We start from the raw sequence: 115,343 nt of genomic DNA on the forward strand, positions 1-115,343 counted from the left end.
GGGATCGTCCGACCCGTCCTGCGCCGGCTCCGGGTCCTGCGGGATGTCCTCCTCGGTGGGCTCGGCCACGTGCTCGGCCTCGGCGACGGAGGCGTAGCGGCCCTCCACCACCCTCACGCCGCGCTCCTCGTAGTCCTTCTGCACGGCCTCGGCGAGCTCCTCCGGGAGCATGTGGGACAGCAGCGGCAGCCTCGGGGACACCAGGGTCACCTGCGCGCCCACACCGGTCAGGGCCGCGGCGAGCTCGGTGCCGATGTAGCCGCCACCCACCACCACCACGCGGTCCGACTTGGACACCGCGCCGTGCAGCCGGCGGAAGTCCGAGGCAGTGCGGTAGGTGTGCACGCGAGCGCCCACCTGCGTCTCGCCGGTGATCGGCTCGGAGCCAGTCGCCAGCAGCAGCGAGCCGTAGGAGATGGTCTTGCCGGCGATCACCAAGGTGTGCGCCTCCGGGTCCAGGTCCGAGACCTCCACGCCCATCAGGTAGTGGGTGTCCACGCCCGGGGCGGCCGGCTCCTTCTCGTCCGTGGTGACCAGGACCGAGTCCTGCACGCTCGCCTCGTCCTCCGCCCACAGCCTCTTGGACAGGTCCGGGCGGTAGACCGGCGCCGAGACGTCCTCGCTCACCACGGCCACCGTGGCCTCCGGGGACACCTCGCGGATGCCCTCCACGGCCTTCACCGCGGCCATGCCGCCGCCCACGATCACGTGGTCGTAGCTCTCCTCCATGGACGGGGACGCGATCGGCGACCCGGTCGGGTCCAGCAGCGGGGCGTTCTGGGTGGTCTCATCGGCAGCCATGGCTGTCCTCCTTCCGCACGGGCCTCGGGTGTGGCCTGCGCGCCGGTGCGCCGCCGTCGGGGCGGCGCCGTGTCCGCCATCATGGGACGATCGGCCGCCCAGACGAAACCCCTCGGGCTCCGGAGTCTCCCCGGACAGGCGGAGGCGAGGAGCCGTCGTCGGGAAGGACGGCGGGGGCACGACGACGGCGCGCTGCCGCCTTCCGAAGAGCGGGCGGCCGTCCGCCGTCAGGCGGCTCGGGAGGCCGTGTGGCGGCCGTGGACGAGCCAGTAGTACGCCGTCAGCAGCGCCATGACGACGCCGGAGACGAGGTAGGCGGAGCTCAGCCCGATGGCTGCGCCGACCACGCCCACGATGATCGGCCCCAGGCCCGTGGCGATGTCCAGCAGCAGGAAGTACGTGCCCGTGGCCACACCGAACTTCTGCGGCGGCACCGCCTGCACCGCAATGGTCTGGAAGCCGCTGATCAGCGGGCCGTGGCTGAGGCCGAACAGGAACCCGCACACCAGCAGCCCCGTGGCCGTGTGCCACTGGGAGAGCAGGACGAAGGACACCGCGTAGGCGATGAGCACGGGGTAGGCGAGGACATCGTCGCCCCGGCGGTCCTGCAGTGGGCCCAGCACGAAGCGGCCGACGAGGGTGCCCAGCGCGAAGAGCAGGAAGAACACGCTGGTGGCGGTCGCGCCGATGCCGTGATCCCGCGCGTAGCCGGCCAGGAACGCGAGCACGCCGCCGCCGTAGAGCATGCCCGCGGCCGCCGTGATCACCGCGATCGGGGCGGCCTCGGAGGCGAAGATCCCCGCACGGGTCAGTCGGAACCGGCCGGTGGGCGTCGGCTCCGGGATGCGGCGCAGCGCCAGTGCGCAGACCAGGGCGTCGAGCGTGATGAGCGTGGCCGTGACGAACAGCCACTCGTAGCCGAAGCGGCTGATCACCAGGATCGCCGTCATGGGTCCGATGGCGCTCGAGACCGTCATGGCCGTGGAGAACCAGCCGGTCCCCTCCGAGCGGCGGGACGGCGGGATGATCGACTGCACCGCGGTGGCCAGCACCGTGGCACCGGCGCCGAAGCACATGCCCTGCACGAACCGGACCGCGATCAGCAGCGGGACAGAGGTCGCCACCAGGTAGGCGGCGGAGGACAGGACGTACAGGACCATCGCCACCACCATGGTGCGGCGGCGCCCCCAGGCCTCCATGGACGGCGGCGTGACCAGGCGGGTGACCACCGCACCGAGTACGAACGAGCCGGTCACCACGCCCGCCACCGTGTCCGAGGCGCCGAACCGCTCCACCGCGTAGAGCGCCATCGACGTCATCAGCAGGTAGAAGATCATCGAGACGAACAGGTAGCCCACCGAGACCAGAACGAAGTCACGGGTCCACAGCGGCGGCCGGGCGGCCGCGGGTGCTTGGGTGCCGGGTGCGGTCATGGGTCGTCTCCTCTCGATGCTCGACGGGGTGCCGGCGTGCTGGACGGCGCGCCCGCGTGCTGGGGTGCTCGGGCCCCGGGGCGATCGGGTGCTCGGGCCACGGGGTGATCGGGTGCTCGGGCCACGGGGTGCCAGGTGCCGAGAGCCGAGAGCCGAGAGCCGGGTGCCGGGTGCCGGGTGCCGGGTGCCGGGTGCCGGGTGCCGGGTGCCGGGTGCCGGGTGCCGGAAGCATTCTGCGCCCTGCGGGCAGCCGGGTGCCCGTCCGAGTCGCCAGGTGAACACCCCACAGCGCCCTCGCCTACTGGCGAGGACACACCGTCTGACCCCCGGTCCTCGGCGCTTGAGAGGGTGAGTCCTCACCAGTTGGCGAGCCTGACGGCGCCGCGCAGGACCCCGCGCAGGACCCGGATGCAACGCAGAACCCCGCGTCGCCCCACGCAGACTACGCAGCCCCCCGGAGACAGCAGAGGACCCCGGCACGCACCCTGCGGTGCATGCCGGGGTCCCCCGACGGCGGTCACATCACCGGTGACGAATCAGGAGTGGGTCTCACTTCTTCTTCGTCTTGGCGGCCAGGACCTGCACCTCGACGTCGGCGACGACGTCCTCGTGCAGGCGGACCTGGGCCTGGTGGTGGCCCACGGCCTTGATGGCCTGCGGGATGGTGATGGAGCGCTTGTCCACGGAGCCGATGCCGGCGGCCTCGATGGCCTCGGCGATGTCGGCCTGCTTCACGGCGCCGAACAGGCGACCCTCGGCACCGGCGGTGCGCTCGAGCTGCACGGGGGTCTCCTGCAGCTTGGCGGCCAGGGCCTGGGCCTCCTCAAGGTTCGCCACGGCGCGGGCGGCGCGGGCGGCCTTGATCTGCTCGACCTGCTTCTGCCCGCCCTTGGTCCACACGGTGGCGAAACCGCGCGGGACCAGGTAGTTGCGGGCGTAACCGTTCTTGACCTCGACCACGTCACCGGCAGCGCCGAGACCAGTCACCTCGTGGGTCAGGATGAGCTTTGCCATCTGGTGTACTTCCTCTCTCGACTCGCTCGATCAGCCGCGGCCGGCGCCGGCGTAAGGAAGCAGGGCGACCTCACGGGCGTTCTTGATGGCCTGGGCGATCTTGCGCTGCTCCTGGACGGTCACGCCGGTCACGCGGCGAGCGCGGATCTTGCCGCGGTCGGAGATGAACTTGCGCAGGAGGGCGACGTCCTTGTAGTCGACGACAGTGACGCCGGCGGCCTTCAGCGGGTTGGACTTCGGTTTGGGCTTACGGATGTCAGCCTTTGCCATCGTGGTGCTCCTTGTGTCTGGTGGAGCCCGCAGAACGGTTCTGCGGGATGGAACGCCTCCGGCCGTGTCACGGACCGGCGGCGGGGGTGCCTCGCAGCGGCGCCGCGAGGCGGAGAAGGGGGCCGGCGGTTCAGTGCCGGCCTCCGGGCTCGGAAGCCCGGACGGTCAGATGCCCTGAGAGGCTGCGCCCACACCGGGCGCCACGGATCAGAACGGGGGCTCGTTGGAGGACGGGGTGTCCCAGCCTCCACCGCCGCCGGCGCCGGACCACGGGTCCTGCGGGGCGGCGTTGCCACCGCCCTGCTGGCCGCCCCAGCCGCCGCCCTGCGAAGGGCCGCCGCCGAAGCCGCCGGAGTTGCCGCCGAAGCCGCCTGCAGACTGGCCGCCACCGAAGTCGCCGCCGCCCTGCTGGCCGCCGATGCCGCCGCCTCCGCCGCCACCGCGCTGCGAACGGGTCACCTTGGCGGTGGCGTAGCGCAGCGACGGGCCGACCTCGTCCACGTCCATCTCCCAGGAAGTGCGGTTGTTGCCCTCACGGTCCTGGTAGGAGCGGGCCTTCAGGCGGCCCTGCGCGACGACGCGCATGCCCTTGGTCAGGGACTCCGCCACATTCTCCGCGGCCTCACGCCAGATCGAGCAGCGCAGGAACAGGGTCTCCCCGTCCTTCCACTCGTTCGTCTGGCGGTCGAACGTGCGCGGCGTCGAGGCAACGGTGAAGTTGGCGACGGCGGCACCGTTCGGGGTGAAGCGCAGCTCAGGGTCGGCAGTCAGGTTGCCGACCACGGTGATGATGGTGTCTCCGGCCATGGTCACTCCTGTGTTCGCAGATGGATCAGCGTCGATTCCGGTCCCGGGGACCGGGGTGTGTGTCCGATGCTCTCAGGTCACCCGGACGCGGTGGGTCACTCGGCGGCGACCCGCTGCTCCTCCGGGCGGATGATCTTGGTGCGCAGGATGGTCTCGTTGAGCGACAGCAGTCGGTCGATCTCCTGGGCGGTGGCCGGCTCCGAGGTGAAGTTGATGACCACGTAGATGGCCTCGGACTTCTTCTGGATCTCGTAGGCCGTCTTGCGGCGACCCCACACGTCGACGTTGTCGACGGTGCCGCCGTCCTTGGTGATGACCTCAAGGTACTTCTTGAGGGTCGGCTCCACGGTGCGCTCGTCGACCTCAGGGTCGATCAGCACCATCAGCTCATAAGCACGCATGCGAACCCACCTCCTCTGGGCTTGCGGCCACGGTCTCTCCGTGGCAGGAGGTTCTGTGCTCGTCGTCTGCGCGTCGGCCCGCACTCTTCGGCGGCACGCAGACAACCTGATCCATCCTACCACCGCGGGAACGCGCCCCGGAGGGCGAGACTGATCACAGCCGCAGAGGCGAGAATGCAGACAGCAGGAGACCGGCCGTCGTCGGGAAGCACCGGGGGCGCCGACCCACGCACGCCACGCGAAGGAGACCCCATGGACCGCACCGACCACCACCACACCCACGTGCTGCTGCTGCGCGGCGTCAACGTGGGCGGACGGAACCGCGTGCCCAAGGCGGAGCTGGCCGAGCTCGCCGCCGAGGCCGGCGCCGAGGACGCGACCGTGCACCTGAACTCCGGGAACGTGCTGTGCCGGATCGGCGAGCGCCGTCCCGCCGCCGAGGTCGCCGCGATGCTCTCCCGGCTGATCCTGGCCCGCCTGGACGTGGAGACCCCCGTGCACGAGGCGACCGCCGCGGAGATCGCCTCCCTGCTGGACGCCTGGGAGGCGAGCGACCTGGCACCGACGGCCGGGGAGGTCGCGGACGGCCGGTTCCTGCCGCGCCAGGCCCATCTGGTGCTGCTCGACTCCGCCCCGGACCCCGACGACGCCGCCCGACTCATGGCCGAGGACGTCGGGCAGGACCGCTGCCTGGCCACCGGCCGCGGCGTGTGGATCCGCTACGCCGTGGACACCCGCTCCTCGAAGCTCACCCTGCCGCGGATCGAGCGCATCCTGGGCCGCTCCGGAACCGCCCGGAACCTCAACACCGTGAAGGTGCTGGCCGGGCGGCCGGACCCGAAGAAGGACCTGCCCCGGATGGAGCTGCGCCGGGACTGAAGAGGCACCTCTCCTGCTGCGTCGAGTGGGCAGTTGTTCCACGTTTCGCGCCGAGATCGTGGAATACCCGCCCACTCGACTCGGCCGACCCTGCCGCTTCAGCCGCCCTGCCGGACGAATGCCGACCGCAGCCTCTCCACGAACCGCATCCACCCGGCCCTCGTCCACACGTGGCGATCCACGCGCAGCACGATCCAGCCCCGCTCCCGCAGGGCCTCGTCCCGCCTCATGTCCCGCCGGTACTGCTCCGCCAGCTCGAAGTGATGCGCCCCTTCGTATTCGACCGCGATCCTCCACCGCCGCCACAGCAGGTCCTTCCGCCCCGACCAGTCCTCCCACCCGTCGGGCTCCACGCCCAGCAGCACCCGACCGTTCAGCTCGGGCTCCGGGAAGCCCGCCTCCACCAGGCGCAGACGCAGCCGAGACTCGGTCGGAGAGTCCGACCCCGACCTCACCAGCTCCAGCGCCGCGGTCAGCAGCCGCTTGCCGCGCAGTCTGCCCCGTGCTTCGACCACGGCACGCAGGTCCGTCACACAGGACAGCGGGTGCTCCTTCTCGACGGCGGCCCCGCCCCTCGGTCCGTCGGCTCGCCTCAGCAGGGCCTCGCCGGCAATGACGAGCTCCTCCAGCCCGAGTCCGCAGGCTCCGAGCTCGGCCCAGGTCCAGACGGCGTCGGTCACTCTCCAGTCACCGTGCTGATCGTGCACCACGTGGAGATGGTCGTCGGGGATGCTCTGCAGATGGCCGTGCACGCCCGGTCTCCTCGGTCGGGTCCCGACTGCCCCGCCCTCGGCGGTGCGACGGCCACGCAGTCGCGTCAGGTGCGCCGCTCCCCCGAGTCGCCTCGGCAGCCAGATCCCCCAGAGCTCGGCGGCGGTGGTGTGGCTGACCACGAGTCCCGGATCCTGCTGGGCATGTGCGATGGCCCACTGCATCCCGGTGGCGGAGTCGCCGCGTCGCTGCCGAAGGCCACGAGACGGCACCATGACGCCCCTGCCGCGCCCCCGCGTGCCGGTCGCTCCGAGCGCGGCCGCCGTCGGCGCGGTCACCACCGGGGTGGGATGGGCGGCGAAGGCGCCGGCGGTTCCGGACACTCGCTGAGCCGGCGACGAGGAGCTCCTGCGTTCAGATGAGTGCTTCATGGGTGACAGTGCACGCGAAGGCGCGCACCGTCGTCGGGCATCAGGCGTGGACTGTGGACGGGAAGAGGGTATCGGTCGCCTGTGGAGGACGGGTCAGCGCGGACGAGTGGGCAGATATTCCACGCTTCAGGCGAAGAACGTGGAATATCCGCCCACTCGACGAGGCAGCAGGAGCAGGAGGACCCAGCCCGTCAGACGCCCGCGTAGAAGGCGTCGACGGTCTTGCCCATGTGCGCGATGTCCTCCACGCCGCACATCTCGCGGGCCGAGTGCATGGACAGCAGGCCGATGCCCACGTCCACGGTGCGGATGCCCAGGCGGGTGGCGGAGATGGGGCCGATGGTGGAGCCGCACGGGGAGTCGTTGTTGGAGACGAACTCCTGGAACGGCACCCCGGCCACGCCGGACCAGCGGGCGAACGCGGCCTCGCCGGCGGCGTCCGTGGCGTAGCGCTGGTTCGCGTTGATCTTCAGCAGCATGCCGCCGTTCGGGCGCGGGTGGTTGGCCGGGTCGTGGCGCTCGGCGTAGTTCGGGTGGACCAGGTGGCCGGTGTCCGCGGAGAGCAGCCAGGAGCCGTGGATCGAGCGGGCGCGCGCCTGTCCCTCGACACCGAGGGCGGTCTGGATGCGCCCGACCATCTCCTCGAGGATCGGGCCGGCGGCACCGGAGCGGGAGGCCGAGCCGAGCTCCTCGTGGTCGAAGGCGGCGAGCAGGGGGATGACGGGGGCACCGGCGGCCTCGCCCGCGATGCCGTCGGCCACGCGTCCGGCGAACTCCACGCCCTCGCCCTCGCCGGCCAGGCGCTCGAGCGCCACCAGCCCGGCGTGGGTGGAGGCCAGGTTGTCCAGCCGGCCGGAGGCCAGGAACTCGCCGTTCGCGCCGAACAGGCCGGGGGCCTGGGCGTCGGCGACCATCACGTCATGGCCCATGATCGCCTCCGGCTCCACGCCGGCGGCCTCGGCCAGCACGGACAGCACGTCCGCGCAGAGGCGGGCCTGCACCGGGCCGTCCAGGGACCCATTCCCCGGCTGGGCCGCCCCGACCACCGGGTGCATGTGCTTCTGGCGCTGCAGCTGCAGGCCCTCGTTGACCTGGCGGTCCAGGTGGATGGCCAGCTGTGGGATGCGGCCGAGCGGGCCGGTGGCGGCGAGCACCTGACGGCCGTCGGCGAGCGCGAGGCGGCCGGCGAAGCGCAGCTCGCGGTCCAGCCAGGAGTTCAGCAGCGGTCCGCCGTAGATCTCCACGCCGGTCTGCGCCCAGCCGTCCGCGGTGACGGTGGCGTGGTTCGGCTTGAGCTTGAAGCCCGGGGAGTCGGTGTGGGTGCCCAGGACACGGAACACCGGCACGACGTCGGCGCCCTCACCGCCGTCTGCCGTCTCACCGGAGGCGGCGGTGGCGACGGTGGTCGGGATGATCCAGGCCATGGCGGCGCCGTCGCGGACGACGACGTACCCGCCCGGGGCCGACGGGAAGTCCTGGTGCTCGTCCAGGCGGGTGAACCCGACGGCCTCGAGGCGACGTGCCACCTCCTCCGCGGCGTGGTAGCTGGAGGGCGAGGCGGTCACGAAGTCGGCCAGGTCCTGGATGTGCGCGGGCATCTGGCCCGGGGCGGCAGTGGCTGCGGCGGAGGTGTCGGTCATGGTCCGACCGTACCGCGGCCGTGTGCGGGGGCGCAGGGGCGGCGCGGCTACGGTGGAGGCGTCGGCGACGCAGCCGGCATGAGGGTGCGAGAGCGAGGAACAGGCCCGGGATGGACGCGCAGATCTGGATCGTGGTGGCGATCGGCGTGGTGCTGATGATCGGCTGGACGTTGGCCGGCTGGTGGATCGTACGCATGGGCTTCACTCGGGACCGGGACGCGGTCGGGCACCCCCACGCGGACGCCGACGCACCGGAGCGCGCCATCCCCGTCCGCGCCGATGCGAACGACGATCCCAACGCCATCTGGCGCGAGCAGATGAAGGCCGCGACCCTCGCCTCCGGCGCCCGCTGCGACTGTCCCGGCGCCGGTGCGGCCGACGCCGTCGACGGCCCGGAGTCCCCCGCCCTCGAACCGGACCCGGACTGCCCGGTGCACCGCTGGGACTTCGCCTGACCCGGCTGCGCAGGGCTTGCTGACGCAGGACATGGCGGTTCTGCGCCTGGCGGTTCTGCGCCTGGTGGCTCAGCGCCTGCTGGTCCTGCGCCTGATGGCTCAGCGCACACTGATTCAGCGCCGCGGGGAGTCCGCGTAGGCGCCGGCCAGCGGGTCGGCGGCCAGGTCCACCGGGCCTGGGCGGCCCGGCCCGGACGCCGCACCTCCGCGGCCCGGCCCGGACGCCGCCGCCACGCCGGCCGCCACGCTGGACGCGGCCGCCTGCCGCACCAGGTCCTTGCGCGGGAGGTACATCTCCACCACCACGCGGGCGCAGAGCCAGAGGACGGCCACCATGTGGGCCACGATCGCCAGCACGTACACGGAGTCGTCCATGGAATGCTGCGGCTCGGAGCCGGAGGCCCCCTTGGCCAGGTACATCCACACGGCGAAGAAGTGGAGGACCTCCACCGTCTGCCAGACCCAGAAGTCCTTCCAGCGCGGCAGGGCCAGCGCCATGAGCGGGATCAGCCAGATCACGAACTGCGGCGAGTACACCTTGTTGGTCAGCACGAATCCGGCCACCACCAGGAACGTCAGCTGTGCCAGCCGGGGCGGGTGCTTCGCCAGCACGCCGAGCAGGAACACCGCGGCGCACCACACGGCGAACACCCCGTAGACCATCAGGGACAGCGACTCGTCCGGGAGGTAGCGGCCGCCGATCTTCGGGGCCATCACGTCCCAGGCGTGCCACACGCTGGACAGGCCCGGTCCGCGTTCGGAGGAGAAGGTGAAGAACAGCTTCCAGGCCTCGACGTTCAGCACCATCAGCGGCAGGTTCACCGCCAGCCACGCCCCGACAGTGCCGGCCAGGGCCTTGAGGAACGGGCCGAAGCGCCGGGACCTCACCGCCAGGATCAGCAGGGGCCCCAGGATCAGCAGCGGGTAGATCTTCATGGCCGCGCCGAGGCCGAACAGCACGCCCGCCCAGCCCGGCTTGGACCGGGCCCACACGTACATGCCCCAGGCCATCAGTGCCACGGCCCACATGTCCCAGTTGATGGTGCCGGCCAGGATCATGCCGGGTGCCACGGCCACCATGAGTCCGTCGGTCCATCGGCGCCCGGCCATGCGCACGGTCAGCACCGCGACGACGGCCCACAGGCCCACCACGAAGACGGCGTTGACCAGCCAGAACGCGAGGGTCTCGTTGCCGCCGTCCGGCACCCACTGGGTGATCTGCGCGGCCACGGAGGCCACGAGGCTCATCAGCACCGGGTACTCGAAGGTCGATCCGGCGGCGAAGGGCGCCCACGCGTTGTCTGCGAACCCGCGCCCGCCGTAGAGCGCGGCCCAGTCCGAGTAGCAGCCGGCCAGGTAGACGTTCGGGGCGCCCCAGCCGCGCACCAGGCACGGAGCCTTCTGCAGCACCGTCGCCGCGGCGGCCAGGCCCACCAGCAGCGCGGCGATCGCCACCGGCGACGCCCACGAGCCGGTCTTCCGGCCCCACCCGTTGGCGGCCAGACCGCCGGGCAGGGAGAAGCGGCCCTCGGCCTCCCGGCCCCCGGCTGCGGCGAGGGACGCATCCGAGGTGCGTGCCGTCGTCGTGCCTGCGGCGCGCCCCGTTCCGGCGGTGCCCGCGGCGCGCCCCGTGCCTGGCGCACCTGCGGGCGCCTGCTCATCGGTGACGCCGCTCACGGCGGCCGCGTCATCCTGTCCGCCTGTGGCGAAGGAGCCGCCCGTCCCCGCACGCTCCGGTAGCACCGGTCCGGCGGCGCGGCGCGGCGCGGGACGGCGGGCAGAGGCGGGCCGCGGAGCCTTCGAGGGGTCAGAGGTCATGCCCACCATCCTAGGAACCGCGCCGGTCACCGGGCCCGGCTCCACGCGCGTCGGGCGTAGACTGCAACGCAAGCTCAAAACCCCGGGACCGGGCGCGCCCTTGTGGCGTGCCCACCTGCACGTGTGCCCGGGGAGACTTCGAGGAGAACAAGTGGCAGAGAACCCCATCCGCGTCGCCATCGCCGGCCTCGGCAACTGCGCGACGTCCCTGATCCAGGGAGTCGAGTACTACAAGGACGCCAAGGCCGAGGACACCGTCCCGGGCCTGATGCACGTCCAGTTCGGCGACTACCACGTCTCCGACCTGGAGTTCGTTGCGGCGTTCGACGTGGATGCAGCGAAGGTCGGCCTGGACATCTCGGAGGCGATCCTGGCCTCGGAGAACAACACCATCAAGCTCACCGACGTCCCGAACACCGGTGTGAAGGTGCAGCGCGGCCCCACCCTGGACGGCCTCGGCAAGTACTACAAGGAGACCATCGAGGAGTCCGCGGAGGAGCCGGTGGACGTCGTCCAGGCCCTCAAGGACGCGAAGGTGGACGTGCTCGTCTCCTACCTGCCGGTGGGCTCCGAGGAGGCGGACAAGTTCTACGCCCAGGCCGCGATCGACGCGAAGGTCGCCTTCGTGAACGCCCTGCCGGTGTTCATCGCCGGTACCCAGGAGTGGGCGGACAAGTTCACCGCCGCCGGCGTGCCGATCGTGGGCGATGACATCAAGTCCCAGATCGGCGCGACCATCACCCACCGTGTGATGGCCAAGCTGTTCGAGGACCGTGGCGTCACCCTGGACCGCACCTACCAGCTCAACGTGGGCGGCAACATGGACTTCAAGAACATGCTCGAGCGCGAGCGCCTGGAGTCCAAGAAGATCTCCAAGACCCAGGCGGTCACCTCCAACACCTCCGCCCAGCTGGGTGAGAAGGACGTGCACATCGGCCCGTCCGACTACGTGGCCTGGCTCGACGACCGCAAGTGGGCCTTCGTCCGCCTCGAGGGCCGCAACTTCGGCGACGCCCCGGTGTCCCTGGAGTACAAGCTCGAAGTCTGGGACTCCCCGAACTCGGCCGGTGTGATCATCGACGCCGTGCGCGCCGCGAAGATCGCCCTGGACCGCGGCATCGGCGGCCCGATCCTCTCGGCGTCCTCCTACTTCATGAAGTCCCCGCCGGTGCAGCACCACGACGAGGAGGCCCACGAGCTCGTGGAGGCCTTCATCCGCGGCGACATCGAGCGCTGACCGGCCTGCCGCTCCTCGCGGCCCCGGTCTCAGCCGGGCTTCCCGACGACGGCCCCTCGCCTTCCGCTGGCGAGGGGCCGTTCGCGTCGGTGTGCCCGACGTCGGCGTGCCCGGGTGTGCTGTGCCCTGAGTGTGCCGCCGCCTCCCTCAGAGTGGGGATAAGACACGGCGTTGAGATCGCAGAACGGGACCGTGTTGTACCCCCAAAACGCCAGGTTGCCCCGGCAACACCAGGCTGTCCCCACAACCAGGGACGCCGGCGGGTGGATCACCCGGCGGTGTCCACGCCCAGGCGCTCATCGATGGTGCGGCGAATCAGCTGGGCGAACACCTGCTGGCCGTTCTGACGCGGGTGCACCTTGTCCGGCGCGAACTCGCGCACGTACTTGGAGGCGGCGTCCCAGTCGGCCACCACGATCTGGTCAGGGTGCTGCTCGGCCAGCGCCTTCATCTGCTTCTGGACGCCCGGGACCCACTCCGGCGGGCCGTGCGGGATCACGAGGACCAGCAGACGGTCTTCGCCCAGCGTGTTCAGGATGCGCTCCCAGTCGCTGTCCCTGGTGGCGCCGTTGGTGCCCAGCGCCACCACCGTGATGGGGCGCAGCTCGTCCGTGGCGGCCATCTCCTCGAGCTGGTCCGCGGCGTCCCAGAGCTGGTGGCCGACCTCGGCCTCGATGCGGATGCCCGGCATCTGCTTGAGCAGTTCGGGGGCGGAGGACAGGGAGACGGAGTCGCCCAGGAGGTTGATGTCCTCACCGTGGACGGACGGCGGCAGCTTCTCCGCCAGCTCCTGCTCGGTGAACTCGGGACGCAGCACGTTCGGGTCGCCGAGGCCCAACTGGTCGCCGGAGGGCGGAGCAGACCCGCTTTCGGAGGGGTCGGACTCACCCTCGGACGCTTCGGACCCGTTGCCCTCCTTCTCGCGCTCCTGGGCGGCCCTGGACGCCTCGGCCTTCAGGGACTCCTGCGCGGCCTCGGCCTCGCGGAGCGCATCCTCGGCGTCGGCGATCTCCTGCTGGAGCTTCGTCTGACTCGGGGAATGGACCAGGGCGGCGCCGGCCGCCACGGGGACGGCGAGCAGGGCCACGGCGCCGACGCCCACCAGGGCCTTGCCGGAACCGGCCGCACGACGACCCGCACGGCCGCGGCCGCCGGCGCGCACGCCCGAACCGGTCCAGGCGGCCTTGATGCCCTCGCCCCAGGAGCGGAAGGTGGCGCGGAAGCCGTGGTGGAGGATCGGCTCCTCCACGATGCGGGCGGAGGCCTCGGCGATGAGGGCGGTGAGGATGATGACCAGGCCCGCGGCGAGCGGCTCGATCCACTCCGGCGCGTCGACCGGGACGATGATGCGCATGATCACCAGCAGCGGCCAGTGCCACAGGTAGGCGCCGTAGGAGCGGCGGCCCCACCATCCGAGGAAGTCTCCGGACATGGCCTTGGAGAACGAGTCGCGGCGGTTGCCCTGGACCGCGTGCAGGATCAGAAGTGCCACGAGCGCGGACAGCGCCGCGAGCACACCCAGGTAGGTGTATGCCGCGGTGCCGTCCACCACGAAGAAGGCGCAGATCAGGACCGCCAGGCCGGCCCAGGCCAGCGCCGTGCGGACCGGTCCGGTGGAGGGCTCACGGCCGCCCTGCTCCGGACGGGTCACGTGGGTCTGCGCCAGAGCCACGGTGGCACCGAACAACAGCCCGAAGGCGTGCGTGTCCGTGCCGAAGTACATGCGGGTCTGCGGGGCACCGGAGAGCTGGCCGACCGCCATGCCCACCGCGGACGCGATCGCCAGGGACAGCACGACGCCCATGCGGACGGCGTCCGCCCCATGGGCGGAGCGGGAGGTGCCCTTGCGCGGCCAACAAAGCAGCAGGATGCCGAGGATCAGCAGCGGCCACACCACGTAGAACTGCTCCTCGATGGCCAGGGACCAGAGGTGCTCGAACAGCGGCGGGGTGGCGGCGTTGAAGTAGTCGTTGCCGTCCAGGATCATCAGCCAGTTGCTGGTGTACGTCAGGGCGCCGAGCCATTCGCGGCGCAGGCCGGCCGGGAACTCGGAGACGGCGAGCCAGGCCAGGGCCGTGGAGCCGACGAGGGCCAGGATCAGGGCGGGGACCAGGCGCCGGATGCGTCGCATCCAGAAGGAGCCGAGCTTCACGCCGTGGCCGGAGTCGATCTGGCGGACGAGGCCGACCGTGATGAGGAATCCCGACAGCACGAAGAACATGTCCACACCGGCGAAGCCGCCCGGGAGCAGGGCGGGCCAGGCATGGAAGACCAGGACGGCGAGCACGGCGATGCCGCGCAGGCCGTCAAGGGCCGGGACGCGACCGGGGCCCTTGCTCACACGGGTGCCGGGGCGGGGGGTATGGTGGCCCGCTCCGCCGCCGGAGGTGGACTGGGCGCCGCGCGTCCTCGCCGGGGAAGCTGCAGGAGGACTCGACACAGTCATCTAGCCTGAACCTTCCGACGTGTTTTCGCCACTCACGACACAGTCCGCCATGGTTGCGAATCGGTCTCGCTCCCGTGTGCGTACGCGAGACGAACCCCCGAGATCCGCAGAAACCTGCGATTCTGTGTGTTCCCTTGGAATCGCTCAGAACAGGCCCGTGATGTTGCCCGCATCGTCCACGTCCATGCGGTCGGCGGCCGGGGACTTCGGCAGTCCGGGCATGGTCATGACCGCGCCGGTGAGGGCGACGACGAAGCCCGCCCCCGTCTTGGCGGTCACCTCGCGGACGGTGACGGTGAAGCCCTCCGGGGCGTTCAGGGCCGTGGGGTCGTCCGAGAAGGAGTACTGGGTCTTGGCCATGCAGACCGGCAGGCCGTCCAGGCCACGGCGGGAGATCTCGGCCAGCTGGCGCCTCGCGGCAGCGGTGAACTCGGCCTTCGCGCCGCGGTAGGTCCGCTTCACCACGGCCTGGATACGCTCCTCCACGGTCATGCCCTCCGTCCAGAGGCCGGTGAGCACCGGGGCGTCGTCGCCCGGGGCGGGCAGGGCCCGTGCCACGGCACGGGCGAGGCCGCGGGAGCCCTCACCGCCGGAGCCCCAGACGTCCGCCACGGCGCAGGCGAGGTCCTGCTCGCGGCACCAGCCCTCGAGCCACGCCAGCTCGGCGTCCGTGTCCTCGGCGAACCGGTTCACGGCCACCACCACGGGGGCTCCGTAGGCCTGCATGTTCTCCACGTGGCGGGCGAGGTTGGCCACGCCGGAGCGCAGGGCGGCCACGTGGGCGTCCTGGACCTCCTGCTCGTCGCGGCCGTCGCGCTCGGCGACCTTCGCCACGCCGGCCTTGACGTCGGCGAGCGCCATGCCGGACTGCAGCTTCAGCGCGCGGACGGTGGCGACCAGCACGATCGCCGCCGGCGGGAACTGCCCGGCCACGGAGGTGATGTCCATGAACTTCTGGCCGCCGAGGTCCGCACCGAAGCCGGCCTCGGTCACCACCACGTCCGCCAGGCGCTGGGCGGTGCGGGTGGCGATCACCGAGTTCGCGCCGTGGGCGATGTTCGCGAAGGGACCGCCGTGGATCAGCACCGGGGTGCCGCCGAGGGTCTGCACGAGGTTCGGTGCGATCGCGTCCTTGAGCAGCACGGCCATGGCTCCCTGGGCGCCGTGCGGGCCGATCTGGGAGGCGGTCACCGGCTCGCCGGCGTAGGTGGAGCCCACGGTGATCTGACCGAGGCGGCGCTTGAGGTCCGCCAGGTCCCGGGCGAGGCAGAAGACGGCCATGGTCTCGGTGGCCACGGTGATCTCGAAGCCGCCCTCGCGGGGCACGCCCTGGGTGCGGCCGCCGAGGCCGGTCACCACGTCCCGCAGGGTGCGGTCGTTCATGTCCAGGGCACGCTTGAGGGTGATGGTGCGCGGGTCGATGCCCAGCTCGTTGCCCTGCTGGATGTGGTTGTCCACGAGGGCGCAGAGCAGGTTGTGGGCGCTGGTGAGGGCGTGGAAGTCCCCGGTGAAGTGCAGGTTGACGGCCTCCATCGGAACCACCTGGGACCAGCCGCCGCCGGTGGCGCCGCCCTTGATCCCGAACACGGGGCCCAGGGAGGGCTCGCGCAGTGCGGCCATGGCGGTGCGGCCGGCGATCGAGGCGGGGGCGTCCTCCTCCTCGGCCACCAGGTTCAGCCCGTCCACCAGGCCCACGGTGACGGTGGTCTTGCCTTCGCCGGCGGGGGTGGGGCTGATGCCGGTGACCAGCACCACCCGGCCGGTGCGCGGCGCGTCGATCGCGTGCACGTCCACCTTCGCCATGTGGCGGCCGTACGGGATCAGCAGGTCCTGGTCGATCCCCGCACGGGCTGCGATCTCGGCGATCGGGGCGGGCGTGTGGGCGGCAGCGATCTGCGCATCGTTCATGGGACCCATTCTTCCACCGCGGTCCCGGACGGGGAGGGGCACCCACGGCGAGCCGACCGGCGGCGGTGAGCGCCGTCGTCGACAAGCCGCTCCCGAGCGGCAGGGAAGAAGCCGTGACCATGCGAGGTGTGATGTGGAACACTGCAGAAGGGCGGTGATCGTCCGCCTGAGAGGGGATGCCCGATGAAACCCAGCCGCCTGGCCGTCTGCCTCGGTGTGGCCCTGTGCACGCTGCTGGCCTCGGCCTGCAGCCCGAACCCCGGTGGGGATTCGACCCCGGACGCGGACGCCACCGCCTCCGGCTCGCCCTCCGCGCGTGACGGGGAGAACAACGACGACGGCGCCTCACCCTCGTCGAGCGTCTCCCCCTCCGCATCGGCCGGGCCCGCCTCCCCGAGCCGGGAGGAACCGAGACCTGCGAAGGCCTCCACAGGGCAGATGCAGACCATCGACCTGGACGGGCTCGCCTTCGACCTCCCGGAGGACTGGGAGGAGCTGGACCGGACGAACGTGACCACGGTGCGCGGGGACGGGACCGCCGCGGACATCGAGCGGGTCTGGCGCGTCACCATGCCCGACGCCCCGAACGTGGCGGTCGCCACCGTGACCTACATGGAGGACCGGGGCAGCATGGACGAGTCCGTGGCCGTGGAGGATCGGAGGGCGAGGATCCGGGACTGGGCCGGCTCCACCGTGGAATCCCTCGCGGAGACGGACCCGGCGAGCCTGGGGGCCTCGCTCGAGCTCAACGGCCTCGGCTGCCGTGCCGGCAGTGTGACGATGTCCGGCGCCCCGCAGCTGGCGGACGTCGGCGAGGACGGGCCCGGTCAGGGGATCCGCATGGACTACACATGTCAGGCGTTCAGGGATCCGCGCCTCGGCGAGGTCACCGGACACCGCTGGGTGACCACGGACGTGGAGGGGCGGCGCCGGGACGTCCACGTCACGGCGTACACCGGCTGGCTCGAGCAGATCGGCCAGCCGGACCTGACCCGCCGGATCATGGAGTCGATCCGGCCGGAGTGAGGATCAGTCCTCCCGCGACTCCGGCTGCTCGGCCCACCAGCGGCGCAGCTCGGCCTCGGCCACGTCCTGATCGTGCGGGCCCTCGTCCAGGCGCCACTCCAGCAGGTGCCGGTAGGCGCGTCCCACCACGGGTCCAGGGCGGATGCCCAGCAGTGCCATGATCTGCTCGCCGTCCAGGTCCGGGCGGACGGCGGCGAGCTCCTCGGCCTCGGAGATCTCGGCGATGCGGCGCTCGAGATCGTCGTAGGCGTGGGCGAGCCGGTTGGCCTTCCGCCTGTTCCGGGTGGTGACGTCCGAGCGGGTGAGGGCGTGCAGGCGGTCCAGGACCGGTCCGGCGTCGTGGACGTAGCGGCGCACCGCGGAGTCGGTCCAGTCGGCGTCCCCGTAGCCGTAGAACCGCATGTGCAGCTCCACCAGGCGGGTGACGGCCTTGATGGTCTCGTTGTCGAACTTCAGGGCGCGCAGGCGCTTGCGGACCAGCTTGGCGCCGACCACCTCGTGGTGGCGGAAGCTCACCGCACCGTTCTTCTCGAAGCGACGGGTGGCGGGCTTGCCGACGTCATGGAGGAGGGCCGCCAGGCGCAGCACCGCGTCCGGGGACTGCGGCGAGTAGCGCTCCTCCTGCTCGATCGCCTGCTCCATCACGGTGAGCGAGTGGGCGTAGACGTCCTTGTGGCGGTGGTGCTCGTCGGTCTCCAGCTGCAGGGCCGGCAGCTCCGGGAGGATGCGGTCGGCCAGGCCGGTGCGGACCAGCAGGTCCAGCCCGCGGCGCGGGTCGGCGCCGCAGATCAGCTTCACCAACTCCTCGCGGACACGCTCGGCGGAGATGATGTCGATGCGTTCGGCCATGTCCGTCATGGCGGCCTCCACCTCGTCCGCGACCTGCAGGCCGAGCTGGGCGGCGAAGCGGGCCGCGCGCATCATGCGCAGCGGGTCGTCCGAGAAGGAGTCCTCCGGGGTCCCGGGGGTGCGCAGGACCCCTGCGGCGAGGTCCCGCACGCCGCCGTGCGGGTCCACCAGCTCCATCGCCGGCAGCCGCAGGGCCATCGCGTTGACGGTGAAGTCGCGGCGGACCAGGTCGTCGTCGAGACTGTCGCCGAAGGCCACCTGCGGCTTCCGCGAGGTCGGGTCGTACTGCTCGGCACGGTAGGTGGTGACCTCCAGCTGCCAGCCGTCCTTCTGGAACCCGATGGTGCCGAAGCGGCGTCCCACGTCCCAGACGGCGTCCGCCCATCCGGCGTCGATCGCCTCGATCGCGTCCGGGTCCGCGTCCGTGGTGAAGTCCAGGTCGCCGGAGTCCCGGCCGATGAAGAGGTCGCGCACCGGTCCGCCCACGAGGGACAGCTCCCGGCCGGCCGCGGCGAACCTCTCGCCCAGCTCGATCACGACGGCGGGCAGCGAGGCGCCCTCAGGGAAGCCGGAGGGCAGGGGGACGCGCGGCGAGGAGGAGCTCATGATGAGTACAAGGGTGCCAGAGAACCGCGACGGGGACGGTGCCCAGGGAGCAGACAGGGCACTGCACGCGCAGCGGTCGCTGCGGCACGCCCGGGGCGGAGACCACGCCGTCGCCCGCACCCGCGGGCTGTGGCCGCGCGCCTCGGGGGCGCCGGGACGGACCAGCGTGCGACGTGGACGCCTGACGCTAAGGTTGAAGGCATGACCCGCCCTGACCGACCCGAGCGCCGAGGGGCACCCCTGCCCTCCGCCGTCCTCGGCCGGATGCGGCGTCAGACCCCGCCCACGCCCACACCGGGGCCGCCCACCGGCCCGCGACCGCGCGTGCCCGCCGCGGCCCTGCCCACCGTGGAGGAGGTCTCCGCCGGAGGCCTCGTGGTCCGCGAGCACCGGGACGGCCTCGAGGTGGCGATCATCGCCCGCTACAACCGCGGCGGCCGCCTCGAGTGGTGCCTGCCGAAGGGCCACCCTGAGGGCCGTGAGGACCACCGCGAGGCCGCGACCCGCGAGGTCGAGGAGGAGACCGGCATCGCCGGCGAGATCCTCGAACCGCTCGGCTCCATCGACTACTGGTTCACCGTGTCCCGCCACCGCGTCCACAAGACCGTGCACCACTACCTGCTGCGCGCCACCGGCGGCGAGCTGACCACGGAGAACGACCCGGACCAGGAGGCCGTGGACGTCGCCTGGGTGCGCCTGGAGGAGGTCGGGCGTCGCCTGTCCTTCGCCAACGAGCGCCGGATCGTGGATCTCGCCCGTAGGATCGTCCACCAGTACTTCCCCGCAGACGGCTGACGCCGCCTCCTGAGTTCTCCTTCCGGAAGCGAGTCATGAGCACCTCCTCCTCCGCCGCAGGCCGGCACCCCCAGCACGACGACGGCTCCGCATCCTCCGTGACCGCCTCGCCGACCGCTGCGGTCAAGGAATCCGACTCCGCCGATCCGCCCACGGACGCGGTGCCCGCCGGCGAGAAGAACGTGGCGCGCTCGTCCGCGATCATGGCAGCCGGCACCCTGCTGTCCCGCGTGCTCGGCTTCGTGCGCGCGGCCCTGCTCACGGTGGCCATCGGCTCCACCGCCCTGGTGGCGGACGTCTTCGAGTCGGCGAACACCATCCCCAACGTGATCTACATGCTGCTGGCCGGCGGCGTGTTCAACGTGGTGCTGGTGCCGCAGCTGATCAAGCATGCGAAGGACGCGGACCGCGGCGCCGACTACACCTCGAGGCTGATGACGCTGGTGATGCTGGTGATGGCCGGCTTCACGGTGCTCATCACCATGGCCGCCGCCCCGATCATGGGGGCCCTGACGAGCAACTGGAGCCCGGGCATGCTGGCCCTGGGCACCGTCTTCGCCCTGTGGACGCTCCCGCAGGTCTTCTTCTACGGCGTGTACGCGGTGGCCGGGCAGGTGCTCAACGCGAACGGCCGCTTCGGTGCCTACATGTGGGCGCCGGTGCTGAACAACGTCGTGGCGATCGCCGCGATCGTGCTCTACCTGGTGATGTTCGGCCGGTACGCCGGCGGGGACCAGCTGGCAGAGTGGACCACCACGCAGACGGTCATCCTGGCCGGCGGCCACACCCTGGGCATCGTGGCGCAGGCCCTGATCCTGTTCCTGCCGCTGCGGCGGCTCGGACTGGGGCTGCGTCCGAAGTTCGGCTGGAAGGGCATGGGCCTGCGCCAGACCGGCGCGCTGGCCGGCTTCACCCTGCTGACCATGCTGATCGGCAACACGGTCAACCTGCTCTGCGCCCGCATCATCACCGGCGCCACCGCCGCCCGCGCGGACGTGGACTCCCGCGCCCCGGGCACCGAGGGGTGGTCCGAGGCCATGGCCCAGGCCGCCATCCCCGGCCTGAACGCCTACAACATGGCGATGCTGATCGCGATCCTGCCGCACTCGGTGTTCGTGGTCTCCATGGCCACCGTGCTGTTCAACCGCCTGGCCCGCTCCGTGGGCGCACAGGACATGCAGGCGGTGCGGACCACCACCAGCCAGGGCCTGCGCGCGTTCTCCGTGCCGCTGGTGTTCTCCACCGTGGCGATGATCGTGCTGGCCGGCCCGCTCGGCCGCATCTTCGGCTCGGCCTCCGAGACCGCCCTCCCGGCGGGCATCGCGATCGGCCAGGTCCTGCTCATCCTCGCGGTGGGCCTGCCGTTCCGGTCCGCCGGCTTCTACCTGATGCGCGCGTTCTACGCCGCAGAGGACGCGAAGACCCCGATGGTCATCCAGGTGACCTCCGCCCTCGGCATGCTCGTGCTGGCGTACGCCGGCGCGTTCTTCCTGCCGGACTGGTCGCTGGCCTACTGGATCGCGGCGGTGGGCACGCTCTCGCACATCTACACGTTCCTCGTCTCCCATGTGCTCGTGGTGCGCCGCTTCGGCGACTACGACTTCGCGGCCGTGGTGCAGGCCCACGCCAAGACAGGCCTGGCGGCGGGCGTCGCCGGCATCGTCGGAGGTGTGACCGTCTGGCTGCTCGGCGGCTACTCCGGCGGATTCGCCTGGGGTTCGATCCTCAACGCGATCATCACCTGCACCGCAGCCGGCATCGTGATGGGCGTGGTCTACCTCATCGGCCTGCGTGTGCTGAGGATGCAGGAGCTTCAGATGGCGGCCCGGCCGCTGGCCTCCCGCATCCCGGCGCTCGGGCGCGTGCTCGGCGTCCGCTGATCCGCCTGGCCCCGCACCGGCCCGCGGCGGGGCACCCGGGGGGCCGTCCCTCCCTGGTGTTACGCCTCACTGCCTCTAGGATGGGGGAATGCGCACGGCCATCCCGTGCCGTGGCCGACGCGCAGCCGTCATGTGAGAGGAATCCCGTGTCCCAGTCGATCGAAGTCGGATCCGTGCTCGGTGGTCGCTACCGCATCACCGACCATGTGGTGACCTCTGCCGACCAGGACCTCGTGTTCACCGGTCTGGACCAGGTCCTCAACCGCCGCGTCACCGTGCTGGTGGCCTCCCTGGAGAATGCGACCCAGGTGGCCTCGTCCGCCCGCGAGCTCGCCACGGGCGAGCGTCAGGACGATGTCCAGGTCCTGGACCTCGGCCTCTCCGAGGGCCACACCTACCTGATCGCCGGCGGCAACCCGGACCCGGACGTGCTGCTCGGCCTGGCCTACCCCCAAGAGACCTACGTCGAGCCGTTCCAGACGGACACCCTCGGCTCTGAGATCTTCGGCTCCTCCCGTGACGCGCAGGCCCATGAGTACGACGACGACGAGGCCTACTACACCGAGCTCGACGAGCACATCCGCGCGGACCAGGAGCAGCACTCCCGCCGCCCCGGCTTCCTCAACCGGCTCTCGGACCGCCTGTCCGAGCGCATGAACTCCTCCTCCGACGGATCGGCCGCCCGCAAGGCCGCCGGCGCCTCCGCACTGGCCGCCGCCGGTTCCGCAGCAAAGGCCAAGGAGGACGAAAAGCGCCGCGCCGAAGAAGCCGAGCGTCAGCGTCTCGAGGAGGAGCGTCGCCGCGCCGAAGAGGCCGAACGTCAGCGTCTCGAGGACGAGAAGCGCCGCGCCGAGGAGGCCGAGCGTCAGCGCGTCGAACGCGAGCGGGAGGAGGCCGCCGCGGCCGAGCGCGCCGAGCGTGAGCGCCGTGAGGCCGAGGAGTTGGAGCGCCGCCGCGCCCGTCAGATCGAGGAGGACGAGCGCCGCGAGCGTGCCGCCGCCGAGCGCCGTGCCGCCGAGCGGGTGGAGCGCGAGGAGCGCGAGGCCCGTCAGGTCGAGGAGCGCGCCGAGATGGAGCAGCGCGAAGCCGATCGTCGCCGTGAGGCCGCCGTCCAGGCCGCCGCCCAAGAATCCGGCAAGGGCCGTGACGGCCGCACCGAGCAGGGCCGCCGCGCCGCCGCCGCGGATATCTCCACCGACCCCATGCCCACCGTGCCCGCCGCCGGACGCGGCGACGCCGGCAGTGCCTCCGACTCCGCCCGTCCCCGCCCCGCCAAGGTGCACCGGAACGAGGCCGCCCCGAAGGACACTGAGCGGCAGGCCCCTCGCCGTGTGCGCCCGGCGCCCCGCCGGGCCCTCGCGGCCGCTGCCGGCTCCGGTGCCGGAGCAACCGCCGCCGGAGCGGCCCCACGGAACGCGGACAAGGCCAACGACGTGCGCCGGGACGGCACTCCGAGCAACGGTGATGTCCGTGACGCCGGGCGCGGCAGCGAGCGCGAGCCCCGCGCCGACGGCCGCGCTGCCTCCGATGAAGGACGCAAGGACCGCTCCGGCCGGCGCGGCGCGGCGGCCGCCGGTGTCGGCGCCGCGGCAGTGGGCGCTACCGCCGCGGCCACGGGCGCCTCGGGTCATGGCACCGAGGTTCCGGCCGGCTCCCGCCGTGACGCCGATGCCCGGGATCCGCACCGCAACCGCAAGGACACCGCTCGCGGTGCCGCCCCGGCCACAGCAGCCGCTGCGGCCCACCCCGACGGGCCCCGTGACCGGCGTGATCCCGACGACGACCGGCGCTCCAAGACGGGCGGAGCCGGCTGGCTCGTCGCCCTTCTGCTGGTCCTGCTGTTGGCCGTCGCACTGATCGTCGGCTTCTTCCTGCTGAACCAGAACCGCGACTCTGTGCCGGACGACAACCAGGCCACAGCGTCCCCGACCGAGTCGACGCAGCCGACCGACGACGGCGCCTCCCCCTCCGAGGAGACCTCCGCGTCCCCGTCCCAGGACGAGGCTCCGGCGGAACCGGCCTCCCTGGTGGACATCTACCGCGAGGTGCCGGACGCCCCGACGCTGGAGTCCGAGCACGACGACCAGCTGCCGAACATCATCGACGGAGACCCGGAGACCTACTGGCAGAGCTACTCCTACAAGCGCCCGAACTTCGGCGGCTACACCCGCAGCATGAACTTCGTGATCGAGCTCGAGGAGGCCCGCGACATCGAGAAGGTGACCGTGGAGTCCCTCGCGAGCTCCGCCGGTCAGCTCGCCATCGGCGTCGCCAGCGAAGACGGTCTCGGCGACCTGCGCCGCGCCGGCGAGGACACCTTCGTGGACGGCAAGGCCGAGGTGGACATCACCGACGATCAAGGCAATGCCAAGTACGTCGTCGTGACCGTCACCGAGCTGCCCCAGCTGGCCGTGGACAACACCCAGTACGCCTACGGCATGCGCCTGTCGGAGATCACCGTCGAGTGAGCCGATGGCCGCTGACGGCCACAGTCCGGGGAGGGGGCCGTCGTCGTCCCCTCCGCGGGCCGGAATACCGGGCCCGGCGGGCCCGTTGACCTGATACGTGGACCCCGTGCGCCGCAGAGGACGGGCGGGGCGACCAGCACCGACTCAGACCCCCTGGAGGAACCCGTGACCGACACCCCCTCGACCGACACGGTGCGCAACGTCGCCGTCATCGGCTCCGGCCCGGCCGGCTACACCGCCGCCATCTACACCGCGCGGGCCCACCTGGAGCCCGTGCTGGTGGCCGGCGCCGTCACCGCCGGCGGCGAGCTGATGAACACCACCGAGGTGGAGAACTACCCGGGCTTCGCCGAGGGCATCATGGGCCCGGAGCTCATGGCCGCCATGGAGGGTCAGGCCCGCCGCTTCGACACCGAGATCCTCTTCGACGATGTGGTGGAGGCCGACCTGGTGTCCGACCCGAAGGTCCTCACCCTCGGCGACGGCTCGCAGATCAAGGCGCACGCCGTGATCCTCACCACCGGCTCCGCCTACCGGAAGCTCGGCGTGGAAGGCGAGGAGCGCCTGTCCGGCCACGGCGTCAGCTGGTGCGCCACGTGCGACGGCTTCTTCTTCCGCGACCAGGAGATCGCTGTGGTCGGCGGCGGCGACTCGGCCATGGAGGAGGCGCTCTTCCTCACCAAGTTCGCCTCCAAGGTCCACGTGCTGGTCCGCAAGGACGAGCTGCGCGCCTCGAAGATCATGGGCCAGCGCGCCATGGACAACGAGAAGATCGAGTTCCATTGGAACACGAAGGTCGCCGAGGTCCGGGGCGAGGACAAGGTCACCTCCCTGCTCCTGCAGGACAGCGTCTCCGGCGAGCAGCGTGAACTGGCCGTCACCGGCCTGTTCATCGCGATCGGCCACGACCCGCGCACGGACCTGGTGAAGGGCCAGCTCGAGCTGACTGAGCACGGCACCATCAAGGTCGAGCACCCCTCCTCGCGCACGACCCTGCCTGGCGTCTTCGCCGCCGGCGACGTCACCGACCACACGTACCGGCAGGCCATCACCGCCGCCGGCACCGGGTGCGTGGCCGCCCAGGACGTGGAGCACTATCTCGCCGACGTCCTGGGGGTCGACGAGGCGGCCCCCGCCGGCCCCGAGTCCGACGCGAACCCGGCCTGAGGACCGCCCTGCGGCCCTCAGCGACCCGTGGAGGACCGAAACCACCGACTATCCGCATAAGGAGACCCCATGAGCATCATCAACGTCACCGACGCCGACTTCCAGGAGAAGGTCCTGGACTCTGAGCTGCCCGTCCTCGTGGACTTCTGGGCCGAGTGGTGCGGTCCGTGCCGCATGCTGGGCCCGGTCCTGGAGGAGGTCGCTACCGAGTACGAGGGCAAGGCCGTCGTCGCCAAGGTCAACGTGGACGATTCCCCGGCCACCGCCGCCCAGTTCGGTGTCACCTCGATCCCGCTCGTGGTGGCGTTCAAGGACGGCCAGAAGGTCAAGGAGTCCGTGGGCGCGAAGCCCAAGCCGGCCCTGGTGGAGGAGTTCTCCGACATCCTCGGCTGAGACGCGGCTGAGCGATGCTCAGGTCTGTCAGGCCTGTTGCCACTGACATGATGAGGGCCGCCTTCCCTCGCGTGGGCGGCCTTCGTCGTTCATCAAGGCAGAAGGGCCAGGTCAGACCGGATGAGAAAGACCCGTATCGAATGACATCCGTGTCATTCGATACGGGCCTTTCTTCGACGTCGGTGCTGCAGGCACCTGCCACGGCAGCCCATCATCCCCGACGACGGCCGCCTGCCGCGGCAGATCGGCTCACTTCTCCGCGTCGTCGCCCTGGATGAGCTCCATGATGCGGTTGAGGTCCTCGACGGACGCGAAATCGATGGCGATCTTGCCCTTCCGTTTGCCCAGGGTGATCTTGACCTGGGTGTCCAGGCGCGAAGTCAGGGCCGTGGCGAAGTAGTCCAGACGCTCATGACGGGTCGGCTCGCTGCGACGACGCGTGGCCGGGGCGGCCTGGCGGACACCCTGTGCGAGCGCGACGGCCTCCTCCGTGGCCCGCACGGAGAGACCCTCGGACACGATGCGCTGGGCCAGACGTTCCATCTCCGCCGGATCCGTGAGACCGAGGAGGGCACGGGCATGCCCGGCGGTGAGCGTGTTGTTGGCGACGCGGCGCTGCACGAGCGGGGGCAGCTTCATCAGGCGCAGCGTGTTGGAGATCTGTGGACGGGAGCGGCCGATCCGCTGGGACAGCTCTTCCTGCGTGCACTCGAAGTCGTCCATGAGCTGCTGGTAGGCGGCGGCCTCTTCCAGCGGATTCAACTGAGAACGGTGGAGGTTCTCCAGAAGCGCATCACGGAGGAGGTCCTCGTCCGGGGTGTGGCGCACGATCGCCGGGATGGTGTCCAGGCCGGCGAGCTGGGTGGCACGCCAGCGACGCTCGCCCATGATCAGCTCGTACGCCGTGGGACCGGCCACCTCGCGGACCACGATGGGCTGGAGGATGCCCACCTCGGTGATGGAGGTGACCAATTCGTCCATGTGGTCCTCGTCGAAGACCTCACGCGGCTGACGGGGGTTCGGATGGATGTCCGTGACCTTCAGCTCACGAAGCACCGCGATATCCGTGGGCACGGTGCCTGCCTCCGAGACCTCACCTCCGGCCGTCACTTCCGTGGTTGCAGGTACGGGGCCTCCGGCGGACTTCTCCGAGACCTTTTCAGCCTCAGTTTCAGCCTCAGCCGGGTCCGCGGCTGCCGGACGGCCCAGAGCGTTCACAGCGGGCATGGAAGGCCGACCGCGGCGTACAGAGGACTTGCGACCAGCGGCAGAACGGGACGAGGCGGACGGAGCGTCCGTCTGCTCCTGCTCATCGACAGCAGTGGTCGCCCTTTGTTCGGCACGAGTGGTGGCTCTGCTCCCCTTCGCATCACCCTCCATGGGGGTTCGATCCGAAGAGAAGAAGACGTCCACGGGACGACTGCCGCGACCGGAGGTGGACTTCGGTGCATCAGCGGATTTCCCGGCAGCGGTGGTGCCACCGGCGCTCGCTCCGGACGTGGAGGTCCTGCTGGCAGCCGACTTCGTTGTGCCACTGACCTTTCCGCCTCTGACCGAGGCCGAATCGGTGGAAGCACTCTTCTGCGCGCCGCTGGCAGAGGTAGTGGAGGTGGACGTGGTGCCCGACGCGGCTGCCTTCTCCGTCGACGCCGCAGGCGGCGTCTTCGACCTGGAAGGCTTGGTCGTTGAGGACTTGCTCGACGAGGACTTGGTCGTTGAGGACTTCGTCGACGACGAGGAGGAGCGGGTGCCGTCGGACTTCTTCGAAGACGCCGTCTTGCCCGGTGCCTTGTCAGCTGCCTTCTCCGATGCAGCGGCTGCTGCAGACGTAGTACGCCGGCGCGGCGTCGCTTCCTTCTTGTCCTCAGAGGAGACCGTCTGCGCGGTCTCCTCCGTCGGCACGGCGGAAGACGCTGGCGCCGTGGTCTCCTCGGCGTCTGCGGTGCTCTGAATCAGGGCACCGAGGCCCCGGCCCAGGCCTCCTCGGCGGGTCTTCTTCACATGTCCTCCTGCAGTGAAATATGTCCAGGCCAGTCTAGGTCGGAGTACGGCTTCCTTCTACGGCGCAGCAGTCCCGTTCCACGTGAAACACGAATCCACATTCTCGCTCTGCCGCACGTGATGCCGCTCCTGCCTTACGGCAGGGACGCGTTTGGTCAGGTCTCAGATCCACCTTGCGATGCGAGTCCGGGGTGACAACAACGAGGCCTGCGACGGAAGCGGGAGGCCAGGCGTACGTGAGTGAGGGCGTGTGTTCGTTACCCAAGACTGATGACCGCGCCTTGCTTCACGTGAAACGGCCAATGATGTACCGAATCACTCTCTAAGCGTCGACCACGGACCACTAACTATGCCGCGCCGCGGAAAGCATCATCGTGGCTCTACCACCGGGCATCACGCATTAACCGTTGTCTACAAGAGGCAGGCATGAGTGCTGCGCGTCGACCCATGTGGGTCTGCCCCCTCCCTCTGGGGCGCAGTTACAGGAGCACGGAGTGCTACCTTCGTGAGAGAGCGAGTACCCGAGATCGTCATGTCCAAGTAGACATAAGGACAGAGGAGCCGAAGACATGAACCGCTCTCTGCTCAGTTCCGTCACGACCCAGGGGAACTGCCGTTCGTGTTCCATCCTGCGTGAACGAAGAGATTCACCCGTCTAGCAAAGCCCGCATGTCCCCATGTTCGGACAGCTTCTCAATTGTCGTGCTTCCAGCCCTAGGTCGAGGGCACACGCGTGACAGACCTGGAGACTGCTTCCAGGAGCCGGCGCTGCCCGCGGGAGTGACGATCCCCTTGTGACGAAGGCGCACCCAAAATAGGGACTGAGGTGTCAGCGGTAGTCACTGTCCCCTCAGCACAGCGACAGTCTTGACCCTGTCGCGCCAAGGTTTCACGTGAAACGACCTGGGGAGGCGGTGTAGTGAGAACTGGAACGATGTCTAGACCATTCCTTGCGGCTACACCTGGCCTACTCGCCGAGCGCACGGAACCTCCAGGCCGGCGCTTCCCGTGTCACGTTCCACGTGAAACGCACACCGTAGCCATGAGGGCGCCATGTTTTCGTCCAGGATGAAAGTGAAGACGCACCTCAAGGCGAGCAGCTCTACCTGCACCCGCACACCGTCCCAGCGCTTCGGCTGCTGATCCTCAATAGGCGACTACGGCATCCACTTCAGGAGCGACGTTCGCTTCTACACACGCGCTCATCTCAGCATTGAGCTGAAAACAGACGTGCATGCGATGCCTGGCGCCGATCTGATGACTGGAGTTCCGGCGCTGCAACGGTTGAATCGACCCAGCTGTCCGAGGCGGCACACGAATTCACATCGGCACCGTGGGTGACTCCCACCTTCCTCGCGTATCCCACTGCGCCATGTTCCACTGTAGTCGGGTTTCACGTGAAACGCGTCCAGAAATCACACGGCGGGAGAGACATCACCTCCTCCTCGCTACAGTCCGCGGACGGTGCATGATCAAACGGCTGCCCGCCCTCCTGGGCCAGTCACCCACTCGTGTCGATAGTTGTCCGGAGCCAGGGTTACTCGGTCTCTCCAGGTGTCTTGTCGAGCATCCCCGCGGATCATGCTGAGCAGGCCTACTTCTCACTCTTCACATACGACGTTGCCGGTCAGCGGAGCGTGGTCAACGCTGTCGCCGGTAGACCCATTCGGTCCAGTCGTGTGTCGGCAGGTTTCTACGGAGCCACGAGCCATTACATGCCCTGCGTTCTACGTGAAACATCCCCGGCGCCTCCCATGCGGTCTGTTTCCTCTTCTCGCGCAAGGGGATGGCGTGCGAGCGGGCAAGCCGAGAAGCCATTACTCACTGGGACAGCAGCGGCTCCAGACTTCCCGCCGAACGACCGTGAGGACGTCCGACGCCCGCCATGACCCGCCCCCTTTCTGCTGCACGAACGAAGAGCTGCACCTGCACCTGTCATCGGATGAGGATTCCTCACCGACATACTTCCCGATGCCCTGCGCAAAAGCCTGCTGAAGCCTCAGCGCTCTCGAGACAGCTCGACAGGCCAGCCATCAGACAGGCTCCCGCCAGATTGCTCGTTTCACGTGGAACGGATGGCCGAAGAGCAGCCAGGTCTGTCGTCGGTCTCCTCAAGCATCCATCGCACACGAGCTCGCCGACATGCCATGGTGCATCCTCTCTGGGACCATCCCAACCGTTGCCTCGCCCCGGGGGCAGATCCCGAGACGGTGTTCTTGTTGCCCTCCGCACCTGAACGCCACACGCCCTGCCTCGCGGCGAGTCATTCATCCACAGGTGTTGTCCACATGTGCACAGGATCGAACTGACACCGGCGCGCAGCGTTTTTTCTCTTCCACAGTTTCGTCCACATGTGTGGATACAAGTATGGCGGCTTGCCTATTCAGTTATAGCGTGAGTAAGTGCTCGTCTGACGCGCGCCTTGGAAGTCTGTGAGGAGTTCACCGCCCTTATCGGGACATTCTCCAGGGTTCCTTATCCACAGGCGTGCTCTGCGTCGTCCACGGGCCTTCCAAGCCCACACCCGACCAGAGCCGGAGCTCGTGCCGGGGCACGCGTGAGACGCAGTTTCTGCCGGCCCTGTAGACAGGTGAAGGGGAGGGTCTGAGGCGTGGGGTACCTCCGTCGCAGTCGGAAGAATCCGCACACGGCAGCCTCGGCGGATATCGCCCAGTGTCTCCTCAGGGCCACCGTCCTCCGCAGGGCGACCGTCCATCTCAGGGTCACAGCCCTCCTCAGACCAATCGTCAGTCTCCGGGCCGCTGCTCTCCTCAGAGCCAACGCCCTTCGCAGGGACACCGGGCACCGCCCCTCGCAGGGAAACTGCTCTTCTCAGGCCAAGCATCCGATCACTGCTCTGCCAATCCGTTGCCTGCCTTCAGGCCGGCAGGAGTCACCTGACTGGTTGACCTCCCACTTGACGATCAGCCTGCGGACGACGCGTCCACCAGAGGCCGTCCCACCGCACCGAAGTACCTTCCCGTTCGGCCCGGCAGGGGATCAGCGCCTGCCGCTCACACTCTCCGCGTCTGCCGTCCTGCCGCCGATGACGCCCCCTCGCCTGCCCACCTATGCCTGCACGTTGCTTTATATCCCTCCCAGGCACAGTGTCACTGCGAAGTTTCACGTGAAACAGAATCGGCCTGGACATCCGAGCGATGTCCAGGCCGATTCTCCGCTACAGGATCAACCGAATCCCGTTGCCTTCAGTCGAGTGGAGCAGGTGCTCCTCGCTTCGCGATCTCCGTCGCAGCCTCGCGGTAGGCGGCCGCGCCCACCGACGACGGGTCGTAGGTGAGCACCGTCTGCTGATAGCTCGGCGCCTCAGAGATGCGGACGTTGCGTGGGATGGCCGTCTGCAGCAGCTCCTTCGGGAAGTGCTCCCGCACCTCCTCCGCCACCTGCACCGCCAGGTTCGTGCGGGAGTCGAACATCGTCAGCAGGATCGTCGTCAGCTGCAGCCGCGGGTTCAGATGCTTCTGGATCATCTGCACGTTCTTCAGCAGCTGGGACAGGCCTTCCAGCGCGTAGTACTCCGCCTGGATCGGGATGAGCACCTCCTCCGCGGCCACGAAGGCGTTCACGGTCAGCAGGCCCAGGGACGGCGGGCAGTCGATGAACACGTAGTCCAGACGCTCCTGCCCCTGCTCCTCGCGCCAGGCGAAGTAACGGTCCAGGGCCTTGGCCAGCCGCTGTTCGCGGGCCACCAAGGAGACCAGTTCGATCTCTGCGCCTGCGAGCTCAATGGTCGCGGGGACCACCTGCAGGTTGTCCACATCGGGGGCGTCCTGCACAACCTCGTGGATCTCCATCTCGTCCAGGAGCACATCGTAGACCGACGCCACCTCGGAGGAGTGAGGGACGTCGAGCGCGGTCGACGCGTTGCCCTGGGGATCGATGTCGACGACCATCACACGCATGCCTGCCCGCGCCATCGCGGCGGCCAGGTTGACGGTGGTGGTGGTCTTGCCGACACCGCCCTTCTGGTTGGACGTCGTGAACACGCGGGTGCGGTCCGGACGGCTGAGCCGCTGACGCTGCAGGCGGTTCCCGGACGCGGCAGCACCCTTCTTCCCGCCCTTGCCGGACCAGCGCTCACGCAATGCCTTGAATGCGCCGGAGCGCTCCTCGTTCTCCTGGGCCATGCGGTTCATCCTCCCCGGGCGGCCGCACCGCCCTGGACTTCTGGTCTACGGTCCTCCCGACGGCGGCCGGCCGGCTCAGCGGCGACCGCGCCGCGGCACGACGCGCACCACGGTGGTCGGCTCCGGGAGCACGTCGCCGCCGACGGTGAGGATCCCCGGTTCTCCACAACTGTACTTGCGCAAGGCCTTGGCGGCAGCGGTGATCTCGTTCGCCGCGCTGCGGCCCTTGATCGCCAGCAGCTCGCCTCCGCCCTTCAGCAGCGGCATGGTCAGCGGCAGCAGGGACTTCAGGGCGGACACGGCACGCGCGGTGACGATGTCCACATCGAGGTTCCCGGCAACCTGCTCGGAACGGCCGCGGATGATGTCCACGTTCTCCAGCCCCAGGCCCTCCACGACCATGTCCAGCCAGTCGACCCGCCGCTCGAGCGGCTCGATGAGCAGGAACTGGCAGTCCGGTCGGGCCAGGGCCAGGCACAGGCCCGGCAGGCCGGCCCCGGAGCCCACGTCGGCCACGAGGGCGCCCTCCGGCAACAGGTCCGCCACGATCGCACAGTTCATCACGTGGCGTTCCCACAGCCGCGGGACCTCACGGGGACCGATGAGCCCCCACTCGATGCCTGTGGAGGACAGGTGCTCCACGTAGCGCTCGGCCAGCGGCAGGGCGTCGCCGAAGATCTGATCCGCGGCGGCGCCCAGCTCTGCAGGCAGCGGGGGAGCGGGCTGGGCGACGGCCTCCGGGGACGGGGCCTTGCCGACCTGTGCCTCCGGGGTGCCTGGACGCGGGTCAGTCATCGGCGGAGATCACCACGTGACGGTGCGGGCCCTCGCCCTCGGACTCCGAGACGAGGCCGGCGTCGGCCACCACGTCGTGGACGATCTTGCGCTCATAGGCACCCATGGGCTCCAGGTGCACCGGGCCCTTGCCGTCCTTGACCTCGGCCACGGCCCTGTCGGCGATCGTGCGCAGCTCGGCGCCACGGCGGGTGCGGTACCCGGCCACGTCGAGGATCAGGCGGGAGCGGTGGCCCGTGGAGGCGAGCACGGCCAGGCGGACGAGCTCCTGCAGGGACTCGAGGGTCTTGCCGTTGCGGCCGACCAGGTCCTGCAGCGCCTCGTCGCCCTCGTCGGCGATGACGGACACGTAGGTGCGGCCGTCACGGACCTCGATGTCGATGTCGCCGTCGAGGTCGGCGATGTCCAGCAGCTCCTCCACGTAGTCGGCCGCGACGTCGCCCTCCTCCTCGAGGCGCTCGGCGGCGGTGGCACGCGGGCGGGCGTCGGCCTGCTCGGACGTCTGCTCCACGGCGGCGTCGGCCTGCTCGGACGTCTGCTCCACGGCGACGTCGGCCTGCTCGCCCTGCTGCTCGACGTTCTGAACGTCAGGGGTGTTCTGCTCGCTCATGCTCACTTCTTCCTGCGGTTCTTACGCTGGGGCTGACGGCGCTGGCCGGCACGCTCCACACGCTGGGCCTCCGCCTCCTCACGGGCCTTCTGCTCCTGCAGTGCCTTGCCCACCGGCGGCAGCCCCTTGGCGGCGCGACGCTCGTTGAGCTCACGCTCGGCCAGGGAGCCCGGGGTCGGGTTGTTGCGGATGATCCACCACTGCTGACCCACAGCCCACATGTTCGAGTAGGTCCAGTACAGGAGCACGCCGATCGGGAAGTTGATGCCGCCGATGCCGAAGATCAGGGGCATGCCGTACAGCATGATCTGCTGGGTCTGAGCCATCGGACCGGACAGCTGGCTGTCGGTCATGTTCTTCGTCATCAGCATCTTCTGCATGTAGAACATGAGGCCGGACATCAGCAGGATCAGGAAGATCGCGACGACGATGACGTTCAGGTTGAAATGGGAACCGGTCGAGCCCAGGAAGGTGTCCGACATCTGGGCGCCGAAGATCTCGGAGGACTCGAAGGAGCGGATCTGGTCCGCGGACAGGGCGTGCATGCCCTCGCCGGACTCGGCCGCACCGCGGGCACCGATGAGCACCTGGTAGAGGGCGAACAAGAACGGCATCTGCACCAGCAGCGGCAGGCACGCGGCGAACGGGTTCGCCTTGTGCTCCTTCATGAGGGCCTGCTGTTCCATCGCCATGGCCTGGCGGGACAGCTGGTCCTTCTTGCCCTTGTACTTGGCCTGCAGCTTCTGCAGCTCCGGCTGCATGGCCTGCATGGCGCGCTGGGCCTTGATCTGCTTCACGAAGATCGGGATCAGCAGGGTGCGGATCAGGATCACGAGAAGCAGGATGGACAGTGCCCAGGTCCAGCCCGAGTCCGACGGCATGCCGATGAATCCCAGGACGGTGTGGAAGGCGCCCAGGATCCACGACATCAGCCAGCGGAACGGGAGAAGGATCGCTTCGAAGAAGCCCATGGTGTCAGTCCTCCTGCGGGGGATCTGGTGGGAGGGGAGGGTGGTTCAGGTGGATGATGCGCGGAAGGTCTTCCTCCGCCCAGCATCGGTGCCCGGGAGGCACGGGGTCGATGCCGCCGTCGTTCCAGGGATGGCAGCGTGCGAGCCTGCGGGCCGTCAGCCAGGTCCCCTTCACCGCGCCGTGCACGGTCACGGACTCGAGTCCGTAGGCCGAGCAGCTCGGGAAGAAGCGGCAGACGTCCCCGTACAGGGGCGAGATCAGCAGCCGGTACGCCTTGAGCAGCCAGCCGAGCACGGTCGAGGGCAGTGCGCGCAGCCACCCCCATTCACGGGCCGGCTCGAGCACCACGTAGGGCGACAGCGTGCGGGCCCCGCTCATGCGGCTCCGTCCGCGGTGCACTTGCGGAAGGCCTGGCGCAGGGCGCCGGCGAGGTCCTTCTCCAGCGTGGCGTAGTCCGCCTCGGCGGCCGCCGGCAGTGCGCGCACCTGGATGAGCAGGGGCTGTCCCTCCAGAGGGGGACGCCGCATCTGCTCGGCTATGATCGCGCGCAGACGGCGCTTCACCCGGTTGCGCACCACCGCGACTCCGACCGCTTTGGACACGACGAACCCGGCCCGTGGGTGCCGAGGTGTGCTCGGACCCCCGGACCGGGTGTCGTTCGGGTCGGCCGTCGCGGTGACGACCAGGCTCCGGCGCCCTGCGCGGGCGCCGGTCCGCCGGATGTGCTGGAAGTCTGCCGCCGTCCGGACCCGTCGGTCACGAGGCAGCACGACGCTCGCCGGAGCGGCTGCGCCGCGCTCAGGCGGACAGCGCGGCGCGACCCTTGCCGCGGCGGGCAGACAGGATGGCGCGGCCGGCACGGGTGCGCATGCGGGCGCGGAAGCCGTGCTTGCGGGCGCGACGACGGTTGTTGGGCTGGAAAGTGCGCTTGGTCACTGTGATCTCTCCACGTGTTGTGTTGGCGCCGACCGTTGACCTGCGACGCTGCATGCAGGAGGGAAGTCCGGGCGGGGCTTTGACATGAAATCCCCGGCGGGCACGGCACAGCCGTCCCGGGGGACCTGGCTACTCTAGTCACGCCTTCTGCCCCGGTCAAGCGGACGTCGGTGCCCAGCACCGTCCCTCCTGCGGCCCGTCCGGCTCCGCGCGCCGGGCTGCCGCAGACACGCCCGGTCCACAGTTCCCACAGGCCACAGGCGCACGACGGCGGCCCCTCACCTCCGTCTGTCCACAGCACCTCCCCGAGTTGTCCACCGTCTGTGCACAAGCCTGTGGACAACGACTAGACTCGACCGGAACGTGCATGCCGACAGGGCCTTCGTCCGGCCGGCACGCCTGTTGCTTCCACCTTCCGCCCCGGCGCCTGTCCGGTGCATTGAAAGGACTCCTCCGGTGTCTGATCCCGCCGTCTCCGACTCCTGGTCCCAGGTCACCTCCGCCCTGGAGGAGGACTCCCGCGTCACGCCGCGCCAGATGGGGCACGTGTACCTGGCCAGCCCGCAGGGCCTGATCGGCAACACCCTCCTGCTGGCGGTGCCGAACGAGACCACGCGCGAGACGCTGCAGGGACCGCAGGTCTCCGGCGCGCTGACCGACGCGTTGACCGCGGTGTTCGGCCACGAGGTGCTGCTGGCGATCTCGATCGACTCCTCCCTGAACGCCCCCACCCCGCCGCGTTCGGCGGACGCCGGGTCCTCGCGCGCCCAGCTGCCTGCCGAAGACCTGGACGTGGACGCCCGTCGTCCGGCCTCCGAGCGCACCCGCCACCACGAGCCCTCCTCTCCGTCCGCCCACGGCCAGGATGAAAAGCGCTCCGAGGCGCCCGGGCCGTCGTCGTCCGACCGCGGACGCGACGAGCACCGCCAGGACCGCCCGGACAGCCGGCCGGTCGCCGGTGCGGGCGCGCCGACCCCCGGCCCGCCGTCCACGTCCTCCGAGACCAGCCGGCTCAACGAGCGGTACCACTTCGACTCGTTCGTGATCGGCTCGTCCAACCGCTTCGCCCACGCAGCCGCCAACGCGGTGGCCGAGGCGCCGGCGAAGGCGTACAACCCGCTGTTCATCTACGGCGAGTCCGGCCTGGGCAAGACCCACCTGCTGCACGCGATCGGGCACTACGCCCGGCGCCTCTACCCGGGCCTGCGGGTGCGGTACGTGAACTCGGAGGAGTTCACCAACGACTTCATCAACTCCATCCGCCACGACGAGGGCGCCTCGTTCAAGCAGGTATACCGCAACGTGGACATCCTGCTGATCGACGACATCCAGTTCCTGGCGGACAAGGAGGCGACGGTCGAGGAGTTCTTCCACACCTTCAACACGCTCTACAACAACAACAAGCAGGTCGTCATCACCTCCGACCTGCCGCCGAAGCAGCTCTCCGGGTTCGAGGAGCGCCTGCGCTCGCGCTTCGAGTGGGGCCTGATCACGGACATCCAGCCGCCGGACCTCGAGACCCGCATCGCCATCCTCCGCAAGAAGGCGGAGGCCGAGGGCCTCTTCGCCCCGCCGGAGGTGCTCGAGTACATCGCCTCCCGGATCTCCACGAACATCCGCGAGCTCGAGGGCGCCCTCATCCGCGTCACCGCGTTCGCGTCCCTGAACCGCCAGGACGTGGACATCCAGCTGGCCGAGCACGTGCTCAAGGACCTCATCACGGACGACGACGTCCACGAGATCACGCCGGAGCTGATCCTCCATGCCACCGCGGAGTACTTCGACCTGACCATGGACGAACTGACCAGCAAGTCCCGCACCCGCACGCTGGTCACCGCCCGCCAGATCGCGATGTACCTGCTGCGCGAGCTGACCGAGATGTCCCTGCCGAAGATCGGCCAGGAGCTGGGCGGCCGCGACCACACCACCGTGATCCACGCCGACCGCAAGATCCGCGAGCTCATGGCCGAGCGCCGCACGATCTACAACCAGGTCACCGAGCTGACCAATGAGATCAAGCGCAAGCAGCGCGGCCACTGACCGGCCGGCCGCCGCGCTCCGGGCCCCGTCGACGTCGTTCGGCGGGGCCCGACGCATGTCCGAGAACCCTGAACCGGCGGTCAAAGGATCGTCCACATTGTCCACCCCTGTGGAGAACTCTGTGGAGAAGGGGGCTGCATGTGGACAGCCGCGAGGGCGTGGAATCGGCCCGCCCAGGCCGCTGCGACGATGATCCGCAGGGTGGGGAACCGGCGCTCCACGGCACTGGGGAATGACACGGATGTCATTCGGATCTCCACACTCGTCCACACGTTTCCACAGGCTTCAGGAGCCGAGAACCGCGGAATCATGCGGACGCAGATCACACCTGTGGAGAAGAATGTGGACACGATCGGGACAAATGACATCGGACTCTGGACAAATCCGGGCGAGGCTGTGCAGAAGGGGTCGGGGGCCGTCGTCGGGAATCCACGGGACACCCACACCCCGAACGGAGAGGATCCACCGCCGGACCCACAGGAGGATCGGCACGGACCCTGGGCGAGGACGGGTTCTCCACAGAATCCACACGTGCTGACACTCCTACTCACCTCTGGGACATCTCTCCGTCGAGCAACATCCAGGCCCCTGCGCACCGGCCGGACACCACATGTGCCCTTCCTCCCCGCACAGCCCCGTCCCTGACCTGACAGCGAGCGCACGCACCCCCTATGCTGATCAACGCGTCTTCCCACCCGCGCGCCGTTGACCCGTGTGCGCATCGTTCGGACGTAGAATCCCGGCTTCCTCACGGCCGCTGCGGATTCGCCCCCGTGTGTACACCGGCCTGACCGAGAGGCCAGAGAGGCAGTGCAGAGCTCGTGAAGTTCACCGTCGAACGCGACATCCTCACGGATGCCGTCTCCTGGACCGCCCGCTCCCTCTCCCCGCGCCCGCCGGTGCCGGTGCTCTCCGGCCTGCTCATCACCGCCGAGGCCGGCCTCGTCTCCATCGCGAGCTTCGACTACGAGACCTCGGCGCGCCTGGACATCGAGGCGGACATCGAGACCGAGGGACAGGTCCTCGTCTCCGGCCGCCTGCTCAACGACATCGTCCGCTCGCTCCCGGCCGCTCCGGTGACGCTCGAGCTGGACGGCGGCAAGGTGCTCGTCACCTGCAAGTCCTCCCGCTTCTCCCTGGCCACCATGCCGGTCGGCGAGTACCCGGCCCTCCCGGAGCTGCCGGAGGTCGCCGGCACCGTGGACGGCGCCGCCTTCGCCCACGCCGTGCACCAGGTCACCGTGGCCGCCTCGAAGGACGATACTCTCCCGATCCTCACGGCCGTGAAGGTCGAGATCGAGGGCGACACGATGACCTTCCTGGCCACCGACCGCTACCGCCTGGCCATGAAGGAGATCACCTGGACCCCGGCCGACCCGTCGGTGTCCACCTCCCTGCTGGTCAAGGCCCGCACCCTCACCGAGGTCGCCAAGTCGCTCGGCGGCGCCGGCAGCCTCGAACTGCGCTTCGCCGACGGCGTGGACCTGGTCGGCTTCGCCTCCGCGGGCCGACGCACCACCTCCGTGCTGGTCGACGGCGAGTACCCGAAGATCCGCTCCCTGTTCCCGGAGTCCAGCCCGATCCACGCCACCGTGGACACCGCGGCCCTGGTCGAGGCCTCCCGCCGCGTGGCCCTCGTGGCCGAGCGCAACTCCGCGCTGCGCATGGTCTTCAGCGCCGGCTCCGTCACCCTGGACGCCGGCACCGGGGACGACGCCTCCGCCAACGAGGAGCTGCCCTGCACCCTGGACGGCGAGGAGATCACGGTCGCCTTCAACCCGTCCTACCTGTCCGAGGGGCTGTCCGTGGTGGACCAGCCGCAGGTGCGGTTCTCCTTCACCACCGCCCCGAAGCCCGCGCTGCTCACCGGCGTGGCCGAGAAGGACGGCGCCGTCTCCGACTACCGGTACCTGGTGATGCCGGTCCGTCTGACCTGACCGGGACCGGACACCGCCTCACGTGTACCTCTCGCAGCTGACGGTCGCGGACTTCCGCTCGTACCGGTCCGCTCACCTGACCCTGTCCCCCGGCGCCACCGTGCTGGTCGGCGCCAACGGCGTCGGCAAGACGAACCTCGTGGAGGCCGTCGGCTACCTCGGCTCGCACACCTCGCACCGCGTCAGCCAGGACGCCCCGCTGGTCCGCTTCGGCCAGGACCGCGCCAGGATCGGCGCGCGCATCCACCGCGGCTCACGCGCCGTGGCGCTGGAGCTGGAGATCCTGCCGGGCCGCTCCAACCGCGTGGCCGTCAACCGCGGCGCCCCCGTCCGCGCCCGTGAGGGCCTCGGCATCCTGCGCACCGTGGTCTTCGCCCCCGAGGACCTGGCGCTCGTGACCCAGGACCCGGGCGGCCGCCGCCGCTTCCTGGACCAGCTCATGGTCCAGCTGCGCCCCGCCCTCGGCGAGGCCGCCGCGGACTACGAGCGGGTCCTGCGTCAGCGCAACGCCCTGCTCAAGACCGCCCGGCAGCAGGGTCGCTGGGGCCCGGAGGAGGAGGCGACCCTCGCCGTCTGGGACGAGCACCTCTCCATGGCCGGCGCCCGTCTGCTCAACGGCCGGCTCCACGTCCTGCAGCTGCTCGCCGCACCGTTGCGCCAGATGTACGCCGCACTGACCAACGGCTCGAAGCCGGCCACGTTCGCCTACGAGTCCACCGTCCCCGGCGTCTCCGGCACCCACCAGCAGGTGCCGTCCGTCCAACAGATCGCCGCCGCCATGCGGCAGGCCCTCGAGGATGCCCACGAGCAGGAGCGTGCCCGCGCCCTCACCCTGGTGGGGCCGCACCGGGACGAGCTCGCCCTGTTCCTCGGCCCTGCCCCGGCCCGCGGCTTCGCGTCCCACGGCGAGACCTGGTCCCTTGCGCTGGCGCTGCGTCTGGCCAGCTACGACGTGCTCGTCGCCGACGACCCGGACCCCGACGCCCGGCCCGTCCTCATCCTCGACGACGTCTTCGCCGAGCTCGACGCCGCCCGCCGCGGCCGGCTGGCCGGCCTCGTCTCGCGCGCCGAGCAGGTGCTGCTCACCGCCGCCGCGGTGGAGGACATCCCGGAGGAGCTGCATGCCGTGCGCGTGCTCGTCCGCCAGGACGCGGACGGCTCCGAGACCGTGGCCGAGACCGCGGACCATCCGCTGCCGGTGGAGGGGGACATCCGCCGGGCCCGGATGGACCCGGAGATTCCCGACGACGGCCCCTCGCCTGCCGCGGAAGACGACGGCCCCTCGCCTGCCGCGGAAGGGGGCGCTCGCGATGGCTGACGAGCCGGCGGAGACCTCCACGGGCGTCCCCGGCCAGGACGAGGACCGCCCGGACCTGGCCATGATCCAGCTGCGCCGGGTGCGGGACGCCGCCATGGAGCGCGGCGAGGCCCGCCTCACCGGCCGGCCCGGCCGCTCAGCCGGCAGCCGCACCGAGCAGCGCGTGGCGGAGCTGAAGGCCAAGCGCCGGCGCAGCGGCCCGAAGGCCGACGACCGGGACCCTGCCGTGGTCGGCGACGTCTTCGGCCGCCTCATCCGGGACCGCGGCTGGTCCACCCCGGTGGCCGTCGGCTCCGTGCTCACCCGCTGGGCCGAGCTGGTCGGCCCGGACATCGCCCAGCACTGCCGGCCCGAGAGCTTCGAGAACTCCGTGGTGCGGGTGCGCACGAGCTCCACCGCCTGGGCGACCCAGCTGCGCCTGATGGGACCGATGCTGCTGGCCCGCTTCGACCAGGAGCTCGGCACCGGCGTGGTCACGCGCATCGACGTGGCCGGTCCTCAGGCGCCCAGCTGGAAGAAGGGTCCCCGCAGCGTCCGTGGCCGTGGGCCGCGTGACACCTACGGGTGAGCCTGCCCGAGTCTCCGGCGGCCGGCCGGCGGAGGTGCGTGCCGTCGTCGGGACGACGGGCGGCAGACCCGCCGCGCACCGGAAGGGCCGAGGGCCGAAGTGCCAGGCGGCGCTCTGAGCGCCGATCGGACCCGGAGGCGATACGGCCCCCATACAGAGGGCTGACAGGACCTCCACGGCGGCGTCCACGGCCTGCTGCAGGGCATTCGGAGCCGATCCACCCGCGCAGATTCCGTTGAACGGCACCCGAATCCCGTAGAATGGACCAGAATGCCGCCCTCGGTGCGCCGAGGGCCGTTGCCGCCCGTGTCCGGGCCGATAAACCTACGCGCGCGTACGCACGCGTAGGGCGCGGCTGTCACTCGACGCCCGCGGCGGCAGACGACGTGACGAGACCGAGGAGTCAAGAGCACCCGTGAACGACGCACATTCCGACGCGCCCGCCGAGGATCCTCAGGACGTGACCCCCGCGGAGGCCGTCGAGGCCGCCGCACCGCCACAGACGGCACCGGCCGAGACCAGGGACCGCAAGGTCCCCGGCGACTACGGCGCCTCCGCCATCACCGTGCTGGAGGGCCTCGAGGCCGTCCGCAAGCGCCCGGGAATGTACATCGGCTCCACGGGCCCCCGGGGTCTGCACCACCTCGTGTACGAGGTCGTGGACAACTCCGTGGACGAGGCCATGGCCGGCTACGCCTCCGAGATCACCGTGACCCTCCAGGAGGACGGCGGCGTCCGCGTCGAGGACGACGGCCGCGGCATCCCGGTGGACATGCACCCGACCGAGGGCAGGCCCACCCTCGAGGTGGTCATGACGATCCTCCACGCCGGCGGCAAGTTCGGCGGCGGCGGCTACGCCGTCTCCGGCGGCCTCCACGGCGTCGGCATCTCCGTGGTGAACGCGCTCTCGAAGCGGGTGGACACGGAGGTCCGCCGTCAGGGCCATGTCTGGCGCATGTCCTTCGCCGACGGCGGCGTGCCCCAGGGCGACCTGGTCAAGGGCGAGCAGACTGAGGCCACCGGCACCGTCCAGACGTTCTATGCCGACCCCGAGATCTTCGAGTCGGTCGAGTTCGACTACGAGACGCTGCGTGCCCGGTTCCAGCAGATGGCCTTCCTCAACAAGGGCCTGAAGATCACCCTGGTGGACGAGCGCGAGATCGAGGAGAACCAGGTCCTCGAGGACGAGGTCGTGGCCGAGGGCACCGCCGAGGACGCGTCCACGGACGAGACCGGCATCGACGTCGACGAGCAGGCGACCCCCAAGCGCCGCGAGGTCACCTACCTCTACGAGAACGGCCTGCTCGACTACGTGGAGCACCTGAACTCGAAGAAGAAGGTCGAGTACATCCACGAGGACGTCATCGCCTTCGAGACCGAGGACACCGACCGCAAGATCGCCCTCGAGATCGCCATGCAGTGGACCACCGCCTACTCCGAGTCGGTCCACACCTACGCCAACGCGATCAACACCCACGAGGGCGGCACCCACGAGGAGGGCTTCCGCGCCGCCCTCACCTCCCTGATCAACCGCTACGCCCGCGAGAAGGAGATCCTCAAGCCCAAGGAGGAGAACCTCACCGGAGACGACATCCGCGAGGGCCTGACCGCGGTCGTCTCGGTGAAGCTCGCCGAGCCGCAGTTCGAGGGACAGACCAAGACGAAGCTCGGCAACTCCGAGGCACGGGGCTTCGTGCACGGGGTGGTCACCGACCACCTCGGCGACTGGCTCGAGCGCAACCCGGGTCCGGCCAAGGACATCATCCGCAAGGCCATCATGGCCTCGCACGCCCGCATGGCCGCCCGCAAGGCCCGCGACAACGCCCGCCGCAAGTCTCCGCTGGAGTCCTTCGGCATGCCCGGCAAGCTTGCCGACTGCTCGTCCAAGGACCCGAAGCGCTGCGAGGTCTACATCGTGGAGGGCGACTCCGCGGGCGGCTCCGCCAAGCGCGGCCGCAACCCGGAGACCCAGGCCATCCTCCCGCTGCGCGGCAAGATCCTGAACGTGGAGCGCGCCCGCCTGGACAAGGCCCTCGGCAACGCCGAGGTCCAGTCCATGATCACGGCGTTCGGCACGAACATCGGCGAGGAGTTCGACATCTCCAAGCTGCGCTACCACAAGATCGTGCTCATGGCCGATGCGGACGTGGACGGCCAGCACATCACCACCCTGCTGCTCACCGTGCTGTTCCGGTACATGCGCCCGCTCATCGAGGCCGGCCACGTGTTCCTCGCGCAGCCGCCGCTGTACCGCATCAAGTGGTCCAACGCCCCGCACGACTACGTGTTCTCCGACGCCGAGCGCGACGCCGCCCTCGAAGCCGGCCAGGCCAAGGGCTGGCGCCTTCCCAAGGACACCGGCATCCAGCGCTACAAGGGCCTGGGCGAGATGGACTACAACGAGCTGTGGGACACCACCATGGACCCGGAGCACCGCACCCTGCTCCAGGTCACCATGGACGACGCCGCCGCCGCGGACCAGGTGTTCTCCATGCTCATGGGCGAGGACGTCGAGTCCCGCCGCGGCTTCATCCAGCAGAACGCCAAGGACGTGCGCTTCCTGGACATCTGATCTTCGTCCTCCTGCGGCCGCCGCCGGTGGCCGCGGGAACGGACACCCCACCCCGTCCGACGGGGGGCAACAGGCCCCCGGACGACCTGAGCTGACGAGGACGAGAGGACCCGCGTGAGCGACGAGACCACCCCGGAGAACCCGCAGAACCCGGAGGAGAACGACCAGACGCAGCAGGCGAGCGAGGCACCCCAGGAGGGGGCCGTCGTCGCCGGCGGCGCGGACCCCGAGGAGGTGGCAGGCGACGGCACCGTGCCGGCCGAGGCCTCCGAGGACCTGGAGATGTACGTCCTCCCCGAGGGCGCCGCGGACAGGGTCGACCACGTCGACCTCGAATCCGAGATGAAGCGCTCCTACCTGGACTACGCGATGGCCGTGATCGTCGGCCGCGCCCTGCCGGACGTGCGCGACGGCCTGAAGCCGGTGCACCGCCGCGTGCTCTACGCGATGTACGACGGCGGCTACCGCCCCGAGCGCTCCTTCAACAAGTCGGCCCGCGTGGTCGGCGAGGTGATGGGCAACTACCACCCCCACGGCGACTCCGCGATCTACGACGCCCTCGTCCGCCTCATCCAGGACTGGGTGATGCGCTACCCGCTGGCCCTCGGGCAGGGCAACTTCGGCTCCCCGGGCAACGACGGCGCCGCCGCCCAGCGCTACACCGAGACCAAGATGGCGCCGCTGGCCATGGACATGGTCCGGGACATCGACGAGGACACCGTCGACTTCCAGGACAACTACGACGGCAAGCAGCAGGAGCCCACCGTGCTCCCCGCCCGCTTTCCGAACCTGCTGGTCAACGGCTCCTCCGGCATCGCGGTCGGCATGGCCACCAACATCCCGCCGCACAACCTGCGCGAGGTCGCCGCCGGCGTCCGGTGGTACCTGGACAACCCCGAGGCCACCCGCGAGGAGCTGCTCGAGGCCCTGCTCAAGGAGGTCAAGGGCCCCGACTTCCCGACCGGCGCCACCATCCTCGGCACCAAGGGCATCGAGGACGCCTACCGCACCGGCCGCGGCTCCATCACCATGCGCGCCGTGGTCAACGTGGAGGAGATCCAGGGCCGCACTTGCCTGGTGGTCACCGAGCTGCCGTACATGGTGAACCCGGACAACCTCGCCGAGAAGATCGCCCACATGGTGCGCGACGGCAAGATCACCGGCATCGCCGACATGCGCGACGAGACTTCCGGCCGCACCGGCCAGCGTCTGGTGATCGTTCTCAAGCGCGACGCCGTGGCCAAGGTGGTGCTGAACAACCTCTACAAGCACACCGAGCTGCAGTCGAACTTCTCCGCGAACATGCTGGCCCTCGTGGACGGCGTGCCCCGCACCCTGTCCCTCGACGGCTTCGTCCACTACTGGGTGAAGCACCAGATCGAGGTCATCGTCCGCCGCACCGCCTTCCGCAAGGCCAAGGCCGAGCGCGAGGCACACATCCAGCTCGGCCTGCTCAAGGCCCTGGACATGCTGGACGAGGTCATCGCGACCATCCGCGCCTCCCGCTCCGTGGACGACGCCCGCGAGGCGCTCAAGGCGCTCCTGGACATCGACGACGAGCAGGCCCAGGCCATCCTGGACATGCAGCTGCGCCGCCTGGCCGCCCTCGAGCGCCAGAAGATCCAGGACAAGTACGACGAGCTGATGGCCCTCATCGCCGAGTACACGAAGATCCTCGAGGACCCGGCCCGCCAGCGCGAGGTGGTCTCCACCGAGCTCGGGGAGATCGTGGACAAGCACGGCGACGACCGCCGCACCCAGATCCTCTACGGCTACGACGGGGACATGTCCATGGAGGACCTGATCCCCGAGGAGGAGATGGTCGTCACCATCACCCGCGGCGGCTACGTCAAGCGCACCCGGCTGGACCAGTACCGGTCCCAGGGACGCGGCGGCAAGGGCGTCCGCGGGGCCATGCTGCGCGGTGACGACGTGGTGGAGCACTTCCTCACCGTGTCCACGCACCACTGGCTGCTGTTCTTCACGAACTTCGGCCGCGTGTACCGCATCAAGACCTACGAGCTCATCGAGGGCGGCCGCGACGCCAAGGGCCAGCACGTGGCCAACCTGCTGGCGTTCCAGCCGGACGAGCACATCGCGCAGATCCAGCCGCTGGCCGGCTACGACGGCGCCGACTACCTCGTGCTCGCCACCCGCAACGGCCTGGTGAAGAAGACCCTGCTGAGCGAGTACGACACCAACCGCTCCGCCGGCCTGATCGCCCTGCGCCTGCGCGACGGCGACGAGCTCGTCTCCGCCCGCGTGGTGTCCGCGGACGACGACCTCATCCTCATCTCCCGCAAGGGCCAGTCCGTGCGCTTCACCGCCACCGACGAGGCGCTGCGCCCCATGGGCCGCGCGACCTCCGGTGTGACCGGCATGAAGTTCCGCGACGACGACTGGCTGCTGGCCATGGACGTCATCTCCCCGGACGAGGACGGCTACGTCTTCACCGTGACCGACGGCGGCTACGCCAAGCGCACCCACGTGGGCGAGTACCGCACGCAGAACCGCGGCGGCCTCGGCATCAAGGTGGCCAAGCTCGTGGACGAGCGCGGCGGGCTCACCGGCGGCCTCGTGGTGCAGGAGGACCAGGAGGTGCTCGTGGTCATGGAGTCCGGCAAGGTCGTCCGCTCGGCCGTGGCCGGCGTCCCCGCCAAGGGCCGCGACACCATGGGCGTCATCTTCGCCAAGCCGGACAAGAAGGACCGGATCGTCGCCGTGACCCTCAACAACGAGGAGGCCATCGAGGCCGACGCCGAGGCGGCCGCCGAGGCCGCTCCGGATGGCGATGCCGAGGGCGCCGCGACCGACGCCGGCGAGGTCACGGGGGTACGCTTGGACGAGTCCACCGACCAGAACCACCCCGTGTCCGACGACGTGAGTGCCTCTGCTGAGGTCGACGCCGAGGATGCAGACGGAGGAGAGCAGTGAGCACTTCGGCCTCATCGCGTCCCCAGTCCGGCGCCGCCGGCACTCGGTCCGCCCGCCCCGCTCAGCGCACCGGCAAGGAGGGCCTGGTCCGCTCGGCACCCAAGGCCAAGCAGCGCCGTGCACGCCTGATCGTCTCGCGGGTGGACATCTGGTCGGCCATGAAGCTGGGCTTCCTGCTGTCCGTGGCCCTCGGCATCATCACCGTGATCGGCGCGGTGGGCCTGTACTCACTGATGCACCTGGCCGGCATCTTCGACCGTGTGAACGACGTGCTCGGCACCGTCCTCGGCGCCGAGTCCGGCAACTACACCGTCCAGCACCTCGCCCCGCTGGGCACCGTGGCCTCCCTGGCCACCATCGTCGCCGTGATGAACGTGGTGCTGCTGACCCTGCTGTCCGTGGTCCTTGCGGCCCTCTACAACGTCTCCGCCGCCCTCGTCGGCGGCCTGGGCGTGACCCTGACGGACGACTGACCGCCTGCCCGGCACCTCCGGGCGAAGACAGCCTCCTGCGACCGGGAGAACGCAGACGCCCGCGCAATTTGCGCGGGCGTCTGCGGCCGTGTAGAGTCTTTACTCGTTGTGAAGCACGGTTTCCGACCGGGCGGCATGGCGGTGAGGGCGTATAGCTCAGGCGGTTAGAGCGCTTCGCTGATAACGAAGAGGTCCCAAGTTCAAGTCTTGGTACGCCCACTCCCACAGCACTCGAGGCCCCGCTGGACGGGGCCTCAGTCGTCTGAGGGGCTCCCACTCCACGCGAGGAGGCACAACGTGTCGAAGCTGAGCAGGGTGGCCGTGGCCGCGGTCGCCGCAGCGGCCGCCTGGGGCCTGCGCTCCTGGCAGCAGGCGCAGCAGGACCGGAAGGTCTGGGCCTCGGCCACGGACGAACTCCCGGAGGACGAGCCGGACGCACGCTGAGCGACGCACCCGCTAGAGTGGGACCACACAACTGAACAGCTGTGGGATGGACAGCACACGGGGGCATGGCGCAATTGGTAGCGCACCTGCTTTGCAAGCAGGGGGTTAGGGGTTCGAGTCCCCTTGCCTCCACTGAAGGGGAAGGGCCCCGCCGTACTCGGGATGACCGAGGCCGGCGGGGCTCTTGCGCGTGCCCGTGCAAAGCCGGGTGAGCTGGTCCTTCGCCTCATGCAACCAGGGAGTCGGCCCCGCTCGCGCGGGGAAAGCCTTCACCATTTTGGCGATGGCGGTCGGGTCTTGGAGTCAGCCCCGCTCGCGCGGGGAAAGCCACCGTGCGGTCAACCCCATTGACGCTGATGATCGAGTCAGTCCCGCTCGCGCGGGGAAAGCCGAAGCCACCATGCACGGCTGCACCATCATCCCCGGAGTCAGCCCCGCTCGCGCGGGGAAAGCCGCCCCTACGCGCCAGCGAGCCTCGGTAGTGGGTGGAGTCAGCCCCGCTCGCGCGGGGAAAGCTCGGATGCCGGTAGCCGAGGGCACCCATACTGGGAGTCAGCCCCGCTCGCGCGGGGAAAGCCGAGGTGAAGTGGCGTCGCCCCACCTTGAAGCTGGAGTCAGCCCCGCTCGCGCGGGGAAAGCCGTCGCGCTTCAGCTCGCGGACAATGGCGTCTGGAGTCAGCTCCGCTCGCGCGGGGAAAGCCGTCGCCTGCTGCAACTGCTTGATCCTCGGCTTGGAGTCAGCCCCGCTCGCGCGGGGAAAGCTGAAGCATGGGGAGGCGTGCGCCCCATGCTCATGGAGTCAGCCCCGCTCGCGCGGGGAAAGCGAGGCGCAGGACTACGACCATCTGCGTATCAGCGGAGTCAGCCCCGCTCGCGCGGGGAAAGCCGCGGCCAGCACCCGCTTACCGCGGTCCCGCTCCGAGTCAGCCCCGCTCGCGCGGGGAAAGCTGCCCCGGGGTCGTATCCGAGGGCGCGGACACGGAGTCAGCCCCGCTCGCGCGGGGAAAGCCGGCGGCGACCCTGTTCGCTGACCCCGACGGGTAGAGTCAGCCCCGCTCGCGCGGGGAAAGCCGACTGACCCGCCTCGCGGGCACCAAGACCACCGGAGTCAGCCCCGCTCGCGCGGGGAAAGCTTCGTCGCAGGCACCATGTCCTCCATTGCGGACGGAGTCAGCCCCGCTCGCGCGGGGAAAGCCTCCTGGTCCACGCCGCACCAATGCCCACCCGCGGAGTCAGCCCCGCTCGCGCGGGGAAAGCTTCATGATGTCGGCCTCGGTGGTCGCAAAGTTGGAGTCAGCCCCGCTCGCGCGGGGAAAGCCGACAACACGGGCGGCCAGGGCCTCATACGGTGGAGTCAGCCCCGCTCGCGCGGGGAAAGCCGTGGTGGTCACCGAGCGCGGCACACGGGTCACAGAGTCAGCCCCGCTCGCGCGGGGAAAGCCATGTTCAGTTCGCGCATGTCCAGGAACGTCGTGGAGTCAGCCCCGCTCGCGCGGGGAAAGCCGATGGCGACTCCGGCGGCGTGCTCACTCCACACGGAGTCAGCCCCGCTCGCGCGGGGAAAGCTGCCGTAGGACGATGCGCGCAGGTTCGGCATGGGAGTCAGCCCCGCTCGCGCGGGGAAAGCCGGGGTGATCTCGATGGTGGCCATGACGGGCCGGAGTCAGCCCCGCTCGCGCGGGGAAAGCCGAGAGTGGTGTAGGTGCGGGAGGTGTTCTCAGTGGAGTCAGCCCCGCTCGCGCGGGGAAAGCCGAAGCTTGCGACGGTCTCCGAGGCCCCGATTGGAGTCAGCCCCGCTCGCGCGGGGAAAGCTCGCGGCAGATCAGTCTCGAGTTCTCGATGCTGGAGTCAGCCCCGCTCGCGCGGGGAAAGCCGGAAGAAACCGGCGGGAAGAACTGGGTGCCGGAGTCAGCCCCGCTCGCGCGGGGAAAGCGAAACCGGCGGGAAGAACTGGGTGCCGGTCTCGGAGTCAGCCCCGCTCGCGCGGGGAAAGCCGATGTTGACTAGGCATGATACGTGTACGTTATTGAAACGTTACCAATCATCCTCACCAGTCCGATCCATAGGATTCGGTCGGCGTCGAGACACCACTAAGCCGTCCTGGATCAAGGTCCTGCTGGGCGACCTGGAGTGCTGGAGGACAATATACCCCATGGGGGCGGACGGGTCGGGGTGAATCATCACTGCGCGTCCGGAGCGTGTCTCGTCGACCTCCTGGCAAACTAAGTCCCACAATGCTTCGCGAGTTCGTGTACTCATCCGACCAGCGAGGGTTTCCTCCGAAACTCGAGTCAAGTACCTCTGAGCCGTTCCCATTGCTCGAGGGGCAGCACGAATGATGAGTGTTACGAGTGCAGCCATCACCAGACCTCCGGCGCCGTTGCGTAGTTCGTTCCCGCGGGGACGACGTCCTCGTCACTCCACAGACGCAGGTCCTCAACGTCGATTTCCTCGACACGGGGCACAGCGACCTCGAGGGTCGCGTATATCGCAGCCACGGATCTGGCCAGGACGCGTTCTCGTCGCATGGCGACATTCATTTCCTCGCGAATGCTCCGCTCCGCATCACGTCCCGTGGAGACGAGGTCACAGGCCACTCTGTAAGCGACGTCAAGCTTGAACAGGTCCGCGAGATCAAAGGACAGGGCTAGTGGGTGCCCGGTGTGGATGATGCCCAGACTGGGGGCACACCCGAGGGCGAGAATGCTGGCAGTTGTCGCCCCGTACAGGCACTGTGTTGCCAGGGTGAGGGCCCGATTCAAGGGGTCAGCGGTGCGGATGTCGGTGTTCCGCCCGTCCCAGTGGAGGCCGTACTCGGAGGCGATGTCACGGTAGGCGGTGCGGACACGGGAACCTTCTCGGGAGCGGAGGTGGGAGATGAGCACGTCGGCAGAAAGAGACTCGTGCGGGAACCGGAGTGAATACAGATGTATCGCTGCCTTCCGCCGCGCCTCGTCATCCGCCCAGACCTTCACTTGCCGCAGGTGCAGGTTGGCCTTCGACGCCAGAGGTGTCACTGATCCATAGGCCCGTACGCCACCCGAACCGGTCCAGAGGACAGTGACACCCGCATCGGCGAGGAGCATTGCAGCGTCACGGGTTATAGACGTTCCAGGGCCGGCGAAGATAGCGGTGAGCGAGGCGTGGGGGACGACTCGCTCCTCCTCTCTCTTGCGAAGCACAACACTGTGCCCCTTCTTTGCGATTCGAGCATACTCAGCATGGAGGATGCCGGTGCGCTCGGTGAGTCGGGGCAGAGCTGATCGGGGTGTCTTCACGTTGGTCTCCTTCGTGTGGGTGCTTATCTTGTCCACCTCATTGAGGAGGGTGGCACTCTGGTCGAACACCCCACGTGTGGAGCGCTCTACACAGAGTGTTGTCCAGTTCTCTCGAGTCGTCTATGCTCGACCCATGCAAGCGACCGAGCATCCCACCTACGACCTCCTGACGGAGCCGTGGATCACCGTCACCGACCTTGATGGCACCAGTCATCAGGTCGGCATCCGTGAAGCCTTGACCAAGGCTGAGGACATCGCCACCGTGACCGACGCCGACGGTGGCGTCGAGGCCGCACTCCTGCGTCTGCTCGGTGCTGTCCTCCACGCCGCCGCCTACCGGCGCGTCCGCTCCGGGGACGACCTGAACCCCCTCAATGGGGATTACCCGGCCGCCGAGATCAATGCGTACCTCGACGAGCACGCCAACGCGTTCGACCTGTTCCACCCTGACCGCCCGTTCCTCCAGGCCCCGCACGCCTCCCAGTTTGAGACCCGTACTCCCATGACCCTCGGTGCACCATGGTTCCCGGGGTCCGGATCAAAGGCCTACCTGAATGCGACGATGGTGCCCCGCGACAAGGACGCCCTGGACGCCGGCCTGGCGGCACGCCTGTTGCTGTCCTCGCAGGCGTGGGGATCTGGGCAGAAGACCTCCGGGCCGCTCCCCAAGGACCTGTTCGAGGCTCTCGAGCCCGGCGCGAAGCCCTCCGGTTCCACCCCGGCAGGTCCTCTCGCGGGTGCCCTGATCGTGGTCCCCACGGGTGAGACTCTCGCCGAGACCCTCCTGCTCAACCTCGCCTTCCCCAAGGATGGGGACCCCGGCATCCCCGTGTGGGAGGTGAACCGTGGTGGGGCTCGCCCCTCCGGGCACTTGGGCCGCCTGGCATGGCCCGCTCGCGCCTACTTGCTGGACGCTTCCGACGACGGCCGCAAAGTCACAGCCGTGCACTTCGGTGCAGGACACCGTCTCGACACCGACACGAACCAGGCCACAGAGACCACCATGGTCTGGAACCCCGCGAAGGGCGAGAAGCCCGCGACGTACATGCGTGGCAGGGCAGACCTGGTCCTGTGGCGTTCCACCCCCACCCTGTACGGGTGGGGTGAGGCCGCGGGTGTGCCCCAGGTGCGGACGGCCGCCAGTTGGCGTGAATCTGCCTGGGGGGAGGGTCTGATCCAGGTCAGCGTGTACGGCCGCGATAACGTCGGAATGTCCCCGGCCACCGTGCAGATCGCGCACCCCATGTCGATGGTGTGGGCCCTGGTCGGCGAGTACCCGCATGAGGCCGACGTGGAGAAGGTTCTGGCCGGAACCACGAAGGCCGCGAGGTCCCTGCGGGACGCCCTGAACGGGATCACGGAGGCGCCCACGCTCTGGTCGGAGGTCGAGCCGCACTGGCTGGACCTGCTCGACGCCCTCGGCGCCGCATCCCGACCGGTCGATTCCGGTCAAGATCTGACCGTGGAGACCGACGCGGACGCCGTCCGTGCCGCCCTCGTGCGGTACGCCCAGGACGTCACCCGGCTCTGCCTCGACATCTTCGACCGTGAGGCCGGAGCCATGCCCGCCGCTCACTACGCCCAGGCCAAGAACGGTCTGCGCGGCTCCCTGCGATTCAAAGCGTTCAAGGAGTTCCAGCCCGAGAAGGAGTCCACGAAGTGACCACCATGACCGAGACCCCCCAGCCCGGGAAGGCCCCCGCTGGCGTCAGCAGTGGTGCCCCCGGCATCGGCACGAGCGACTCGCCAGCGTCGCAGTACGTGACGCACCTGCACCGGCTGTCCTCCGGATTCGACTCCCGGAAATCCCTGATGGCCCTGCGTGCCTCGCTGGGACATCGCGACGGGTGGGCCCCGGAGGCCGCCCCGCTGGTGACCGAATTCCTGCCGCCCGCCCTCGAGGGGGCCAGCCCGGCCGTGCGGCGCCGTCAGGCTGCGGTCCGTCGCACGTACTTCACGATGGGTGGGCTGTTCGCGCTGTGGCACCTGAACCACGCCTCGAACATCCGCGCGGACGAGGGTGAGCACGGGGAACGAAACCTGGGAGACGCCCTGGCCGCGCTGTCCCGGACCTCCCCGATTCAGACGGAAGCTTTGGCGAAGGACCTCGTGTCGTTCTCCCGTGACCAGGTCGACGGTGTTCTGCACCGTGTGGTGATCGCCATGGCGAAGGAGGACGTGCGAGTGCCGTGGTACTCGTTGGCCTCCGACCTGCTGGTGGTCCGGAAGTCGTGGCGGCAGGTCCAGCGGTCCTGGGCTGAGCACTACTACCGGACGGCGTCGCGGCCGCGCCGCTGAACCCCTTCTCGTCCCCCGAAAACCTCTCTTGACAAACAACAAACACCACAGCCTTGAAAGGGATTTCACCATGAGCAAGAAGTTCATCGAGGTCCACGTCCTCCAGTGGTTCCCCTTCTCCTGCATCAACCGCGACGACGCGGGGCTGCCCAAGTCCATGACCCTCGGCGGCGAGCGCCGCGCCCGCTGGTCCTCCCAGTCCCAGAAGCGCGCCCTTCGCCTGGCTATGACCAAGAACCTGGACGCCGAGAACCTCGCCACCCGCACCCGCCGCCTCCCCATCCAGACCCTCGAGACCCTCATCGGCCGCGGCCGGGACTCCGCCGAGTCCGCCGCCCGCGTGGTCGCCGCGTTCTGGGCGCTCGGCCTGAACTTGAACACCGTCCAGGACGCGAAGAAGGACGCCGAGGACACCGGGGAGGCACTCGCCGCGCAGGAGGGCATCGAGGGCGCCCCCGCGTTCGGTGCCGTCCTCACCGGCCGCACCCAGGTGGTCCTCCCCGCTCCCAAGTCCGGTGCCGCCTACCTGGCCGACGCCATCGAGAAGCACTGGGACGTGCTCGGGGGCGTCGTGAACCTCGCGAAGGTCAAGGACGGCAAGGCCGAGAAGAAGGTGCCCGCCGCCGTCGTGAAGGAGACCACCCCGGACCTGCGCCGCGGCATCGACGCTGAACGTCAGGCCGACGTGGCCCTGTTCGGTCGCATGCTCACCGAGGTCCCGGACGGGGGCACCGTGGAGGCCGCCGCGTCCGTGGCGCACGCTTTCACCACGCACCCGGACGACTACACCACCGAGTTCTGGTCGGCTGTGGACGATGACGCGGCCGCACAGGGCCACGGCGGGTCCGCGCACATGGGCACGCAGGGGTACACCTCCGGCGCGTTCTACCGCTACGGCGTGATTGACGTCGACACCCTCGCCGAGGGTCCCCTGAACGGGGAGGACGACCTTGTACAGGCCGCAGCCGGCGCGTTCGTGGAGCAGTTCGCCTCGCTCCTGCCGACCGCGATGGTCCATGGCACCGCCCCGTTCGTGGCGCCCGCGTACGTCGTGGCACGCGTGTCCGACGCTCAGCGGATGCTCGGCGACGCGTTCATCCGTCCCGTCGAGCCAGAGGAGGGTGACTACCTGTCCGCCTCTGCGACGCGCATGGCCACCGTCGCTTCCCGCTCCTACGCGGCCTACGGCAATGACGGCGATGCCACCTACGTGCTCGCCGCGCACCCGGACGTGCAGGGCATCGAGTTCCCCGGCGCCACCGAGGTCGACACCGTCACCGACCTCGTGGACCATGTCAAGGAGGCCGCGTTCCGTGTCTGAGCACACCGTCCCCGAGCAGGGCGCGCTCGTCCTGCACATCAACGCTCCTCTCCAGTCTTGGGGGGTTGGCGCGCAGGGCACCGTGCGGAGCACGAACGCCGAGCCGACCCTCTCGGGGATGGTGGGCTTGATCGGCAACGCCATGGCTCGCACCCGTGACGACGACATCTCCGACCTCGCGGCGCTGCCCATGGGTGTGCGAGTGGATCGGCCCGGGGTGCTGACCCGGGACTTTTTCACCGCGGGCACCACCACGGGTGTGGTCCAGCGTGAGGAGTCCATCAAGGGTGGACGCCGTGTGTTCCGTGACAGGGTCGTCAACGACGGCGCGGTCGGCACGAAGTTCTACCTGTCTGGGGCGGCGTTCACCGTGGCCCTCCAGGTGGACCGGGAGTTCGGGGAGCGGATCGCCGCGGCGCTGGCCCGCCCAGCCCGTGCCCTGTTCCTGGGCCGGAAGTCCTGCCCGGTGACGTACATGGATCGGGCAGTGTGGGTGCCGGGGACCCTGGAGGAGGTGCTCCGCACGTTCCCCCTGGACCCGGATCTGCTCCCGGACCCGGAGCGGCCCTGGGTGGGCCGTGGTGTGGTCGCACCGGCCCGGCTGACCCTCGTGTTGCCCGCCGGCCCAGACGAGGTGGGGGCACAGCCCCGCAAGGACGTGCCGGTGTCGTTCACACGGGAGGCGCGCCGCTACGCCACCCGGTTCGTGCGGTTCGCACACGTCGACCGGGACACCCTGACCGTCCGGGACTCCGAGGAGGAGAGCGCATGAGCACGCCCACCATCCGTGCCGCCCGTGTGACCCTGGGCCTGGGCTCCCAGGTCGGACGCCTGCTGGCCTCCGACGTGCAGGAGGCCCACTCGTTCGTGACGAAGGCCCTGCGTCTGCCCCAGGAGACTCTGGACGATAAGAGCAAGACGCCCCGCGCCGACGCGAACCTGCTGTGGCGGCGTGAGCGCGGCCGCAGCGGGGCCGCTGCCCTGATCGTGCAGACCACCGACCCCAACGCGGACCTGGCTGGTCTGCACGGGGCGGGTGTGACCGGGGTGCAGGTCATCGAGGATGCCCTGACCCGGGTCCGTTCCCGCCTCGCTGCGGGGGAGCACCTGCGGTTCTCCGTCCGCACGAACCCCGTGAAGTGGCAGACCGAGGACGGCCGAAAGCGACGCGTCCCTATCCTCGACGAGAACGAGCAGATCGCGTGGCTGGCCCGCCAGTTCCAGGGCGCGGCGACCCTCGCTCAGGACCCGTTCACCGGGGCGGAAGACGTCGCCGTGGAGCAGGAGCCGACAGTGAAGGTCATGCCCCGTGGCGCCGTGTTCAACTCCGTGCAGTTCACGGGAACCCTGCTCGTCGAAGCCCCGGACGCCCTGGAAGCCCTGGTAGCCTCCGGGATCGGCCGTGGCCGTGCCTTCGGTCTCGGCCTGGTGCAGGTGGCCTGACCCATGGTGCGCAGGCCGGACCGTGCCGGGCGTCGTTCCCCGCGCCCCCAGAATGGGGGCATGGGGGTGCCTCCACTCTGTGTAGGACAGTCAATCCTTCCCCGCCTCGGCGGGGCCGACCCCTCCCCTTCCGGGGAAGGTCCCCGACGCCCGGCCGCTGACCTGCCGTCCGAGCGGCTGCACGCCCTCTGGGCGAAGATCGGTGACAGCAAGGAGAGCCGCCACCCCCTTCTTTGGCACCTTCTCGACGTCGCCGCCATCGCGGGCGCCCTCTGGGACAGATATGTGTCTGCCACGGCCCGCACCCGTCTTCAGGAGACTCTCGACGTGGACGCGGACGCTGCGCGCGGCTGGTTCTGCTGGCTCGCTGCCATGCATGACATCGGGAAGGTCTCCCCTTACTTCCAGTTCCAGGGAGGCCCCTGGGCAGAGCACGCGCACGACGCGGGAATGCCGTGCCTCGGCAACACCCGCACCCACTCCCACGAGGTCATCGGTATGACCTACCTCGCCGACACCTTCCAGCTGGCCGGTGCCGACCGGGAGACCGCCTGGGCGTGGGCATCCGCGGTGAACATCGACCGCGGCCGCGCCCCTGACCTGGCTGCGATCCGGCTTGCTCGTCAGTCCATCCTGGGCTCCCAGGGACATCCGAGTGACTACCTGCCGGTGGTGGGGGAGGTGATGGATCTCGTGGCCGCCGCCGTCGGTGCCACCGGGCGCCCCAGGTTCGATGTGACTCCGTCCGCGACCCTGCTCAACGTCTTGGGAGGGGTGGTGAAGGCCGCCGACTGGCTGGGGTCCAACGATGCTCTGTTCAGGTACTGGGACAAGCGGGTGGACGTGCACACCTATTGGCGGGCCGCGACCGCGCGTGCCGAATCGCAGACCAGCCGAACCTCTCTCCACGCCTGGAACGTGCCCGCCGTGATGCCTTCGTTCGGAGCTCAGTTCATGGAGCCCGGGCGTGAGGACGAGATGGTGCCGCGGCCCATGCAGGCAGCGGTGATCGACGCCGTCAGGGACCTGCCGTTGGGATCGTTGACCATGGTCGAGGCGCAGATGGGCGAGGGGAAGACTGAGGCTGCATTGGGTGCGGCGATGGAGTTTGCGGCGAAGGGCGCCACCGGCCTGTTCTTCGGCCTCCCTACCCAGGCGACCGCTTCGAAGATGCACGAGCGCGTGTCTGAGTGGCTGACCTGTACGGGTCTCTCTCCGCGGGGGGCGATCCTGGACGCGGGAAACTGGCGTACCGCAGCCACGCCGATGCATCTCGACGAGGCCGAGGCAACGGCCTTTACGAGTCCAACAAGCCATGACGGCGACACCGCAGAGCGCCGCGCTGTGTCGACCGAACCCGATCGCTGGTTCCGCGGCCCCCACCGACCACTGCTGGCCAAGGTCGGTGTCGGCACCGTGGACCAGCTCCTGCTCTCGGCACAGGCCGTGAAGTACGACATCGCCCGATGGGCGGGTCTTGAAGGAAGGGTCGTCATCCTCGACGAGGTCCACGCGTACGACGCATTCATGCAGGGGCTGTTCGCGACGGCACTCCAGTGGCTCGCCGCCCTGGGGTGTCCGGTCATCCTCCTCTCTGCCACCTTGCCCGCGCAGGCCCGTGCTGCTTTCGCCAACGCCTACCGTGCCGGCCTGACCGGACGCGACACCACCCCTGTACCTCTGCCCGAGGTCCCTTATCCGGGCATGGTGACCGTCACCGCCGCCGATACGAAGGTGACCTCGTTGCCAGGTCGAGGGCAGACTTTGGCCGTAGACCACCTGACGGTCCCTCACGGCGGAGATGTCGCTGACACGATCGTGGACGCCGCGGCCGCTCGCATCGGAGACTCCTGTGAGGGTGTCGCTGCGGTGATCTGCAACAGTGTCCGCGCTGCGCTGGCCGTCGCGGACGCTCTTCAGGTCCGATTTCCGGACGCGGATGTGTCCCTGATGCACGCCCGTTTCACGGCGGCCGACCGGCGCCGTCACGAGACACATGCCCTCACTGTCGCCGGCAAATCCAACCGTGGGCCCGACGGTGACCGGCTGGCCAGACTAAGGTTCGTCGTGGGCACACAGGTGATGGAGCAGTCCCTGGACGCAGACTTCGACTGGATAGTCACGGAGGTCGCCCCGGTCGACCTGGTGCTCCAGCGTGCGGGGCGACTTCACCGCTGGGAGGGGAGCACTGTGCGCCCGGCGTGGGGAGCAGAGCCGGTGTTGACCCTCGTCTCCCCGGCGCCCGCGTTCGCCGGTCCAGAATCGCGCGGAGTGGCTGCAGGTGTCGCGTGGCTGGCCACCACGTCCCGCGTGTACACCGTCGAGACTCCTGCCGTCATGCTGGCCTCTTGGGCCGCTCTCCGCACTGTGTCCACCCTGACGTTTCCCCAGGACATCGCCGCCCTCGTGGCGCAGGTGTACGACGCCCATGGTGCCCCGGACGGGGTCCCTGATGCGGTGTGGGACGTGGCGATCGATGTGGAGCGCATCCGATCCCGGGAATACCACCGCGCCGCAGACAAACGCGCCCTTGAGCACCCGGACACCCCGGCAGCCTGGAAGAACCAACAGGCTGCCCGTGGGGAGGACAACGAGGACGGTGGGCGTGGTTGGTTCGTGTCCCGCCTCGGGGAGCCCTCAATCTCCGTTGCTCTGGCCGAACGCCACTCCGATGGCACTATCCGCCCCGTTGGACGGCCCGAGGTGTGCTCCCTGGACCCCAGCAATCCGATGCCGTGGCGGCAGGCGACCATCAAGGTCGGGGACTGGCTCTTGAATCCGAAGTGGGGTGGCGCCCCGGCCCTCACCGTCTCACCCAAGGAATGGAAGCAAGGTTCCCTCGCGGGCACTCTTCTCCTCATGCTTAATGACCCCGGATGCCCCCTGGTCTACCACCCGGATCGTGGCCTGGAGCGGCCCCCGGAGGGATGACTTGTTGAGGAGGGGTGGAGCAGGGTGAACCGTCCCCGGTGTGATTCCGCTTCCTTTCGAGTCTGGAAGGAAGACAGAGAGCACGCCCAACAGTAGGAAGCGTCACACCCCGGAACAGGTCGTCCGCAAGCTCGGGCAGGCCGACAGGATGCTCACCGACGCCGTCGATGCGCAGGTGGGATTCCCCGCACAGGCGCAGGATGCGAGGATGCATGTGTGATGTTCTGTGCGGGGAGGAGAAGCGGTCGGAATGGGTGACCTGCTGATCAGCGATGTGCGTCCCTGGGGCGGCGATCCCGTGGACGTGCGCGTGTCCGACGGCGTCATCACGTCGGTCGAGCCGCACGGCGGTGCGGGCTCAGGCGACCGCACCGTGCAGTCTGAGCACGTGGACGGTGCCGGACGCCTGCTGCTGCCCTCGTTCACCGATGTCCACGTCCATCTCGATTCCACCCGAGTAGGACTTCCGTTCGAGCCGAACGAGGTGGAGCGCCGCAATCTCTGGTCCTTCATCCAGAATGACCGCGACAACTGGCGGAACGCCGGGAAGTCCGTGGCGGAGCGCGCGACGCACACACTGGGCAGCGCGATCGCGCACGGCATGACGCGCGCCCGCAGCTACGCCCAGATCGATGCGGACTGCAGACTGGAGCGGCTCGAGGGCGTCCTCGCAGCGAAGGAAGCACACGCGCACCGCGCCAGCGTCGAGGTCGTCGCCTTCCCACAGGCCGGCCTCCTGCTGGAACCCGGGGTCCCTGCGCTCCTCGAGGAAGGTCTGCGGAACGGGGTCGACCTGGTGGGCGGCATCGATCCCTGCGCCCTGGACGTGGATCCCCGTCAGCACCTCGACATCGTCTTCGACCTGGCCGAGCGCCATGGGGTCGGGATCGACATCCACCTGCACGAGCCGGCAGAGCTGGGCCTCTTCAGCGCGCAGCAGATCATCGAGCGCGTCCGTGCTCTCGACATGCGGGGCCGGGTGACGATCGCGCACGCGTTCTTCCTCGCGGGGATCTCCGAGAGCCAGCGCGCACAGGTGCTGGCCGATCTGGCGGACCTCGACATCGCCCTCGCGACGGTGGCGCCCAGCGGACGGGGGACGCTGCCGCTGCTTGAGATCCTGGACGCGGGCGTGCGGATCGGCCTGGGACAGGACGGGCAGCGCGACTACTGGTCGCCCTACGGCAACACGGACATGCTGGACCGCACCTGGCAGCTGGCCTTCACGAACGGACTGCGGCGTGATTCGGACATCGAGCGTGCGCTGGAGACCGCGACACTCGAGGGTGCGCGGGTGATCGATCCGACCCGGAGCCGATCCGAGTCGCGTGGCGTGGGTGTGGGGGAGACGGCCGACCTCGTCCTTCTCCCGGGCGAATACCCGGCGTCGGCGGTGATGGACAGGCCAGGCAATCGCACGGTGGTGCGTGCCGGCCGGGTCGTGGCCCGGGACGGTGAGCTCGTCTGACACGGTCCTGATCGTCCCCCTCCGGTCGCCCACGACGGTGAACCGGTCCGGGGTCGATGAAGGCTCGCACGTGCCGGCCCGGACAGGGCGGCCAGAGGCGATGCCGGCGACCCACAGCTGCTGCGGCGCCGTCGTCGGAGGCGAGGGGGAGACCTGTACGCCAGGTGGGGCTACTCTCGGGGCATGGGCAAGGACCTCTTCGAGAACGAGCAGAAGCAGACCATGACCAGGGAGCAGGCCGCGGCCCGGCTCCGGGAGCTCGCGGACCAGCTGGCGGACCAGAACGAGGTGCGGGTGGAGCACGGCGGCCGGGACGTCGTCGTCTCCGTGGCGGACCAGGTGGAGTTCGAGGTGGAGCTCGAGGTGGAACAGGGCGGACAGAGCGAGCTGGAGATCACGCTGAGCTGGTGAGCCCCGCGGGCCCCGGCTCACACATCCGGACGGAATCTGGTTCCATGTTCCGGTGACTACCACCACCGAACCCACAGACAGGCCCGCCTCTGGGCAGGGCACCCCGGAATATGCCGAGGTGCCCCACAGCCACTACGACCTGTTCGTCGGCATCTTCGTCGGCCTGCTGCTCCTGTCCGGAGTGACCGCGGCGAAGCTGTTCTACGGACCCACCATCCCCGTCTTCAGCGACCTCTTCTACGGCGGCGGCCCCCTCATCTTCGACGGCGGCGCGTTCCTGTTCCCGCTGGCCTACATCGTCGGCGACATCCTCGCCGAGGTCTACGGCTACCGCCGGGCCCGCCGGGCGATCTTCATCGGCTTCCTGATGCTGATCGTCGCGGCCCTGACCTACCAGGTCGTCGCGCTGACCACGCCCGTGGAGGGCTTCGAGGCCTGGAACGACGCCCTCGCCCCCACCCTGCGCCTGACGCTCGCCGGCCTGGCCGGGTTCTTCGTCGGCAGCCTGGTCAACGCCAAGATCGTCTCCCGGATGAAGGAGCGGATGAAGGAGCGCAGCGTCGCCCTCCGTCTGATCCTCTCCACGCTCGTCGGTGAGTTCCTGGACACCCTCGTGTTCTGCCTCGTCGCTTTTGCCGGCAAGATCTCCCTGGCCGAGCTCGCCAACTACACGGTCACCGGCTACATCTACAAGTGCCTCGTGGAGATCCTGATCGTCCCGCTGACGCTCCTGATCATCCGCTGGCTGAAGCGCCACGAGCCCACCTACCGCTACGAGGAGCCCACCGAGCGCTCCACCGCCACAGCGGCCGCCTGAGCGAAGGCCGAGAACACCGCACTGGGGTCGTTGCCCGTGACGCGTCGTGCGTTCGGGCGGCGGCCCCAGATGTGTCTGTCGTCGTGGACGGTGGTGCCGCGCAGCAGGTCCGAGTCCGCCTCCACGTCGACCACGGTCGTGGCCGTGCTGTACTCGGCCACCCCGGCCGCGGCCTGGGCGGCGAAGAGGTCGTGCAGGTGGGCCACGTAGCCCTGGTCGTAGTCGTGGTGGAACTCGAAGTAGAACCGGAGCGCGTCCGCCAGCACGTCCAGCACGGGCAGGCCCGTGTCCGCCACGGGGCCGTCCTGCCGGGGGCGGTCCACGGACCACCACACGGGCCGACCTCCCGCGTCCTCCAGGAGCCCGTCCAGCAGGGCCGGCGTGTACTCGATCCGCTCGGTGGTCTCCAGGGAGCACACCAGCGGCAGACGGTCCTCCGGCAGCCCCTCGAAGGCCGCGTAGACCTGCTTCGCGGCGTCCGGGTCCACCCACGTGTTCCACTCGGCCGTGGGCGTCGTGTTGCCCGGATAGTAGAAGGAGCCGCCCATGATCACGATCCCCGCCGCGAGCTCCGGCAGCCGCGGTTCGGCGCGCAGGGCCAGGGCGAGGTTGGTCAGGGGCGCGGTGCAGAGGATCGTCGTCTCGCCGGGGTGGGCGCGCAGCTCCTCCACCCAGACCTCCACGGCCGAACGCTCCGAGAGCCGCTCGGGCAGGTGGGGCACGCGCGCGTAGCCGATCCCTCCCTCGCCGTGGGTCTCCGGCGTGGTCTCCGGCGGCCGGCGCAGCGGCGCCTCCGCCCCGACGGCCACCTCCACGTGCCCCAGCCCCAGCAGCTCGAGCATGCCGAGGGTGTTCAGCGCGCACTCCCGGGCGGTCGCGTTGCCGCCGGTGGTGGTCACGGCGGCCAGCTCGGCGCCGCAGCCGGCCAGCTGTATCAGCGCGCAGGCGTCGTCGATGCCGGTGTCCACGTCCGCCAGGATCCGTCTGCTCACGACCAGCACCCTATCGGCCCTGCGTCGAGCCAGAACGAGTGGCCCCTTCCGGCTGCTGTGAAGTGTCCGTTTCTTCTGGTTCGGCGGGTCAGGGGGAGGGCACGACGACGGTGACGTGCCTCTTCCGAGGCGACCGAGCCGTCGTCGCCGGTCACCCTCCGGCCCTCCGGCCGGCGAAGGCCGGCCGAGGAATCCGGGCCCGGGCGTTCAGAGCCGGTGCGGGTCGCCGCGGCCGCAGCGGAGGTACTCGGTGCCGTCGGGCACGAGGTTCGGCATCATGCCGTCCACCACGGAGCGTCCTTCGGGGGAGAGGATCGCGTCGTGGATCGGCACGGCTCGGCGCGGGGCCACGGCGCGGACGTACTCGACGGCCTCGGAGATCTTCATCCAGGGGGCGCTGACCGGCAGCAGGAGGGTGTCCACCTTCACGCCGTCAGGCAGGGCGGGGAAGGAGTCGCCGGGGTGCAGCAGGGCGCCGTCCACCAGGTAGGCGGCGTTGTCCGGGCGGGGGACGTCCTCGTGGATCAGGGCGTGCTGTCCGCCGAGGACGCGCACCTCGAAGCCGCCCGCGGAGAAGGACTCCCCGGGCACGGCGGTGTGCAGGACGTCCTCCGGGACGCCCGCCTCCGCCAGCTGCGGCACCAGATCCTCGGGTGCCCACACGTCCTGTGCTCCGGCGGCCACGGCCCGCACCACGCGCTCCGGGACCACGTGATCCGGGTGCAGGTGGGTGATCAGCACCGCCTCGACGTCCTCGAGGGCGGCCTCGTCGCTGAACGCGCCGGGGTCGAAGCCGATCCGGCGGCCGTCGCGCTCCAGTCGCACGGCGGACTGTCCCCACAGGGTGAGCTCGGCGGTCATGGGTCCTCCTGACTCTCGGCGGCGCACGGGGGAGGCGTGCTGGGGCTGATTCTGCCGGTTCCCGCGGCGCCGAACCAGAGGAAACGGTCGCTTCGGGGCACCCCGAAGGGGCCACATCTTCTGGCTCGGCGTTGGGGGCGACCGGGCGGCGTTGGGGCGGCTCGGCGCGAGGGGCGACCGCCCGCCCTGGCGGAGGGTGGACGCGGCCGCCCGCCCTGGCGGAGGATGGAGACCTGCGTCACATCCGCCGCGCGGAGTCGTACCGGACCGCTCCGGCACGCACCCGCGCCCGTTTCGTGCAAAGGGGAACCATGGCACGCTTCCACACCACCGACCCGACCACCGGCGAGCTCGTCGAGGCGTTCGAGGGCCTCACGGACGAGCAGATCGAGCCGCTGCTGGACCGCGCGCACACCGGCTACCTCGCCTGGCGTCGCACGGACGTCGCCGAGCGGGCCGCCGTCCTGCACCGCATCGCCGACCTCTACGACGAGCGCGCCGAGCAGCTCGCCCAGGACGTCACCCGGGAGATGGGCAAACCGATCACGGCCGCCCGCGGCGAGATGAAGACCTGTGCCGGGATCTTCCGCTACTACGCGGAGCAGGGCCCGGAGATGATCGCCCGCGAGCAGATCGAACCGGCCACCGGGGGCACCGCCTACGTGCGTCGCGACCCGATCGGCGTGCTGCTGATGATCATGCCGTGGAACTTCCCGCACTATCAGATCGCCCGCGTGGCCGCGCCGAACCTGCTGCTGGGCAACACCATGATCCTCAAGCACGCCGGCAACTGTGCCCGCTCCGCCCTGAACGTGGAGCAGCTGTTCCAGGACGCCGGTGTCCCCGCCGACGCCTTCGTCAACGCCTTCGTGGGCCATGAGCACGTGGGCACGATGATCGCCGACGAGCGGATCGCCGGCGTCACCCTGACCGGCTCGGACCGGGCCGGCAGGATCGTCGGCGAGCAGGCCGGCCGTGAGGTGAAGAAGGCCGTCCTCGAGCTCGGCGGCTCGGACCCGTTCGTGGTGGCCCCGGACGCGGACCTCGAGGTGACGGCGAAGGACGCGGTGATCGGCCGCTGCGTGAACTCGGGCCAGACCTGCACGTCCTCGAAGCGGTTCATCGTGGTGGACGAGCTCTACGACGCGTTCCTGGAGAAGTTCGTGGCCGGCATGTCGTCCGTGCCGTTCGGCGACCCGCAGGACGAGGCCACGGTGGTCGGCCCGCTGTCCTCGGAGCAGGCGCGCATGGACGTGCACGACCTCGTGGAGGACGCCGTGGCCCACGGGGCGAAGGTCCTCACCGGCGGGCAGCCGCAGGACGGCCCCGGGTTCTTCTACCCGCCCACGGTGCTCGTGGACGTCCCCGAGACCGCCCGCGCGTACCGGGAGGAGTTCTTCGGGCCCGTCGCGGTGGTGCACCGGGTGGCGGACCTGGACGCGGCGATCGAGCTGGCCAACGACTCCCCGTACGGCCTCTCCAGCTCCGTCTACACCACCAGCGCGGAGGTGGCCGAGGACGTCGCCGCCCGCCTGGAGGTGGGCATGGTCTGGATCAACTCGACCTCCAAGTCCTCCGCGGAGCTGCCCTTCGGCGGTGTGAAGCGCTCCGGCGTGGGCCGGGAACTCGGCCGTCTGGGCATCGAGGAGTTCGCCAACCACAAGCTCGTCCGCTCGCCCGGCGGCCTGTGAGCCGCTGACGGCACCACGACGACGGCCCCGCACTTCGACGACCTCGGTCGCCTCGGGGCGGGGCCGGCATGCGAGAGCCCCCGACGGCACTGCCGTCGGGGGCTCTCGTCGGGTCAGCGCTGCGTCGAGGGCGTCACCGCGGGGTCTCGTCTGCTCAGCGGGAGACGCCCGGGTTCGTGGAGGTCGGGCCGCCGGTGTCGACGGTGTCGACCTGGGCGTCGCCGCCGGCCTGTGCCACGCCGTCACGGGCGGCCTGGGCTTCGGCGATGGCGGCGCGCTGCTTGGCGTACGGGTCGGTGGAGCCGTGGGCGTCCACCACCGGGATGTTGGCGGTCACCGGGCCCGGGGCCGGGGCCTTCCACGGATCCTGGACCGGGTTGGTCAGCTTCCAGATCGCGTAGGCGGCACCGGCGGCGGCCACGGCCATGCCGGAGATGATCCAGCCCTTGCCGGAACGGGACTGACGCTTGGACTGCTTGGCCTGCTTCTTCAAGCCCTTCTCGGCGGTGGAGGCGTAGCCCTCGGCGGCCTTGCGGAGCTTCTTCACGATCTTCTTGTCCCCGGTCACGCGGACGAGGGTGTCCTCCACAGAGGCCGGGACCTTGTAGTCGTGCACGGACTTGCCGGCCTTGCCCGCGGCGTCCGCCAGGCGGGCGGCGGCCACCGGGACGTACTGGTCGCGGCGGTCCTGGGCGTACTTGGTGGCGTCGGCGACGCGGCGCTGCACCTCGGGGGACAGCTTCTGCTGGCCGGACTGGAGGGCGGCGAGGCCCGCGGCGACGGCGGCCTGGACGTCCTTGCCGCCCTGGGCCGCGCCCTTCTTGGCGGCCTTGCCCTGCTTCTGCAGGTCCTTCTTGAGGCCCTGGGCCTTCGCGGCGACGGCCTTGCGGTTCTTGGCGTTCTGCTTCTTCAGCGTCTTGCCCTTCTTTTCGGCGGTCTTCTTCATGTCCTTGCCCGCGGCCTCGGCCTGGCCCTGGAGGTCCGCGAGGAACCCCTGGACGGGGGACAGGACGCCGGCGAGGGCCGGGGACACGGCGGCGAGACCGGCCGCGACCTGCGGGGCGTACTTCTTGTACTGGTCCGACACGGCCGGGGCCAGTCGGGCGTACTGCTGGGCGACGACGGCGTTGGCGCGCTCGGCGCCGGCGGCCAGCTGCGGGCCGTACTGGGTCTTCGCGTCCTGCAGCTGGGCCTTGGCGTCGTCGGCGAGCCGGCGGCCCTCCTTGCCGGCGATCTGGGCGCGGTAGGTCGAGTCGGCCAGGCCGTACTCGCCCCAGGCGCGGGCGGCCTCCACCTTCGGGGCGGCCCAGTGGCGGGCGTCCTCGCGGCGGCGGCCCAGGAATGCGCCGAGCTTGGTGTCGCGGAAGTCGGTCGTCTCGTCAATCGAATCGGAGGTCTTGAAGCCCATACGATCTCCTCGGAGCTGGGTTGGCCGCGGACGGGGTTCCTGTCCGCGCGTGGTGTTGCACCCCAGCCTAGTCGGCGGGACGGACGACAGCACGGTCCCCGGCGCGCGATGACGGCACGAGGGCTAAGCCCTGCGCGTAAGTGTGGCGCCGAGCATGCCGACCACCTGCACGCGGGCAGACGTCGATGGAACAATGAGGCCCATGACCAATGCCACGCACATCGCGACCATCCACACCAACCAGGGCGACATCGTCGTGGAGCTCTACGGCGACCACGCCCCGAAGACCGTGAAGAACTTCGTGGGCCTGGCCACCGGCGAGCAGGAGTGGACCCACCCGCAGACCGGCGAGAAGAAGACCGGCACCCCGCTGTACTCGGGCACCGTCTTCCACCGCATCATCAAGGACTTCATGATCCAGGGCGGCGACCCGCTCGGCATGGGCATCGGCGGCCCGGGCTACCAGTTCGGCGACGAGATCCACCCGGAGCTCCAGTTCGACCGTCCGTACCTGCTGGCCATGGCGAACGCCGGCCCGGGCACCAACGGCTCCCAGTTCTTCATCACCTCCGTGCCGACCGGCTGGCTGAACGGCAAGCACACCATCTTCGGTGAGGTGAAGGACGAGGCCTCCCAGAAGGTCGTCGACCAGCTGAACTCGGTCGCCACCGACCCGCGCGACCGTCCGCTGGAGGACGTCGTCATCGAGTCCGTCGAGATCGCCGAGGCCTGATCCACACCCCGGACAGACTCCTGACGTGGACGATCGGACCGATCCTCACCAGAGACACGGCCCGGACGCCGGCGGCGCTCGACTTCCCGAGTGCCCGCGGCATCCGGGCCGTGTGGCGTACATGGCGTGCGTCGACTGCCGCCGCCCCGCCTGTCTGGAGTGTCAGGCCGGGACCACCGCCTCCGGCCACGTCGTGTGCCGGGAGTGCGCCGCCCGCCGCACGCACGAGAAGGCCGCGGGCGTCCCTCGGCGGCGCAGCGCGCTGCGGGACACCCCGTCGCTGATCTGGGGGCTGCTCGGCCTCAACGTGCTCGTCTACGTCGGCCAGTGGCTGACCCTGGACGGGCCCGCCGACCTCACCGCCCTCGGCTGGTACGCGCCGGGGCAGACCTCCACGGTCATCATGGAGCCCTACCGGATGCTCTCGAACGCGTTCCTGCACTCGCTGCAGAACCCCGGGCACCTGCTCCTGAACATGCTCGCGCTGTGGATGCTCGGCCGCGCGCTCGTCCGTCCCCTCGGTCCGGCGCGCTTCCTCATCCTGTACGTGCTCTCGGCGCTGGGCGGCTCAGTGGCCGTCCTCTGGCTCTCGGACCCCCTCACGCCGGTACTCGGCGCCTCCGGAGCGATCTACGGCCTCTTCGCCGCGGTCTTCGTCCTGGCCCGGGCCCGTGGAGGCAACATCCGATCGCTCACCGTGCTGCTTGTGGTGAACCTCGTCTTCAGCCTCACCGTGCCGGGAATCTCCTGGCAGGGCCACGTCGGGGGACTGGTCGCCGGCGCGCTGACGGCCGGCTGCTACGAGCTGCTCGGCCCGGGCCGCCGGCTCGGGAAGACGGCGCCGTGGGTGCAGTGGGCCGGTGTCGTCGCGGTGCTCGCTTTCCTGGTGGTGCTCACCGTCTCCGGCGCCGCCCGGATCACGCCCGCCGTGCTCTGGGGCTGAGCCGCGCCCGGGGGCTGATCACCCCGTCCCCCGGCCGCCGGGAGGGGAGAGGGCGGCCGTTGTCCGTCCACACCACGTCCCCAGGTCTCCACAGTGTTGTCCACACCGTGCCGCGGCGTTGTCCCCAGAGTTTTCAACAGGTGTGGATATGAATGACACCGATGTGTTTTCGCACTCCGCGGCTGGAGTTATCCACAGGGGTATCCCCACTGTGGAGAATCACACCGGTGTCATTCCGCAGGGCGTCGAGGTCCCGGTATCCTTAGGAATCCGCGGAAATCCGGCGGGTCGAGAGGCGCTGACCTCACTCCTCGGACCAGCGGGACATCATCAGAAAGCCCACCATGGCGATGCCGAAGCCGACAATGATGTTCCAGCCGCCGATGCCCGGGATCGGGAACGCGGTCTGGGTCAGATAGAACACACAGATCCACAGCAGGCCCACGATCATCAGGCCGAACATCGTCGCCTTATACCAGCGGGGCAGCGGCTTCGGGCCGGCCTCCATGACCTTCGCGGCGCGGCGCTCCTCCTTGGCACGCCGGGCGGCCTCGCGGGCTTCGCGGCGCTCGTCGTTCTTGGCCTGCCGCTCGGCGCGCTTCACGTCCTGCTCGCTCGGTGCGGGGGCCCCCATGTCCGGGGTCTCGTTCTCGGCCACGGCGTGATCCTCACTGTGGGTCGTCTGTCTGAACTCGGCGGTCTGCGCCGCGGTACCCTGTTCCCATCCGCACCCCGCTCCGTCCGGTCGGTGCCGGCGGTGCGTCAGTGCGTCCAGCGGTCCGGGACGCAGCGTGACCCGGACCAGTCTATGTGCCCCACCGCACGTCGGCGGGGAGCCAGCGAAGGGAGCCGCCGATGGGCAGCGCCGCAGTCCCGGTCCTCGTGATCGACAACTACGACAGCTTCGTCTACACCCTCGTCGGGTACCTCGAGGAGCTCGGCGCCACCACCACGGTGGTCCGCAACGACGCCCTCTCCCCGGAGGAGGCGGTCGCGCTGGCCCGCGAGCACACCGCGATCCTCATCTCGCCCGGCCCCGGCGCCCCCGCAGACGCCGGAGTCTCCGAGCACCTCATCCGTCACGCCGCCACGGCCGGCCAGCCGCTGTTCGGCGTCTGCCTGGGCCACCAGGCGATCGCCGAGGTCTTCGGTGCCACGGTCACCCACGCCGAGTCCCTCATGCACGGCAAGACCTCGCTCGTGGAGCACCGGGACCACCCGACGTTCGTGGGCCTGCCCAGCCCCTTCACCGCCACCCGCTACCACTCGCTGGCGGCCGTGCGGGAGACCGTGGACGAGTCCGTCCTGGAGATCACCGCGGAGACCGCCGACGGCGTCGTCATGGGCCTGGCGCACCGCACCGCGCCGCTGTGGGGCGTCCAGTTCCACCCGGAGTCCGTGCTCACCGAGGGCGGCTACCGCATGCTCGGCAACTGGCTCGAGTCCGCCGGCCTCGTCGGCGCCGCGGACCTCGGCGGGGCGCTCGCGCCCATCATGGATGCCGGGGCCCGCTGACCGCCCCACCCCCGCGTCCCGACGACGGAACGGCCCCTCACGAAGGTGAGGGGCCGTCGTCGTGGTGGAGGGGTTCCGGCCCTCCGGCCGGCGGGCGCCGGCCGGAGGGCGCCCGGCCTGCGCCGCGACGACAGCGCGGCCGGATCGGTCAGTCGCGCGGTGCAGGGCCGTTGGACGGGACGTCCGACGGCGGTCCGGGCTCGGTGGGGCGTCCCTCCGGAGAACTGGGGCTGCCGGACCCGCTCGGCGAGGGACTCTCGGACGGGGTCGGGGAGTCCGTCGGGTCAGGGCTCTGCGACGGAGACGGCGACGGGTCGGGCGACTCGGTCGGGTCCTCGGACGGGGACGGGGACTCCGACGGCTCTGGGCTCTCCGACGGCTCTGGAGACTCCGTGGGGTCCTCGGACGGGGACGGTGATTCGCTGGGCTCGGGGTCGTCGGTCGGCGAGGGGCTCTCCGACGGCTCCGGGGACTCCGTCGGGTCAGGGCTCTGCGACGGGGACGGCGACGGGTCGGGCGACTCGGTCGGGTCCTCGGACGGGGATGGGTGCTCCGACGGCGTGGGGTCCTCGGACGGGGACGGGCTCTCCGACGGCGTGGGGCTCCCCGAAGGTGTCGGGTCGGGGGAGTCGCTCGGCGAGGGGGTTTCGGACGGCTCCGGGGCGGCCTTCGCGACGGTCAGTGTGACGGCGCCCTCGTTGTCCACCTCGCGGTCCGCGGGCGGGTCCTGGCGCATGACGTACCCCGGGGTGGCGGCGCCGGACTCGCGCTCCTGCACCCGCACGATCACGTTCGGGGCGGCCTCCTGCAGGGCGGTGCGGGCCGACTCCTCGGAGAGGCCGACCACGTTCGGCAGCGTCGTCCGGCCGGTGGACAGCTGCAGGTCCACGGAGGACCCGGGGGGCACCGCGCTGCCGAGCTCGGGGCTGGTGGAGACCAGGCGGTCACGCGGGACATCGGCGGAGTTCGTCGAGGAGACGGAGGAGACGGTCAGGCCCAGGCGGGTGAGCTCGTCGCGGACGGTGGCCTCGGAGGCGCCGCGCAGGCTCTCCGGCAGGGTCACCGAGGACGGCCCCTGGGAGACCTTCAGCCGGACTTCGGAACCGGAGTCCACTCGGTCGCCGGCGCCGGGGTCCGTGGACACCACGGAGCCCTCGGGGACCTCGTCGTCATAGACCTCGGAGGTGCGGGTCTCCAGGTCGGCCTCGGTCAGGGTGGTCTCGGCCTGCTCGACGGGGACGCCCACGACGTCCGGGACCTCCACCTGGGAGTCGCGTCCGCCGAGCAGCAGGGGCAGCGCCACGGCGGCGGCCACCGCCAGCAGCAGAAGGGCGATCAGGCCGAACAGCAGGCCGCGGCGGCGGGGGGAGCGTTCCTCCTCGGCGTCTCCCACCGCTGTGGAGCCGGTGTTCGGCAGGTCTGCGCGCACGGGCAGGTGACGGTTCGTGTCCACCGTGGAGAGCGAGCGGGGGGTCAGTGGGGTGCGGTGTCCTCCGGAGTCGGTGGACGCGCCTGCCGCCCCGGCGGCGGTCGAACCGACGACGCCTGCACCGGCTGCACCCGAACCAGCGGCTGCGCCTGCACCGCCCGCTCCGGCGGCGGCACCGGCCGCCGGCGGGGCGGGGGTGGAGTCCTCGGACGGGGTGGGGCCGGCGGGGGCGTCCGCGTCCGGATCCACGAGCGGCAGTGCTCCCGTGGGCGTCTGTTCGGGGGAGCCGAGGGCCTCCACGAGGGCGGCGGCGAACTGGTCCGCGTCGTCGAAGCGGTCGTCGGGCTCCTTGGCCAGCGCGGTGAGCACCACCGCGTCGAGGGCGGGGGTCACGTCCGGGTTCAGCGTGGACGGGCGCGGCGGGTCCTGGCGGACGTGCTGGTAGGCCACGGACACGGGGGACTCGCCCAGGAACGGCGGGCGGCCGGTGAGCAGCTCGAAGGCCACGCAGCCCACGGAGTACAGGTCCGAACGGGTGCCCACGGTCCCGCCCATCGCCTGCTCGGGGGAGAGGTACTGGGCGGTGCCCACCACGGTCTGCGTCTGGGTCATGGTGGCAGAGGTGTCCGCGAGGGCGCGGGCGATGCCGAAGTCCATCACCTTGACCTCGCCGGAGCCGGTGACCATGACGTTCGCCGGCTTGATGTCCCGGTGCACGATCCCGAGGCCGTGCGAGTAGGAGAGGGCAGCCAGGACGCCGTCGAGCCACGCCACCGCCTCCTCCACGGTGACGTCTCCGGCGCCGATGGCGTCCTTCATGGTGCCGCCGTCCACGTGCTCCATGACGAGGAACGGGCAGGACACCTCGTGGGCGTGGCGGTCCTCGATGTCCTCCTCGCCCGTGTCGAAGACGTGGACGATGTTCGGGTGGTTCAGGGAGGCCGAGCTGGTGGCCTCGCGCCGGAACCGGGACTGGAACTGGGGGTCCCGGGCCAAGTCCGGGCGCATCATCTTGATCGCCACCGTCCGCTTCAGGCGCAGGTCGGTGCCGCGGTACACGTCGGCCATGCCGCCGCGGCCGATCAGATCCTCCATCCGATAGCGGCCGTTGAGGATGTGCTCAGTGGACACGTGATGCTCCCGTCCGTCCTGGGTGCGACGTCACCGGTGAGAGCCCTCGGGGGCTCAGCCGGTCACGTCCTCGTCGGTCGGCTCCGCCGGGGCGGTCGTCTCGCCCGTGTCCGGTCCCTCCGTGGGCTGGTCGGTCTCCGTCGGGTCCTCCGTCGGCTCCTCGGTCGGGTCGTCCGTCGGGTCCTCGGTGGGCTCTTCGGTGGGCTCTTCGGTGGGTTCCGGGGAAGGCTCCTCGATGGGATCCTCAGTGGGGTTGTCGGTGGGCTCTTCGGTGGGCTCTTCGGTGGGTTCCGGGGAAGGCTCCTCGGTGGGGTCTTCGGTCGGCTCTTCGGTCGGGTCCTCGGTGGCGGTCGGGTCGGAGGAGGGCTCCTGCGTCGGCTGCTGCGTGGGTTCCTCCGCGGGCTCGGAGGTCGGCGCGGCGGACTCGGTGGGCTCCGGCTCGGTCGTCGGCTCGCCGGTCGGGGTCGCGGAGGTGGTCGGGGCGGGTGCCTCGCCGCCGGTCCCGGCGGCGACGATCAGCTGCACCGGGGTGTCGTAGCGGTGGCGCTCGCCGGAGCCCGGGTTCACGCGGACGACCTCGCCGGCGGCGCCCGCGGCGGACGGGTCGTCCACGCGGTCCACGCTGAAGCCGGCGTCCTGCAGGACGGTGGTCGCCTGCTCGGCAGGCATGCCCACCAGGTCGGCCGGGATCTCACCCATGCCGGTGGAGACGTCCAGGGTCACCGTGTCACCGGCGGTCAGGCCGGTCAGCGGGGCCAGCCCGACGACGGTCCCCTCCTCGGCGCGGTCGTCCGCCTCCGTCTGGTCGGCCTCCAGGCCCTTGGACTCGATCTGCGGCACGACCTCGGCCGCCGGGCGCCCGACGTACTCGTCCTCCCGGAGCGTGATCTCCCCGACCTCCGACTGCGGGGCGTCGTCCCCGGCTCCAAGCATCTCCGAGACCCTCGGCCACAGCAGCGCGCCGAGCACGGCGAACGCGAGGAGCAGCAGCAGGGCGACCAGCGGCCAGCGGGGACCGCGGCGGCGGCCGTCGTTCCGGGTGGCCTCGGGGCCGACGACGGTCGAGCGCGCGCGGCGGTCCCCGTCGTCCAGGTCGAGGCGGCCGGTGTCCTGGCGGTGTTCCGGCGCGTCCGCGGCGGCGGAGATCGGCTGGTGCTGTTCGCGGGCGGCGTCGCGGGAGTCCTGCGAGTCGTCGATCCGAGGCATCGAGGCGGTGCGCGGTGCGGCCGTGGCACCGGTCGCACCCACACCAGCTGCGGCACCGGCTGCGGCACCGGAGTCCGGCGGGACGACGTCCGTGGCGTGGGTGTCCCGCATGCCCGAGTAGTCGACCGGCGCGGTCTGGGCGTCCAGGGCGGTGGTGGCCTCGCTGTCCGCGTACTCCTCGAGGAACGGGCGCAGGGTCGGCACGGCCTCGACGGCACCGGCGGTGTCGTGGCGGCGCAGCGCGTCCGCCGCCTCGGAGAGCGCGGTGGCGTCCGAGGGGCGCTCCTGGGCCTCCTTGGACAGCAGGCACATGATCAGAGCGCGTACCGGCGCCGGGATGGTCTCCGGCAGCGGAGGCGGCGGATCGTTGACCTGGGCCAGGGCGATCGCGATCTGGGACTCGCCGGTGAACGGACGACGGCCCACGAGGGACTCGTAGCCGATGACGCCGAGCGAGTAGAGGTCGGAGGCGCCGGTGGCCTGCTGGCCCGTGGCCTGCTCGGGGGCGAGGTACTGGGCGGTGCCCATGACCTGGCCGGTGGCCGTCAGCGGCACCTGGTCAGCGAGGCGGGCGATGCCGAAGTCGGTGACCTTGACGCGGCCGGTGGGGGTGATCAGCAGGTTGCCCGGCTTCACGTCGCGGTGGACCAGACCCTGGGCATGGGCGGCAGAGAGGGCGGCCGCGGTCTGGGAGATGATCTTCAGCGTGCGGTCCGGGGAGAGGACCTTGTCCTTCTCCAGGATCGACGAGAGCGGCTGCCCGGGCACGAGCTCCATGACGAGGTAGGCGGAGCCCTTCTCCTCGCCGTAGTCGTACACGTTCGCCACGCCGGGGTGGTTCAGCAGCGCGGTGTGCTGGGCCTCGGCGCGGAAGCGGCGCAGGAAGTTGGGGTCGCCGGTGTACTCCTCCTTGAGGATCTTCACCGCGGTGATGCGGCCGAGGACCTTGTCCCGTGCCTTCCACACCTCGCCCATGCCGCCGATCGCGATGCGATCGGTGAGCTGGTACCTGCCGCCCAGCGTGATACCGGATGTCGGCCTCATTCTGCGACCACCGCTTCCATGATCCTCTTCATGTTGTCCACCGTCAGACGGCGTCCTGTGCCCAAGTCTGTGTTCTCGATGACGATCGTCACCGCGTAGCGCGGGTTCTCCGCCGGAGCGAAGCCCGTGATCCACGAGTGCACCGCGTCGGTGCCGTCGATCTGCGCCGTGCCCGTCTTCGCCGCGATCTGCACCTGAGAGGAGCGGGCACCTGAGGCGCCGCCCTCCTCGACGACCGCGACCATCATGTCCCGCACCTGTGCGGCGACGTCCTCACTGGTGACCCGGCCGCGCTCGCGCGGGCTGAACGACTCGACCACGGACAGGTCCGACCTGCGGATCGACTCCACGAGCTGCGGCTCCATCAGCATCCCGCCGTTGGCGATGCCGGAGGCCACCATGTTCATCTGCAGGGCCGTGGCCTGCACATCCCGCTGGCCGATCGCCGACTGCGCGAGCGCGGCGTCGTCGAGGTCCTGCGGGAACCGGGATGCCGCGACGTCCAGCGGCACCTCGAAGTCCTGGTTGAAGCCGAAGCGCTCGGCCACCTCACGGATCTTGTCCTGGCCGAGATCGACGGCGGCCGCGGCGAACGGGGTGTTGCACGAGTTCGCCATGATCCAGGTCAGCGATGCCTTGGACCGCGTGCCGCACTGGGCACCCTCTCCGCTGTAGTTGCCCATCTGGGTACGGGTGCCGGGCAGCGTGTAGCGCTCCGGCACCTCGAGCTCGTCGTCCGGGGAGTAGTCGCCGGACTCGAGCATGGCGATGGCGTCGATGAGCTTGAAGGTGGAGCCGGGGGAGACGAGCTGCTGCGTGGCGCGGTTGGTGTAGGCGCTGCCGCCCGGGATCGACTCGAGCTCCTCCATGGCGGCCCGGGACTCGGCGAGGTTCTGTGAGGAGACGGCGTTCGCATCGAAGGTCGGGCGCGAGGTCATGCCGACGATCCGGCCGGTGTCCACCTCGGTGACCACGATCGAGCCGCGCACGCCGTCCGGCAGGGCGCCGTAGACCAGGCGCTGGATGTCCGAGTCCAGGGTCAGCTCGACCTGGTCGCCCTGGGCGGTGGAGCCGGTGACGATCTCCAACGCACGGTCCATGAACGCGGAGGCCGGCGTGCCGGAGAGGTACCGGTTGAGCTTCTGCTCCAGGCCGGAGGCGCCGTAGTTGAGGGAGTACATGCCGGTGATGGGCGCGTACATGCCGGACTCCGAGTACTGCCGGAGGTAGGCGAAGCGGCCGTCCGACTCGACGGACTGCGCGATCGGCTCGCCGTCCACCAGGATCGGGCCGCGCGGGGCGCCGTACTCGAGGTAGATCTGGCGACGGTTCAGGGGGTCCTCCTTGAGCTGGTCGGCCAGGACAACCTGGATGGTCGAGCCGGCCACGAGCAGCACGAGCACCAGGGCCACGGCCACCATCCACATGCGACGGATGGCCTCGTTCATGCGCGATCACCTCCCACGGCGGCGCGGCGGGCGGATCCGCGGCGCCCCGCGCCGCGACGGTGCGGCTCGAGGGCCACGAGCTTGGCCGGATCCTGGTGGCCGGCGCCCGGGCCGGACGCGTTGACCATGTCGTCCACCACCACGGGGCGGCGGGCGGAATGGGAGATGCGCAGCACCAGGCCCACGATGATCCAGTTGGCGAGCAGCGAGGAGCCGCCGGCCGCCAGGAACGGGGTGGTCAGGCCGGTCATCGGGATCACGAGCATGACGCCGCCGGCCACCACGAACAGCTGCCAGGCGAGGGTGAACGCCAGGCCGGCCGCGAGGACCTTGCCGAAGGCGTCGCGGGCTCCCAGGGCGGCGCGCATGATGCGGGTGAACAGCAGCAGGTAGAGGACCAGGACGGCGGACAGGCCGACGAAGCCGAGCTCCTCGCCGATGGTCGCCAGGATCATGTCCGAGTGGTTCAGCGGCACGCGCCACGGGGAGCCGGCGCCGAGGCCGGTGCCCATGAAGCCGCCGGAGGCCATGCCGAACACGCCCTCGACCACCTGCAGGGAGCCGCCGAACTGACGCTCGTAGATCTGCCGGTCGAAGGCGTTGAGCCACACGTCGAAGCGGGCGGTGACGTGCGGCATGAACAGGAACGCCAGGACGGCGCCCAGGCCGATCAGTCCCAGGCCCAGCAGGATCCACGAGGAGCGGGAGGTGGCGATGTAGAGCATCGCCATGAACAGGCCGAAGAACAGGAGCGCGGAGCCGAGGTCGCGCTGGAAGACCAGCACGCCCAGGGCCACGAGCCAGGCCACCACGAGGGGTCCGAGGTCGCGCATGCGCGGGAAGGTCAGGGGCCCGACCTTCTTTCCGGCGAGCAGGATCAGGTCGCGGTTCGCCGAGAGGTAGCCGGCGAAGAACACGGCCAGCGTGATCTTGGCGAGCTCGCCGGGCTGGAAGGTGCCGACGCCGAGGTTCACCCAGATCCGTGCGCCGTTGACGGTCATGCCGATGCCCGGCAGCAGCGGCAGGACCAGCAGTACCGCGGAGACGGCGAGGAACAGGTAGGGCCAGCGGCGCAGCAGCCGGTGGTCGCGGACGAACCAGAGCAGCGCGCCGGCCACGGCCATGGCCACCACGGTCCACACCAGCTGGGTGGTGGCGTTGGCCAGGGTGTTCGACGTCTCGAGCCGGTGGATGATCGCCAGGCCCAGGCCGTTGAGCGTCACCGTGATCGGCAGGATGTAGGGGTCGGCGAAGGGCGCGCGCAGGCGCAGCACCACATGCAGGGCCAGGGTCGCCGCGGCGAGCACGCCGGACTGGATCCAGTAGGCGGTGGTGACCTCCTGCTCGGTGCCGATGGCGCCGAGCAGGTTCGCACCCAGGCCGATGCCGAGGGCCAGCACCAGCAGGAGGAGCTCTACGTTGCGCCGCGGGTGCGGCGGTGAGATGACGCCGGTCATCAGTCACCCCCGTTCGAGGAGGACGAGCCGCTCGGGACGGGGCTGCCGGAGCCGGACTGAGACGGCGTGGCCGAACCCGAGCGGGAGGGCGTCGTCGAGGCGGACCCGGAACGGGAGGGCGTCGTCGAGGCCGACCCGGAACGGGAGGGCGAGGAGGACGGGTCGTCCGAGGAGCTCGAGGACGCAGGGGACGACGACGGCTCCTCGCCGCCGTCGGACTCCTCGCCGGTGTCTCGGCGCAGGTCCGTGACGATCTGGTCCGCGTGCTCTTGGTCCCGGGCGGAGATGCCCGACTCCACCCGGGTACGGGTGTAGCCGGTCAGGCCGTCCACGGACAGGTCGGTGTCCCGGTCCACCTGGGACAGCTCGAGGGGGCCCAGCCGCTGGGGGACACCCTTGAAGACGGCGACCTTCCCCTCGTGCTCGCCCACGTAGTACTGGGTCTGGGTCCAGAGGTACCCCCAGCCCAGCAGGACGGCCAGGATCAAGGCCAGCAAGGCCGCGAAGACCGGGACGAAGAAGCCGCGGCGGTACGTTGACTCCCGGGTGGCCTCCTCCGGGGAGAAATCCTCGTCCTGCGTCTGCGTGGCCGTGCGCGCGTCTGCCGACGCGGCTGCGCCGTCCGCGCCTTCCGCAGACGGGGCGCTGCCGGAGGCGGGGGAGTCAGCGGTGTCCACGGCGCTCGCCGAGCCGGGGGCGCCGACTGCGGCCGCTCCCGCGGTAGAGGCGCCGTCCGTGGCGGAGGCGCCCTCTCCGGGCTCCCCGGCCGAGCCGATCGCGGAAGCGGGGGAATCAGCGGACGCGGGTGCCGTCGCCGGAACCTCGGCAGCCGGCTCCGAGCGGGAGGAGCCCGTCAGGATCGCGGCGGCACGGCGCGGCCGGTTGTCCGGAACCGGATCCTCGCCGAGCAGGGTGGCGGCACGGCGCTTTGTGGTGGCACGTGTGACGATCGGGACGCGGTCCGTCTTCACGGCGGCGGAGGCGGCACCGACGAGGATGTGCGGGCGCACCGCTAGGTCCTCGCGCAACAGGCGGCCGGAGACCGGGCCGACCTCCGGCGGATGCGCGGCCGCCAGGGCCTCGTCCGACAGGTGCAGCGACTGGACCGGGGCGAGCTCCTCCTCGGTGCCCTCCGCGACCTCGAAGACGATCACCGTGACGTTGTCATGGGCGCCGCCCTTGAGGGTCAGGTCCACGAGCTCGTCCACAGCGTCCTCGAGGGTCTCAGCTTGCTCCACGGTCTGCTTGATCGTGGGCACCGTGACCACGTCCGTCAAGCCGTCCGAGCAGAACAGCCAGCGCTCGCCGACCGTCACCGGGACCTCGAACACGTCCAGCTCGGGGGAGGCGTCTACGTCGCCGAGCACCCGCATGAGCACGTTCTTGTTCGGGTGGTGCTCGGCCTCCTCCTTGGACAGGCGGCCCTCTTCCACGAGGCGTTGCACGAAGGTGTGGTCGCGCGTGATCTGCTCGAACTCGCCGTCCCTGAGGCGGTAGGCGCGCGAGTCTCCGATGTGCGCCATGTAGAGCGTGTCCCCGGCGAGCAGACCGGCGGTGCAGGTGGTGCCCATGCCGGCGAGCTTCGGGTTCGCGTGAACCAGTTCGTTCAGGACCAGGTTCGCGTTCTGGATCTCGTCCGGCAGCACGGTCGCCGGGTCGTCGTAGCCGGTGGCGTCCAGCGGCGCCAGGTCCAGCACGGCCGAGGCCGAGGCGACGTCACCGCCCACGTGCCCGCCCATGCCGTCGGCGAGGACCACGAGATGACGACCCGCATAGGCGGAGTCGTCGTTCTTCGAGCGGATCCTGCCGACGTCGGACTTGGCGGCGCAGTGGAGGACGTAGGGCATGGGTCAGGCCTTGATCTCCATGACGGTCTTGCCGATCCGGATGGAGTCGCCCGGGCCGACGGGCAGGGCGCGGGAGACCTGGCTGCCGTTCACGAAAGTGCCGTTGGTGGAGCCGAGGTCCTCGAGGAACCAGCGGGTGCCCTGCGGGAACAGGCGGGCGTGGCGGCCCGAGGCGTAGTCGTCCTCCAGCACCAGGTCTGCGTCCTGGGCGCGGCCCATGAGCAGGGCCTGACCCTGCAGGTCGATCTCACGTCCGGCCAGTGGGCCCTTGTCCACCATGAGGGTGCGGGCCAGCCGCGGTGCCGGGGTCGGCGGCCCGGAGTGCACGGTGCGGCCGCCCGCGTGGGCGCCGTGGTGCTCCGGTGCGGCGGAGTCGGTGGCGGCGGCCGGGGCCGACGCGGCGGAGGCGGTGACCGGGGCCGCGTCCCGGCGGGTCTTGTTGCGGCGGCCCACCACGAGGTCGCGGCCCTGGGACGTGACGATCGAGACGATCAGGATCCAGAGGGCCAGCAGGAGCCCGAAGCGCAGCGCGGCGATGGCGAGTTCGCTCATCGGACCTCCTGTCCCAGGGCGGCGTGGAAGACCAGGGTGGTCTGCCCCACGGTGATGCGATCACTGTCGTGGAGCGTGACGGACCCGTCAACCCGGCGGCCGTTCACGGTCACGCCGTTGCGGGAGCCCAGGTCGATCAGGGTCACGTTCCGGCCCGTGCGGATGAGGCGGACGTGCTCCCGGGAGACCGACGAGTCGGACAGCACGAGGTCGGCGCGCTCGTTCGAGCGGCCCACCACGATGTCCTCCTGCTCCAGCGGATGCAGGCGGCCGTCCACCTCGAGGGAGGGGACGGGGGAGTCGGAGCCCGGGCGCGGCACCACCCGGGTGCGGTCGGGGGCGTCGTCCGGATCGTGAGGGTCCCGTGCGCCTGCGGCATGGGAGCCCTCGCCGTAGGCGCCCCGGCGGCCGGCGGCGGGCATGCGCGGACGCTCGGAGCGGCGCGGGGCGGCGGGGCCCACCGGGGCCTTGTCCTCCACGAGCCGCTGCGGTGGCTCCTCCACGGCGGCGGCCCCGGGGGCGCTGCCGAACGGGGAGGGGGAGTCCTGGGGGACGCGATCGTCCGAGGCGGCGTAGCCGTCGTCGAGACGGGAGTCCACCTCGATCCGGCCCTCGCGGAGCTCCGTGTCCGCGTGGAAGGCGACCCGCACGGTGCCGGGGAGCGTGTACTGCTGGGAATCGGCATACCGGATGACCTCGTCGCAGAGCTCCTGCGCCAGGGCGGTGCCCCAGTCACGTGCGCGCTCGAAGTCCGGCTCGGAGAAGCGCACCACGAAGTCGTTGGGCGCGACGACATGGCCCTCGGACACCGTGATGGACTCGCCGTCCATCTCATGGCGCAGGGCCGAGGCGATCTCGACGGGCTTCACGGCCTGGGGGCCGCCCGCGGAGAACGCCGACCGCACGGCTTTCTCCAGGCCGCGCTCCAGGTTGTCCAGAAGGCCCAAGGGCACTCCTTTCCGCAGATGTCGCCTTCGATACTACGGGGACACCTGAGCGAACTCCTGGGACCGGACGGGCGCGGCCCCCGAACCGGCGCCGAATCGTGGCCGTTCCGAGGCGCTTGGCGCCGATTTGCGCGCTGTCGAGAGGGTGCGGTAAGGTATTCCTCGCTGCTCAGGACGAGGCCGGTGACGCCGGAACGCCTGGGAGGCTGCTCGCGCGAGTGGCGGAATTGGTAGACGCGCTGGCTTCAGGTGCCAGTGTTCGCAAGAACGTGGGGGTTCAAGTCCCCCCTCGCGCACCACGGGCCGTTCGTATGACGGCCATGGGACAGTTTGCGTGTTCCAGACGGGAAGCCCCCGGGAGGCTCGAAAGAGACTCCCGGGGGCTTTCTCGGTGTACCCGGCCATTTCTTGCTGCCAGCGACCCCAGCGTCCAGCTCGTCACCGTCCCGGACGCCGCCCAAAAGTCCAACATGGACCAGCCGGCCACGACCGATCGCGCGCTGCTCTCCTGCCTGCAAGACGGCGATGTCTCGGCCTGACTCCTCCACCTGCCGCCCGCGGGCTGGGCACATGCATCCCCGTCTATCGGTGGTTCCTGGCAGGCTGATGCTCCGCCACCACCCACGGGCACCTGGCTCCCGGCTGAAACCGGGCAGAAACGTTCACGGGGCCGCTATCGACAACCCCCGGGACGCTCGGCGACAGACGGGGTCGAGGATCACAAGACCGCGGTGAGACGGTCGCCCCCGTTCAGCCGCTCCCTGGCGGTGCGGCCTCGCCGCTCGACGGGGACGGTCCCCATAGCGGCTCCCAGCCCCACCGGGGCCCCCACGTAGACCGTCTCCACCCCACCCGGACGCACGACGTAGGTCTCATGCCAGATGCCGACCGCGTCCGGGTGCCGCCGGGACGCCCGGTTGAAGGCCCGCCAAGCCGGCAGATGCTCCTGATCCGCGTCGTGGGCGTAGGCGTAGAGGCCCTCCACACTGCGCCAGTACTGGACCACCCAGGGCCCCCTGGCGCCCAGTAGCGTGCTGGCCCCCAGGAAGCCGAGATCCGTCCCCCGCCCTGCGGTGGCGGCGTCCTTGGCGCGGTGCAGCTCGGCAAGCATGCGCGGCATGGCGGCCGCCACGGGCGCCCACAGGTCGGGGCGGTGCGGCTTGCGGATCGTCATGCCGATGTGGAAGACGACGAGGCCCTGCGAGGTGTCCAAGGCGTGGGTCGTGGGCATGGTCATGGTGCCTCCTGGGTTCATGGCGCGCCTGGCTGGCGGTGCGCGGTGGGGGGCTTGGGACCCCCGGCCGATAATGGATAGTGGCACTATCCAATATAAGGCTGCGCCGTATCAAGGGCTAGGGTCTTCCCGTGAGGATCTCCGTTCTGTCCGAGGCAACTGGGGTGCCCGTGCCCACGCTGAAGTTCTACCTGCGCGAAGGGCTGCTCCATCCCGGGGAGCCGATCTCCCGCACGCGGGCCGAGTACGACGTGACCCATGTGCAACGCGTGCACCTTGTCCGGGCACTGCGGGAGATCGGGGGGCTGGAGGTCGGCGCCGTCAGCCGCCTGTTGCGCGCCCTGGAAGATCCGCAGCTCACCCGCCTGGGGGCAATGGCGGCAGCCCAGGAGGCCCTCCCGCCCCTGACCGCGCCATCGGTCGAGAGGAAGGAGATGGCGGAGCACGAGTGCGCCCCGCACTCGTCGCGTGCCCAGGCCCTGCGGGTCGAGCAGGCCTGGTGCGTCGACCCGAGCGATCCCCTGCTGGCACAGCTGGACGCCGCCCTGGGCGCCTGCGCAACGGCAGGTCTGGACCTCGGCCATGCTCGCCTCAGCCGCTACGCCCGGGCCGCGCGAGCCGTGGCGGTCGAGGATCTGGCCTCCGTCCCCGACGACCCCGCCTCTGCGATGCGCCAGGTCGTGCTGGGGACCGTCCTGCTGGACCCCGTACTCGCGATCCTGCGTCGCCTCGCCCAGCAGGATGTCGCCAACCGCCCCAACGACAAGCCCCACGCAGACACCCCTTCTGAGCGACACCGGAACGACTAGATCTAAGAGGTCACGACGTTGTTGACACGATCAGGGGCCAACGAGGCTGGCCACCGCCGATAGAAGACCCTGACTCCACTGGATCTGAGCCATTCGAGCCGCGCGCTCTCGGCGCGACTGATCGGCTGACAGGCACTCGGCCGTCCGCCTCGCGGTGTTGTAATCCTTCAAGTAGACCTCGCGGTTCGGCATGCCGAACATGGTGAATCATTCACCCTCTGACATGGGCAGATGCTGCAGGGCAGCGCTGCATGATGATGGACACCAAAGCAGAAGACCCCCACGACACACTGAGCATGCCGCAGGGGTGGCCCACCGACGGACGCGCCGTCGTCACAGGGCCGGGTGTGGACCCCGTCATCTTCATGGCCTTGCGTGTCGGTGTTCACCGTGGGCCGGTTGCGGCCTTCGGACGGATAGTTCGAACGTGAAGCAGATGGGGCGGTGTCCCGCCGTCCCCGGCGCACTTTCCTGCGCCGCCCGCGGAACCGCCACACCCCGCTGGCGGCCTCGACCCGCGAAGGAAAGACCCATGAGCAACTCCACCCTCACCACCGGAACCTGGACCCTCGATTCCGCCCACACCGACGTGGACTTCGTGGTCCGTCACGCCGGCATCTCCAAGGTGCGTGGCACCTTCGGCGACGTCTCCGGCGAGCTCGTCCTCGCCGACGACTTCACCGCCTCCTCCGTGGAGGCGACCATCGGCGTCGCCTCGATCGATTCCGGCAACGAGCAGCGCGACGGCCACCTGCGCTCGGCCGACTTCTTCGACGTCGAGCAGTTCCCGCAGATGACCTTCCGCTCCGCCGGCGTGACCGGCACCGAGGAGTCCTTCACCCTCAGCGGCGTGCTCGTCTCGGATGCCGTGAAGCTCGAGATCTCCGCCGCCTTCGTCCTCCCGCAGGAGAGCTGAGCCGGTCTTCTCCGGCCCCGCCCGCGTCGGCTTCGCTATGCTGAGGTTGTGTCTGTCCAGGCCATTGCATGTGCCTGCCCTTCCTCAGCCCCCGGAGACCCCATGCCCCGACTGCCCCTCGTCCCTGAAGCCACCGACCTCGCGGCGGAGCCGACTGCGCTGAGGCAGGCCACAGCTGCCCGTCCGCGGGCCCTGCGGTCCGCCGCCGCCCTGCTCACCGTGGGCCTGCTGCTCACCGGATGTGCCGGCACGGACGGCGACTCCCCGGAGGGTCAGGGCAGTGCCTCCACGGCCTCCGGCACCCAGGACGGCGGCACCGGTGAAGGTGGCCAGGGCGACGACGGCTCCGCCTCCTCGGACAAGGACGGCGAGGCTGACGCCTCCTCGGACGGCGACGACGGTGCAGACGACTCCGGCGAGGACAAGGACGGCAAGGGAGGGGCCGAGGAGTCGGACTCCGTGGACCCGGCCGACTTCCCGGCGTCCAACACCACCACGCTGACCCACATGGAGACTCTCAGGGACGTCGGCGTCGAGCCGAAGTCCGTGGTCTCCAACCAGCACGGGCTGATGATCGCCAACAACGTGGTCTACCAGCACAACGTCGTGCTCTTCGACACCGCGACCCGCAAGGTCTTCCAGACCCTGGACGACACCGTGAACCCGGCCGAGCTGGGCGTCGAGGGCCTGCCCGACGAGGTCAGCGGCGCCCCGGTGGAGGCCACCTGGACCAAGGACGGCGAGCACGCCTACGTCACCCAGTACGGCCTGTACCCCGTGGGTGCCGCGCCGGACGACAACTGCACCGCCGGCTCGGACATCGCCCCCTCCCTCGTCTACCGGTACTCGGTGGAGGAGAAGGACTGGGACACCGCCTACCGTGTGGGTCGGGTGCCCAAGTATCTGGCTCTGTCCCCGGACGAGTCCCGCCTGTTGGTCACCAACTGGTGCGATTCGAACATGTCCGTCATCGACACGGCCTCCGGCGACACCGAGCACACCATCCCGCTGGACACCATGCCCCGCGGCATCGTCGTGCTGCCGGACAACAAGACCGCCTACGCCACCGCCATGTGGGCGGACAAGCTCTACCGCGTGGACCTGGAGAAGGGGACTTCCGAGGTGGTCATGCACACCGGGGCCAACCCGCGCCACCTGACCCTGTCCCCGGACGGCAAGACCCTCTACATGACGCTCTCCGGCGCGGACGAGATCGTGAAGATGGACGCGGAGACCGGCGAGGTGATCGCCAGCGCCCCGGCCGGGGACGAGCCGCGCTCCATGGACATCTCCGCCGACGGCACGGCCCTGTACGTGGTCAACTACTACGACTCCACGGTGAGCAAGATCGACGCCGAGACGCTTGAGATCCTCGGCACGGCGCCGGCGGGCGTGAACACCATCGGGATCACCTATGACAAGCCCTCCGGAGAGGTCTGGGTGGCCAACTACGGCGGCACCATCGACATCTACGACGACACCGACGGCGCCGGTCCGCGCGCCGGCGGCTCCGAGGAGGACTCCGAGGATTCGGAGGATTCGGAGGACGACGCCGAGGGGTGATCCGCCCGGGGCGAGAGCCCTCGCGGTGCGGCCCGGACCGGACCTAGGGTGGGGATCATGATGATGGCATCGAAGACCCCGTACCAGAACACGTCGTTCGACCTGCCCACCAAGGAGGCGGGCGACGACCAGACCGGCCACGGCTACATCGCGTTCCCGGAGTCCGGCAAGGGCCCGGGCGTGATCGTCATCCAGGAGTGGTGGGGCCTGACCCGCCACATGCGCGACGTCTGCGACCGCCTCGCCGAGCAGGGCTTCGTGGCCCTCGCCCCGGACCTGTTCGGCGGCTGGATCGCCCACGACGGCGACGAGGCCGGCGAGATGATGGAGAACCTCCCCGCCGAGGAGGGCGCCCGCCAGCTCGGCGCCGCCGTGGACCACCTGCTGTCCCTGGACGAGGTGACGTCCGAGACCGTCGGCGCCATCGGATTCTGCATGGGTGGCGGCTTCGTGCTGTCCCTGGCCGAGCAGCAGGGCGAGAAGGTCTCCGCCGCCGTCCCGTTCTACGGCGTGGGCCAGGGCGTGCCCGGCTCCTTCAAGGGCATCAAGGCCGCCGTGCAGGGCCACTACGCGGAGAAGGACCAGATGTTCCCCGTGGACCAGGCCCGGAAGCAGGAGCAGCAGATCCGCGAGGAGTCCGGTGCCGAGGTCGAGTTCTTCTACTACGACGCCGACCACGCCTTCCACAACGACGAGAACCCCGCCGGCAACTACCAGGAGGCTGAGGCGAAGCAGGCCTGGGGCCGTGCCGTGGACTTCCTGAAGGAGAAGGTCCGCTGAGCCGGAGAGGATCCCGCGGAGGCGCCGGCGGCCGAGGCCGTTCCGGCGCCTCCGGTCGGTCCGGCGGCCGGGGCGGCTCGTCCGGCCGAGGCGGAGCGTCTGGCCGAAGTGGCGCGAAGGGCGCGCCGCGCGGGTCAGGTGCCGGGCGGGCGTCAGGTGCCGGGCGGGCGTCAGGCGCGGGGCCGTCGTCGGGACGCAGGAAGGCGCGGTGGGAGGCACCGCCGCCCGAGACGCTGTTCCTGGCCACCGTGCCCGGCGCGACGCCGTCCAAGTGGGTGGAGCGGTTCACCTCGCGCGAGCGTGTGGTGCAGCTGGTGAACCACGACGAGTCCCAGCAGTGCGACCATCTGCGGCACGACGAGCACGGGGTCGCCCTGCACCCGCTGCCGCAGCTGGGGTACGTGCGGTGGCGCCGGGATCGCAGCGTGGAGGACGTGTTGGGCGAGGCCGGCGTAGACCCACGGCGCGTGCACGTGGTGCGCGTGTACTCGGAGCTGCCGGTGGTGTGCGTCGGGCGGGAGCACCTGCTGGCCGCCTGGGACGTCGAGGCCGACGGTCCCGTGCCGACGGCCGAGCTCGATCCGGCCGAGGCGATGGACCCGGCAACGTTCGCCCCGGCCCCTGCGCCCGCCCCTGACCCGGCCCCTGGCGTTTTCGTTCGGGAAAGCGTCGAGTCTCAGGGGGCTTTCGTTCGGGAAGGCGTCGAGTCCCAGGGCGCTTTCGTTCGGGAAAGCGTCGAGTCCGGCGACGATGGCACTCCCCGCACGTCTGTCTCCCCGCCTGCGTCGTCGGCCCCCAACCCCATGGACGCCCCGGAGACCCCGGGAGCGGGGGAGCGGATGGCGCTGGAGATCGTGGCCTCGGGTGCCGGGCACGTGGTGCTGCCGCAGTCCGTGGCCCGCATGTTCGGTCGGAAGGACGTGGTGGTGCTGCCGCTGGAGTCCTCGCTGGACGAGGTGGTAGGCATGTCCCGTGCCGAGCGCGAGGCGGTGGCGACGGCCGCCGAGCTCGCCGCCGAGGAGGCTGGCATGGAGCCCGCGCGTGCCAACGAGCTGTTCGGCGTCACCGGTGACCACGCGGACGGCGATGACCGTCACCCCGGCTGGGACGTCGGGCTGGCCTGGCTCAAGGAATCCGACTCGGACCTCGTGCAGGGCTTCGTGGGTGTGAGCCGTGGTCGCAGGAGCGGCAGCTCGCGCTGAGCGCAGGGGCAAGGGGCCAGGGCGGGTCGGCAGCGCCAGCGCCGCCCGGCGGGTCTTCGATCCGATCCGGAGTATGCGAGGCGTGCTCTCGAACGGATCGAGCGCTCCGTCGGAGGACTGCACCGACCTCCGTTCCGATCCGGAGTATGCGAGACGAGCTCCGGATCGGAACGAGGGCTTCAGAATCGGGCATGCCGGAGGCTCGACGGAGGCTCGGCGTGGATCCTCGCACTACACTCGGGCCATGACATGCAGCATCGCGGAGAGGCCCCGCAGCATCGCGGAGATCTGGCCGCCCTACGGACTCGTCATCCGGGCCGGTGAGCTGACCATGACCGCTCTGCGCGAGGCCGACGTGCCCGAGGTGGTCGCCCTGGTGGAGGCCGGCATCCACGACCCCGCCGTCATGCCGTTCTCCTTCCCGTGGACCGACGCCCCGGCCGAGGAGGTCCCCGGTGACTACATGCGCTTCTTCGGCCGCACCCTCGCCGCTACCGGAGCGGGGAACGCCGCGCTCGAACTGGTCGTCCGCCGCGGAGGGGAGATCGTCGGGCTGCAGGCGCTCAACGGCCAGGACGTGCGGACCACCCGTCGCCTCGAATCCGGGTCCTGGCTAGGGTTGCGCTTCCAGCGGCAGGGCATCGGGCTGGCCATGCGACAGGCCATCTGCACCTTCGCGTTCGACCACCTCGGCCTGGACGTCGTTACTTCCGGGGCCTGGGCTGACAACACGGCCTCCCTGCGGATCAGCCAGAGGGTCGGCTACCGCGAGACAGGCCGCGAGCAGTGGCAACGCCGCGGCGAGCCCTCCGAGATGGTCCTGCTCGAGCTGCTGCCCGAGCACTTCGTGCCCGGCCCGGAGACGGTGGAAGTCGAGGGAGCCGAGCCGCTGCGGAGGTTCCTGGGGCTGACGGACTGAACCGGCCGTCGTCGGGAAGGCGGCGGAGCCGGGGCGGGACGGGGCCAGGCGGAGAACCGATGAGCATCCGGACGGCTGCGCTACTGTCAGACTGTGACCGTCCGATCAGATAGGGCCCCGTCGGACACTGCGGCCGGGCGCAGGCCGCTCCTGCCCCTCGCGGGGCGTGTGGTGCTTGTGCTCTGCGCCCTTCTCTACGCGTCCTCCGTGGTCGTCACCGCGACGGCATTCCCGGACGGGCTCGTTGTCTCAGCGGATGATGCGGCTCCACGGCAGCCCCTGTGGGAACCGCTCCTCGGGCCGGCGGTCGGCATCGTGGTCGTGCTCCTGTTCACGCCGAAGCGACCGCGGCTGCCGGCCGTTCCGGGGGAGTCCTCCGCTCTGATCGGGTCCACAGCCATGCTCCTCGGCCTGCTGGCCGTTTACCTCTTCGCTCCCAGGCTCCTGCCGGTGACACCCGAGGGGCAGGTGCTGCTCAAGGCGCTCCTGCTGATGCTCGTGCCCGGTCTGGTGATGTGGTTGCGGAGGTGGCGATCCCGCGCAGTCCGCCTCCACAGTCCGGCGGGAGCATGGCGCTGGTGGATGCCGGCGGTGGCGGTCGTGGTCTACACGGTGGTGAGCCAGCTGATGCCATGGGTCAGTCCATGGGATCCGGGTGACGTCCCGCTGGAGCTGGTGATCATCGGCGCCACAGCCACCGCGGTCACCGCCGGCGTCGGCGAGGAGCTGTTCTTCCGACTCTGGTTGCAGACACGCCTGGAGGCGCTGCTCGGGGCTCCAGCCGGCATCGCCCTCGCCTCGACCTTCTTCGGGCTCATGCACCTGACCAGCCACGGCTCCGGAAACCTGATGCTGGACGTCGCCCAGGTGGTTGCCGTGCAGGGCACCTTCGGGCTGTTCCTCGGGATCCTGTGGTGGCGGTTCCGCAACCTCTGGTTCACGATTCTGGCGCACCTGATCACCAACGGCTGGCCGGTGCTGGTCTGGTTGGTGACGCAGGCATGAGGGCACACGGCCCGGCGATCTGAACCGGCCGTCGTCGGGAAGGGGTCACGGGGAAGCCTTCGTTCCGATTCGGAGCACGCGGGGCGTGCTCTCGAACGGATCGAGCGCTCCGTCGGAGGACTGCACCTGTCTCCGTCCGATCCGGAGCCTGCGCGGCGAGCTCCGAATCGGAACGAGGGCTTCGGGATGAGAACGAGGGCTCCGGGGTGAGAACGAGGGCTTCGGAACTCACAGGCCTCAGCCCAGCCGGCCGGCCTGCGAGGCCTCGTACTCCTCGAGGTCGTCCTCGGAGACCGGTTCGGTGCCGCGCACCCGCGCCACCGCGGTCATCAGGTGGTAGACGCCCAGCGCCGCGATGGTGCCGAGGGTGATGCCGCCGAACGCCAGGTCGCCGATCATCAGGACCGGGTCGGCGATCGCGATGATCAGGCCGGTGCCGGCGGTCATGAGGTTGATGGTGTTGGAGAAGTCCACGCGGTTCTGCACCCAGATGCGCACGCCCATCACGCCGATCATGCCGTAGAGGACGATGCCCGCACCCGCGGCCACACCGGCCGGGATGGTGGCCACGGCGGCACCGAACTTCGGGAAGAACGCCAGGGCCAGCGCGGTCAGGCCGGCCACCCAGTAGGCGGCGGTCGAGTAGACCTTGGAGGACGCCATCACGCCGATGTTCTCCGCGTACGTGGTGGTGCCGACGCCGCCGCCGAGGCCGGACAGGCTGGTCGCCAGGCCGTCGGCGAAGAGGGCGCGGCCGGTCAGCGGGTCCAGGTCGGTCTTCGTCATCAGGCCCACGGTGCGCACGTGGCCGATGTTCTCCGCCACCAGCACCAGCACCACCGGCAGGAAGAGGAAGACCACCTCGGCCCGGAACTCCGGCAGGTGGAACTCGGGGAGCCCGACGACGGCCGCCTCGCCGATCGGGGCGAAGTCCACCTGGTCTTGGGCCAGGGCCAGCAGGTACCCGACCACGATGCCCACCAGGATGGACAGGCGCCCGAGCAGGCCGCGGAAGAGCACCGCGGACAGGACGATCGCCAGGGCGGTGCCGAAGGTGGTCACCGGCAGTTCGACCATGCCGTCCGTGGTGGAACCGGCCAGGTTCAGGCCGATCAGGGCGACGATCGTGCCCATCACCGCCGGCGGCATCAGCGCATGGATCCAGCCGGTGCCGGCCAGGTGCACCACCAGGCCGATCAGCGCCAGCAGGACCCCCACGGTCAGGATGCCGCCGAGCGCCGCGCCCACGCCGGCCATGGAGACGGCGGCGGTGATCGGGGCGATGAACGCGAAGGACGAGCCCAGGTAGGACGGCAGGCGGTTGCCGGTGATCAGCAGGAACAGCAGGGTGCCGAGGCCGGAGAAGAAAAGGGCTGTGGTGGCCGGCATGCCGGTCAGGGCGGGGACGAGCACGGTGGCGCCGAACATGGCCATCACGTGCTGCACGCCGATGCCCACGGTGCGGCCCCAGCTGAGGCGCTCCTGCGGGCCCACCACGGTGCCGGGGGTGATGGTCCTGCCGTCCCCGTGGACGGTCCAGCCGAAGCGGCGGCGCGGGCCGTTCGGGTCGCGGCGCGTTGCGGTGCGCTCGGGGGGATGGGACATGCGGGTCCTCCAGGGGCGAGACGACGGATGCCTCCGGGCGGGTTCCGTGGAGCCGCCGCCGGGGCGTGCGAGGCCGCCGTGGAGCGCTCCAGCACTGTGGAAAAGCCCACGTCCGGCCATGGACCGTAGGGTACCGTGGAGATGTGTCTGACTACTTCGGTGTGATTGGCGAGGCCCTCGTGGACGTGGTGGTCTCGGACACCGCCACACCCCGAGCGCATGTCGGCGGCAGCCCCCTCAACGTCGCGGTGGGGTTGAGCCGCCTGGACCTGCCGGCGCTGTTCGCCGGTCGCTACGGCTCGGACGAGTACGGCGAGATGATCGCCGCTCACCTGCGTGACAACGGTGTCCGTTCCCTCCTCGGCCCCGACTCGGCGCCCACCTCCCAGGCGACCGCCCGCCTGGATCCCACGGGTGCGGCCAGCTACGAGTTCGACCTCGACTGGACCCTCCCCTCCGCCGGCGAGCTCGTCTCCCGTTACGAGGGGGACGTCGGGGGTCGCCTGCTCCACCTGCACGCCGGGTCGATCGCCACCATGCTCGCCCCCGGCGACGCCGAGGTGATGCGCCTGCTCGAGCTGCTCCAGCCGACCACCACCCTCAGCTACGACCCCAACGTGCGCCCGAGCATCGTCCCGGACCGGGAGTTCGCCCGGAACCGTGCCGAGGAGTCGGTGCGCTTGGCGGATGTGGTGCACGCCTCGGACGAGGACATCGCCTGGCTGTACCCGGACCGTCCGCTGCTCGATTCCCTCCGGGCCTGGCAGCAGATGGGCCCGGCCCTGGTGGTGATGACCCGCGGCGCCGAGGACATCATGGCGGTCACCGCGCACGAGGACTACGAGCGCCCCATCATTCCCGTGGACGTCGCGGACACCGTGGGCGCCGGCGACTCCTTCACCGGCGCCCTGCTGGCCGCCCTGAACGACCGCTGCCTGTTGGGCGCCGAGAACCGCGAGCAGCTGCACGCCATCGGCCACCAGGACCTCGAGTCCGTGCTGATCTACGCCTGCCGCGCCGCGGCCATCACGTCGTCCCGCCCCGGCGCTGACCCGCCGACCCGTGCGGAGCTCGTGGACGACTGAGTCGTCCGGTCCGTCACGCGTGGACAACGACGCCGGCCGCTCGCCTTCTCAGGGTGAGCGGCCGGCGTCGTGGGGCCGGCTTATAGAGGCGGTCGGGACCGGAGCGTTCCGGGGGACGCGACCCTTTCCTGAACGAAAACGCCCTGGGACGCGACACTCTCCCGAACGAAAACGCCCTGGGACGCGACACTTTCCCGAACGAAAGTGCGCTGGGACGCGACGGTTTCCCGAACGAAAGTGCTCCGGGACCCGACACTTTCCCGAACGAAAGCGTCAGGTGGGTGGCTCAGATGAGGCCGAGCTCCTTCACGGCGTCGCGCTCGGACTCGAGCTCGGCCACGGTGGCGGCCAGGCGCTCGCCGGCGTCGGGCAGGGCGGCCTCGTCCGGGGCCAGGTCCTGCACGATCTGCCACTCGCCGCCGTCCGAGGTCACCGGGAACGAGGAGATCAGGCCCTCCGGCACGCCGTAGGAGCCGTCCGAGACGATCGCGGCGGAGGTGCGGCGGGCCGAGCCGTCCGGGCCGGTGCCGGTGCCCAGGGCCCAGTCGCGCATGTGGTCGATGGTCGCCGACGCGGCGGAGGCGGCCGAGGAGGCACCGCGCACGGAGATGATCTCCGCGCCGCGCTGGGCCACGCGCGGGATGAACTCGTCACCGGTCCAGGCGGTGTCCACCACCTCGAGGGCTGGCTTCCACTTGCCGTCCACGCGCACGCGGGCGTGGGTGAGGTCCGGGAACTGGGTGGCCGAGTGGTTGCCCCAGATGGTCACGCCGTCCACGTCCTCAACCGTCACGCCGGCCTTCGCGGCCAGAAGGGCGACGGCGCGGTTGTGGTCCAGGCGGGTCAACGCGGTGAAGCGGGAGGCTGGGACGTCCGGGGCATGCTGCTGGGCGATCAGGGCATTGGTGTTGGCCGGGTTGCCGACCACGACCACGCGGACCGCGTCGTCCGCGTGCTCGTTGATGGCCCTGCCCTGCGGTCCGAAGATGCCGCCGTTGGCCTGAAGCAGGTCGCCGCGCTCCATGCCGGCGGTGCGCGGGCGGGCGCCCACGAGCAGGGCGTGGTGGGTGCCGTCGAAGGCCTGGGACGGGTCGTCGGTGACATCCACCGAGTCCAGCAGGCCGAACGCGCAGTCGGCGAGCTCCATGGCGGTGCCCTCGGCGGCCTTCAGTGCGGCCGGGATCTCCAGAAGACGCAGGCGCACCGGGGTGTCCTCACCCAGCATCTGGCCTGCGGCGATGCGGAAGAGCAGGGCGTAGCCGATGTTGCCGGCGGCGCCGGTGACGGTGACGGTCTGCGGGGCACGGTTCTGTGTGGTCACGCCGCCATTCTGGCCGGCCCGCCGCCGTCCGGTAAAGGGTCCGCGGCGGTGTCGCCCCGGATTCGGGTCGCCCCGAGCCGCCGGAGGACCCCGGGGCGGCGACTGCCGGGGGTGAGGGGCCGTCGTCGGGAAGCGGTCGCCGCCTAGACTGAGGGGCATGTCTGCCCTCCGTGCCGCCGCCGCCCTGGCAGGAGTGCGCCGTCGGCCGCGCATGGTGGCCACGGACCTGGACGGCACGGTGATCGGCTACGCACACACGCGCACCGGGTGGCTCTCCCCGCGGACCATCGGGGCGCTGCAGGCCGCCCACGACGCCGGGATCACCGTGGTGTTCGTGACCGGCCGGCCGCTGCGCTGGCTGGGCCCGCTGCGGGAGCAGCTGGGCACCGTCGGCCCGGTGATCTGCTCCAACGGCGCCGTGGTGGTGGACCCCGCCACGGACGAGGTGCTGCTCTCCCACGGGATGGAGCGGGCCGCCGTGGTGGAGGCGAGGGCGCGGCTGCGGGCCGAGGACGAGTCCGCCAGCTTCGGTGCCGAGACCCTGGAGGGCTTCGTGTGGGAGCCGGCCTTCGGCAAGCGGGCCGAGGGTGTCGCCGGGGCGGCCACCGGGGCGTCCCACCGGCTTGAGCGGCTGCTGGATGAGGATGCCACCGTGGTGAAGCTGATGGCCCGTTCCGCCCGGCACGGCGCGGACGAGCTGCTCCTCCGGGCCCGCGCCCTCGTGGCGGACATCGTCTCCGTGACCCACTCCGCGCCGGACCTGCCGCTGGTGGAGATGGCGCAGCACGGGGTGCACAAGGCCGCCACCCTGGAGGAGTATGCGGAACAGAGGGGGATCGCCGCCGCGGACGTGGTCGCCTTCGGGGACATGCCCAATGATATGGAGATGCTCCAGTGGGCCGGCCTCGGCCTGGCCGTGGCCTCCGGCCATCCTGAGCTGGTGGCCGCCGCGGACGCGGTGGTCGGCACCTGCGACGACGACGGCGTGGCCGAGGCGATCGAGCACCTGCTCACCCTGCCCGAATGAGCGGCGCCCGGCCTCAGTCCAGCGACCGGGACAGGTCCGCCTCCTCGTAGCGGACCATGCGGGACGCCGTGCCGGTGACCAGGCGGTGCACCAGCCACAGCCCCAGGAACAGCGGCAGTCCGATGTACGCGGTGGCCGCGGCCAGCAGATCCACGCCGCCGGAGCCGGTGAAGGCCTCCACGTTCTGCCCGAGGATCACCACGGCGCACAGCACCAGGGCGACGATCGGGCCGACCGGGAACAGGGCCGCCCGGTACGGCAGCTCCTTCGGGTCACGGCCCTGCGCCACGAACGCCCTGCGGAAGCGGTAGTGGCTCCACGCGATGCCCATCCACACGATGAACCCGGCCAGGCCGGAGGCGGAGACGAGCCAGACGTAGGCGGCGCCGTCCCCGATCAGGGTGGTCAGGAAGCAGCCGGCGCCCACCACGGTGGTCATGATCAGCGCGTTCATCGGCACGCCGCGGCGGTTCACCTTCGCCAGCACGGCCGGCGCCTTCCCGGAGGCGGCGAGGGCGTAGAGCATGCGGGTGGAGGCATAGAGCCCGGAGTTGCCTGCGGACAGGATGGCGGTGAGGATCACCGCGTTCATCACGGAGGCGGCGGCCAGCACACCGGCGTTCTCGAACACCAGGGTGAACGGGGAGATGGAGATGTCCTCCACCTCGGAGCCCAGCAGGTGGGGGCTGGTGTAGGGGATGAGGAAGCCGACGACCGCGATCGCGCCCACGTAGAACAGCAGGATGCGCACGAACACGGTGCGGATGGCGGTCGGCACGGTCTTCTCCGGGTTCTCGGCCTCGCCGGCGGCCACGCCGACCAGCTCGGTGCCCTGGAAGGAGAAGCCGGCCACCAGGAAGATCGCCAGGATGCCGGCCCCGCCGTCCACGAACGGGGCCTCGCCGGTGGTCCAGTTCTCGAAGCCCGGGGAGCCGCCGCCGATGATGCCCAGGATCATCAGCACGCCCAGGACCAGGAACACCACCACGGTGAGCACCTTGATCAGGGAGAACCAGAACTCGGACTCGCCGTAGGCCCGCGTGGACAGGGCGTTCAGCCCGAAGAGCAGGGCCAGGAAGAGCGCGGACCACACCCAGGAGGGCACCTCCGGCAGCCAGTACCGCATCACCAGTGCGGCGGCCACGAGCTCGGCGGCCACGGTGATCGCCCAGTTGTACCAGTAGTTCCAGCCGATGGCGAAGCCGAACGAGGGGCTCACGAAGCGGGTCGCGTACTCCTCGAACGCGCCGGAGACCGGCAGGTAGGTGGCCATCTCGCCGAGGGACTGCATGAGCAGGAACACCATGAACCCGATGACCACGTAGGCCAGCAGCGCACCGCCCGGACCGGCCGTGGCGATCGTGTTGCCGGAGGCCACGAACAGGCCGGTGCCGATCGCACCGCCCATCGCGATCATCGTCAGGTGGCGGGAGGCCAGGGAGCGGCGCAGGCCGTTCTGCTCGGCCCCGCCGCCGGGGTCGGAGGAGGCGGCGGTGGCGGAGCTCGGCGTCGGCTCGGTGGGGGCCACGGCGGGACCTTTCGGGAAGAGGGAACGTTGCCGTCCCGGCCTCCGCGCATGCGCGCTGCGCAGGGGGCGTGGGGACCACACGTCCCGAGCGGGCTCCCTCGGGACGTCGGCCCCCGAGCATAGCCCCGTCCTCTGAACGGGGAGGATTCATCGTGTCATGTCTCACCCGGGCCGCGCCGGCGCGGCGCTCAGAGGAACTCGAACGGGTCGAAGTCCTCGATGTCGATCACGCGCATGCGCGGCAGCGGGGCGTCGAAGGCCTGGACGTCGTGCTCCATGTCCCAGACCTCCACGCCCGGGATCTCCCGCAGCCCGCCGGCGATGAACTCGTTGAAGCCCATGAGGGCCACGCGCCGGTCCTCGTCCTCGGCGAGGGCGGTCATCTGGGGGAGGAAGTCGACGTCGTGGCTGGCGAGGACCACGTCCCCGTCCCGTTCGGTGAGGGCCTCGGCGGTGCGCTGGATGCCGAGGTCCACCACCTTGCCGGCGCCGCGCAGCATGACCGGCTGGTACCCCATCGCCAGGAGCGCCTGCACGAAGGCCAGCGGGACCTCCCCGTCGATCGCGAGGAAGAACAGCGCCGTGACCGGCTGCTCCCATTCGTCCTCGATGAACTCGCGCACCCGGTTCCAGCGCGGCCGCTCCTCCGGGTGGGGGCGCCGCTGGAGGATGGAGGTGCCGAGGGTGGCGTCGATGTTCTCGCCGTCGACGAGCAGGTAGGTCTGGCGTTCAGTCACGTCGTCGAGCCTACCGCCGGGTGCGCGGGGCGGGGCAGGGCCCCGCGCACCGCTTCCCGACGACGCCCCCTCGCCTCCGCCGGTCCGCCCACCGGGCGCGCGGGGCGGGGTCGGGCGTGGCGATGAGGCGTCGGCCGTCCACCGAGGCAGCCCCGCGGGGCGGTGGGGCGCGTCGTAGGCTCGTGCCGTGAGCCTGACCTCCCGCCTGACCTCCGGACTGTCCTCCGCCCGTGACGCCGCCGGGCGCGTCCGCGCGTCGGTGCAGCGCGCCGTCGAGCGTTCCCGCCGCACCCCGCCGCCGTATCTCACGGACTCGCTGCCGGCCCGGAACGGCTGGCCGCTGGGGTTTGCGCACCGCGGCGCGGACGTGCGCCGGGAGAACACGCTGGCCGCCTTCGAAGCCGCCGTGGACGCCGGGTTCACCTACCTTGAGCTGGACGTGCGGACCACGGCGGACGGCGAGCTCATCGTGTTCCACGACGGCACCCTGGACCGCGTCAGCACGGGCCGCGGCCGGCTGCGCGACCACACGTGGGAGCAGCTGGCGGACGTCACGGTCGGCGGGGAGCCGCTGCTGCGCTTCACCGAGCTGCTCACGGCGCTGCCCGAGGCACGCCTGAACGTGGACCTCAAGGACCGCGCCTCAGCCCCGGCCCTGGCCCGCATCCTCGCCGAGCACGACGCCTGGGACCGCGTGCTGGTCGCGTCGTTCCACGACTCGCGGCGCCGCCTCTTCCGGCGCGCCCTCGCCGACCTCGGCCACCCCGAGCGGGCGTACGGGCCGGAGCAGGTGGCGACGTCGGGCGGGGCGGCCGCCATCGCGGCGCTCGTTCTGCTGGGCCCGCTGGGACTGACCCGCTGGCTGCGCCGGTACGCCCTCGACGTCGACTGCGTGCAGGTGCCCGTCCGTCACGGCCTCGTTCCCGTGGCCACCGCCGACTTCGTGCGCCGCTGCCGTGCGGCGGGCCTGCCGGTGCACGTGTGGGTCGTGGACGAGCCCGATCAGATGGAGCGGCTGCTGGAGATGGGCGTGGACGGCATCATGACCGACCGTGCCGACGTGCTCGCCGAGGTCTTCACCCGCCGCGGGATCTGGCCGCAGCACTGACCCGGCCCCGTACACGACGCGACGACGGCCGCCCACGGTGGGCGGCCGTCGTCGTGAAGGGGGCGGGGTTGGGCTCAGAGCATCTTCGGCAGGGCCTTGCGCTTGAACCAGGTGTACGGCGGGTAGGCCACCTTCAGCGTGTCCACCTGGTCGGTCTTCGCCAGGGACGGGCGCATGTGGGAGAACGTCTCGAAGCCGGTCTCCCCGTGGTACGCGCCGATGCCGGAGGCCCCGATCCCGCCGAACGGCAGGGTGGTCAGGCCCGCGTGCAGCAGGGTCACGTCCGTGCACACGGCGCCGGCCTGCACCTGCTCCTCGAACGCCCGGTGGAAGCGCGGACGGTCCGTGAACAGGTAGGCGGCCAGCGGATGCGGGCGCGCGGTGATGAAGTCCAGGGCCTGCTGGAACGTCTCCACCTTCAGGATCGGCAGGACGGGCCCGAAGAGCTCCTCCTGCATCAGCGCGTGGTCGGCGCGGACACCGGTCACCACGGTGGGCGCCATGTAGCGGTGGTGGGCGTCCACCCGGCCGCCGACCAGCAGCTGAGCCCCGTCCTGCAGGTCCGCGGCCAGCATGTCCTGCAGGCGGGCGGCGTGCTCCTCGGAGATGAGCCGGCCGTAGTCGTTGGAGGTGCGCGGGTCCTCGCCGTAGAACTCGCGGATCACCTCCGGCAGGGCCTTCACCAGCTGCTCGTGGGCGGCGTCGCCGACGGCCAGCACGTAGTCCGGGGCCACGCAGGTCTGGCCGGCGTTGGTGAACTTGCCGAACGCGATGCGCCGGGCCATCGCCATGACGTTGCGGGACTCGGTGACCACCACGGGGGACTTGCCGCCGAGCTCCAGGGTGACCGGGGTGAGCGTCTTCGCCGCCGCCTCGTAGACGATGCGGCCGACGCGCTCGCCACCGGTGTAGAGGATGTGGTCGAACGGGTGGGTGAGCAGCTCGGTGTTGCAGTCCTTGCCGCCGGCCACCACGGAGATCAGCGCGGAGTCCAGGTACTTCGGCAGCAGATCGCGCAGCACGGCGGCGGTGGCCGGGGCCTTCTCGGACGGGCTGACGATCACCGTGTTGCCCGCCGCCACAGCGGCCACGAGCGGAGCCAGCGTCAGCTGCACCGGGTAGTTCCAGGCGCCGATGATCAGCACCAGGCCCTTCGGCCGCGCCTGCACCTCGGCGGTCGCCGGCTTCAGGGACAGCGGGGTCCTCACCGGACGCTTGTCCATCCAGTCCGTCAGGTGCAGCAGCGCGTGGTCGATCTCCGCGCGCACCGGCATCAACTCGGTCAGCAGGCCCTCGGTGGGGGACTTGCCGAGGTCGTGGCCGAGGGCGTCCAGGAAGCGCGACTCGTTCTCCTCCAGCATGCGCTTCATGGCGCGCAGCTGGTGCACGCGCATGCGGCGCGGATGGGCGGCACGGGACGTCGCCGCGGCGCGCAGGCGCTCCACGGCGGCGGTCGGGTTCTCCCCCCGCGGGCCGATCGGCATGATCGGCAGCATGGACGTGTCCGCGGGGACGTGGAGGTCGGCGTACTCCTGCTCGTCGGCGTCGTCGAGGGGCTGCTCGTGGAAGGTCATGGCACCACCGTAGTCCGCGCAGCTGACCGCCGCCTCTGTGCGTTCGGCGGGTGCCCGCGGGCGTCGGCCCGGAGCTGTGCGACGACGTCCGGGCCGCCCTGTCCGCCTTGGCACCACGCCTTCCCGACCCCACGCGAAGGCCCCCCACCCGCGAAGGGTGAGGGCGGAGAGGGCGCCCAGGGAGGCTGTGGCGCGGGAAGGCCCCCGCGGAGGGTGAGGGCCGTCGTCGGGAACCGGCGGCGCCGGTCAGCCGATGACCGCGTCCACGATCCTCTGGGCCTCCGCCTGCACCTGCGCGAGGTGGTCGGCGCCGAGGAAGGACTCGGCGTAGATCTTGTAGACGTCCTCGGTGCCGGAGGGACGGGCGGCGAACCAGGCGTTCTGGGTGACCACCTTCAGGCCGCCGATGGGCGCGCTGTTGCCCGGGGCGTTGGTGAGCGCGGCGAGGATCGTCTCCCCGGCGAGCTCGGTGACCGTCACGTCCTCCGGGGACAGCTCCTTGAGGCGGGCCTTCTGCTCGGCGGTGGCCGGGGCGTCGATGCGCGCGTAGACCGGGGAACCGTGGAGGGCCTCGAGGTCCCGGTACAGCTCGGAGGGGGAGCGGCCGGTGACCGCGATGATCTCCGCCGCCAGCAGGCACAGCAGCATGCCGTCCTTGTCCGTGGTCCACGGCTCGCCGTCCAGGGTGACGAAGCTGGCGCCGGCGGACTCCTCGCCGCCGAACACGCCGGAGCCGGTGAGCAGGCCGGGGACGAACCACTTGAAGCCGACCGGCACCTCCACCAGTTCGCGGTCGAGGGACTCGGCCACGCGGTCGATCATGGAGGAGGACACCAGGGTCTTGCCCACGCCGGCGGCCTGCGGCCAGTGGCTCCGGTTCCGGTACAGGTAGTCGATGGCCACGGCGAGGAAGTGGTTCGGGTTCATCAGCCCGCCGTCCGGGGTGACGATGCCGTGGCGGTCCGCGTCGGCGTCGTTGCCGGTGGCCACGTCGAACGGGGCGTTCCCCTCGGCATCCGGGGTCATCCGCTCGATCAGGGAGGCCATGGCGTTCGGGGAGGAGCAGTCCATGCGGATCTTGCCGTCCCAGTCCAGGGTCATGAAGCCGAACCGCGGGTCCACCTCCGGGTTCACCACGGTCAGCTCCAGGCCGTGGCGGGCCCCGATCTCCGCCCAGTAGTCCACGGAGGCCCCGCCCATGGGGTCCGCGCCGATGCGCACGCCGGCCTCGCGGATGGCGTCCATGTCCAGGACCTTCGGCAGGTCCGAGACGTAGCGGTCCAGGAAGTCGAAGCCGTCCAGCCTCGGGTGGCCCTCGACCTCCTCCGGGGCCAGGCGCCGCACACCGTCCAGGCGTGCGGTCAGCAGCTCGTTGGCGCGGCGGGCGATCCAGCCGGTGGCGTCCGTGTCCGCGGGGCCGCCGTGCGGCGGGTTGTACTTGAGGCCGCCGTCCGACGGCGGGTTGTGGGACGGCGTGATGACGATGCCGTCCGCCAGGCCGGCGTTGTCCCCGTCCGCGGAGAAGCCGGCGGGGGTGAGGTCGCGGCCGGCGTTCAGGTGCAGGATCGCGTGGGACACCGCCGGGGTGGGGGTGTAGCCGCCGCGGGAGTCCACCATCACGGGCACGTCGTTGGCGAGCAGGACCTGCACGCAGGTGTCCTGGGCCGGGGCGGACAGCGCGTGGGTGTCCTTGCCGACCAGCACGGGGCCGGTGATGCCCTGAGCGGCGCGGTACTCCACGATCGCCTGGGTGATCGCCGCGATGTGCGCGTCGTTGAAGCTGGTCTTGAGCGAGCTGCCGCGGTGGCCGGAGGTGCCGAACACCACCTTCTGCGCGGGGTCCGACGGGTCCGGGACGCGGTCGGTGTACGCGGCGAGCAGGGCGTCGACGTCGATGAGGTCTTCCGGCAGGGCGGGCGTGCCGGGGCGTTGGGCGGCAGGGACGGCGGGCGTGTGCATGGTCTCGCTCATGCCCCTACTCTTCCACTCCCGCATGATCGCGGGAAGACCGGGGGGTTCCGCGGTGGTGCGGGAGTGTGGGGTGTGGGGCGGGGTGGGGTGAGGTGCGGGGGGATGAGGGGCGGGGCGGGATCGTCTGTGTGCCACGGGTCGGAATCGGCGCCGTCGGGGCCGGAGTTCCGACGCTGCGGATACAGAAGGTCGGTCACCTCCGGCATCGGGGACGCCACGGGACAGTGGACGCCTTCGGACGGTGGACGCCATGTCGCCGGGGAATCCCTGGCCACCTCCGGCAGTCGGCGCGTCACCCACGACGACGGCCACGCACCCCCGGTGCGCGTGGGATGAGGGTGGGGTGGGATCGTCTGTGTGCCACGGGTCGGAATCGGCGCCGTCGGGGCCGGAGTTCCGACGCTGCGGATACAGAAGGTCGGTCACCTCCGGCATCGGGGACGCCACAGGACGGTGGACGCCATGGCGCCGGGGAATCCCCGGCCACCTCCGGTAGCCGGAGCGTCACCCACGACGACGGCCACGCACCCCCGGTGCGTGGCGCACCGGGGCGGGTGTCGTCGTCGGGAATCCGCCGGACCTGGCGGAGAGAGCGGGTCGGCGTCCCCGCCAGACCAGGCGGAACGAGCGGGGACGGCACCGTCCCCGCCGGACCCGGCGGAACGAACGGGGGCCGGCACCGTCCCCGCCAGACCCGGCGGAAAGAACGAGGGCGGGGTCCGACCGGAACGCGCAGCGAACTCCGGTCGAACCCCGCCCCCGAACCCCGTCAGGGAGGGGTCAGCGGATCAGCCGGTCACTTCCGGTTCTTCCGCTGCACGTCGTAGCGGTCGGCGTCCATGATCTTGGTCCACGCCTTGACGAAGTCCTTGACGAACTTCTCCTTGGCGTCGTCTGCGGCGTACACCTCGGACACGGTGCGCAGCTCGGAGTTCGAGCCGAACACCAGGTCGTTGCGGGTGCCGAAGAGCTCCTTGCCGTCGGCGGTGACGCCCTTGTAGTGACCCTCGGACACCTTCTCCCACTGGGTGTCGATGTCCGTGACGGCCTGCAGGAAGTCGTTGGACAGCACGCCCACGTTCTCGGTCCACACGCCGTCCTTCGAGTCCCCGTAGTTGGCGCCGAGCACGCGCAGGCCGGCCACCAGCACGGTCATCTCCGGGGCGGAGAGTCCGAGCAGGTTGGCGCGGTCCACGAGGGCGAACTCGGCCGGGAACTCCTTGTTGGAGCGCGGGTCGTAGTTGCGGAAGCCGTCCACCTTCGGCTCGAGGTAGCCGAAGGACTCCACGTCGGTCTGCTCCTGCGAGGAGTCGCCGCGGCCCGGGGTGAAGGGCACCTGGACGGGCACGCCGCCGTCGGCGGCGGCCTTCTCGATCGCCCAGTTGCCGGCCAGGACCAGGGTGTCCGCGAAGGACACGCCCTGCTCGGCGGCGATCTTCTCCAGGGCCTCGATGACCGGGCCGGTGACGGCCGGCTCGTTGACCTCCCAGGAGCGCTGCGGCTCGAGGCGGATGCGGCCGCCGTTGGCGCCGCCGCGGAAGTCGGAGCCGCGGTAGGTGGAGGCGGCGGCCCAGACGGTCTTCACCACGGCCGGGACGGAGAGGCCAGCAGCGGCCACGGCGTCCTTGACCGCCTTGACCTCCGCGTCGCCGGGCACGGAGGCCGGGGCCGGGATCGGATCCATCCAGACGAGCTCCTCGGTGGGCACCTCGGGGCCGTAGTGGCGGGAGATCGGGCCCATGTCACGGTGGGTCAGCTTGAACCAGGCGCGGGAGTAGGCGTCGTGGAAGGCCTCGAAGTCGTCCTTGAAGCGACGGGCGATCTTGTCGTACTCGGGGTCGAAGCGCAGGGCGAGGTCCGAGGTCAGCATGCGCGGCTCGCGGCGGCCGCTGCCGTCCGCCTCGGGCACCATGTCCGAGCCGCCGCCGTTGACCGGGCGCCACTGGTTGGCACCGGCCGGGGACTGGAACAGCTCCCACTCGTAGGCGTAGAGGATGTGGAAGAACTCGTTGTCCCAGCGGGTCGGGTGGTAGGTCCAGGTGACCTCGAGGCCGGAGCCGATGGTGTCGATGCCCTTGCCGGACTTGTAGGAGGACTTCCAGCCCAGGCCCATCTGCTCCATCGGGGCGCCCTCGGGCTCCGGGCCGACGTGCTCCGGGACGGTGCCGGCGCCGTGGGTCTTGCCGAAGGTGTGGCCGCCGCCGATGAGGGCGACGGTCTCCTCGTCGTTCATGCCCATGCGCTTGAAGGTCTCGCGGATGTCGCGGGCGGACTTGACCGGGTCCGGCTCGCCCTCCGGGCCCTCCGGGTTCACGTAGATCAGGCCCATCTCCACGGCGGCGAGGGGGTTGTCCAGCTCGCGGTCGCCCCTGTAGCGCTCGGCGCCGCCGTTGGTCCACTCGGTCTCCGGGCCCCAGTACACGTCGTCCTCGGGCTCGTAGGCGTCGATGCGGCCGCCGGAGAAGCCGTAGGTCGGCATGCCCATGATCTCGTGGGCGACGTTGCCGGTGAGGATCATCAGGTCCGCCCAGGAGAGGTTCTGGCCGTACTTCTTCTTGACCGGCCACAGCAGGCGGCGGGCCTTGTCCAGGGAGACGTTGTCCGGCCAGGAGTTCAGGGGGGCGAACCGCTGCTGGCCGGTGCCGCCGCCGCCGCGGCCGTCCTGGGAGCGGTAGGTGCCGGCGGCGTGCCAGGCCATGCGGATCATGAACGGGCCGTAGTTGCCGAAGTCGGCAGGCCACCAGTCCTTGGAGGTGGTGAGCACCTCGGCGATGTCCTTCTTCACCTCGGCCAGGTCGAGGGTCTCGAAGGCGGCCGGGTAGTCGAAGTCCGGGTCATGCGGGTTGATGACCGGCTGCTCCTTGGCGAGGATCTTCAGGTTCAGACGGTTCTTCCACCACTGCTGGTTCGCGTCGCCGGAGGCGGGATGCGGCAGGGAGGCGCCGTGGGCGACCGGGCAGCCGCCCTGGGTCGCGTCCTCGCTCACCTGGCCGAGGGTGGTGGTCTCGTCATGCTGGGAGGCCATGATCGTCCTTTCGTCAGAGGGTGGAGTGGGGGAGGGTGGTGTCCTCGGCCGCACAGGCGGGGCAGCGGCCCCAGTAGTAGACCTCGGCCTCGTCGATCGCGAAGCCGTGGTCCTCGGGCGCGCTCAGGCACGGCGCGGATCCGGTGTGGCAGGGGACGTCCACGAGGGCGCCGCAGCCGCGGCACACCAGGTGGTGGTGGTTGTCATGAGCGTCGAGCTCATAGCGTGCGGTGGAGCCCGCCGGCTGCAGGGACCGCACGAGCCGCGCCTCGGTCAGGGTGTGCAGGGAGTCGTACACGGCCTGGTGGGAGACGGTGGGCTGGCCCTCGCGGACGGCGGTGAGCACGTCGGCGGCATCCGCGTGCGGGTGCTCGCGCAGTGCGGCGAGCACACCGAGGCGGGGGCGCGTGACGCGCAGGCCGGCCGCGCGCAGCAGGGCTGCGTCGTCCGAGGCCTCCTTCAGTGCTGTGCTCATGGTCACCACCCAACCGCCTTTTCTTGAGTCAGTCAAGAAAACGTCGGGTCCGTGTCCGGTGGCCGGACGGTGACGCCGGGGCGTCCGCCCGGTGCCCCGCCCCCGTTTCCCGACGTCGGCGCCTCGCCGCGGCCGTCCGCCGCGCGCGGGCCGTTCCCTCTGGTCAGCCCAGGGCCCTACAGTCGCAGTCTCGGGCCGTGCACCTGCGGCCCCCGACGTCGTCTCCAGGAGGCTCGCCATGCCCGTGCACCGGGTCCGTTTCGCATCCGTCCGCTCACAGCGTGATCCGTCCGCGCCCGCCCCGTCCGTCGACGCCCGCGAGGCCGCTGAGGAGCGGCTGCTGGAGGCGCTCGCCGAGGCCGCCGGTGCGGACGAGCCTGTGACCGCGTTGGCCGCCATCCTCGAGGACGCGGACCCGGCGGAGCTGCCGCTGACCGGAGCCGGGCGCACCCGAGCCCAGTGGGAGATCCTCGCGACCCTCGGTGCCCGCAGCCTGGCGGCGGCCCGGGTGCTGGAGCCGCACCTGGACGCCCTCTCGATCCTGGCGCAGGCCGACGTCCCGGCCCCGTCGGGCCTGCTGGGCGTGTATGCGTCCGAGTCCGGCGGCGTGACCCTCACCGCCACCCGGCTCACCAAGCACGACGACGGCTCGGACACCTGGCGCCTGGACGGCACGAAGCCGTGGTGCTCGCTGGCGGCGGACTGCACCTCCGCCGTGGTGACCGCCCGGCGGGAGGACGACGGACGTCCGCAGGCGTTCCTGGTGGACCTGCGCCACCCCGGTGTGGACGTGGGGGAGCCGGCCTGGCCGGCCCTGGGCCTGCGGGCCGTGACCACCGGTCCAGTGGCCTTCGATGCCGTCCCGGCCGTGGAGGTCGGGGGTCCCGAGTGGTATCTGCAGCGCTCCGGCTTCGCCTGGGGCGGCATCGGGGTGGCGGCCTGCTGGTTCGGCGGCGCCGTGCATGCGGCACGCACCCTGCGTGCCCAGCTGCACCGCCGGCAGGCGCGAGCGGACGAGGGCCGCGGCACGGGACCGGACCAGATCGGGCAGGCCGCGTACGGCCGGGTGGACCGGCTGCTGCGCGCTGCCGCCGTGGTGCTGGGCGCCGCCGCGGACGCCGTGGATGCCGGGGAGCTGGACCACGCCTGCGGCATGGTGGAGGCGGACCGCGTCCGCGGGACCGTGGCGCAGGTCTGCACCGAGGTCCTGCAGACGGTGGGCGAGGCCACCGGTCCGGGGCCGCTGACCCAGGACGCCGGGCACGCCCAGATGGTGGCGGACCTTCAGGTCTACCTGCGCCAGCACCACGGAGACCGGGACGACGCCCGCCTCGGCGCCGCCCTGCTCGAGGACGAGCACACCGGAGCCGAGGCCTGGTGGTGAGCTTCTCGCATCTGGACGACGGCACCGCCGAGTCCGCGTGGGAGGAGGCCGGGATCGCCGACCTGCCACTGCTGCGTCTGCCCCCGCTCGACCGCACCTGGCTCGTGGTGGTGGCGGTCGCCCATCCGGACGACGAGACCCTCGGCGCCACGGGATTGATCCGCACTTCCCTGCGCGCCGGTGCACGGGTGGAGCTGGTGGTGGCCACCGCCGGCGAGGCCTCCCATCCGGACTCGCCCACGCACACCCCGGAGCGGCTGCGCGCCCTGCGCGGTCCGGAGCTCGAGCACGCCGCCGACGCCTTGGGCGGGGACGCTCGGGACCGGCTCCGCGTCCGTCGCCTGGACCTGCCGGACTCGCAGGTGGCAGCCCATGAGGCAGAGCTCCGAGGCGCCGTGGCGGAGCTGGTCGCGGCGCATCGGCCCGGCCCGGTCCTGCTCGTGGCCCATGACCGCACGGACGGCCACGCGGACCACGACGCCGTCGGCCGGGCCGTCGGGGCGCTCGCCGCGCAGGAGCATCTGCCGCTGTGCGAGTTCCCGCTGTGGTTCTGGCACTGGGGAGCGCCGGAGGCCCTGCCCTCCCGCCGCTACCGCCGGCTGCCCCTGAGCGACCAGGACCGGCGGGCCCGCCGGGACGCCCTGGCCGCGCACGCCTCCCAGGTGGCACCGCTCTCGGACGCCCCCGGCGACGAGGCGATCCTGTCCCCGCAGATGCTCACGCACTTCGACCGCGCATTCGACTGCGCCCGCTATTCCGGCCCGGACGAGCACGACGCCTACCGCGCCGAGGCCGTGTTCGACCGCCTCTACGCCGGCGCCGAGGACCCGTGGCGCTACCTCTCCAGCCCCTATGAGCGGCGCAAGCGGGCGCTCACCCTTGCCCTGCTGACGCGCCCCCGGTATGGGCGGGTCATGGAAGCCGGCGCCTCGATCGGTGTGCTCACCGCCGAGCTCGCCGACCGGGCGGACGAGGTCGTGGGGCTGGAAGCCTCCCCACTGGCCGTCGAGCGGGCGCAGGCCCGGCTCGACGGACTGCCGCACGCGGAGGTCCGGCGGGCGGTGCTGCCGGAGCAGTGGCCGCAGGAGCCCGCACCGCTCGACCTCGCCGTGGTCTCCGAGATCGGCTACTTCCTGCAGCCGGAGGAGCTCGACGAGCTCGTCGACTGCATCGACCGGGACATGGCACTGGATGGCGAGGTGCTGGCCTGCCACTGGCGTCAGCCCGTGCAGGGCTGGCCCCTGAACGGCGACGACGTCCACGCCCGTCTCGCTGCGGACCCCCGCTGGCGGATGGTCGCCGAGCACCTCGAGGCGGACGTCCGCCTGGCCCTGCTGGCCCGCGCCCACACGGCTGACCATGCCGTCGTGGTGGTCCCCGCGAGGGACGAGGAGGCGGACCTGCCGGACTGCCTGCAGGACCTCACCGCCACGGTGGACCGCTGGGAGGAGCAGCACGCGCAGGGGTCCGCGGCCGTCGTCGTGGTGGCGGACCGGTGTACGGATCGGACGGTGGAGATCGCCCGCGCGAAGGCGCAGGAGGACCCCCGGTTCCATGTTCTCGAGCTGGGCGCGGACACCCCGGGGCGGCCGAGCGTGGGCCGTGCCCGTGACGTGGGTGCCCGGCACGGCCGCAGCCTGTTCCCGGACGTGCCGGGCGAGCGGCTGTGGGTCGCATCCACGGACGCGGACACCCGCGTGCCCCCCGGCTGGCTCACGGGGCTGGCCGTGCTCGGCACCGGCGTGGACGTGGAGGATCCGCGCGGGGCCCTCGTGCTGGGCACCGTGGACCTCGCCGGCGCCGACCCCGCGCTGCGGCAGGCCTGGGCCGCCGAGTACGAGCACCGCGAGGGACACGGCCACGTGCACGGGGCCAACATGGGCTTGACCTGGGCGCAGTACGAGGCGCTCGGCGGTGTATCGCACTGCGCTGAGCACGAGGACGTCCGCCTGGCCGAGGCCGCGCGGGCGCACGGCGTGCCGGTGGTGGCGACGGACCGGGTACGGGTGGCGACGTCCGCGCGCCTGGACGGGCGCTCGCCCGGCGGGTTCGCCGGCTACCTCGCCGGCCTGCCAGTGGACTGAGCCCCGTCCTACCTTCCCGACGACGGCCCCGCGCCGCCGCCGTCCGCCGCACCCGGGCCGTCGGGCGTCAGGCGCGTGCGGCCTCCAGCTGGGCGGCAAGGGTGAGCAGCTGGGTCTCGGCTCCGGGGCGGCCGATCATCTGCACGGACCAGCTCAGGCCCTCCTCGCTCCGCAGCACGGGCACGGAGGCCGCCGGCAGTCCGAGCACGTTGACCATGGACGTGTACGGGGTGAACCTGCACTGCTCCGCGTAGTTCTCCTCCGGCTCCAGGGCGGTGAAGTGGCCGATCTCCGGGGGTGCGAAGGCGAGTACAGGGGTGAGGACCACGTCGTACGCGGCGAACTGGCCGCGCACGTGCCGCGCCCAGGCCGTCAGCCGGTCCACGGCGGCTTCGGTCTCCTCCTGCGGCCGTGCGCTCGCGGTGGCCAGGAAGTCGGCGGCCAGCGGGCCGAGGTGGGCCGCGGCGCCCTCCGGGAGCTCGGCCTTGAGCAGGTTGGAGGTCCACACGGCACGGAAGTCCTGGTGGTAGTCCTCGCCGTACTCCGGGGTGAACTCCTCCACGCTGTGGCCGAGCCCGGCCAGGGCGGTTGCGGCGCGGGTCATGGCGGTCAGAGCGGAATTGGCCAGGCGGATCTCCAGGGAGGGCCCGAACGGGGAGGCCGTCGTCAGCCCGAGGCGCAGGGGCCGCGGGCGCTCGCCGGCGGCAAGGGACGCGGCGTCCGCCTGCACGTCCGGCAGGGTGCGGCCGGCCAGGCCCTCGGCCGAGGTCATCACGTCGAAGAGCAGGGCGGCGTCCTCGGCGGTGTGCGCCAGCGGGCCGGCGCAGGTCAGGTTGGTGACCGTGTCCTCGGCCCGGTCCGAGGGGACGGTGCCGCGGCCGGGCTTGAGCCCGACGAGGCCGCAGGCGGCGGCCGGGATCCGGATGGAGCCGCCGCCGTCGCTGCCCGGGGCGAACGGCAGGATCCCGGCGGCCACCGCCGCGGCGGCGCCGCCGGACGAGCCGCCTGCGGAGCGCGTGAGGTCGAAGGGATTGCGGGCCGCCCCGCCGAGAGGGTTCTCCGAGTGGGAGTCCAGGCCGAACTCGGGGACGGTGGTCTTGCCCAGGGTCACGGAGCCGGCCGCGCGCAGCCGGGCCACCAGCGGGTCGTCCTGGGTGGGCACCGGCGCGGCGGCGGTGAGTGCGGAGCCGTGGCGGGTGGGCAGTCCGGCCACGTCCAGCAGGTCCTTGTAGGCCAGCGGCATGCCGATCAGCTGCCGGCGGTCGTCCTCGTCGCTGCGGAGGGCCGCGTCCGCGGCGGCGGCCTGCTCCCGGGCGCCCTCGGCGTCCAGGAGGGTGAAGGCGCCGAGGTCCGCGTTGCGCTCCGCGGCGGTCAGGGCGGCCTCGACGGTCTCGGCGGCGGTGAGGGCTCCGGAGGCGAGGTCGTCGCGCAGCTGCACGGCAGAGCGGTCCATCAGGCGGGCGAGGCGATCGGGTGTGGTTGCCATGGGACCCAGCGTAGAAGGTTCCGCCGTCAGTCCGCGGCGAGCAGCCCGGCGGAGAAAGCCGCTGAGGACCTCTGTGGGGGAGGGGACGGGGCGCTGCGTGGCCGCCTGACGGCCGGTCTCCGAGACGCCCGCCGCCTGTGGCCACCGTGGCGGCGGGCCCGGCTACCCTGGCCCCATGAGCATGTTCGAGACCGTCACCGTTGACCAGATCCCCGCCGATGCCGCGATCCTGGACGTCCGTGAGGACGACGAGTTCGCCCTCGGCCGCGCCGCCGGCGCCCAGCACATCCCGCTCGGCCAGCTGCCCGAGCGCATCGACGACCTGGACCCGGACACGGACTACTACGTCATCTGCCGCACCGGCGGCCGCTCCGCCCGCGCCGCCGAGTTCCTGGTGGGCCGCGGCTACTCGGCCCTCAACGTGGCCGGTGGTTCCGACGCCTGGCTGGAGGCCGGCAAGCCGATGGAGGCCGACGGCGACGCCGAGCCGACCGTCAAGTGATCGCGCCTCTGCCGCCCGTCTCGTCTGAGGCGGGTCGGGCGCGCGCCCGCTTCACCTTCCTCGGACCCGAGGGCACCTTCACCGAGGCGGCGCTGCGGCAGATCCCCGAGGTCGCCGAGTCGGACGTGACCCCGTCGTCGTCTGTGATCTCCGCGCTGGCCGCCGTGCGCGCCGGCGACGCCGACTACGCGATGGTGCCGATCGAGAACTCCGTGGAGGGCGGCGTCTCCGCCACCCTGGACGACGTGGCCTCCGGAGACGACCTGCAGATCCTCGCCGAGGTCCTCGTGCCCATCAGCTTCGTGCTGGTCGGCCGGGAGGGCATCGGCCTGGACGAGGTCCGCCGCATCACCACCCACACCCACGCCTGGGCGCAGGTCCGCGGCTGGGCGGACGCGCACCTGCCGTCCGCCGAGTTCACGCCGGCCTCCTCCACGGCGGCCGGAGCCCGCCTGTTGCTGCCGCAGGCCCACGACGACGGCACGGCCGCCCCCGCCTTCGACGCGGCGGTCTGTGCTCCGCTGGTGGCGGAGCAGACCGGGCTGCCCGTGTTGGCCGAGCGCATCGAGGACACCGCCGGCGCGGTGACCCGGTTCGTGCTGGTGGGCCGCCCGGGCCCGCTGCCGGAGCCGACCGGCTCGGACAAGACCACGCTGACCGTGCCGCTGCCGGACGACCACCCGGGTGCACTGCTGGAGATCCTGGAGCAGTTCTCCACGCGCGGGATCAACCTCTCCCGCATCGAGTCCCGGCCGACCGGCTCGGGGCTGGGGCAGTACTTCTTCTCGATCGACCTGGAGGGGCACCTGGCCGAGGAGCGGGTGCAGGCGGCCCTGGCCGCGCTGCACAGGATCTTCCCGGGTGTCCGGTTCCTGGGCTCCTACCCGCGCGCGGTCGAGCGCGTGGTGCAGGTGCCGACCCACATGAGCGATGCGGCCTACCGCTCCGGTCGGGAGTGGGTGGCAGGGCTGCTGCAGCGCTGAGCGTCAGCGGCGCAGGGCGTCGGCCACGGGCAGCCGGGTGGCCTTCCACGCCGGCAGCGCCGACCCCAGTGCCGCGGTGAGTGCGGCAGCGGACAGACCGAGCCCGAAGGCCTCCCAGGGCACCGCCGGAAGCCGGTGGGCGCCGCCGTCGGGCAGCTAGAGCGGCGCGGCCAGGTGCATGAGGCCGACCACCAGGCCCACGGCCACCACGGTCACGATCACCGCGAGCAGCAGGGACGACCCCATCACCTGGACGAACAGGTGGCGTCGCTGGGCCCCGAGTGCCCGTCGGACCACCAGTTCGCGGGAGCGCTCGGCGATCGAGGCCAGGCCGATGTTCAGCAGGCCCAGGGCGGAGACCAGCAGTGCCGCCGCCGCCACGGCGGAGAACACCGCCTGCATGAAGGACAGCGAGTCCCGCAGTTCACCGACGCGATCCACGCGCACAGGCTGTTCCGCACCGGGATCCACGCCCGCCGCGGCGGCCGCCGTCACGGCGGCTGCAGCATCGGTGGCTTTCTCCGGCGGCACCACGAAGCGCAGCAGGGTCTGGGTGGACGCCGGATCGGGCGGCTGCTGGAATTCCCAGAGTGCCAGCGGCGCCCACATCCGCGGGGAGGCGTGGCCGTCGTCGGGAAGCGGTGCCCTGTGCGGCCCTGGGGAGGGTCAGCGCGGCAGCATCACGGTGAGGGAGTCCGCCACCAGGCGGGCGTCGATGCCGACGACTTCTCCGGTGGAGTCGCCGTCCAGCTGGGAGACGATCGGCTTGTCGAAGCGGACCTGCACGCGGGTGCCCTGCAGGGTCTCCATCACGGGGATCTTCACACGGTGGCCCACCAGAGTGTTCGCGGCGATGCGCGCCCAGTCCAGCACGTGCCGCGGGGAGAGGACCATGACGTCCAGCAGGCCGTCGTCCGGCTTCGCGTCCGGCAGCAGCTCCAGACCTCCCTGCAAGGTGCCGCAGTTGGCCACCAGCACGGAGCGGACCTTGTAGCGGCGCGGGGAGCCTCCGTCCATGGTGATGGTGGCGTCCTGGCGGTCGCCCGGCAGGTGGCGCAGGCCCGCCTCGCCGTAGGCGATCCAGCCGGCCCTGGCCTTCAGGTCGTCACGGGTGTCCCCCATGACCTCGGCGTCCAGGCCCACGCCGCCGATCACCACGGCGGTGTGGCGGTGGCGCTCGCCGTCCTCGCCCTCGAGGCGCACGTCCAGGGTGTCGATCGTCTTGGTGGTGCCGTTCAGAGCGGCGGCGATGCATGCCCCGAAGTCCGTGATGGGCAGGTCCAGGTTGCGGGCCAGCAGGTTGCCGGTGCCCATCGGGACGATGCCCAGGCGGACGTCCGTGCCCACGAGCTGCTCGGCCACGGTGCGGACCGTGCCGTCGCCGCCGGCGGCGATGACCACCCTCACGCCGGCCGCCTTCGCATCCGCGGCCATCTGGGTGCCCGGGTCCTCCTCAGTGGTCTCCAGGACCAGCACCTCACCCATGCCCATGTCCCGGGCGGCGGCCAGCACCTGCTTGCGGACCTCGTCCGCGCGGTTCTTCACCGGGTTGATCACGAGGGCGACCTCGTGCCGTCCGGCGGCGTCCCCGGACTGCTCGTCCACCTGGGTCTTCAGCTGGTCCACCCGGTCCACCAGCAACTGGCGCTCAGAGCGCAGCCGCTCGACCTGCTTGCTCAGCCGCCGGACGCGCACGTGGTTCCACACGAGCACCACGCAGACCGCCGCCACGGCGATCAGCGCGATGACGGCGAGGACCATCTCCAGGGGGGTCTCACTGTTCATACCCCGATTCTAGGAAGCAGTGCTGTGGGCAGGGTGTCCTGCCCGGCCACCGCTAGTCTGGAGGGGTGATCGACGTCAAGCACCTCATCGAGAACCCGGACCAGTACCGCGCCTCCCAGGAAGCCCGCGGGGCGGACGCTGCAGCCGTGGACCGCATGATCGAGGCGGACAGCTCCCGCCGCGCCTCCATCGCGAGGTACGAGGAGCTGCGTGCCGAGCAGAAGTCCTTCGGCAAGAAGGTCGCGCAGGCGCAGGGCGATCAGAAGCAGGCCCTGCTGGCCGAGGTGAAGGAGCTGGCCGCCCAGGTGAAGGCCGCCGAGGCCGCCGCCGGCGAGGCCGAGGCCGCTCTGGCCGAGGAACAGCGTTCCTTCCCGAACCTGATCGTGGAGGGCATCCCGTCCGGCGGCGAGGACGACTTCGCCGTGCTCAAGGAGGTCGGCACCCCGCGCGACTTCGCCGCGGAGGGCTTCGAGCCCCGCGACCACCTGGAGATCGGCGAGCTGATCGGCGGCATCGACATGGAGCGTGGCGCCAAGGTCTCCGGCGCCCGGTTCTCCTTCCTCAAGGGCGTGGTGGCGCGGCTGGAGCTGGCCCTGATGCAGATGGGCCTGGACCTGGCGGTCGAGCACGGCTTCACCATGGTCATCCCGCCGACCCTCGTGCGTCCGGAGACCATGCAGGGCACCGGCTTCGACGTCCAGCACGACGATGAGATCTACCGTCTCGAGCGCGACGACCTGTACCTGGTCGGCACCTCCGAGGTGGCCCTGGCCGGCTACCACGCGGACGAGATCCTCGACCTCTCCGACGGCCCGATCCGCTACGCCGGCTGGTCCACCTGCTACCGCCGCGAGGCCGGCTCCGCGGGCAAGGACACCCGCGGCATCATCCGCGTCCACCAGTTCAACAAACTGGAGATGTTCGTCTACACCACCGTGGAGGAGGCCGAGGCCGAGCATCAGCGGCTCCTCGAGTGGGAGGAGCAGATGCTCGCGAAGATCGAGGTCCCCTACCGCGTGATCGACACCGCCGCCGGCGACCTCGGCCTCTCCGCCGCCCGCAAGTTCGACTGCGAGGCCTGGGTCCCCACCCAGGGCACCTACCGCGAGCTGACCTCCACCTCCAACTGCACCACCTTCCAGGCCCGCCGCCTGAACACCCGCGAGCGTGTGGTGAAGGATGACGGTTCCAAGGGCGGCACCCGCATGGTCGCCACCCTCAACGGCACCCTGGCCACCACCCGCTGGATCGTGGCGATCCTGGAGAACCACCAGAACCAGGACGGCTCCGTGACCGTCCCGGAGGCCCTGCGTCCGTACCTGGGCGGGATGGAGCGGTTCGAGCTCGTCTGAGCCCGCGTCGAGCCGGCGTGTCCCGCAGAGTTCACCGGTGCGCCACCGGCGCTTCCGCCGCGAGCGGCGTGCTGTCCGCCGGACCTGATTGGATGGGGGACATGATCACGAAGATGGTGTGCCTGGATGTGGACGGAACGCTCGTGGACCATGACGGGCGGATGCATGACCGCGTGCGGGAGTCCGCGAAGGCCGTGGTGGCCGCTGGCCACCACGTGGTGATCGCGACCGGCCGCTCCCGCGGCGCCACCCTCCCGGTGGCCGAGACGCTCGGCATCGACCGTGGCTACGTGGTGTGCTCCAACGGCGGCGTCACCCTGCGCCTGGATCCGGAGCTGGAGGAGGGCTACGAGGTCACGGACCTGCGCACATTCGATCCGCGCTCTGTGCTGCGGAGGCTGCGGGAGCGCCTGCCCGCGTCCAAGTACGCGATCGAGCTGCCGGACGGCTCGTTCCTCGGCACCGAGCGGTTCCAGGACATGTCCTTCGGTGTGCGCTCCGAGGGGGTCCCCTTCGACCGGCTGCTGGATCAGACGGCCGTGCGCCTGGTGGTGTTCTCCACGGACTCCTCCGCAGAGGAGTTCGGCCGGGCAGTGGAGGGCATCGGCCTGTCCGGGGTGGCCTACTCGGTGGGCTGGACCGCCTGGCTGGACATCGCCGCCGCCGGCGTCACCAAGGCCTCCGGGCTGGAAGCGCTGCGCACCGTGCTGGGCGTGTCCCAGGAGGACACCGTGGCGGTGGGCGACGGCCGCAATGACGTGGAGATGCTCCGCTGGGCCGGCCGCGGCGTGGCCATGGGTCAGGCACCCGAGGAGGTCGTGGCCGCCGCGGACGAGGTCACCGGCCACGTGGACGACGACGGCCTGGCCGACGTCCTCGACTCCCTCCTCTGAACCCCACCCGGACGTTTTCGTTCGGGAAACAGTCGAGTCCCCGGGCACTTTCGTGCGGGAAACAGTCGAGTCCCCGGGCACTTTCGTTCGGGAGACCGTCGGGCTACCGCGCGGAAGACGTTCGCTCGGAACACGTCCGACCGGGACCCGGGCCGGTCGAGAGCGCCCCTCGGGGGTCAGACGGCCGCCGGCTCCCACATCCGCCCCGGCACCTCAGCCCGCCTCCGGCAGGGCGACCTCGTCCGCGAGCGCGAGCAGGCGGGCGGCGGCCGGCCGGCAGGCGTGCTCCTCTGTCCAGAAGGAGCGCTGCACGGCCTGGGAGACGGCCTGGGTGGTGATGCCCAGCTCGGCGGCCACGAGCTTCTGCTGACCGCGCACACCGGGGACCATCAGGTCCAGCACGCGCCACTCGGCGTCCGTGCGGGTCCACACCAGCTGACCGATCAGCCGCAGCACGGCCTCGGCCTCGGCCGCGGCCTCCGCGTTCCGGGCTGACACGGCCACCGGGATGCGCTGGCCGTGGGCGGCGGCCTCCACCGCCTGGCGGGCGGCCACCAGGCCCGGGCCGGTGACGTCCTCGAGGTCCTGTGAGTCCGGAAGACCCGGGGTGCCGTCTGCGGCCAGCAGCGGTCCGACCCC

The 115,343-nt window shown here is 70.8% G+C and carries 92 protein-coding genes, 3 tRNA genes, 1 pseudogene and 1 CRISPR repeat array (2 of these 97 running past the window's edge); of the genes and pseudogenes, 50 read left to right on the forward strand and 46 right to left on the reverse strand.

The annotated features are described in order from the left end of the window. The 6 genes from CEQ11_RS01630 to rpsF all read right to left on the reverse strand — a co-directional run. A protein-coding gene (locus tag CEQ11_RS01630) for an NAD(P)/FAD-dependent oxidoreductase (protein ID WP_088477540.1) crosses the window boundary here: on the reverse strand, window positions 1-801 show its 5' portion. Its footprint begins 651 nt before the window's first position; only the first 801 of its 1,452 coding nucleotides appear in the window; it begins with the start codon at window positions 799-801; its stop codon lies beyond the left edge, outside the window. Between the two features lie 227 nt (window positions 802-1,028). Beyond that, entirely contained in the window at window positions 1,029-2,234 is a 1,206-nt protein-coding gene (locus CEQ11_RS01635; protein WP_088477541.1) for an MFS transporter, read from the reverse strand. 549 nt (window positions 2,235-2,783) lie between these two features. Then, complete coding sequence (rplI, locus tag CEQ11_RS01645; RefSeq protein WP_088477543.1) at window positions 2,784-3,248, reverse strand: 50S ribosomal protein L9; 465 nt, start codon at window positions 3,246-3,248, stop codon at window positions 2,784-2,786. 30 nt (window positions 3,249-3,278) lie between these two features. Next, a complete protein-coding gene (gene rpsR, locus CEQ11_RS01650) occupies window positions 3,279-3,518 on the reverse strand; it encodes a 30S ribosomal protein S18 (protein ID WP_067191663.1) in 240 nt (79 codons plus the stop codon). Between the two features lie 207 nt (window positions 3,519-3,725). After that, window positions 3,726-4,325 (reverse strand): single-stranded DNA-binding protein, encoded by a 600-nt coding sequence (locus CEQ11_RS01655; RefSeq protein ID WP_088477544.1) that lies wholly within the window; start codon window positions 4,323-4,325, stop codon window positions 3,726-3,728. Window positions 4,326-4,420: 95 nt separating this feature from the next. Beyond that, window positions 4,421-4,726: a 30S ribosomal protein S6 gene (gene rpsF, locus CEQ11_RS01660; RefSeq protein ID WP_070639590.1), complete on the reverse strand. Its 306-nt coding sequence runs from the start codon at window positions 4,724-4,726 to the stop codon at window positions 4,421-4,423. A gap of 252 nt (window positions 4,727-4,978) precedes the next feature. Between rpsF and CEQ11_RS01665 the strand changes: the two genes are divergently transcribed. Then, window positions 4,979-5,605, forward strand: coding sequence for a DUF1697 domain-containing protein (locus tag CEQ11_RS01665; protein ID WP_193762965.1), 627 nt, complete (start codon window positions 4,979-4,981; stop codon window positions 5,603-5,605). Window positions 5,606-5,703: 98 nt separating this feature from the next. Here the strand turns inward: CEQ11_RS01665 and CEQ11_RS01670 are convergent, their stop codons facing one another. Together CEQ11_RS01670 and CEQ11_RS01675 are read right to left on the reverse strand one after the other, a co-directional pair. Then, the gene (locus tag CEQ11_RS01670) at window positions 5,704-6,747 is read right to left on the reverse strand and encodes a hypothetical protein (protein WP_127913434.1); all 1,044 of its coding nucleotides are present in this window, start codon (window positions 6,745-6,747) and stop codon (window positions 5,704-5,706) included. 191 nt (window positions 6,748-6,938) lie between these two features. Beyond that, complete coding sequence (locus tag CEQ11_RS01675) at window positions 6,939-8,387, reverse strand: M18 family aminopeptidase (protein WP_088477547.1); 1,449 nt, start codon at window positions 8,385-8,387, stop codon at window positions 6,939-6,941. Window positions 8,388-8,497: 110 nt separating this feature from the next. Between CEQ11_RS01675 and CEQ11_RS01680 the strand changes: the two genes are divergently transcribed. Beyond that, window positions 8,498-8,842 carry a hypothetical protein gene (locus CEQ11_RS01680; protein WP_088477548.1) on the forward strand — a complete coding sequence of 115 codons (345 nt, stop codon included), beginning with the start codon at window positions 8,498-8,500 and terminating at the stop codon, window positions 8,840-8,842. Between the two features lie 114 nt (window positions 8,843-8,956). Here CEQ11_RS01680 and CEQ11_RS01685 read toward each other — a convergent pair whose 3' ends face one another. Further along, window positions 8,957-10,660: a glycosyltransferase family 87 protein gene (locus tag CEQ11_RS01685; protein WP_088477549.1), complete on the reverse strand. Its 1,704-nt coding sequence runs from the start codon at window positions 10,658-10,660 to the stop codon at window positions 8,957-8,959. Window positions 10,661-10,811: 151 nt separating this feature from the next. Between CEQ11_RS01685 and CEQ11_RS01690 the strand changes: the two genes are divergently transcribed. Further along, complete coding sequence (locus CEQ11_RS01690) at window positions 10,812-11,897, forward strand: inositol-3-phosphate synthase (RefSeq protein ID WP_088477550.1); 1,086 nt, start codon at window positions 10,812-10,814, stop codon at window positions 11,895-11,897. A gap of 268 nt (window positions 11,898-12,165) precedes the next feature. On the opposite strand, the gene CEQ11_RS13015 is transcribed toward CEQ11_RS01690, so the two are convergent. Then, on the reverse strand, window positions 12,166-14,343 hold the full coding sequence (locus CEQ11_RS13015) for an acyltransferase family protein (RefSeq protein WP_088477551.1): 2,178 nt from the start codon (window positions 14,341-14,343) through the stop codon (window positions 12,166-12,168). A gap of 144 nt (window positions 14,344-14,487) precedes the next feature. Beyond that, window positions 14,488-16,251: a formate--tetrahydrofolate ligase gene (locus CEQ11_RS01700; protein WP_088477552.1), complete on the reverse strand. Its 1,764-nt coding sequence runs from the start codon at window positions 16,249-16,251 to the stop codon at window positions 14,488-14,490. Between the two features lie 183 nt (window positions 16,252-16,434). Here CEQ11_RS01700 and CEQ11_RS01705 point away from each other — a divergent pair, with 183 nt between their 5' ends. Further along, entirely contained in the window at window positions 16,435-17,277 is an 843-nt protein-coding gene (locus CEQ11_RS01705; protein ID WP_088477553.1) for a hypothetical protein, read from the forward strand. Window positions 17,278-17,280: 3 nt separating this feature from the next. Here the strand turns inward: CEQ11_RS01705 and CEQ11_RS01710 are convergent, their stop codons facing one another. Beyond that, entirely contained in the window at window positions 17,281-18,732 is a 1,452-nt protein-coding gene (locus CEQ11_RS01710) for a CCA tRNA nucleotidyltransferase (protein ID WP_088477554.1), read from the reverse strand. A 264-nt stretch (window positions 18,733-18,996) separates the two neighbouring features. Between CEQ11_RS01710 and CEQ11_RS01715 the strand changes: the two genes are divergently transcribed. From CEQ11_RS01715 to trxA, 5 genes are all read left to right on the forward strand, one after another. Next, window positions 18,997-19,527: an NUDIX hydrolase gene (locus CEQ11_RS01715; protein ID WP_369804932.1), complete on the forward strand. Its 531-nt coding sequence runs from the start codon at window positions 18,997-18,999 to the stop codon at window positions 19,525-19,527. Window positions 19,528-19,562: 35 nt separating this feature from the next. After that, the gene (murJ, locus tag CEQ11_RS01720) at window positions 19,563-21,407 is read left to right on the forward strand and encodes a murein biosynthesis integral membrane protein MurJ (RefSeq protein ID WP_088477556.1); all 1,845 of its coding nucleotides are present in this window, start codon (window positions 19,563-19,565) and stop codon (window positions 21,405-21,407) included. A 146-nt stretch (window positions 21,408-21,553) separates the two neighbouring features. Next, window positions 21,554-23,875: a hypothetical protein gene (locus tag CEQ11_RS01725; RefSeq protein WP_088477557.1), complete on the forward strand. Its 2,322-nt coding sequence runs from the start codon at window positions 21,554-21,556 to the stop codon at window positions 23,873-23,875. 165 nt (window positions 23,876-24,040) lie between these two features. Then, window positions 24,041-25,042 (forward strand): thioredoxin-disulfide reductase, encoded by a 1,002-nt coding sequence (gene trxB, locus CEQ11_RS01730; protein WP_088477558.1) that lies wholly within the window; start codon window positions 24,041-24,043, stop codon window positions 25,040-25,042. A 69-nt stretch (window positions 25,043-25,111) separates the two neighbouring features. Next, window positions 25,112-25,435 (forward strand): thioredoxin, encoded by a 324-nt coding sequence (gene trxA, locus CEQ11_RS01735; protein ID WP_088477559.1) that lies wholly within the window; start codon window positions 25,112-25,114, stop codon window positions 25,433-25,435. A 249-nt stretch (window positions 25,436-25,684) separates the two neighbouring features. Here the strand turns inward: trxA and CEQ11_RS01740 are convergent, their stop codons facing one another. Beyond that, the gene (locus tag CEQ11_RS01740; RefSeq protein WP_088478841.1) at window positions 25,685-26,509 is read right to left on the reverse strand and encodes a ParB/RepB/Spo0J family partition protein; all 825 of its coding nucleotides are present in this window, start codon (window positions 26,507-26,509) and stop codon (window positions 25,685-25,687) included. A gap of 274 nt (window positions 26,510-26,783) precedes the next feature. On the opposite strand from CEQ11_RS01740, the gene CEQ11_RS01745 reads away from it, so the two are divergent. Beyond that, window positions 26,784-27,386 (forward strand): hypothetical protein, encoded by a 603-nt coding sequence (locus tag CEQ11_RS01745; protein WP_127913435.1) that lies wholly within the window; start codon window positions 26,784-26,786, stop codon window positions 27,384-27,386. A 3,256-nt stretch (window positions 27,387-30,642) separates the two neighbouring features. Here the strand turns inward: CEQ11_RS01745 and CEQ11_RS01750 are convergent. The 7 genes from CEQ11_RS01750 to rpmH all read right to left on the reverse strand — a co-directional run bounded on the left by CEQ11_RS01750 (window position 30,643) and on the right by rpmH (window position 34,894). Further along, window positions 30,643-31,581, reverse strand: a complete 939-nt coding sequence (locus CEQ11_RS01750) for a ParA family protein (RefSeq protein WP_088477561.1) — start codon at window positions 31,579-31,581, stop codon at window positions 30,643-30,645. Window positions 31,582-31,656: 75 nt separating this feature from the next. After that, entirely contained in the window at window positions 31,657-32,376 is a 720-nt protein-coding gene (gene rsmG, locus CEQ11_RS01755) for a 16S rRNA (guanine(527)-N(7))-methyltransferase RsmG (protein WP_088477562.1), read from the reverse strand. Next, on the reverse strand, window positions 32,369-32,986 hold the full coding sequence (locus CEQ11_RS01760; protein ID WP_088477563.1) for a R3H domain-containing nucleic acid-binding protein: 618 nt from the start codon (window positions 32,984-32,986) through the stop codon (window positions 32,369-32,371). Before CEQ11_RS01760 ends, rsmG begins: the two co-directional genes overlap by 8 nt. Window positions 32,987-32,988: 2 nt before the next feature. Further along, window positions 32,989-33,957, reverse strand: a complete 969-nt coding sequence (gene yidC / locus CEQ11_RS01765; protein ID WP_088477564.1) for a membrane protein insertase YidC — start codon at window positions 33,955-33,957, stop codon at window positions 32,989-32,991. A 4-nt stretch (window positions 33,958-33,961) separates the two neighbouring features. Continuing rightward, window positions 33,962-34,336, reverse strand: coding sequence for a membrane protein insertion efficiency factor YidD (gene yidD / locus CEQ11_RS01770; protein WP_067192053.1), 375 nt, complete (start codon window positions 34,334-34,336; stop codon window positions 33,962-33,964). Further along, window positions 34,333-34,728 (reverse strand): ribonuclease P protein component, encoded by a 396-nt coding sequence (rnpA, locus tag CEQ11_RS01775; protein WP_088477565.1) that lies wholly within the window; start codon window positions 34,726-34,728, stop codon window positions 34,333-34,335. Before rnpA ends, yidD begins: the two co-directional genes overlap by 4 nt. Window positions 34,729-34,756: 28 nt before the next feature. Next, the gene (rpmH, locus tag CEQ11_RS01780; protein WP_067192059.1) at window positions 34,757-34,894 is read right to left on the reverse strand and encodes a 50S ribosomal protein L34; all 138 of its coding nucleotides are present in this window, start codon (window positions 34,892-34,894) and stop codon (window positions 34,757-34,759) included. 456 nt (window positions 34,895-35,350) lie between these two features. Between rpmH and dnaA the strand changes: the two are divergent. From dnaA to CEQ11_RS01825, 10 genes and pseudogenes are all read left to right on the forward strand, one after another. Next, a pseudogene (dnaA, locus tag CEQ11_RS01785) lies at window positions 35,351-36,925 on the forward strand (chromosomal replication initiator protein DnaA); the annotation flags it as partial. A gap of 830 nt (window positions 36,926-37,755) precedes the next feature. Beyond that, complete coding sequence (gene dnaN / locus CEQ11_RS01790) at window positions 37,756-38,871, forward strand: DNA polymerase III subunit beta (RefSeq protein ID WP_087134676.1); 1,116 nt, start codon at window positions 37,756-37,758, stop codon at window positions 38,869-38,871. Window positions 38,872-38,893: 22 nt separating this feature from the next. Then, window positions 38,894-40,189 (forward strand): DNA replication/repair protein RecF, encoded by a 1,296-nt coding sequence (gene recF, locus CEQ11_RS01795; protein ID WP_088477567.1) that lies wholly within the window; start codon window positions 38,894-38,896, stop codon window positions 40,187-40,189. Beyond that, window positions 40,182-40,757 (forward strand): DUF721 domain-containing protein, encoded by a 576-nt coding sequence (locus CEQ11_RS01800; protein WP_067192068.1) that lies wholly within the window; start codon window positions 40,182-40,184, stop codon window positions 40,755-40,757. The genes recF and CEQ11_RS01800 overlap by 8 nt, the downstream gene beginning before the upstream one ends. Window positions 40,758-41,172: 415 nt before the next feature. Continuing rightward, window positions 41,173-43,329: a DNA topoisomerase (ATP-hydrolyzing) subunit B gene (gene gyrB / locus CEQ11_RS01805; RefSeq protein ID WP_070639623.1), complete on the forward strand. Its 2,157-nt coding sequence runs from the start codon at window positions 41,173-41,175 to the stop codon at window positions 43,327-43,329. Window positions 43,330-43,611: 282 nt separating this feature from the next. Beyond that, complete coding sequence (gene gyrA, locus CEQ11_RS01810) at window positions 43,612-46,263, forward strand: DNA gyrase subunit A (RefSeq protein WP_087134684.1); 2,652 nt, start codon at window positions 43,612-43,614, stop codon at window positions 46,261-46,263. Next, on the forward strand, window positions 46,260-46,736 hold the full coding sequence (locus CEQ11_RS01815; protein WP_067192321.1) for a DUF3566 domain-containing protein: 477 nt from the start codon (window positions 46,260-46,262) through the stop codon (window positions 46,734-46,736). The genes gyrA and CEQ11_RS01815 overlap by 4 nt, the downstream gene beginning before the upstream one ends. Window positions 46,737-46,881: 145 nt before the next feature. After that, a tRNA-Ile gene (locus CEQ11_RS01820) sits at window positions 46,882-46,955 on the forward strand. Window positions 46,956-47,033: 78 nt separating this feature from the next. Beyond that, a complete protein-coding gene (locus CEQ11_RS12845) occupies window positions 47,034-47,180 on the forward strand; it encodes a hypothetical protein (RefSeq protein WP_168165778.1) in 147 nt (48 codons plus the stop codon). Between the two features lie 59 nt (window positions 47,181-47,239). Then, a tRNA-Ala gene (locus CEQ11_RS01825) sits at window positions 47,240-47,312 on the forward strand. Window positions 47,313-47,418: 106 nt separating this feature from the next. Further along, a CRISPR array of direct repeats spans window positions 47,419-49,174; the repeat unit is 28 nt; unit sequence GAGTCAGCCCCGCTCGCGCGGGGAAAGC. A gap of 40 nt (window positions 49,175-49,214) precedes the next feature. Here CEQ11_RS01825 and CEQ11_RS13415 read toward each other — a convergent pair. Beyond that, entirely contained in the window at window positions 49,215-49,541 is a 327-nt protein-coding gene (locus CEQ11_RS13415; RefSeq protein ID WP_127913436.1) for a type I-E CRISPR-associated endoribonuclease Cas2, read from the reverse strand. Further along, complete coding sequence (gene cas1e, locus CEQ11_RS01830) at window positions 49,541-50,527, reverse strand: type I-E CRISPR-associated endonuclease Cas1e (protein ID WP_088478843.1); 987 nt, start codon at window positions 50,525-50,527, stop codon at window positions 49,541-49,543. The genes CEQ11_RS13415 and cas1e overlap by 1 nt, the downstream gene beginning before the upstream one ends. A 64-nt stretch (window positions 50,528-50,591) precedes the next feature. On the opposite strand from cas1e, the gene casA reads away from it, so the two are divergent. From casA to CEQ11_RS01880, 9 genes are all read left to right on the forward strand, one after another. Further along, complete coding sequence (gene casA / locus CEQ11_RS01835) at window positions 50,592-52,121, forward strand: type I-E CRISPR-associated protein Cse1/CasA (protein ID WP_193762966.1); 1,530 nt, start codon at window positions 50,592-50,594, stop codon at window positions 52,119-52,121. A 5-nt stretch (window positions 52,122-52,126) separates the two neighbouring features. Continuing rightward, entirely contained in the window at window positions 52,127-52,756 is a 630-nt protein-coding gene (casB, locus tag CEQ11_RS01840) for a type I-E CRISPR-associated protein Cse2/CasB (protein ID WP_127913437.1), read from the forward strand. A 70-nt stretch (window positions 52,757-52,826) separates the two neighbouring features. Further along, window positions 52,827-54,077, forward strand: coding sequence for a type I-E CRISPR-associated protein Cas7/Cse4/CasC (gene cas7e / locus CEQ11_RS01845; RefSeq protein ID WP_088477570.1), 1,251 nt, complete (start codon window positions 52,827-52,829; stop codon window positions 54,075-54,077). Then, complete coding sequence (gene cas5e / locus CEQ11_RS01850; RefSeq protein ID WP_193762967.1) at window positions 54,070-54,849, forward strand: type I-E CRISPR-associated protein Cas5/CasD; 780 nt, start codon at window positions 54,070-54,072, stop codon at window positions 54,847-54,849. Before cas7e ends, cas5e begins: the two co-directional genes overlap by 8 nt. Beyond that, on the forward strand, window positions 54,846-55,520 hold the full coding sequence (cas6e, locus tag CEQ11_RS01855) for a type I-E CRISPR-associated protein Cas6/Cse3/CasE (RefSeq protein WP_088477572.1): 675 nt from the start codon (window positions 54,846-54,848) through the stop codon (window positions 55,518-55,520). The genes cas5e and cas6e overlap by 4 nt, the downstream gene beginning before the upstream one ends. 60 nt (window positions 55,521-55,580) lie before the next feature. Continuing rightward, window positions 55,581-58,451 (forward strand): CRISPR-associated endonuclease Cas3'', encoded by a 2,871-nt coding sequence (locus CEQ11_RS01860; RefSeq protein WP_088477573.1) that lies wholly within the window; start codon window positions 55,581-55,583, stop codon window positions 58,449-58,451. A gap of 250 nt (window positions 58,452-58,701) precedes the next feature. Next, the gene (locus tag CEQ11_RS01870) at window positions 58,702-59,919 is read left to right on the forward strand and encodes an amidohydrolase (protein ID WP_193762968.1); all 1,218 of its coding nucleotides are present in this window, start codon (window positions 58,702-58,704) and stop codon (window positions 59,917-59,919) included. A 183-nt stretch (window positions 59,920-60,102) separates the two neighbouring features. Continuing rightward, window positions 60,103-60,330 carry an amphi-Trp domain-containing protein gene (locus CEQ11_RS01875; protein WP_067191971.1) on the forward strand — a complete coding sequence of 76 codons (228 nt, stop codon included), beginning with the start codon at window positions 60,103-60,105 and terminating at the stop codon, window positions 60,328-60,330. 52 nt (window positions 60,331-60,382) lie between these two features. Next, the gene (locus tag CEQ11_RS01880) at window positions 60,383-61,147 is read left to right on the forward strand and encodes a queuosine precursor transporter (protein WP_088477575.1); all 765 of its coding nucleotides are present in this window, start codon (window positions 60,383-60,385) and stop codon (window positions 61,145-61,147) included. Here the strand turns inward: CEQ11_RS01880 and CEQ11_RS01885 are convergent. Beyond that, complete coding sequence (locus CEQ11_RS01885) at window positions 61,102-62,139, reverse strand: nucleoside hydrolase (protein WP_088478845.1); 1,038 nt, start codon at window positions 62,137-62,139, stop codon at window positions 61,102-61,104. The genes CEQ11_RS01880 and CEQ11_RS01885 overlap by 46 nt on opposite strands. A 207-nt stretch (window positions 62,140-62,346) precedes the next feature. After that, window positions 62,347-63,000 carry an MBL fold metallo-hydrolase gene (locus tag CEQ11_RS01890; RefSeq protein WP_088477576.1) on the reverse strand — a complete coding sequence of 218 codons (654 nt, stop codon included), beginning with the start codon at window positions 62,998-63,000 and terminating at the stop codon, window positions 62,347-62,349. A 311-nt stretch (window positions 63,001-63,311) separates the two neighbouring features. On the opposite strand from CEQ11_RS01890, the gene CEQ11_RS01895 reads away from it, so the two are divergent. Continuing rightward, window positions 63,312-64,691, forward strand: coding sequence for an NAD-dependent succinate-semialdehyde dehydrogenase (locus CEQ11_RS01895; protein WP_088477577.1), 1,380 nt, complete (start codon window positions 63,312-63,314; stop codon window positions 64,689-64,691). Window positions 64,692-64,845: 154 nt separating this feature from the next. On the opposite strand, the gene CEQ11_RS01900 is transcribed toward CEQ11_RS01895, so the two are convergent. Beyond that, entirely contained in the window at window positions 64,846-66,099 is a 1,254-nt protein-coding gene (locus CEQ11_RS01900) for a hypothetical protein (protein WP_067191958.1), read from the reverse strand. A 202-nt stretch (window positions 66,100-66,301) separates the two neighbouring features. Between CEQ11_RS01900 and CEQ11_RS01905 the strand changes: the two genes are divergently transcribed. Together CEQ11_RS01905 and CEQ11_RS01910 are read left to right on the forward strand one after the other, a co-directional pair. Beyond that, on the forward strand, window positions 66,302-66,832 hold the full coding sequence (locus CEQ11_RS01905; protein WP_067191954.1) for a peptidylprolyl isomerase: 531 nt from the start codon (window positions 66,302-66,304) through the stop codon (window positions 66,830-66,832). Window positions 66,833-66,953: 121 nt separating this feature from the next. Next, window positions 66,954-67,775 carry a rhomboid family intramembrane serine protease gene (locus CEQ11_RS01910; RefSeq protein WP_088478846.1) on the forward strand — a complete coding sequence of 274 codons (822 nt, stop codon included), beginning with the start codon at window positions 66,954-66,956 and terminating at the stop codon, window positions 67,773-67,775. A gap of 304 nt (window positions 67,776-68,079) precedes the next feature. Here the strand turns inward: CEQ11_RS01910 and CEQ11_RS01915 are convergent, their stop codons facing one another. Next, a complete protein-coding gene (locus tag CEQ11_RS01915; RefSeq protein WP_369804898.1) occupies window positions 68,080-68,433 on the reverse strand; it encodes a cell division protein CrgA in 354 nt (117 codons plus the stop codon). A 197-nt stretch (window positions 68,434-68,630) separates the two neighbouring features. Between CEQ11_RS01915 and CEQ11_RS01920 the strand changes: the two genes are divergently transcribed. Beyond that, window positions 68,631-69,290 carry an aminodeoxychorismate/anthranilate synthase component II gene (locus CEQ11_RS01920; protein WP_088477578.1) on the forward strand — a complete coding sequence of 220 codons (660 nt, stop codon included), beginning with the start codon at window positions 68,631-68,633 and terminating at the stop codon, window positions 69,288-69,290. Window positions 69,291-69,438: 148 nt separating this feature from the next. Here the strand turns inward: CEQ11_RS01920 and pknB are convergent, their stop codons facing one another. Genes pknB through CEQ11_RS01955 form a run of 7 tightly spaced genes read right to left on the reverse strand, consistent with a single transcriptional unit; the run spans window position 69,439 to window position 80,351 of the window. Then, window positions 69,439-71,850, reverse strand: a complete 2,412-nt coding sequence (gene pknB, locus CEQ11_RS01925; protein WP_227718680.1) for a Stk1 family PASTA domain-containing Ser/Thr kinase — start codon at window positions 71,848-71,850, stop codon at window positions 69,439-69,441. A 54-nt stretch (window positions 71,851-71,904) separates the two neighbouring features. Further along, window positions 71,905-74,100, reverse strand: coding sequence for a protein kinase (locus tag CEQ11_RS01930; RefSeq protein WP_088477579.1), 2,196 nt, complete (start codon window positions 74,098-74,100; stop codon window positions 71,905-71,907). Continuing rightward, a complete protein-coding gene (locus CEQ11_RS01935) occupies window positions 74,097-75,548 on the reverse strand; it encodes a penicillin-binding transpeptidase domain-containing protein (RefSeq protein WP_088477580.1) in 1,452 nt (483 codons plus the stop codon). The genes CEQ11_RS01930 and CEQ11_RS01935 overlap by 4 nt, the downstream gene beginning before the upstream one ends. Then, on the reverse strand, window positions 75,545-77,005 hold the full coding sequence (locus CEQ11_RS01940; protein ID WP_088477581.1) for an FtsW/RodA/SpoVE family cell cycle protein: 1,461 nt from the start codon (window positions 77,003-77,005) through the stop codon (window positions 75,545-75,547). The genes CEQ11_RS01935 and CEQ11_RS01940 overlap by 4 nt, the downstream gene beginning before the upstream one ends. After that, on the reverse strand, window positions 77,005-78,852 hold the full coding sequence (locus tag CEQ11_RS01945; RefSeq protein WP_088477582.1) for a PP2C family serine/threonine-protein phosphatase: 1,848 nt from the start codon (window positions 78,850-78,852) through the stop codon (window positions 77,005-77,007). Before CEQ11_RS01945 ends, CEQ11_RS01940 begins: the two co-directional genes overlap by 1 nt. Before the next feature lie 3 nt (window positions 78,853-78,855). Then, window positions 78,856-79,404 (reverse strand): FHA domain-containing protein, encoded by a 549-nt coding sequence (locus CEQ11_RS01950; protein ID WP_088477583.1) that lies wholly within the window; start codon window positions 79,402-79,404, stop codon window positions 78,856-78,858. Beyond that, window positions 79,401-80,351, reverse strand: a complete 951-nt coding sequence (locus tag CEQ11_RS01955) for a DUF3662 and FHA domain-containing protein (RefSeq protein ID WP_088477584.1) — start codon at window positions 80,349-80,351, stop codon at window positions 79,401-79,403. The genes CEQ11_RS01950 and CEQ11_RS01955 overlap by 4 nt, the downstream gene beginning before the upstream one ends. A 212-nt stretch (window positions 80,352-80,563) precedes the next feature. Here CEQ11_RS01955 and CEQ11_RS01960 point away from each other — a divergent pair. Beyond that, window positions 80,564-80,650 (forward strand) — tRNA-Leu (locus CEQ11_RS01960). A gap of 419 nt (window positions 80,651-81,069) precedes the next feature. Here the strand turns inward: CEQ11_RS01960 and CEQ11_RS01965 are convergent. After that, window positions 81,070-81,588: a DUF4188 domain-containing protein gene (locus CEQ11_RS01965; protein WP_227718681.1), complete on the reverse strand. Its 519-nt coding sequence runs from the start codon at window positions 81,586-81,588 to the stop codon at window positions 81,070-81,072. 128 nt (window positions 81,589-81,716) lie between these two features. On the opposite strand from CEQ11_RS01965, the gene CEQ11_RS01970 reads away from it, so the two are divergent. The 7 genes from CEQ11_RS01970 (at window position 81,717) to CEQ11_RS02000 (ending at window position 88,779) form a co-directional block, all read left to right on the forward strand. Continuing rightward, window positions 81,717-82,394, forward strand: coding sequence for a MerR family transcriptional regulator (locus CEQ11_RS01970; RefSeq protein WP_088477585.1), 678 nt, complete (start codon window positions 81,717-81,719; stop codon window positions 82,392-82,394). 532 nt (window positions 82,395-82,926) lie between these two features. Continuing rightward, the gene (locus tag CEQ11_RS01975; protein WP_088477586.1) at window positions 82,927-83,310 is read left to right on the forward strand and encodes a YceI family protein; all 384 of its coding nucleotides are present in this window, start codon (window positions 82,927-82,929) and stop codon (window positions 83,308-83,310) included. A 102-nt stretch (window positions 83,311-83,412) separates the two neighbouring features. After that, window positions 83,413-84,873, forward strand: a complete 1,461-nt coding sequence (locus tag CEQ11_RS01980; RefSeq protein WP_088477587.1) for a YncE family protein — start codon at window positions 83,413-83,415, stop codon at window positions 84,871-84,873. 60 nt (window positions 84,874-84,933) lie between these two features. Then, window positions 84,934-85,653, forward strand: coding sequence for a dienelactone hydrolase family protein (locus tag CEQ11_RS01985; RefSeq protein ID WP_088478850.1), 720 nt, complete (start codon window positions 84,934-84,936; stop codon window positions 85,651-85,653). A 248-nt stretch (window positions 85,654-85,901) separates the two neighbouring features. Next, window positions 85,902-86,855, forward strand: coding sequence for a hypothetical protein (locus CEQ11_RS13020; protein ID WP_227718682.1), 954 nt, complete (start codon window positions 85,902-85,904; stop codon window positions 86,853-86,855). Between the two features lie 244 nt (window positions 86,856-87,099). After that, a complete protein-coding gene (locus tag CEQ11_RS01995) occupies window positions 87,100-87,774 on the forward strand; it encodes a GNAT family N-acetyltransferase (protein WP_193762969.1) in 675 nt (224 codons plus the stop codon). Window positions 87,775-88,095: 321 nt separating this feature from the next. After that, on the forward strand, window positions 88,096-88,779 hold the full coding sequence (locus CEQ11_RS02000) for a CPBP family intramembrane glutamic endopeptidase (RefSeq protein WP_227718683.1): 684 nt from the start codon (window positions 88,096-88,098) through the stop codon (window positions 88,777-88,779). Window positions 88,780-89,016: 237 nt separating this feature from the next. Here CEQ11_RS02000 and CEQ11_RS02005 read toward each other — a convergent pair whose 3' ends face one another. After that, window positions 89,017-90,384 carry a uracil-xanthine permease family protein gene (locus CEQ11_RS02005; RefSeq protein ID WP_088477589.1) on the reverse strand — a complete coding sequence of 456 codons (1,368 nt, stop codon included), beginning with the start codon at window positions 90,382-90,384 and terminating at the stop codon, window positions 89,017-89,019. 143 nt (window positions 90,385-90,527) lie between these two features. On the opposite strand from CEQ11_RS02005, the gene CEQ11_RS02010 reads away from it, so the two are divergent. Further along, on the forward strand, window positions 90,528-91,469 hold the full coding sequence (locus tag CEQ11_RS02010) for a carbohydrate kinase (RefSeq protein ID WP_227718684.1): 942 nt from the start codon (window positions 90,528-90,530) through the stop codon (window positions 91,467-91,469). Between the two features lie 286 nt (window positions 91,470-91,755). Here CEQ11_RS02010 and CEQ11_RS02015 read toward each other — a convergent pair whose 3' ends face one another. Continuing rightward, window positions 91,756-92,790 carry a malate dehydrogenase gene (locus tag CEQ11_RS02015; RefSeq protein ID WP_227718685.1) on the reverse strand — a complete coding sequence of 345 codons (1,035 nt, stop codon included), beginning with the start codon at window positions 92,788-92,790 and terminating at the stop codon, window positions 91,756-91,758. A gap of 157 nt (window positions 92,791-92,947) precedes the next feature. Between CEQ11_RS02015 and CEQ11_RS02020 the strand changes: the two genes are divergently transcribed. Further along, window positions 92,948-93,817 (forward strand): Cof-type HAD-IIB family hydrolase, encoded by an 870-nt coding sequence (locus CEQ11_RS02020; RefSeq protein ID WP_088477591.1) that lies wholly within the window; start codon window positions 92,948-92,950, stop codon window positions 93,815-93,817. A gap of 13 nt (window positions 93,818-93,830) precedes the next feature. Here CEQ11_RS02020 and CEQ11_RS02025 read toward each other — a convergent pair whose 3' ends face one another. Together CEQ11_RS02025 and CEQ11_RS02030 are read right to left on the reverse strand one after the other, a co-directional pair. Then, window positions 93,831-95,234: an amino acid permease gene (locus CEQ11_RS02025; protein WP_141756338.1), complete on the reverse strand. Its 1,404-nt coding sequence runs from the start codon at window positions 95,232-95,234 to the stop codon at window positions 93,831-93,833. Between the two features lie 299 nt (window positions 95,235-95,533). Further along, entirely contained in the window at window positions 95,534-96,082 is a 549-nt protein-coding gene (locus CEQ11_RS02030) for an NYN domain-containing protein (RefSeq protein WP_088477592.1), read from the reverse strand. A 259-nt stretch (window positions 96,083-96,341) separates the two neighbouring features. On the opposite strand from CEQ11_RS02030, the gene CEQ11_RS02035 reads away from it, so the two are divergent. Beyond that, a complete protein-coding gene (locus tag CEQ11_RS02035; protein ID WP_088478853.1) occupies window positions 96,342-97,190 on the forward strand; it encodes a glycerophosphodiester phosphodiesterase in 849 nt (282 codons plus the stop codon). A gap of 74 nt (window positions 97,191-97,264) precedes the next feature. On the opposite strand, the gene CEQ11_RS02040 is transcribed toward CEQ11_RS02035, so the two are convergent. The 4 genes from CEQ11_RS02040 to CEQ11_RS02055 all read right to left on the reverse strand — a co-directional run bounded on the left by CEQ11_RS02040 (window position 97,265) and on the right by CEQ11_RS02055 (window position 104,235). Continuing rightward, window positions 97,265-98,764 (reverse strand): aldehyde dehydrogenase family protein, encoded by a 1,500-nt coding sequence (locus CEQ11_RS02040; RefSeq protein ID WP_102957470.1) that lies wholly within the window; start codon window positions 98,762-98,764, stop codon window positions 97,265-97,267. A 246-nt stretch (window positions 98,765-99,010) separates the two neighbouring features. Further along, the gene (gene pgm, locus CEQ11_RS02045; RefSeq protein ID WP_088477593.1) at window positions 99,011-100,735 is read right to left on the reverse strand and encodes a phosphoglucomutase (alpha-D-glucose-1,6-bisphosphate-dependent); all 1,725 of its coding nucleotides are present in this window, start codon (window positions 100,733-100,735) and stop codon (window positions 99,011-99,013) included. A gap of 796 nt (window positions 100,736-101,531) precedes the next feature. Continuing rightward, on the reverse strand, window positions 101,532-103,760 hold the full coding sequence (katG, locus tag CEQ11_RS02050) for a catalase/peroxidase HPI (protein ID WP_070637360.1): 2,229 nt from the start codon (window positions 103,758-103,760) through the stop codon (window positions 101,532-101,534). A gap of 13 nt (window positions 103,761-103,773) precedes the next feature. Continuing rightward, window positions 103,774-104,235, reverse strand: coding sequence for a Fur family transcriptional regulator (locus CEQ11_RS02055; protein WP_067191714.1), 462 nt, complete (start codon window positions 104,233-104,235; stop codon window positions 103,774-103,776). A gap of 238 nt (window positions 104,236-104,473) precedes the next feature. Between CEQ11_RS02055 and CEQ11_RS02060 the strand changes: the two genes are divergently transcribed. Together CEQ11_RS02060 and CEQ11_RS02065 are read left to right on the forward strand one after the other, a co-directional pair. Further along, a complete protein-coding gene (locus CEQ11_RS02060) occupies window positions 104,474-105,619 on the forward strand; it encodes an acyl-CoA dehydrogenase family protein (protein ID WP_088477594.1) in 1,146 nt (381 codons plus the stop codon). Next, a complete protein-coding gene (locus tag CEQ11_RS02065) occupies window positions 105,616-107,703 on the forward strand; it encodes a PIG-L family deacetylase (RefSeq protein WP_088478854.1) in 2,088 nt (695 codons plus the stop codon). Before CEQ11_RS02060 ends, CEQ11_RS02065 begins: the two co-directional genes overlap by 4 nt. A 67-nt stretch (window positions 107,704-107,770) precedes the next feature. Here CEQ11_RS02065 and CEQ11_RS02070 read toward each other — a convergent pair whose 3' ends face one another. After that, window positions 107,771-109,189: an amidase gene (locus CEQ11_RS02070; RefSeq protein ID WP_088477595.1), complete on the reverse strand. Its 1,419-nt coding sequence runs from the start codon at window positions 109,187-109,189 to the stop codon at window positions 107,771-107,773. A gap of 175 nt (window positions 109,190-109,364) precedes the next feature. On the opposite strand from CEQ11_RS02070, the gene CEQ11_RS02075 reads away from it, so the two are divergent. Further along, a complete protein-coding gene (locus CEQ11_RS02075) occupies window positions 109,365-109,691 on the forward strand; it encodes a rhodanese-like domain-containing protein (RefSeq protein WP_067191697.1) in 327 nt (108 codons plus the stop codon). Further along, complete coding sequence (pheA, locus tag CEQ11_RS02080; protein ID WP_227718686.1) at window positions 109,688-110,674, forward strand: prephenate dehydratase; 987 nt, start codon at window positions 109,688-109,690, stop codon at window positions 110,672-110,674. The genes CEQ11_RS02075 and pheA overlap by 4 nt, the downstream gene beginning before the upstream one ends. A 156-nt stretch (window positions 110,675-110,830) precedes the next feature. Here pheA and CEQ11_RS02085 read toward each other — a convergent pair whose 3' ends face one another. After that, window positions 110,831-111,283: an ABC transporter permease gene (locus tag CEQ11_RS02085; protein ID WP_088477596.1), complete on the reverse strand. Its 453-nt coding sequence runs from the start codon at window positions 111,281-111,283 to the stop codon at window positions 110,831-110,833. Between the two features lie 57 nt (window positions 111,284-111,340). Further along, window positions 111,341-112,459, reverse strand: coding sequence for a diacylglycerol kinase family protein (locus CEQ11_RS02090; RefSeq protein WP_088477597.1), 1,119 nt, complete (start codon window positions 112,457-112,459; stop codon window positions 111,341-111,343). 65 nt (window positions 112,460-112,524) lie between these two features. On the opposite strand from CEQ11_RS02090, the gene serS reads away from it, so the two are divergent. Both serS and CEQ11_RS02100 read left to right on the forward strand, forming a co-directional pair. Continuing rightward, window positions 112,525-113,811: a serine--tRNA ligase gene (gene serS, locus CEQ11_RS02095; protein ID WP_088477598.1), complete on the forward strand. Its 1,287-nt coding sequence runs from the start codon at window positions 112,525-112,527 to the stop codon at window positions 113,809-113,811. A gap of 101 nt (window positions 113,812-113,912) precedes the next feature. After that, complete coding sequence (locus CEQ11_RS02100) at window positions 113,913-114,704, forward strand: Cof-type HAD-IIB family hydrolase (RefSeq protein ID WP_067191710.1); 792 nt, start codon at window positions 113,913-113,915, stop codon at window positions 114,702-114,704. A gap of 213 nt (window positions 114,705-114,917) precedes the next feature. Here the strand turns inward: CEQ11_RS02100 and CEQ11_RS02105 are convergent, their stop codons facing one another. Further along, window positions 114,918-115,343, reverse strand: the 3' portion of a protein-coding gene (locus CEQ11_RS02105; protein ID WP_067191712.1) for a hypothetical protein. Its footprint extends 207 nt past the window's final position; only the last 426 of its 633 coding nucleotides appear in the window; the start codon falls outside the window, past its right edge — the gene reads right to left on this strand; it ends in the stop codon at window positions 114,918-114,920.

Source organism: Micrococcus sp. FDAARGOS_333 (genome assembly GCF_002206575.2).
Taxonomy (GTDB): Bacteria; Actinomycetota; Actinomycetes; order Actinomycetales; family Micrococcaceae; genus Micrococcus; species Micrococcus lylae.

Bases quoted from the DNA above. Each gene is read 5' to 3' on its own strand.
- CEQ11_RS01635 (WP_088477541.1), bottom strand. From the start codon at position 2,234: ATGACCGCACCCGGCACCCAAGCACCCGCGGCCGCCCGGCCGCCGCTG.
- rplI (WP_088477543.1), bottom strand. From the start codon at position 3,248: ATGGCAAAGCTCATCCTGACCCACGAGGTGACTGGTCTCGGCGCTGCC.
- rpsR (WP_067191663.1), bottom strand. From the start codon at position 3,518: ATGGCAAAGGCTGACATCCGTAAGCCCAAACCGAAGTCCAACCCGCTG.
- CEQ11_RS01655 (WP_088477544.1), bottom strand. From the start codon at position 4,325: ATGGCCGGAGACACCATCATCACCGTGGTCGGCAACCTGACTGCCGAC.
- rpsF (WP_070639590.1), bottom strand. From the start codon at position 4,726: ATGCGTGCTTATGAGCTGATGGTGCTGATCGACCCTGAGGTCGACGAG.
- CEQ11_RS01665 (WP_193762965.1), top strand. From the start codon at position 4,979: ATGGACCGCACCGACCACCACCACACCCACGTGCTGCTGCTGCGCGGC.
- CEQ11_RS01670 (WP_127913434.1), bottom strand. From the start codon at position 6,747: ATGAAGCACTCATCTGAACGCAGGAGCTCCTCGTCGCCGGCTCAGCGA.
- CEQ11_RS01675 (WP_088477547.1), bottom strand. From the start codon at position 8,387: ATGACCGACACCTCCGCCGCAGCCACTGCCGCCCCGGGCCAGATGCCC.
- CEQ11_RS01680 (WP_088477548.1), top strand. From the start codon at position 8,498: ATGGACGCGCAGATCTGGATCGTGGTGGCGATCGGCGTGGTGCTGATG.
- CEQ11_RS01685 (WP_088477549.1), bottom strand. From the start codon at position 10,660: ATGACCTCTGACCCCTCGAAGGCTCCGCGGCCCGCCTCTGCCCGCCGT.
- CEQ11_RS13015 (WP_088477551.1), bottom strand. From the start codon at position 14,343: ATGACTGTGTCGAGTCCTCCTGCAGCTTCCCCGGCGAGGACGCGCGGC.
- CEQ11_RS01700 (WP_088477552.1), bottom strand. From the start codon at position 16,251: ATGAACGATGCGCAGATCGCTGCCGCCCACACGCCCGCCCCGATCGCC.
- CEQ11_RS01705 (WP_088477553.1), top strand. From the start codon at position 16,435: ATGAAACCCAGCCGCCTGGCCGTCTGCCTCGGTGTGGCCCTGTGCACG.
- CEQ11_RS01710 (WP_088477554.1), bottom strand. From the start codon at position 18,732: ATGAGCTCCTCCTCGCCGCGCGTCCCCCTGCCCTCCGGCTTCCCTGAG.
- CEQ11_RS01715 (WP_369804932.1), top strand. From the start codon at position 18,997: ATGCGGCGTCAGACCCCGCCCACGCCCACACCGGGGCCGCCCACCGGC.
- murJ (WP_088477556.1), top strand. From the start codon at position 19,563: ATGAGCACCTCCTCCTCCGCCGCAGGCCGGCACCCCCAGCACGACGAC.
- trxA (WP_088477559.1), top strand. From the start codon at position 25,112: ATGAGCATCATCAACGTCACCGACGCCGACTTCCAGGAGAAGGTCCTG.
- CEQ11_RS01750 (WP_088477561.1), bottom strand. From the start codon at position 31,581: ATGGCCCAGGAGAACGAGGAGCGCTCCGGCGCATTCAAGGCATTGCGT.
- rsmG (WP_088477562.1), bottom strand. From the start codon at position 32,376: ATGACTGACCCGCGTCCAGGCACCCCGGAGGCACAGGTCGGCAAGGCC.
- CEQ11_RS01760 (WP_088477563.1), bottom strand. From the start codon at position 32,986: ATGAGCGAGCAGAACACCCCTGACGTTCAGAACGTCGAGCAGCAGGGC.
- yidC (WP_088477564.1), bottom strand. From the start codon at position 33,957: ATGGGCTTCTTCGAAGCGATCCTTCTCCCGTTCCGCTGGCTGATGTCG.
- yidD (WP_067192053.1), bottom strand. From the start codon at position 34,336: ATGAGCGGGGCCCGCACGCTGTCGCCCTACGTGGTGCTCGAGCCGGCC.
- CEQ11_RS01800 (WP_067192068.1), top strand. From the start codon at position 40,182: ATGGCTGACGAGCCGGCGGAGACCTCCACGGGCGTCCCCGGCCAGGAC.
- gyrA (WP_087134684.1), top strand. From the start codon at position 43,612: ATGTACGTCCTCCCCGAGGGCGCCGCGGACAGGGTCGACCACGTCGAC.
- CEQ11_RS13415 (WP_127913436.1), bottom strand. From the start codon at position 49,541: ATGGCTGCACTCGTAACACTCATCATTCGTGCTGCCCCTCGAGCAATG.
- casA (WP_193762966.1), top strand. From the start codon at position 50,592: ATGCAAGCGACCGAGCATCCCACCTACGACCTCCTGACGGAGCCGTGG.
- casB (WP_127913437.1), top strand. From the start codon at position 52,127: ATGACCGAGACCCCCCAGCCCGGGAAGGCCCCCGCTGGCGTCAGCAGT.
- cas7e (WP_088477570.1), top strand. From the start codon at position 52,827: ATGAGCAAGAAGTTCATCGAGGTCCACGTCCTCCAGTGGTTCCCCTTC.
- cas6e (WP_088477572.1), top strand. From the start codon at position 54,846: ATGAGCACGCCCACCATCCGTGCCGCCCGTGTGACCCTGGGCCTGGGC.
- CEQ11_RS01860 (WP_088477573.1), top strand. From the start codon at position 55,581: ATGGGGGTGCCTCCACTCTGTGTAGGACAGTCAATCCTTCCCCGCCTC.
- CEQ11_RS01870 (WP_193762968.1), top strand. From the start codon at position 58,702: ATGGGTGACCTGCTGATCAGCGATGTGCGTCCCTGGGGCGGCGATCCC.
- CEQ11_RS01875 (WP_067191971.1), top strand. From the start codon at position 60,103: ATGGGCAAGGACCTCTTCGAGAACGAGCAGAAGCAGACCATGACCAGG.
- CEQ11_RS01890 (WP_088477576.1), bottom strand. From the start codon at position 63,000: ATGACCGCCGAGCTCACCCTGTGGGGACAGTCCGCCGTGCGACTGGAG.
- CEQ11_RS01895 (WP_088477577.1), top strand. From the start codon at position 63,312: ATGGCACGCTTCCACACCACCGACCCGACCACCGGCGAGCTCGTCGAG.
- CEQ11_RS01900 (WP_067191958.1), bottom strand. From the start codon at position 66,099: ATGGGCTTCAAGACCTCCGATTCGATTGACGAGACGACCGACTTCCGC.
- CEQ11_RS01905 (WP_067191954.1), top strand. From the start codon at position 66,302: ATGACCAATGCCACGCACATCGCGACCATCCACACCAACCAGGGCGAC.
- CEQ11_RS01910 (WP_088478846.1), top strand. From the start codon at position 66,954: ATGGCGTGCGTCGACTGCCGCCGCCCCGCCTGTCTGGAGTGTCAGGCC.
- CEQ11_RS01920 (WP_088477578.1), top strand. From the start codon at position 68,631: ATGGGCAGCGCCGCAGTCCCGGTCCTCGTGATCGACAACTACGACAGC.
- CEQ11_RS01930 (WP_088477579.1), bottom strand. From the start codon at position 74,100: ATGAGGCCGACATCCGGTATCACGCTGGGCGGCAGGTACCAGCTCACC.
- CEQ11_RS01935 (WP_088477580.1), bottom strand. From the start codon at position 75,548: ATGAACGAGGCCATCCGTCGCATGTGGATGGTGGCCGTGGCCCTGGTG.
- CEQ11_RS01940 (WP_088477581.1), bottom strand. From the start codon at position 77,005: ATGACCGGCGTCATCTCACCGCCGCACCCGCGGCGCAACGTAGAGCTC.
- CEQ11_RS01945 (WP_088477582.1), bottom strand. From the start codon at position 78,852: ATGCCCTACGTCCTCCACTGCGCCGCCAAGTCCGACGTCGGCAGGATC.
- CEQ11_RS01950 (WP_088477583.1), bottom strand. From the start codon at position 79,404: ATGAGCGAACTCGCCATCGCCGCGCTGCGCTTCGGGCTCCTGCTGGCC.
- CEQ11_RS01965 (WP_227718681.1), bottom strand. From the start codon at position 81,588: ATGACCATGCCCACGACCCACGCCTTGGACACCTCGCAGGGCCTCGTC.
- CEQ11_RS01975 (WP_088477586.1), top strand. From the start codon at position 82,927: ATGAGCAACTCCACCCTCACCACCGGAACCTGGACCCTCGATTCCGCC.
- CEQ11_RS01980 (WP_088477587.1), top strand. From the start codon at position 83,413: ATGCCCCGACTGCCCCTCGTCCCTGAAGCCACCGACCTCGCGGCGGAG.
- CEQ11_RS01985 (WP_088478850.1), top strand. From the start codon at position 84,934: ATGATGGCATCGAAGACCCCGTACCAGAACACGTCGTTCGACCTGCCC.
- CEQ11_RS01995 (WP_193762969.1), top strand. From the start codon at position 87,100: ATGACATGCAGCATCGCGGAGAGGCCCCGCAGCATCGCGGAGATCTGG.
- CEQ11_RS02005 (WP_088477589.1), bottom strand. From the start codon at position 90,384: ATGTCCCATCCCCCCGAGCGCACCGCAACGCGCCGCGACCCGAACGGC.
- CEQ11_RS02020 (WP_088477591.1), top strand. From the start codon at position 92,948: ATGTCTGCCCTCCGTGCCGCCGCCGCCCTGGCAGGAGTGCGCCGTCGG.
- CEQ11_RS02025 (WP_141756338.1), bottom strand. From the start codon at position 95,234: ATGATCGCGATGGGCGGTGCGATCGGCACCGGCCTGTTCGTGGCCTCC.
- CEQ11_RS02040 (WP_102957470.1), bottom strand. From the start codon at position 98,764: ATGACCTTCCACGAGCAGCCCCTCGACGACGCCGACGAGCAGGAGTAC.
- pgm (WP_088477593.1), bottom strand. From the start codon at position 100,735: ATGAGCGAGACCATGCACACGCCCGCCGTCCCTGCCGCCCAACGCCCC.
- katG (WP_070637360.1), bottom strand. From the start codon at position 103,760: ATGGCCTCCCAGCATGACGAGACCACCACCCTCGGCCAGGTGAGCGAG.
- CEQ11_RS02055 (WP_067191714.1), bottom strand. From the start codon at position 104,235: ATGAGCACAGCACTGAAGGAGGCCTCGGACGACGCAGCCCTGCTGCGC.
- CEQ11_RS02060 (WP_088477594.1), top strand. From the start codon at position 104,474: ATGCCCGTGCACCGGGTCCGTTTCGCATCCGTCCGCTCACAGCGTGAT.
- CEQ11_RS02070 (WP_088477595.1), bottom strand. From the start codon at position 109,189: ATGGCAACCACACCCGATCGCCTCGCCCGCCTGATGGACCGCTCTGCC.
- CEQ11_RS02075 (WP_067191697.1), top strand. From the start codon at position 109,365: ATGAGCATGTTCGAGACCGTCACCGTTGACCAGATCCCCGCCGATGCC.
- CEQ11_RS02085 (WP_088477596.1), bottom strand. From the start codon at position 111,283: ATGTGGGCGCCGCTGGCACTCTGGGAATTCCAGCAGCCGCCCGATCCG.
- CEQ11_RS02090 (WP_088477597.1), bottom strand. From the start codon at position 112,459: ATGAACAGTGAGACCCCCCTGGAGATGGTCCTCGCCGTCATCGCGCTG.
- CEQ11_RS02100 (WP_067191710.1), top strand. From the start codon at position 113,913: ATGATCACGAAGATGGTGTGCCTGGATGTGGACGGAACGCTCGTGGAC.